This window comes from Pseudomonas sp. 910_21, from assembly GCF_052850735.1.
This window is the reverse complement of sequence record NZ_VXCY01000007.1, coordinates 112,396-225,803: the sequence shown is the minus strand read 5'-3', so window position 1 is coordinate 225,803 and position 113,408 is coordinate 112,396. Positions and strand designations below refer to the sequence as shown.

General features: G+C 64.2%; 109 protein-coding genes (2 of these 109 only partly in view). 69 read left to right on the top strand and 40 right to left on the bottom strand.

Translation table 11 applies throughout. The features are described from left to right. Window positions 1–182, bottom strand: partial view of an AAA family ATPase gene (locus FW796_RS22535; protein WP_346635825.1) — the beginning only. Its footprint begins 319 nt before the window's first position; 182 of the gene's 501 nt are visible here — the first part of the coding sequence; its start codon is at window positions 180–182; the stop codon falls past the left edge of the window. 90 nt (window positions 183–272) lie between these two features. After that, complete coding sequence (locus tag FW796_RS22530; RefSeq protein WP_346635824.1) at window positions 273–1,481, bottom strand: EAL domain-containing response regulator; 1,209 nt, start codon at window positions 1,479–1,481, stop codon at window positions 273–275. 338 nt (window positions 1,482–1,819) lie between these two features. On the opposite strand from FW796_RS22530, the gene FW796_RS22525 reads away from it, so the two are divergent. Then, complete coding sequence (locus tag FW796_RS22525) at window positions 1,820–5,422, top strand: transporter substrate-binding domain-containing protein (protein WP_446440067.1); 3,603 nt, start codon at window positions 1,820–1,822, stop codon at window positions 5,420–5,422. A gap of 71 nt (window positions 5,423–5,493) precedes the next feature. Here FW796_RS22525 and FW796_RS22520 read toward each other — a convergent pair whose 3' ends face one another. Then, on the bottom strand, window positions 5,494–6,288 hold the full coding sequence (locus FW796_RS22520; RefSeq protein WP_346635822.1) for an ArsR/SmtB family transcription factor: 795 nt from the start codon (window positions 6,286–6,288) through the stop codon (window positions 5,494–5,496). An 81-nt stretch (window positions 6,289–6,369) separates the two neighbouring features. Between FW796_RS22520 and FW796_RS22515 the strand changes: the two genes are divergently transcribed. Together FW796_RS22515 and FW796_RS22510 are read left to right on the top strand one after the other, a co-directional pair. After that, window positions 6,370–7,503, top strand: a complete 1,134-nt coding sequence (locus FW796_RS22515) for a cytochrome P450 (RefSeq protein WP_446440066.1) — start codon at window positions 6,370–6,372, stop codon at window positions 7,501–7,503. Window positions 7,504–7,586: 83 nt separating this feature from the next. Beyond that, on the top strand, window positions 7,587–8,081 hold the full coding sequence (locus FW796_RS22510) for a DUF1543 domain-containing protein (RefSeq protein WP_346635820.1): 495 nt from the start codon (window positions 7,587–7,589) through the stop codon (window positions 8,079–8,081). Window positions 8,082–8,230: 149 nt separating this feature from the next. Here FW796_RS22510 and FW796_RS22505 read toward each other — a convergent pair whose 3' ends face one another. Continuing rightward, entirely contained in the window at window positions 8,231–9,169 is a 939-nt protein-coding gene (locus FW796_RS22505; protein WP_446440138.1) for a LysR substrate-binding domain-containing protein, read from the bottom strand. 120 nt (window positions 9,170–9,289) lie between these two features. Between FW796_RS22505 and FW796_RS22500 the strand changes: the two genes are divergently transcribed. Together FW796_RS22500 and FW796_RS22495 are read left to right on the top strand one after the other, a co-directional pair. After that, window positions 9,290–9,928, top strand: coding sequence for a LysE family translocator (locus FW796_RS22500; RefSeq protein ID WP_346635836.1), 639 nt, complete (start codon window positions 9,290–9,292; stop codon window positions 9,926–9,928). A gap of 159 nt (window positions 9,929–10,087) precedes the next feature. Next, complete coding sequence (locus FW796_RS22495; RefSeq protein WP_446440065.1) at window positions 10,088–11,110, top strand: diguanylate cyclase domain-containing protein; 1,023 nt, start codon at window positions 10,088–10,090, stop codon at window positions 11,108–11,110. 16 nt (window positions 11,111–11,126) lie between these two features. On the opposite strand, the gene FW796_RS22490 is transcribed toward FW796_RS22495, so the two are convergent. From FW796_RS22490 to FW796_RS22475, 4 genes are all read right to left on the bottom strand, one after another. Next, a complete protein-coding gene (locus FW796_RS22490; protein WP_446440064.1) occupies window positions 11,127–11,549 on the bottom strand; it encodes an NUDIX hydrolase in 423 nt (140 codons plus the stop codon). 31 nt (window positions 11,550–11,580) lie between these two features. Continuing rightward, window positions 11,581–11,919, bottom strand: coding sequence for an FKBP-type peptidyl-prolyl cis-trans isomerase (locus FW796_RS22485; protein WP_011060802.1), 339 nt, complete (start codon window positions 11,917–11,919; stop codon window positions 11,581–11,583). Between the two features lie 76 nt (window positions 11,920–11,995). Beyond that, complete coding sequence (locus tag FW796_RS22480) at window positions 11,996–12,403, bottom strand: Imm10 family immunity protein (protein ID WP_446440063.1); 408 nt, start codon at window positions 12,401–12,403, stop codon at window positions 11,996–11,998. A gap of 22 nt (window positions 12,404–12,425) precedes the next feature. Continuing rightward, window positions 12,426–12,845, bottom strand: a complete 420-nt coding sequence (locus FW796_RS22475) for a DUF4265 domain-containing protein (protein WP_446440062.1) — start codon at window positions 12,843–12,845, stop codon at window positions 12,426–12,428. A 200-nt stretch (window positions 12,846–13,045) separates the two neighbouring features. Between FW796_RS22475 and FW796_RS22470 the strand changes: the two genes are divergently transcribed. After that, window positions 13,046–13,645 (top strand): LemA family protein, encoded by a 600-nt coding sequence (locus FW796_RS22470; protein WP_346635805.1) that lies wholly within the window; start codon window positions 13,046–13,048, stop codon window positions 13,643–13,645. 27 nt (window positions 13,646–13,672) lie between these two features. Next, window positions 13,673–14,683, top strand: a complete 1,011-nt coding sequence (locus tag FW796_RS22465; RefSeq protein WP_446440061.1) for a M48 family metallopeptidase — start codon at window positions 13,673–13,675, stop codon at window positions 14,681–14,683. Between the two features lie 5 nt (window positions 14,684–14,688). Here the strand turns inward: FW796_RS22465 and FW796_RS22460 are convergent, their stop codons facing one another. The 4 genes from FW796_RS22460 to FW796_RS22445 all read right to left on the bottom strand — a co-directional run bounded on the left by FW796_RS22460 (window position 14,689) and on the right by FW796_RS22445 (window position 19,914). Continuing rightward, a complete protein-coding gene (locus FW796_RS22460; RefSeq protein WP_446440137.1) occupies window positions 14,689–15,942 on the bottom strand; it encodes an OprD family porin in 1,254 nt (417 codons plus the stop codon). Between the two features lie 91 nt (window positions 15,943–16,033). Continuing rightward, window positions 16,034–17,338 (bottom strand): CitMHS family transporter, encoded by a 1,305-nt coding sequence (locus FW796_RS22455; RefSeq protein WP_346635803.1) that lies wholly within the window; start codon window positions 17,336–17,338, stop codon window positions 16,034–16,036. Between the two features lie 132 nt (window positions 17,339–17,470). After that, window positions 17,471–18,790, bottom strand: coding sequence for a C4-dicarboxylate transporter DctA (gene dctA / locus FW796_RS22450; RefSeq protein ID WP_346635802.1), 1,320 nt, complete (start codon window positions 18,788–18,790; stop codon window positions 17,471–17,473). A gap of 41 nt (window positions 18,791–18,831) precedes the next feature. Then, window positions 18,832–19,914, bottom strand: a complete 1,083-nt coding sequence (locus tag FW796_RS22445; RefSeq protein ID WP_346635801.1) for a 4-oxalomesaconate tautomerase — start codon at window positions 19,912–19,914, stop codon at window positions 18,832–18,834. 171 nt (window positions 19,915–20,085) lie between these two features. Here FW796_RS22445 and FW796_RS22440 point away from each other — a divergent pair, with 171 nt between their 5' ends. From FW796_RS22440 to FW796_RS22425, 4 genes are all read left to right on the top strand, one after another. Beyond that, the gene (locus tag FW796_RS22440) at window positions 20,086–20,976 is read left to right on the top strand and encodes a LysR family transcriptional regulator (RefSeq protein WP_016966118.1); all 891 of its coding nucleotides are present in this window, start codon (window positions 20,086–20,088) and stop codon (window positions 20,974–20,976) included. Between the two features lie 173 nt (window positions 20,977–21,149). Next, on the top strand, window positions 21,150–22,973 hold the full coding sequence (locus FW796_RS22435; RefSeq protein WP_446440060.1) for a monovalent cation:proton antiporter-2 (CPA2) family protein: 1,824 nt from the start codon (window positions 21,150–21,152) through the stop codon (window positions 22,971–22,973). A gap of 395 nt (window positions 22,974–23,368) precedes the next feature. Then, complete coding sequence (locus tag FW796_RS22430; protein ID WP_446440059.1) at window positions 23,369–24,475, top strand: DNA alkylation repair protein; 1,107 nt, start codon at window positions 23,369–23,371, stop codon at window positions 24,473–24,475. 17 nt (window positions 24,476–24,492) lie between these two features. After that, window positions 24,493–25,533, top strand: coding sequence for a DUF6602 domain-containing protein (locus FW796_RS22425; RefSeq protein WP_446440058.1), 1,041 nt, complete (start codon window positions 24,493–24,495; stop codon window positions 25,531–25,533). A gap of 158 nt (window positions 25,534–25,691) precedes the next feature. Here FW796_RS22425 and FW796_RS22420 read toward each other — a convergent pair whose 3' ends face one another. Next, window positions 25,692–26,243 (bottom strand): cytochrome b, encoded by a 552-nt coding sequence (locus FW796_RS22420; RefSeq protein ID WP_346635797.1) that lies wholly within the window; start codon window positions 26,241–26,243, stop codon window positions 25,692–25,694. A gap of 209 nt (window positions 26,244–26,452) precedes the next feature. Here FW796_RS22420 and FW796_RS22415 point away from each other — a divergent pair, with 209 nt between their 5' ends. From FW796_RS22415 to FW796_RS22385, 7 genes are read left to right on the top strand one after another with little or no spacing between them, the layout of a single operon-like run. Further along, window positions 26,453–27,130 (top strand): thermostable hemolysin, encoded by a 678-nt coding sequence (locus FW796_RS22415; protein ID WP_446440057.1) that lies wholly within the window; start codon window positions 26,453–26,455, stop codon window positions 27,128–27,130. Beyond that, a complete protein-coding gene (locus FW796_RS22410) occupies window positions 27,120–28,601 on the top strand; it encodes an AMP-binding protein (protein WP_446440056.1) in 1,482 nt (493 codons plus the stop codon). Before FW796_RS22415 ends, FW796_RS22410 begins: the two co-directional genes overlap by 11 nt. After that, entirely contained in the window at window positions 28,598–29,272 is a 675-nt protein-coding gene (locus FW796_RS22405; protein ID WP_446440055.1) for a TenA family transcriptional regulator, read from the top strand. The genes FW796_RS22410 and FW796_RS22405 overlap by 4 nt, the downstream gene beginning before the upstream one ends. Beyond that, window positions 29,259–30,068, top strand: a complete 810-nt coding sequence (locus tag FW796_RS22400; protein WP_446440054.1) for an SDR family oxidoreductase — start codon at window positions 29,259–29,261, stop codon at window positions 30,066–30,068. The genes FW796_RS22405 and FW796_RS22400 overlap by 14 nt, the downstream gene beginning before the upstream one ends. Continuing rightward, window positions 30,065–30,709, top strand: coding sequence for a tetratricopeptide repeat protein (locus FW796_RS22395; protein ID WP_346635792.1), 645 nt, complete (start codon window positions 30,065–30,067; stop codon window positions 30,707–30,709). The genes FW796_RS22400 and FW796_RS22395 overlap by 4 nt, the downstream gene beginning before the upstream one ends. 22 nt (window positions 30,710–30,731) lie before the next feature. Further along, window positions 30,732–31,394, top strand: coding sequence for a response regulator (locus FW796_RS22390; protein ID WP_446440053.1), 663 nt, complete (start codon window positions 30,732–30,734; stop codon window positions 31,392–31,394). Then, window positions 31,391–32,803, top strand: a complete 1,413-nt coding sequence (locus tag FW796_RS22385) for an ATP-binding protein (protein ID WP_446440052.1) — start codon at window positions 31,391–31,393, stop codon at window positions 32,801–32,803. Before FW796_RS22390 ends, FW796_RS22385 begins: the two co-directional genes overlap by 4 nt. Before the next feature lie 28 nt (window positions 32,804–32,831). Here FW796_RS22385 and FW796_RS22380 read toward each other — a convergent pair whose 3' ends face one another. Together FW796_RS22380 and FW796_RS22375 are read right to left on the bottom strand one after the other, a co-directional pair. Beyond that, the gene (locus tag FW796_RS22380) at window positions 32,832–33,206 is read right to left on the bottom strand and encodes a hypothetical protein (protein WP_346635789.1); all 375 of its coding nucleotides are present in this window, start codon (window positions 33,204–33,206) and stop codon (window positions 32,832–32,834) included. A 31-nt stretch (window positions 33,207–33,237) separates the two neighbouring features. Further along, the gene (locus FW796_RS22375) at window positions 33,238–33,867 is read right to left on the bottom strand and encodes a TetR/AcrR family transcriptional regulator (protein WP_346635788.1); all 630 of its coding nucleotides are present in this window, start codon (window positions 33,865–33,867) and stop codon (window positions 33,238–33,240) included. A 155-nt stretch (window positions 33,868–34,022) separates the two neighbouring features. On the opposite strand from FW796_RS22375, the gene FW796_RS22370 reads away from it, so the two are divergent. The 3 genes from FW796_RS22370 to FW796_RS22360 all read left to right on the top strand — a co-directional run bounded on the left by FW796_RS22370 (window position 34,023) and on the right by FW796_RS22360 (window position 37,095). After that, window positions 34,023–35,525: an MFS transporter gene (locus FW796_RS22370; protein WP_446440051.1), complete on the top strand. Its 1,503-nt coding sequence runs from the start codon at window positions 34,023–34,025 to the stop codon at window positions 35,523–35,525. A gap of 106 nt (window positions 35,526–35,631) precedes the next feature. Beyond that, window positions 35,632–36,042 carry a hypothetical protein gene (locus tag FW796_RS22365; RefSeq protein WP_446440050.1) on the top strand — a complete coding sequence of 137 codons (411 nt, stop codon included), beginning with the start codon at window positions 35,632–35,634 and terminating at the stop codon, window positions 36,040–36,042. 117 nt (window positions 36,043–36,159) lie between these two features. Then, window positions 36,160–37,095, top strand: a complete 936-nt coding sequence (locus FW796_RS22360; RefSeq protein ID WP_404939469.1) for a phytanoyl-CoA dioxygenase family protein — start codon at window positions 36,160–36,162, stop codon at window positions 37,093–37,095. A 6-nt stretch (window positions 37,096–37,101) separates the two neighbouring features. Here the strand turns inward: FW796_RS22360 and FW796_RS22355 are convergent, their stop codons facing one another. Further along, window positions 37,102–37,995, bottom strand: coding sequence for a LysR family transcriptional regulator (locus tag FW796_RS22355; protein WP_346635785.1), 894 nt, complete (start codon window positions 37,993–37,995; stop codon window positions 37,102–37,104). A 131-nt stretch (window positions 37,996–38,126) separates the two neighbouring features. Here FW796_RS22355 and FW796_RS22350 point away from each other — a divergent pair, with 131 nt between their 5' ends. From FW796_RS22350 to FW796_RS22340, 3 genes are all read left to right on the top strand, one after another. Continuing rightward, complete coding sequence (locus tag FW796_RS22350) at window positions 38,127–39,773, top strand: GMC family oxidoreductase (protein WP_404939465.1); 1,647 nt, start codon at window positions 38,127–38,129, stop codon at window positions 39,771–39,773. Between the two features lie 196 nt (window positions 39,774–39,969). Continuing rightward, a complete protein-coding gene (locus tag FW796_RS22345) occupies window positions 39,970–41,592 on the top strand; it encodes an MFS transporter (protein ID WP_446440049.1) in 1,623 nt (540 codons plus the stop codon). A gap of 180 nt (window positions 41,593–41,772) precedes the next feature. Next, window positions 41,773–42,522, top strand: a complete 750-nt coding sequence (locus tag FW796_RS22340) for a glycine-rich domain-containing protein (protein ID WP_446440048.1) — start codon at window positions 41,773–41,775, stop codon at window positions 42,520–42,522. A gap of 154 nt (window positions 42,523–42,676) precedes the next feature. Here FW796_RS22340 and FW796_RS22335 read toward each other — a convergent pair whose 3' ends face one another. Next, the gene (locus FW796_RS22335; RefSeq protein ID WP_129405577.1) at window positions 42,677–43,279 is read right to left on the bottom strand and encodes an SUKH-3 domain-containing protein; all 603 of its coding nucleotides are present in this window, start codon (window positions 43,277–43,279) and stop codon (window positions 42,677–42,679) included. Window positions 43,280–43,408: 129 nt separating this feature from the next. After that, entirely contained in the window at window positions 43,409–44,866 is a 1,458-nt protein-coding gene (locus FW796_RS22330) for a serralysin family metalloprotease (protein ID WP_446440047.1), read from the bottom strand. Between the two features lie 281 nt (window positions 44,867–45,147). Here FW796_RS22330 and FW796_RS22325 point away from each other — a divergent pair, with 281 nt between their 5' ends. Next, window positions 45,148–45,444: a hypothetical protein gene (locus tag FW796_RS22325; protein WP_015635226.1), complete on the top strand. Its 297-nt coding sequence runs from the start codon at window positions 45,148–45,150 to the stop codon at window positions 45,442–45,444. A 6-nt stretch (window positions 45,445–45,450) separates the two neighbouring features. Here FW796_RS22325 and FW796_RS22320 read toward each other — a convergent pair whose 3' ends face one another. Beyond that, window positions 45,451–47,811 carry a DNA polymerase II gene (locus FW796_RS22320; protein ID WP_446440046.1) on the bottom strand — a complete coding sequence of 787 codons (2,361 nt, stop codon included), beginning with the start codon at window positions 47,809–47,811 and terminating at the stop codon, window positions 45,451–45,453. A gap of 569 nt (window positions 47,812–48,380) precedes the next feature. On the opposite strand from FW796_RS22320, the gene FW796_RS22315 reads away from it, so the two are divergent. Then, window positions 48,381–48,710: a hypothetical protein gene (locus FW796_RS22315; protein WP_011060776.1), complete on the top strand. Its 330-nt coding sequence runs from the start codon at window positions 48,381–48,383 to the stop codon at window positions 48,708–48,710. A gap of 283 nt (window positions 48,711–48,993) precedes the next feature. Then, the gene (locus FW796_RS22310; RefSeq protein WP_346635778.1) at window positions 48,994–49,572 is read left to right on the top strand and encodes a hypothetical protein; all 579 of its coding nucleotides are present in this window, start codon (window positions 48,994–48,996) and stop codon (window positions 49,570–49,572) included. A gap of 92 nt (window positions 49,573–49,664) precedes the next feature. Here the strand turns inward: FW796_RS22310 and FW796_RS22305 are convergent, their stop codons facing one another. From FW796_RS22305 to FW796_RS22295, 3 genes are all read right to left on the bottom strand, one after another. Next, complete coding sequence (locus tag FW796_RS22305) at window positions 49,665–51,515, bottom strand: amidohydrolase (protein WP_446440045.1); 1,851 nt, start codon at window positions 51,513–51,515, stop codon at window positions 49,665–49,667. Between the two features lie 30 nt (window positions 51,516–51,545). Continuing rightward, a complete protein-coding gene (locus FW796_RS22300) occupies window positions 51,546–52,124 on the bottom strand; it encodes an antibiotic biosynthesis monooxygenase (protein ID WP_404939453.1) in 579 nt (192 codons plus the stop codon). Between the two features lie 135 nt (window positions 52,125–52,259). Then, window positions 52,260–52,901 (bottom strand): hydrolase, encoded by a 642-nt coding sequence (locus FW796_RS22295; RefSeq protein ID WP_346635775.1) that lies wholly within the window; start codon window positions 52,899–52,901, stop codon window positions 52,260–52,262. 160 nt (window positions 52,902–53,061) lie between these two features. Here FW796_RS22295 and FW796_RS22290 point away from each other — a divergent pair, with 160 nt between their 5' ends. From FW796_RS22290 to FW796_RS22250, 9 genes are all read left to right on the top strand, one after another. Further along, a complete protein-coding gene (locus FW796_RS22290; RefSeq protein WP_346635774.1) occupies window positions 53,062–53,958 on the top strand; it encodes a LysR family transcriptional regulator in 897 nt (298 codons plus the stop codon). Between the two features lie 92 nt (window positions 53,959–54,050). Beyond that, complete coding sequence (locus FW796_RS22285) at window positions 54,051–54,710, top strand: methyltransferase family protein (protein WP_446440044.1); 660 nt, start codon at window positions 54,051–54,053, stop codon at window positions 54,708–54,710. Window positions 54,711–55,346: 636 nt separating this feature from the next. After that, window positions 55,347–56,711 (top strand): glutamine synthetase family protein, encoded by a 1,365-nt coding sequence (locus FW796_RS22280; RefSeq protein ID WP_346635772.1) that lies wholly within the window; start codon window positions 55,347–55,349, stop codon window positions 56,709–56,711. 159 nt (window positions 56,712–56,870) lie between these two features. Continuing rightward, on the top strand, window positions 56,871–58,184 hold the full coding sequence (locus tag FW796_RS22275) for an NAD(P)/FAD-dependent oxidoreductase (protein ID WP_446440043.1): 1,314 nt from the start codon (window positions 56,871–56,873) through the stop codon (window positions 58,182–58,184). Between the two features lie 121 nt (window positions 58,185–58,305). Continuing rightward, window positions 58,306–59,322, top strand: coding sequence for a DUF2628 domain-containing protein (locus tag FW796_RS22270; protein ID WP_346635770.1), 1,017 nt, complete (start codon window positions 58,306–58,308; stop codon window positions 59,320–59,322). Window positions 59,323–59,476: 154 nt separating this feature from the next. Beyond that, window positions 59,477–60,142 (top strand): hypothetical protein, encoded by a 666-nt coding sequence (locus tag FW796_RS22265; protein WP_053150851.1) that lies wholly within the window; start codon window positions 59,477–59,479, stop codon window positions 60,140–60,142. Further along, on the top strand, window positions 60,139–60,660 hold the full coding sequence (locus FW796_RS22260) for a hypothetical protein (protein ID WP_446440042.1): 522 nt from the start codon (window positions 60,139–60,141) through the stop codon (window positions 60,658–60,660). Before FW796_RS22265 ends, FW796_RS22260 begins: the two co-directional genes overlap by 4 nt. After that, complete coding sequence (locus FW796_RS22255) at window positions 60,657–61,178, top strand: hypothetical protein (protein ID WP_346635768.1); 522 nt, start codon at window positions 60,657–60,659, stop codon at window positions 61,176–61,178. The genes FW796_RS22260 and FW796_RS22255 overlap by 4 nt, the downstream gene beginning before the upstream one ends. Next, the gene (locus FW796_RS22250; protein ID WP_346635767.1) at window positions 61,178–61,564 is read left to right on the top strand and encodes a GFA family protein; all 387 of its coding nucleotides are present in this window, start codon (window positions 61,178–61,180) and stop codon (window positions 61,562–61,564) included. The genes FW796_RS22255 and FW796_RS22250 overlap by 1 nt, the downstream gene beginning before the upstream one ends. 309 nt (window positions 61,565–61,873) lie before the next feature. On the opposite strand, the gene nadE is transcribed toward FW796_RS22250, so the two are convergent. The 3 genes from nadE to FW796_RS22235 are packed head-to-tail and all read right to left on the bottom strand — an operon-like array spanning window position 61,874 to window position 64,601. Continuing rightward, window positions 61,874–62,713, bottom strand: coding sequence for an ammonia-dependent NAD(+) synthetase (gene nadE, locus FW796_RS22245; protein WP_404939441.1), 840 nt, complete (start codon window positions 62,711–62,713; stop codon window positions 61,874–61,876). Between the two features lies 1 nt (window position 62,714). Next, the gene (gene pncB, locus FW796_RS22240; RefSeq protein WP_346635765.1) at window positions 62,715–63,944 is read right to left on the bottom strand and encodes a nicotinate phosphoribosyltransferase; all 1,230 of its coding nucleotides are present in this window, start codon (window positions 63,942–63,944) and stop codon (window positions 62,715–62,717) included. Between the two features lie 9 nt (window positions 63,945–63,953). Next, the gene (locus FW796_RS22235; RefSeq protein WP_346635764.1) at window positions 63,954–64,601 is read right to left on the bottom strand and encodes a nicotinamidase; all 648 of its coding nucleotides are present in this window, start codon (window positions 64,599–64,601) and stop codon (window positions 63,954–63,956) included. A gap of 184 nt (window positions 64,602–64,785) precedes the next feature. Here FW796_RS22235 and FW796_RS22230 point away from each other — a divergent pair, with 184 nt between their 5' ends. The 3 genes from FW796_RS22230 to FW796_RS22220 are packed head-to-tail and all read left to right on the top strand — an operon-like array spanning window position 64,786 to window position 66,555. Then, on the top strand, window positions 64,786–65,331 hold the full coding sequence (locus FW796_RS22230; RefSeq protein WP_346635763.1) for an adenylyltransferase/cytidyltransferase family protein: 546 nt from the start codon (window positions 64,786–64,788) through the stop codon (window positions 65,329–65,331). Window position 65,332: 1 nt separating this feature from the next. Continuing rightward, window positions 65,333–66,040: an NUDIX hydrolase gene (locus FW796_RS22225; protein WP_404939439.1), complete on the top strand. Its 708-nt coding sequence runs from the start codon at window positions 65,333–65,335 to the stop codon at window positions 66,038–66,040. 8 nt (window positions 66,041–66,048) lie between these two features. Beyond that, window positions 66,049–66,555 carry an NUDIX hydrolase gene (locus FW796_RS22220; protein ID WP_404939437.1) on the top strand — a complete coding sequence of 169 codons (507 nt, stop codon included), beginning with the start codon at window positions 66,049–66,051 and terminating at the stop codon, window positions 66,553–66,555. Here FW796_RS22220 and FW796_RS22215 read toward each other — a convergent pair. Beyond that, entirely contained in the window at window positions 66,507–67,454 is a 948-nt protein-coding gene (locus tag FW796_RS22215) for a LysR family transcriptional regulator (protein WP_404939435.1), read from the bottom strand. The genes FW796_RS22220 and FW796_RS22215 overlap by 49 nt on opposite strands. A 101-nt stretch (window positions 67,455–67,555) precedes the next feature. On the opposite strand from FW796_RS22215, the gene FW796_RS22210 reads away from it, so the two are divergent. Continuing rightward, on the top strand, window positions 67,556–68,731 hold the full coding sequence (locus FW796_RS22210; protein WP_446440041.1) for an acetylornithine/succinylornithine family transaminase: 1,176 nt from the start codon (window positions 67,556–67,558) through the stop codon (window positions 68,729–68,731). 79 nt (window positions 68,732–68,810) lie between these two features. Here the strand turns inward: FW796_RS22210 and FW796_RS22205 are convergent, their stop codons facing one another. After that, the gene (locus FW796_RS22205) at window positions 68,811–69,347 is read right to left on the bottom strand and encodes a DUF4174 domain-containing protein (protein ID WP_346635758.1); all 537 of its coding nucleotides are present in this window, start codon (window positions 69,345–69,347) and stop codon (window positions 68,811–68,813) included. Between the two features lie 712 nt (window positions 69,348–70,059). Between FW796_RS22205 and FW796_RS22200 the strand changes: the two genes are divergently transcribed. From FW796_RS22200 to FW796_RS22190, 3 genes are all read left to right on the top strand, one after another. Next, window positions 70,060–71,049 (top strand): response regulator, encoded by a 990-nt coding sequence (locus FW796_RS22200; protein ID WP_446440040.1) that lies wholly within the window; start codon window positions 70,060–70,062, stop codon window positions 71,047–71,049. Between the two features lie 3 nt (window positions 71,050–71,052). Then, complete coding sequence (locus tag FW796_RS22195) at window positions 71,053–72,000, top strand: sensor domain-containing diguanylate cyclase (protein ID WP_346635756.1); 948 nt, start codon at window positions 71,053–71,055, stop codon at window positions 71,998–72,000. Between the two features lie 116 nt (window positions 72,001–72,116). Further along, window positions 72,117–73,442, top strand: coding sequence for a YncE family protein (locus FW796_RS22190; protein ID WP_446440039.1), 1,326 nt, complete (start codon window positions 72,117–72,119; stop codon window positions 73,440–73,442). Between the two features lie 7 nt (window positions 73,443–73,449). Here FW796_RS22190 and FW796_RS22185 read toward each other — a convergent pair whose 3' ends face one another. Further along, window positions 73,450–74,577, bottom strand: a complete 1,128-nt coding sequence (locus tag FW796_RS22185) for a saccharopine dehydrogenase family protein (RefSeq protein ID WP_346635754.1) — start codon at window positions 74,575–74,577, stop codon at window positions 73,450–73,452. A 437-nt stretch (window positions 74,578–75,014) separates the two neighbouring features. On the opposite strand from FW796_RS22185, the gene FW796_RS22180 reads away from it, so the two are divergent. Further along, window positions 75,015–75,884, top strand: a complete 870-nt coding sequence (locus tag FW796_RS22180; protein WP_346635753.1) for an isocitrate lyase/PEP mutase family protein — start codon at window positions 75,015–75,017, stop codon at window positions 75,882–75,884. A gap of 33 nt (window positions 75,885–75,917) precedes the next feature. Here the strand turns inward: FW796_RS22180 and FW796_RS22175 are convergent, their stop codons facing one another. Continuing rightward, complete coding sequence (locus tag FW796_RS22175; RefSeq protein ID WP_346635752.1) at window positions 75,918–76,322, bottom strand: response regulator; 405 nt, start codon at window positions 76,320–76,322, stop codon at window positions 75,918–75,920. Between the two features lie 180 nt (window positions 76,323–76,502). On the opposite strand from FW796_RS22175, the gene FW796_RS22170 reads away from it, so the two are divergent. From FW796_RS22170 to FW796_RS22105, 14 genes are all read left to right on the top strand, one after another. Further along, the gene (locus FW796_RS22170) at window positions 76,503–77,252 is read left to right on the top strand and encodes an SIR2 family NAD-dependent protein deacylase (protein WP_446440038.1); all 750 of its coding nucleotides are present in this window, start codon (window positions 76,503–76,505) and stop codon (window positions 77,250–77,252) included. A gap of 51 nt (window positions 77,253–77,303) precedes the next feature. Continuing rightward, window positions 77,304–77,969: a suppressor of fused domain protein gene (locus FW796_RS22165; protein WP_446440037.1), complete on the top strand. Its 666-nt coding sequence runs from the start codon at window positions 77,304–77,306 to the stop codon at window positions 77,967–77,969. 224 nt (window positions 77,970–78,193) lie between these two features. Next, window positions 78,194–79,567 carry a nucleotide 5'-monophosphate nucleosidase PpnN gene (ppnN, locus tag FW796_RS22160; protein WP_346635749.1) on the top strand — a complete coding sequence of 458 codons (1,374 nt, stop codon included), beginning with the start codon at window positions 78,194–78,196 and terminating at the stop codon, window positions 79,565–79,567. 270 nt (window positions 79,568–79,837) lie between these two features. Beyond that, window positions 79,838–81,652 (top strand): DUF1302 domain-containing protein, encoded by a 1,815-nt coding sequence (locus tag FW796_RS22155; RefSeq protein ID WP_446440036.1) that lies wholly within the window; start codon window positions 79,838–79,840, stop codon window positions 81,650–81,652. 26 nt (window positions 81,653–81,678) lie between these two features. Further along, window positions 81,679–83,040 carry a DUF1329 domain-containing protein gene (locus FW796_RS22150; RefSeq protein WP_446440035.1) on the top strand — a complete coding sequence of 454 codons (1,362 nt, stop codon included), beginning with the start codon at window positions 81,679–81,681 and terminating at the stop codon, window positions 83,038–83,040. A gap of 146 nt (window positions 83,041–83,186) precedes the next feature. Beyond that, window positions 83,187–84,113: a LysR family transcriptional regulator gene (locus FW796_RS22145; protein ID WP_346635746.1), complete on the top strand. Its 927-nt coding sequence runs from the start codon at window positions 83,187–83,189 to the stop codon at window positions 84,111–84,113. A gap of 119 nt (window positions 84,114–84,232) precedes the next feature. Continuing rightward, complete coding sequence (locus FW796_RS22140) at window positions 84,233–85,426, top strand: M20 aminoacylase family protein (protein ID WP_446440136.1); 1,194 nt, start codon at window positions 84,233–84,235, stop codon at window positions 85,424–85,426. A gap of 25 nt (window positions 85,427–85,451) precedes the next feature. Then, window positions 85,452–86,744, top strand: a complete 1,293-nt coding sequence (locus FW796_RS22135; protein ID WP_446440034.1) for an MFS transporter — start codon at window positions 85,452–85,454, stop codon at window positions 86,742–86,744. 121 nt (window positions 86,745–86,865) lie between these two features. After that, window positions 86,866–87,963, top strand: a complete 1,098-nt coding sequence (locus FW796_RS22130; RefSeq protein WP_346635744.1) for a M14 family metallopeptidase — start codon at window positions 86,866–86,868, stop codon at window positions 87,961–87,963. Window positions 87,964–88,024: 61 nt separating this feature from the next. Further along, a complete protein-coding gene (locus tag FW796_RS22125; RefSeq protein ID WP_346635743.1) occupies window positions 88,025–88,645 on the top strand; it encodes a class I SAM-dependent methyltransferase in 621 nt (206 codons plus the stop codon). Between the two features lie 191 nt (window positions 88,646–88,836). Then, a complete protein-coding gene (locus FW796_RS22120; protein ID WP_346635742.1) occupies window positions 88,837–88,995 on the top strand; it encodes a hypothetical protein in 159 nt (52 codons plus the stop codon). A gap of 56 nt (window positions 88,996–89,051) precedes the next feature. Beyond that, the gene (locus tag FW796_RS22115) at window positions 89,052–89,252 is read left to right on the top strand and encodes a hypothetical protein (protein WP_346635741.1); all 201 of its coding nucleotides are present in this window, start codon (window positions 89,052–89,054) and stop codon (window positions 89,250–89,252) included. Next, complete coding sequence (locus tag FW796_RS22110) at window positions 89,243–91,453, top strand: ankyrin repeat domain-containing protein (RefSeq protein ID WP_446440033.1); 2,211 nt, start codon at window positions 89,243–89,245, stop codon at window positions 91,451–91,453. The genes FW796_RS22115 and FW796_RS22110 overlap by 10 nt, the downstream gene beginning before the upstream one ends. 133 nt (window positions 91,454–91,586) lie before the next feature. Continuing rightward, window positions 91,587–93,368 (top strand): FAD-dependent oxidoreductase, encoded by a 1,782-nt coding sequence (locus FW796_RS22105; RefSeq protein ID WP_404939409.1) that lies wholly within the window; start codon window positions 91,587–91,589, stop codon window positions 93,366–93,368. A 15-nt stretch (window positions 93,369–93,383) separates the two neighbouring features. On the opposite strand, the gene FW796_RS22100 is transcribed toward FW796_RS22105, so the two are convergent. After that, on the bottom strand, window positions 93,384–94,436 hold the full coding sequence (locus tag FW796_RS22100) for a hypothetical protein (protein WP_346635738.1): 1,053 nt from the start codon (window positions 94,434–94,436) through the stop codon (window positions 93,384–93,386). Window positions 94,437–94,641: 205 nt separating this feature from the next. On the opposite strand from FW796_RS22100, the gene FW796_RS22095 reads away from it, so the two are divergent. Further along, window positions 94,642–95,016 (top strand): DUF2784 domain-containing protein, encoded by a 375-nt coding sequence (locus tag FW796_RS22095; RefSeq protein ID WP_346635737.1) that lies wholly within the window; start codon window positions 94,642–94,644, stop codon window positions 95,014–95,016. 145 nt (window positions 95,017–95,161) lie between these two features. Further along, complete coding sequence (locus FW796_RS22090; protein ID WP_346635736.1) at window positions 95,162–95,878, top strand: TetR/AcrR family transcriptional regulator; 717 nt, start codon at window positions 95,162–95,164, stop codon at window positions 95,876–95,878. On the opposite strand, the gene FW796_RS22085 is transcribed toward FW796_RS22090, so the two are convergent. Further along, window positions 95,875–96,684 (bottom strand): helix-turn-helix domain-containing protein, encoded by an 810-nt coding sequence (locus tag FW796_RS22085; RefSeq protein WP_446440032.1) that lies wholly within the window; start codon window positions 96,682–96,684, stop codon window positions 95,875–95,877. The two genes, FW796_RS22090 and FW796_RS22085, sit on opposite strands and share 4 nt — an antisense overlap. Before the next feature lie 44 nt (window positions 96,685–96,728). Then, window positions 96,729–97,187, bottom strand: a complete 459-nt coding sequence (locus FW796_RS22080) for an N-acetyltransferase family protein (protein ID WP_446440031.1) — start codon at window positions 97,185–97,187, stop codon at window positions 96,729–96,731. Window positions 97,188–97,335: 148 nt separating this feature from the next. Between FW796_RS22080 and FW796_RS22075 the strand changes: the two genes are divergently transcribed. Together FW796_RS22075 and FW796_RS22070 are read left to right on the top strand one after the other, a co-directional pair. Next, window positions 97,336–97,725, top strand: a complete 390-nt coding sequence (locus tag FW796_RS22075) for a DUF6713 family protein (RefSeq protein ID WP_446440030.1) — start codon at window positions 97,336–97,338, stop codon at window positions 97,723–97,725. A 24-nt stretch (window positions 97,726–97,749) separates the two neighbouring features. Further along, entirely contained in the window at window positions 97,750–98,070 is a 321-nt protein-coding gene (locus FW796_RS22070; protein ID WP_346635732.1) for a DUF2834 domain-containing protein, read from the top strand. 12 nt (window positions 98,071–98,082) lie between these two features. Here the strand turns inward: FW796_RS22070 and FW796_RS22065 are convergent, their stop codons facing one another. Continuing rightward, window positions 98,083–99,438 carry an MATE family efflux transporter gene (locus tag FW796_RS22065; protein WP_446440029.1) on the bottom strand — a complete coding sequence of 452 codons (1,356 nt, stop codon included), beginning with the start codon at window positions 99,436–99,438 and terminating at the stop codon, window positions 98,083–98,085. 136 nt (window positions 99,439–99,574) lie between these two features. After that, a complete protein-coding gene (gene acuI / locus FW796_RS22060; protein ID WP_446440028.1) occupies window positions 99,575–100,558 on the bottom strand; it encodes an acrylyl-CoA reductase (NADPH) in 984 nt (327 codons plus the stop codon). 348 nt (window positions 100,559–100,906) lie between these two features. On the opposite strand from acuI, the gene FW796_RS22055 reads away from it, so the two are divergent. From FW796_RS22055 to FW796_RS22045, 3 genes are read left to right on the top strand one after another with little or no spacing between them, the layout of a single operon-like run. Further along, complete coding sequence (locus FW796_RS22055) at window positions 100,907–101,842, top strand: ankyrin repeat domain-containing protein (protein ID WP_446440027.1); 936 nt, start codon at window positions 100,907–100,909, stop codon at window positions 101,840–101,842. A 47-nt stretch (window positions 101,843–101,889) separates the two neighbouring features. Continuing rightward, window positions 101,890–102,336 carry a DUF7832 domain-containing protein gene (locus tag FW796_RS22050; protein WP_404939399.1) on the top strand — a complete coding sequence of 149 codons (447 nt, stop codon included), beginning with the start codon at window positions 101,890–101,892 and terminating at the stop codon, window positions 102,334–102,336. 58 nt (window positions 102,337–102,394) lie between these two features. Then, entirely contained in the window at window positions 102,395–103,336 is a 942-nt protein-coding gene (locus tag FW796_RS22045) for a class I SAM-dependent methyltransferase (RefSeq protein ID WP_446440026.1), read from the top strand. Window positions 103,337–104,484: 1,148 nt separating this feature from the next. On the opposite strand, the gene FW796_RS22040 is transcribed toward FW796_RS22045, so the two are convergent. The 5 genes from FW796_RS22040 to FW796_RS22020 form a co-directional block, all read right to left on the bottom strand. Then, window positions 104,485–104,943: a GNAT family N-acetyltransferase gene (locus tag FW796_RS22040; protein WP_404939397.1), complete on the bottom strand. Its 459-nt coding sequence runs from the start codon at window positions 104,941–104,943 to the stop codon at window positions 104,485–104,487. Between the two features lie 137 nt (window positions 104,944–105,080). After that, the gene (locus FW796_RS22035) at window positions 105,081–106,199 is read right to left on the bottom strand and encodes an agmatine deiminase family protein (protein ID WP_446440025.1); all 1,119 of its coding nucleotides are present in this window, start codon (window positions 106,197–106,199) and stop codon (window positions 105,081–105,083) included. A gap of 147 nt (window positions 106,200–106,346) precedes the next feature. Further along, window positions 106,347–107,468 (bottom strand): extracellular solute-binding protein, encoded by a 1,122-nt coding sequence (locus tag FW796_RS22030; protein ID WP_404939393.1) that lies wholly within the window; start codon window positions 107,466–107,468, stop codon window positions 106,347–106,349. A 1-nt stretch (window position 107,469) separates the two neighbouring features. Continuing rightward, a complete protein-coding gene (gene aguB, locus FW796_RS22025; protein ID WP_346636122.1) occupies window positions 107,470–108,378 on the bottom strand; it encodes an N-carbamoylputrescine amidase in 909 nt (302 codons plus the stop codon). Beyond that, window positions 108,375–109,433: an agmatine deiminase family protein gene (locus tag FW796_RS22020; RefSeq protein WP_446440024.1), complete on the bottom strand. Its 1,059-nt coding sequence runs from the start codon at window positions 109,431–109,433 to the stop codon at window positions 108,375–108,377. The genes aguB and FW796_RS22020 overlap by 4 nt, the downstream gene beginning before the upstream one ends. A 137-nt stretch (window positions 109,434–109,570) precedes the next feature. Here FW796_RS22020 and FW796_RS22015 point away from each other — a divergent pair, with 137 nt between their 5' ends. Beyond that, entirely contained in the window at window positions 109,571–110,440 is an 870-nt protein-coding gene (locus tag FW796_RS22015; protein WP_404939389.1) for a LysR family transcriptional regulator, read from the top strand. Between the two features lie 149 nt (window positions 110,441–110,589). After that, window positions 110,590–111,165, top strand: a complete 576-nt coding sequence (locus FW796_RS22010; RefSeq protein ID WP_446440135.1) for a LysE family translocator — start codon at window positions 110,590–110,592, stop codon at window positions 111,163–111,165. Window positions 111,166–111,187: 22 nt separating this feature from the next. Here FW796_RS22010 and FW796_RS22005 read toward each other — a convergent pair whose 3' ends face one another. Continuing rightward, window positions 111,188–112,069, bottom strand: a complete 882-nt coding sequence (locus FW796_RS22005) for a LysR family transcriptional regulator (RefSeq protein ID WP_446440023.1) — start codon at window positions 112,067–112,069, stop codon at window positions 111,188–111,190. 224 nt (window positions 112,070–112,293) lie between these two features. Between FW796_RS22005 and FW796_RS22000 the strand changes: the two genes are divergently transcribed. After that, entirely contained in the window at window positions 112,294–113,004 is a 711-nt protein-coding gene (locus tag FW796_RS22000; protein ID WP_346636117.1) for a FadR/GntR family transcriptional regulator, read from the top strand. Between the two features lie 106 nt (window positions 113,005–113,110). Further along, on the top strand, window positions 113,111–113,408 hold the 5' end (the start) of the coding sequence (gene lhgO / locus FW796_RS21995; protein ID WP_346636116.1) for an L-2-hydroxyglutarate oxidase. 896 nt of this gene lie beyond the right edge of the window; only the first 298 of its 1,194 coding nucleotides appear in the window; the start codon lies at window positions 113,111–113,113; its stop codon lies off the right edge, out of view.

The following is a 113,408-nucleotide window of genomic DNA, read 5'->3' as shown; positions in this document are numbered from 1 at the left end:
TTGGCCTCGGCCAGTTGCAGGGCGATCTGGTAGCCGGCCTTGCCGACCTCTGGCAGGCCGGCATCGCGCAAGCCCTGCTCGATGCTGTCGATGCGCAGGTAGGTGGCTCCCAGGTGGGGAGCCAGGGTGCGAGCGATGGTGGTTTTGCCGGAACCCGGCAATCCGCTGAATACGATGAGCATGCATGGCCCTGGCTGGAACGGTGGAGCGCCAGCTTCAACGCAATGACCGTCGGCGTCCAGTGCAGCACAGCCCGGCACAGCAGAACGGGGTCAGGGAAACGCTGCAGACTGCTCGGCCGGGACGCTTCGCGGCCAGGACAACAGTTCGCTTTCCGACATCGGCCGGGCGTACCAATAGCCCTGGGCCATGACGCAGCCCATCTCCAGCAACAGACGTCGTTCGAGCTGGGTTTCCACCCCCTCCACCACCAGGCACATTTCCAGGTTGCTGGCTAATGCCAGAGAGGCACCGACCACCGCGCGACAGCGCGGCTGACGCACCAGCTCACGAACGAAATGAGCATCGAGCTTGATCTGGTTGAACGGCAATTCGCACAGGCGCTGCAAGGAGGAGTAGCCGGCGCCGAAGTCGTCGATGGCCAGGTTGCACTCCATCATCCGCAGGCGCACCAGATTTTCCAGGCTGATGGCCGGGGCCTGTACCAGGCCCACCTCGGTGATTTCGAAGGTCAGTAACCGCGGCGGCACCTGATGCCGGTCGATGGCCTGACGGATATGCCTGACGATGTCACCGCAAGCCAGCTGCCGGGGCAGCAGGTTGAACGCCAGCTCCAGTTCTTCTCCCTGGTCCAGCAGTCGGCGCTGCAGGGCCATGCTCTGGTCAAGCTGCTGGTGCAGCACCTCGTCCAACAGGCCCGCGGCCTCCAGCTCATCGAGAAAGGCTGCCGGGGCCAGCACCCCGTGTTCGGGATGACGCCAGCGCATCAGCACTTCGGCGCCACGGCAACTGGCGTGTTGCAGATCGAACTTGGGCTGGTAGTAGGAAACGAACTGGCCCTGTTCGACGCCCCGCTGCAGGTCTTCCCGGCTCACTGGAACAAAGTGCCGGGGCGCTGCCGGAACCTGTTGCTGATGGCGCAGTTGATAGAGTTCAAGCATCGCTTGCAGGGTCGCCAGTTCCGCCGGCTTGCCCACATCCCCCAGGACGATCAGCCCGTGCAAGCTGATCATCTGCAGCACCGCACGACGCAGGTCGGATTCAATCAGGCTGTAGAGAATCACCGCCCGCACCAGTTGCTCCCCACTGGCGCGCCGCAAGAATTCCAGGCCGTCCATGCCGGGCATCTGCAAGTCACAGAGAACGATGTCCGCCGCACCGCGTTCACGCAGCAGGTGCAGGGCACTGGCCCCGTCGGACGCCGCCAACGGCTGAGCTACACCCAGGCGCCGCAACTGCTCCAGAGCCAGCAGTTGCTGCACAGGATGGTCTTCAAGAACCAATATCTTCAGGGTATTCACGCGCGGCTCCAGGGTGAGCGGCGACTGCCGAGGGGGACCCGATAACGGATCAGCTGGCCCTTCTGGGGCACCAACCGACAGGAGCATTGAGAGAGTGCAGATAGACACAAGCGTATCGCTAACCGCAAGCGGGTCAAGGTGCCGACAATACCTTCGGTCTGCCAGCCTCGGTGGACTTGCCCGAGCCCGCGCGACTCAGGAAAATAAGCCCATTTCGCACCCACCCTTGATCTATATTTGTTTTCAGCATTGGCGCCAAGCCCTTGTGCGGCTGGCCACGCCGCCCGACACTTTCCTCCTCGACTCATTCTTGTGCCGTTATTCGATCAGGAGCCTCGATGCCTCGTTTCCTCCTGCCAACGCTGATATGGCTGGCATGCCTTCCTGCCCTGGGCGACACCGCGACTCCCTTGCAGCTGCTCAACTACGAATCACCCCATCACCATGAGTTGTCCCTGGCCAACGATGACTGGCTATGGCTGCGCAACAAGCGCGAGCTGGTGCTGGGCACCTCGCAGCAGAACCTGCCACCGCTGGAGATGGTCAACGAGTCCCGGGAATACGAAGGCATCACCGCGGACTACATCGGTCTGCTGGCCGACTCCCTGGGGGTGAAGGTCGCTGTCCGTGCCTACGACACCCGCGAGCAAGTCTACGAGGCCATGGCCAAGGGCGAGGTCGATTTCATCGGCGGCGTCACCTTGAGCGAGGCCCAGAAACACCCCCTGCTACGCAGCCAGAACTACCTGGTCAATCGCCCGGCTCTGGTGGCCCGCCTGGGGGATTCTCCGTCGCTGAAAAACGGTTTGCAGGGACGCAACCTGGCCATCTCCCTGGACACCATCACGCTGCCCGCCGCCCAGGCCCTGTACCCCAAGGCCCGGATCGAAAGCTACGCCAGTACGGATGCGGCCATGGCCGCCGTGGCCTTCGGTGACGCCGATGTGTTGTTCAGCGACGCGGTCTCGGCGCAGTTCCTGATCTCGCGCAACTACAGTGACTACCTGCGAATCATCTACAGCGGCCCGGCCAGCCTCACGGGTTTCGCCTTCGCGGTGAATCCGCACAACCACCAGTTGCAGCGCTTGCTCGACGCCGCACTGCAAGCGATCCATAAAGAGCAGGACATCAGCATCCGCAATCGTTGGGGCGACCGCCTGCTGCTGAGCATGGAAAAAACCGATCTGACTGCCGATGAGCAACGCTGGATCGAAAAGAACCCCGTGGTGCGCATCGGCATTCACCGCTATCTGCCACCGATGTCCTACTTCGACGCCGACGGCAATTACCTGGGGATTACCTCCGACCTGCTGACCATGCTGGAGGCCAAGACCGGGCTGAGTTTCGAGATCGACGCCCTGCCCAGCTTCACGGACCTCAACGTCGCCGTGCGCGAGGGCCGGGTGCAGATGGTTGCCGATCGGGCCCGCAACCCTGAGCGCGAAGGCTACCTGCAATTCACCCGGCCTTACCTGGTCGGGCCCTACATGCTGATCACCCGCGACACCCCCGATGCACCGAAATCCCTGGAAGAGATGGCTGGCAAGACACTGCTGATCGGCAGCGGCCATTCGCTGGTGCCACTGCTGCGCCAGCGCTATCCACAGATTCGCATCAAGGAAGTGCAGACCAACTTCGAAGCCCTGACCCTGCTGCGCGAGCATCAGGCCGATGGCGCGGTGCAAGCGGAGATCGCCGTTAGCTTCAACCTGCCGCGCATCAAGGAGGACGGGCTCAAGGTCAACTCAGCCCTCAACCTGCCCCTGCTCAACGAGTCCTTCGGCATCCGCCGCGACCAGCTGGAACTGTTCAGCATCATCGACAAGTCCCTGCGCAGCATCGCGCCCGACGCCCTCACCGAGCTGAACAACCGCTGGCGTTCCAAGGCGGCGGTTGTGCCGCCCTCCTGGCGCGACTATCGCACCACCCTCTATATGGCAGGTGCCGGCGCGCTGCTGTTGCTGCTGATCGCCCTGGCCTGGGGCTACGCCATGCGGCGCCAGGTCAGCCAGCGCGAACGTGCCGAACATGCCCTCAACGATCAGATGCGCTTCATGGACGCGCTGATCAACGGCACGCCCAACCCGATCTATGTGCGCGACCTGAACCGCCGCCTGGTGATCTGCAACGACAGCTACCTCAAGGCCATGGGCACCGATCGCCAAAGCATGCTGGGCACCAGCCTCGACCAGCTGGCGGTGCCCGAGGCCCCGCAGTTTGCCGAAGACTTCAAGACCATCCTTGCCGGCGGCCAACCCTTGCTGATCGACCGCGAAGTACACATCCGCGGCCAACGCCTGAACATCTACCACTGGATGCTGCCCTACCGGAATGCCCAGGGTGAGATCCAGGGCATCATCGGTGGCTGGCTCGACATCAGCGATCGCCAACAACTGCTGGAAGAACTGACCCAGGCCAAGAACGATGCCGACAAGGCCAACCGGGCCAAGACCACCTTCCTGGCCACCATGAGCCATGAAATCCGCACCCCCATGAGCGCGGTCATCGGCATGCTGGAGCTGGCCCTCAAGCGCGCGGATCAAGGCCAGCTCGACCGCAGCTCGATCGAGGTGGCCTACGGTTCGGCCCAGGGCCTGTTGGAGTTGATCGGCGACATCCTGGACATCGCCCGGATCGAAAGCGGACGCCTGAGCCTGAGCCCCGAGCGGGCCAACCTGCGGGATCTGGTGGAGTCGGTGTTCCGGGTCTTCGATGGCCTGGCCCGGCAAAAGGGCCTGCGCCTGGAGCTGGACCTGGACAGCAGCGTCAATGGCGACGTGTTGGTGGACCCGCTGCGCTTCAAGCAGATTCTGTCGAATCTGCTCAGCAATGCGATCAAGTTCACCGAACACGGCGGGGTGCAGATCCGCTTGCAGGCCGAGGGTGACGATGCGCAATTGCTGCCCTTGCTGCTGACCGTCAAGGACACCGGGATCGGCATCGAGCCCGACGACCAGCAACGGCTGTTCCAGCCCTTCAGCCAGGTGCCCGGGCAACATCAGAACGCCCGCTCGGGAACCGGGCTGGGCCTGGTGATCTGCCGCACGCTGTGCGAAATGATGGGCGGTCAACTGCGCCTGGAGAGCCAGCCCGGCGTCGGCACCCTGGCGCGGGTGCAGGTGCAGTTGAGTCGTCTCGACCCGCTGCCCGATGCCCCGCCTCCGGTAGCGGAGGAAACCCTGACCGTCGCTGCCCGGGGGCCGCTGCATATCCTGGTGGTGGACGACAGCCAGGCCAATCGCCAACTGCTGTGCGAGCAGTTGCGCTTCCTCGACTATTCATTGAGCCAGGCGCAGAACGGTGCCGAAGCCTACAAGGTCTGGCAGCGGGAAACCTTCGATGTGGTGATCACCGACTGCAACATGCCGGTGCTGAACGGTTACGAACTGACCCGACAGATCCGCGTTGCCGAACAGACCCAGGGCCGGCCGCCAGTGCAGATCTTCGGCTTTACCGCCAACGTCCATCCCGAAGAGGAACAGCGTTGCCGGGACGCCGGCATGAATGGCTGCATCTTCAAACCCATTGCCCTGCCTGAACTGGACCGCCGCCTGCGGCAACTGCCCGCCCTGCCCCGGTTGCAACTCAAGGCCAGCAGTGAGCGCTACGACATCCAGCAACTGGACCACCTCACCGGCGGCAACCCCGAATCCATCCAGCGGGTACTCAAGGGCTTGCACCAGAGTAACCAGCAGGACTTGAAGCAGATCCGCGAACTGCTGGCCAGCCCCGACAATAAAGGCGTGACCGACCTGGCTCACCGTATCCGCGGTGCAGCGCGGATCATCAACGCCCAGGCCCTGATCGATGAATGCGAATACCTGGAGAGGGCCTGCCGCGAAGGCGCGAATGCCGGCCAGATCAAGACCGCATTGACGCGATTGGAGCAGGCCATGGTTGGATTGGATCGCGACTTGCTGGAGTTCCAGGTGCCCGATTGAGCGGCCCTGGCATCACCTCATCGCATGCTCGCCGCAGCACCGAAGCACCAGAACTGCGAAACCGCCGAGGCTCAGGCCCCCAGGCTTTGCAGCTCCAGACTGGCCGATGCCGACAGCGGTTTGGATGGCTGAATCAGGGCGATGCCGAAACGCCTGCTGATGTAGCGCCCGCCGGTGCCGGTCAGGGTCAGGGCGCGGCTGTCCACATCCTGTCTCAGCCATTTGCGCTGCAACAGGACACGCAGCAACGCCGCCCCCAAAGCACCTCCCAGGTGCGGGCAACGCATGCTCCAGTCCAGGCATGGACAGGCCAGGCTGCGGCGCAACCTGCGCAACTCGGCCACGTCGATGCCCAGGCCGCGGAAGAACTCGACACCACTTTCACTGACCCGATAATCCCTGCCCCTTTTGCCTCCTTTGCCCCCTTTGCCTCTTTTTCCCGCCTTGCCCTCTTCCCCCATCAGCAACCAACCGGCCTCGAACATCCGGTCGTGCAACTGCACCCCCAGGGTGCCTGCCAGGTGGTCGTAGCAAGTGCGGGCAAATTGCAGGCGGTCCGGGGTACGCGGGGTGAAGGTGCTGCCCTGGCCGATCACCATCAGCGCCTCCAGAGCCTGGGCCACCAGCGGATCGCCGAGGCAGTAGTAACGGTGCCGTCCCTGGACCTGTACCTGCAACAGGCCGGAGTCCCTGAGCTTGGCCAGATGGGCGCTGGCGGTCGACGTGCTGACTTCGGCAATCGCCGCCAGTTCGGTGCTGGTACGGGCGTGGCCATCCATCAGCGCACAGAGCATCCGGGTGCGGGCCGGCTCGGCGATGGCCGCCGCCACGTTGGATACCCCCAGGTCGTTCTGCACTACATTCATATTTCGCTCCATGACGAATCGTGTCTTCGAAAAGATCAGGATAGTAGCAACCTGAATATCTGCCCGACAAAGAGACGAATCATGGACCCGATCAGTGCTGTCACCCATTTCGACCCCTACGATTTCTACTACGCCCGCCTGCGTGCTCGGGGCGGCCTGACCTACGATTCAGCGCTGGGCCTGTGGGTCGCCAGCAGCGCCGCCGCGGTGGCGGCAGTGCTGAACCACCCCGCCTGCCGTGTCCGACCGCCTCAGGAGCCGGTGCCCAAGGCCATCGCCGACCGGCCTGCCGGGGACGTGTTTGCACGCCTGATGCGGATGAACGATGGCCCGCGCCACAGCTGTCCCCGTGCCGCCATGGCGACGCCTCTGCAGCAACTGGGCGCCATCGACCTTATGCCCTTGCTGGCACAATGGCGCCCTGTCCTGAGTGCACCGCAAGGTGCCAGCGATCTGCAACGCTGGCAGTGGCGCCTGCCAGTGGCGCTGCTGGCAGGACTGCTGGGAATAGCCGCCGAACGGCGCGAAGACCTTGCCCGGCGCACCGGCGAATTCGTTGCCTGCCTCTCCCCCCTGAGCAATGCAGAACAGCTGCAGGCTGCCGATTGCGCGGCGCAACACCTGCTCCAACAGATGCAGGCGTTGCTCGATGCCCCACAACACAGCCCACTCCTGACGGCGATCCTTGAGCGCAGCAACGGCCTGGCCCCAGCGGATCTGCTGGCCAATCTGCTGGGCCTGCTGGCGCAAACCCACGACGCCTGTGCCGGATTGATCGGCAACAGCCTGATCGCCCTGCTGGCGCAACCGTCTCTGTGCCAGCACCTGTCCAGTGATCCGGACCTGCTCAGTGCCTGGCTGCTGCAACGCCAGCGCCTGGACCCGCCGGTGCAGAACACCCGGCGGTTCGTCGTCCAGGCCTGCACCCTGCTGGGGGTGGACCTGCAAGCCGGCGATACGGTGCTGGTGCTGCTGGCGGCGGCCAACCACGACCCGGCCCTGACCGCGGTCACCGGCAGCAATCCGGCGTACCAGGGATTCAGTTTCGGCAGCGGAGCGCACCGCTGTCCCGGCCAGGGCCTGGCATTGAATATCGTCCAGCGTTTGCTGCAGCTCCTGCTGCGCTCGCCGGGGCTGAGCGCCCTGGCGCTGGACTGGCACTACCAGGACTCAGTCAACGGCCGTATTCCCCTGTTCACCGATGCCGTCGGATAGCCGGCAAGCGCGCTGGCAGTCCCCGGACGCTTGAGGTAAAACGTGCCCCTACTGCCAAGGCCGATACGGGAAAAGGAACAACAATGCTGTTTGTGGTGATGCTGGGGGGAAAACACCCCAGAGCGAAAATTGAAGTCCACGATGTCCAGTTCGTGGTCGCCGACCGTCTCGAAGCGGCCTACCCGCAACTGCGCGAAGGCTGGTTCGGCAGCCCGGCGGGCTTGCACATCGACTCCTGGATGCAGGTCGACGGGGTCGAGGACTACAAGATCGAACTCAGCCCCCTGGCCCCATTGCCGGGTGCACCGCGCCTGTACTTCCTGAACCTGGGCGGCTACGAAGCGACGGCCTTTGGCGAGGCCCACCGCTACCTGCTGGTGGTGGCCCGGGACAAGGCCGAAGCCAAGGCCAAGGGCAAGCGGCAGATGCTTGCCCACTGGCACAAGTCCCACACCGATGCCCTGCTGGACGTGGACGACTGCCTGCCGATCGACCTGCTGGAAGGCCGTTATGTGCATCTGGTGCCCGGCCCGCACCGGGGCATCGTGCAGCAAAACGACTACATCATTCTGGGCTGACCTGATAGACGCCGGCTTGCCGGCGAACAGGCCATAGAGCATTTGCCATGTACACCGCTTTTTTCAGAGAGGAGGCAAGCATGCCGTTTCATGCTCGTGCAGCACAGGGCGCTGACGGTCAGCGAAGCCAATGTCCGGACCCTGTGCTTCTAGGAGCTCAGGTAGTCCAGTTCAAGATCGCTGATGTCCGCGACCTGACTCAGTAGAAACTCCCGCAGCCGAGCGATGGATTCCCGGCGCACGCTGTCTCGCAGCCACACCAGGTAATAACCGTCCCCCGACGCCACGGCGCTGGGGAATGGCAGGCTGACCCGCCCTCGACGAATGTCCCCCACCACCAGGTGCAGATCACCAATGGACAGGCCGTGCCCGGCCATCGCCGCAGAGATCGCCTGGTCCAGGGTGTCGAAGACATTGCCCCGCTCCAGTCGTACCTGTTGCAGCAGGTCCCTGTCCTTGAGCCGTTGCGCCTGCAACCAGCGTCGCCAGTCACGACGGTCCGCCGAAGGATGGATCAGCTCCGCATCCTTGAGCCGTTCCAGGGTCCAGGGCGGCGCGTCCGCGGCCTCGGGTGGACCGATGGGAATCAGCCATTCATCAAACAGCTTGCAGGCCTCGACCCCGGCGCCAAAGTGCCCGTTGCCCAAGAGAATCGCGCAGTCGTAGGGCTCGGCGTAGAAATCCACATGGTCGAAGTCCATCCAGACACTGGCCAGTTGCACCGCCAGCGCCGGCTGTTGCCCCTTGAGCTGCTCCAGGACCCGCAGCAGCCAGCGCATGGTCAGGGTCGAAGGCGCCTTGAGGCGCAACTGTCCGGTGTTGGCCCGCAGCGGCAGGCAGGCATCCTCGATGATCCGGAAGCCCACCTTGAGCTCCCGGGCCAGGCGCTGTCCGGCTTCGGTGAGCACCAGCCTGGGTCCGTGACGCTCGAACAAACGACAGCCGAACTGACTTTCCAGGGTGCGGATATGCCGGCTGATGGCGCTTTGGGTCAGGGACAGCTCCTCGGCGGCTCGGGTAAAGGAGCTGGAGCGGGCGGCCACTTCAAAGGCCCGCAGCGCGTAGAGCGGTGGCAGGGATTCGACCATCGACGAGCACCAATAATGATTAATACTCATAGTAAGTCATAGCTTTTTGCGTTTTTCAATGCACGACAAAGCCCCCAAGCTGAGGCCTTTCACATGACTTCAAAGGCGTTACTCGTGGACCTGAACCTGTCGTTATTGTTGGCCTATGCACTCAGCGTACTGATGCTGGTGGCCACCCCGGGGCCAGTGGTGGCCCTGATCGTCAACACCAGCATGAACGCCGGGCCGCGCCAGGCCGTGTTGACCGCCCTGGGCACCAATGCCGCGTCGCTGCTGCTGGCACTGTTGGCGGTGCTGATGCTGACCACCGGCCTGGCGCTGGACCCACGCCTGATCGGCTGGGTCAGCCTGCTGGGCTGTTGCTTCATCGGCTGGCTGGCCTTGCAGGGGCTGCGGGAGGTGTTTGGCCCAGCCCCCGCACCCGCGCCGCCACGCACCAACAAGGGCCGCCAGGGCCTGGCCAGCGGTTTCCTGGTGGGGATCGGCAACCCCAAGGACATCATTTTCTTTGCCTCCTTCTTCCCCCAGTTCATCCAGGTCACCCGCTCCTTGCAGCACAGTGCACTGCTGCTGACGCTGGTCTGGGTAGTGGTGGATTTTGCCGTGCTGGGGGCTTACATCCTGGTGGCGCGCCAGGGTTTCTCGCTGAAGTACAAACGCCTGGTGACCGGCCTCTCCAGCCTGGCGCTATTACTGGTGGCACTGCTGGGCCTGGGCTACGCCGTGCTGGAGTTGTGCAATGCCGGCGCCCAGCGATGACGCGTGGCTTTGCCCCGGACATTCGTAGTTCATGGAAACATTGCGGAAAATCCGCCCGCCAGCCGATAAAAATCTCCTGTGGGAAGCACGCCATGAATTAACATAGCCAAGCGCTATCCACCCCTCAGGACCACCCCCTTACATGCTGTCCAGAATCCGATGATTGCTGTCTGGTCCCTACTGTGTCTGACCCTGTTGCTGGCCCTGTTGGCGTTGTGGCTGCTGCGCCGCGAACGCCGCGCCCAGGCCCAGTTGCGGGACTATCGCACACTCGCCGAAGGCTTGCCCGACGACGCCGAGCGCTTCAAGCGCAGCCAGTACTTCGCGCGCATCGGCACCTGGGATTGGGAAGTGGACACCCAGCGGCTGTACTGGTCGGAAGCCATCTACGGCATGTTCGGTTTCAAGGTCGGTGAAGTGGTGCCCTCCTACGAACTCTTCTGCTCCTGCGTGCATCCGGACGATCGCGAACGGGTCCGCGCCGGCGAGTTGCGCTGCCTGGAAACCGGCGAGAACCATGATGAGGAATACCGCGTGGTGTGGCCCGACGGCAGCATCCACTGGCTGCGGGAAACCGGCAACGTGGTGAAAAACGTGCACGACACCACCATCAAGATGATGGGGGTGGTACGGGATATTACCGATGAAAAAGTCTCCACCAGCCAGCTGCAGCAACTGGCGCACTTCGATCCGCTGACCGGCCTGCCCAATCGCCTGATGCTGGAACAGCGCCTGTCCCGGGCCCTGGAGCAGGCACGTCACAACCAGACCCGAGTGGCCCTGGTATTCGTTGACCTCAACGGTTTCAAGGCGATCAACGACCAGTACGGCCACGCCGCCGGAGACCGGGTCCTGAGCGCCACGGCCCAACGTCTGCAAGGCATCCTGCGCACCAGCGACACCGTGGCGCGGATCGGCGGCGACGAATTCGTAGTGATTCTGGAGGGCCTGTCCCCGGGGCTCGACCTGGAAGAAGAAGCCCGGCGCATCGGCGAAAAGATCTTCAATCAACTGTCGCCCCCGGTGGAGGTAGACAGCCATCGCCACAGCATCGGCAGCAGCCTGGGCGTGGCGGTGTTTCCCGACCATGCCGGGCGCATGGACCAGTTGCTACATGTCGCCGACCTGGCGATGTACGAGGCCAAGCGCAGCGGCAACAACCAATACCGCCTGGGGCAGTAGTACCCGGCAGCAGGGCCTAGGCGTCGCGACCCGCGCTGAGCAAGCGCTCACGCAGAAAGCCCAGGGCCGCTTGAAACAGCGGGTGCCATTGGGCCGACGGCGGACTGGCCAGGGGATGCCAGAAAAACTCGAAGTGATGGCCGCCATCATCCTCGGTGAAATGCGTCCAGGACTCTGGCAACTGCCCCAGCACCCGGCACTCATGGAAGGCCCATACCTGGCCGGAAAACCCCGAGTGCCAGAGCCCCAGAGAGCGGCTTTCCTCGGCCTGGACGCCAGCCTCTTCCGCCAGCTCGCGGACCGCCGCGGCGGCCGTCGACTCTCCCGCCTCCACCGTGCCCTTGACCAGTTGCAGACCCGCCAGCGGGTGGCGAAAGGCCAAGACCTCAAGCTCAGTGGTGTGGCGCAGCAGTACCGCACAAGCCTTGTTGCCAGGCATCGGCCTTTCTCCTGAGGTTCGGGCCTTAGCCTCAATCATCCCGGGTCAGCACTTCCAGCAACTCGATCTCGAAGATCAGGTTGGAGTTGGGCGGGATCGCGCCCATGCTGCGCTCGCCGTAGCCCAGGTGCGCCGGCACCAGCAGTTTGCGCTTGCCGCCCACTTGCATACCCATCAGGCCCTGGTCCCAACCCTTGATCACCCGCCCAGTGCCGATCACGCACTGGAACGGCTTGCCGCGATCGTAGGAGGAGTCGAAGCTGCTGCCGTCCTCCAGAAAACCCCGGTACTGGGTGGTGATCAAAGCCCCCTTGACCACGGCCTTGCCATCGCCCGGCTGGATATCGATCACCTGCAATTCGTCGCTCATGCTTCACTCCCGTTCAAACATTGCCCCGTCACGGGACCGCGGCGGGCTTTTTCGCAGAATTGCCGCTGCCTGGCAATCACTGCGCTGCGCCCGGCCCGTGCTGGACCTGGATACCGGTGTCGGTGCCGACAAACATCTCGCCGAACGCCGCCTCGACCTCCTCGACGCTGGCCAGCCCTGCATCCCAGCTGATTTCCAGGCTGGGCAAGGCCCGGCACCAGTCCAGGGTGCGGGAAAAATGCAGGGTCAAGCGCCCCGGCGCCAATTGCAGCCGCTCGATGCCGCCGTAGCCGGCCACGTCCTGCCCGCCCAGCTCTACATAGTAAGTGTCCATGCCCAGTTGCCGATCCTGCTCGTCAACGCATTCGGCACGCTGCAGCAGCAGGTAGTGCCCTGGCTGTTGCCCATCATCGGCAAAGCCCAGGATCTGGACTTCGTCCTCAGTGCAGGCACTGTAGGTGGTTGCGTGAAACTTGAAGCTCATCAGCCTTTACTCCTTATACCGTTCACTGGCGCAACAACCCGGACTCATAGTCCAGCCAACCCTGTTCAAAGCATGCCTGCAGGTAGTCCAGCACGCTGTCCAGCAGCACCGAGGCAGGCACATTGATTGTGTAGAAGGCCTTGCTCATGCCCTCCCAACGGCAGCCCAGGGCATTGATCCGTTCCAGCACCTCGGGTGCCCGGGCCCGGCCGGTTTCAAAAAACACCAGGCGCAGCGTGCTGTTGCCACTGCTGCGCGCGATGTGCTTGAACCACTTCAAGCCATCGGCCTGCACCTGGACTGCTACGTCGTCCTCGTAACAGACATCCGGGGAATAGAAGGGAATATTGGCGATACGGTACAGGCCGTCTGGCTGCTGCTGCGCCCAGACACCTTCGCTGGCTGCCGGCGGATAGTCGTCGACCACGGTCAACCTGAGCATGATCTTGTCCATCACCTGTCCCTGGTTCATTGAATAAAAAGCGCCCGGCCGAGCTTGAGGCCGGCGAACGCCGAGCGCTTTTTCGCAGAATTGCCGGCCCGTGGCAATCCTTGAATCGCGCTCGGGCAAAGGTCTGTCGCTGCCCGGGAAGTTTCCGTTACCATTGCCGCCCCCACGCCCCACCCCGATAAGGACATCCCATGGCCACCGCCGATATCGTCACCCTGGTGCTGCTCGCCTTGCTGGCGCTGTACCTGGTCAGCCTCTACAACCGCCTGACGACCCGGCGCAACCGCTTGCGCAATGCCTTCGCCCAGATCGAAGTGCAACTCAAGCGCCGCTACGACCTGATTCCCAACCTGTTGGAAACCGTCAAAGGCTACCTGCAGCACGAGCGCCAGACCCTGACCGCCCTGGCCGAGGCGCGCAACAGTGCCCGGGACAGCCTGCAAGCGGCCGCCGCGCAACCCGGCGACAGCGCACGCATCGCCCGCCTGGGCCAGGACCAGAGCGCCCTGGATCAGGTTCTCGACCGCCTGCACCTGAGCCTGGAGGCCTATCCGGAACTCAAGGCCTCGCAGAACATGGCGCAGCTCAGCGAAGAGCTCACCAGCACCGAGAACAAGGTCGCCTACGCCCGCCAGGCCTTCAACGACGCCGTGACCGACTACAACCTGTGCAAACAGCAGGTGCCGGCGCTGTTTTTCGCCGGGCTGTTCGGCCACCGGGCCGACGCCGCCCTGCTGCAATTCGCCGACAGCGCGCAAATTCAAGACGCCAGCAAAGTGTCGTTCCAGTAACCCCGCCGCCTGCCCCCGGAAGCTTGCATGAAGTTCTTTCAACACCAGGCCCGCGCCCGGCGCCACACCCTCAAACTGCTGCTGTTGATGACCCTGGCGGTGACCACCCTGGTCAGCCTCAGCAGCCTCGGGCTGGGCTTGTTGTGGCGCGAGCTGAGCCAGGAGTACGGCCAGCCCAAGGTGCTGAACTGGACCGTCGTCGCGATCGTGGCACTGCTCATGCTGCTGGTGGTGGTGCTGGGCAGTTGGTACAAGACCTGGCGCCTGCGGGCCGGCGGCAAGGTGATCGCCGAGCATCTGGGCGGGCGCCTGATCAATGACTCACCGCGGGGCAGCGAGGAACAGCGACTGCTCAATATCGTCGAGGAAATGGCCCTGGCCTCCGGCGCCTCGATGCCGGCCGTGTATGTACTGCCGGAAGACGCAATCAATGCCTTCGCCGCCGGGCTGACACCGCAGCAGGCGGTGCTCGGAATCACTCGCGGTGCCCTTATCCACCTGGACCGCGACGAGTTGCAGGGCATGGTCGCCCATGAGTTCAGCCACATTCACAACGGCGACATGCGCCTCAACACCCACTTGCTGGCGGTGATCCACGGCCTGCTGGTGTTCAGCCTCGCCGGCATCGCGGTGCTGCGCCAGGCCGAAAAGCAGCACCTGGGCAGCGACCGCCACCGCTTCTTCTGGCAGATCGTGTTCGCCGTGCTGGGCCTGGCCCTGCTGATCTTCGGCTCCCTGGGCAGCCTGCTGGGCAACCTGATCAAGGCCGCCATCTGCCGCCAGCGCGAGTTTCTCGCCGACGCCTCGGCGGTGCAGTTCACCCGCAACCCCCAGGGCATTGCCGGCGCCCTGAAAAAGATCGGCGGCAGCAGCGCCGGTTCACGCCTGCGCGCCTTCGCCGCCGCCCAGTACAGCCACCTGTATTTCCATCAGGGGGTGAAACTGCGCCTGGAGCGCCTGATGGCCACCCACCCGCCGCTGGCCGCGCGCATCCAGCGCCTGGACCCGCAGTGGGATGGGCGCTTCAAGCCGCTGTAAATGCGCTACCAGAGGGCAATGTCGTAAGTGATGTAGAGGCGGTTGCTGTCGCGTCCACGGGAGTAGTCGGAGCGATACACATAATTGCGCAGCTTCACCCCCAGCCCCTTGAGCGAGCCTTGCTGGAGCACATAGGCCAGTTCGCTGTCGCGCTCCCACTCATCGACGCGGGTCCCGGACTTGCCGTCATTGCCGCTCAGGTAGCGCGAGCTGAAGGTCAGGCCGGGGACACCCAGGCTGGCGAAGTTGTAGCCATAGCCGAGCATCCAGGTCTTCTCGCCCTCCTCGATGAACTTGCCGATGCCGGCGTTACTGAAGGAGTAGACCGTGGCGCCGCTGATATACGGCAAGCCGGCATCGCCACTGAGGCGCTGATAGCCGCCGCCGAGGGAATGCCCGGCGATCGCGTAGGTCAGTTGGCCGCTGAGCATGCGGTTGGCGATCTTGCCGTCAAAGGCCGCGCCTGAGTCGGCGCTGCGGAAGTAGCGCAGATCGCCGGTCAACGTCCCCTGCCCCAGCGCCAGGTCGTGCTGAAGACCGACAAAGTCCTGTCGATAGAAGTTCTCAAGCTGGCCATGGAAATAGCTCAGGCGCAGGTTCTTGCTCCACTTGTATTCGGCCCCACCGTAACGGAAGTCCCCGGACTGGCCGCCGCTGTAGCCGTCGGGCACCAGCCCCACGCTGTCGGTGGAGTCCCGCAGTTTGAAGCGCTGCAGATAACCGCCCGTCAAACTCAAGCCGTCGATATCCGTGCTGCTGAGCTGGGTCCCCTGATAGGTCTGCGGCAGCAGACGGGCATCGTTGTAAACCAGCACCGGGGTCTTGGGCAGCAGGGTGCCGTACTTGAGCGTGGTCTTGGCCAGCCGCACCTTGGCCGTGGCGCCGGCACTGGCAAATTCGCCGGCGGCGCGACCGTCGTCATGCACCGGCAGCAGCCCGGTTCCACTGCGCCCCTTGCCGGAATCGAGCCGAACCCCCAGCAGCCCCAGGGCATCGACCCCGAACCCCAGGGTGCCGGGGGTGAATCCGGACTGATAATCGAGCAGGAAACCCTGGGCCCATTCGGTGCGCTCGCTCTTGGCGGTGCGCGCAGCCTTGGCGCTGAGGCCGTGTTCGTCGCGGAAGTTTTCGTTGAAATAGACGTTGCGCAATTGCAGCTTGAGGCTGCTGTCGTCGATGAAGTCAGCGGCCTGGAGCCCCGCCACCGGCGGCAGGCTCAAGCAGGAAAATACCGTTGCGCGAATCAGCAAATGGCTCATGTCGTACTTCTCGTTGTTGTTATTCAAGGCGCAGTTCGCCAAGCGCCCCGCAAGCAGGCGCGCCAGGCAACGAAAGAGGGTTTTGAACGAATCAGACGAACAGGGTCAGGGCGCCTGTCAGCAAGGCCAGGGCGGTAATGACCAGAGAGGTCAGCACGGCCCACTTCACCGTGGCTTTCTGGAAGTCGCCTATATCACGGTCCACCATGCCCACCAGCAGCAGGGTCGAGGCCACCAGCGGACTCATCAGGTGCACCGGCTGACCGAGGATCGAGGCCCGGGCTATTTCCAGGGGAGAAATGCCATAGGCCGCCGCCGCGTTGGCCAAAATCGGCACCACGCCGAAGTAGTAGGCATCGTTGGACAGGACGAAGGTCAACGGCATGCTGGTCAGCGCCACCACCAGCGGGAACAGGTGGCCCCAGGAGGGCGGAATCCAGTCCACCAGGGTCTGTGCCAGGGCGTCGACCATCTTGGTGCCGGAGAAAATACCGGCGAAGATCCCCGCGGCGAACACCAGCAGCACCACGGTCATGGCGTTGCCCGAGTGGGCGAGAATGCGCTCTTTCTGAATATCCAGTTGCGGGTAGTTGATCATCAGCGCCAGGACAAAACCGATCAGGAACAGCACCGCCGAGTGCATCAGGCCCAGCACCAACGCGGTCATTACCGCCACCACCAGCAGCAGGTTGACGTAGGCCAGCTTGGGCCGCTTGTGCGGGGTGTCTTCCAGAATCGCCTTGATGTAGCAGTCACCGCCACCGCTTTGCAGTTGGGTATTGCCGATACGCTTGCGCTCGGCTCGTCCCAACAGGTAGGCGGTAAACACCACCCAGGCGGCGCCGCCGATCATGGTCGGCAACAGCGGCACGAAGTACTCGCCGGCATCCAGGCCAAGGGCGGCGATGGCGCGCGTTGCCGGTCCGCCCCACGGGGTCATGCCGCTCATGATGCTCAGGGACAACATGGAGATGGTGGCGAGGATCATCGGGTTCATGCCGATGCGCTTGTACAGCGGCAGCATCGCCGCGCAGGTAATCATGTAGGTGGTGGTGCCGTCACCGTCCAGGGCCACCACCAGCGATAGCAGAGCGGTGCCGATGGCGATCTTGGTCGGGTCGCCATTGACCCGCTTGAGAATCTTGCGGATCAGCGGATCGAACAGCCCCGAATCGATCATCAAGCCGAAAAACAGAATGGCAAACAGCAACAGCGCCGCCGACGGCGCAACCATTTTCAGGCCGTCGAGCATCATCTTGCCGGTGCTGCCGGCAAATCCGCCGAGCACTGCAAAGACAATGGGCACCACCGTCAAGGCCACGATGGGCGACAGGCGCTTGGTCATAATCAGGACGGTAAAGACCACCACCATGGCGAGGCCGAGCAAAGCGAGCATATGTCGATTCTCTTGTTTTTATGATGAACGTGGCCGGCACGCAGGCGCACGGCCACCTGGGCGCCGGGCGGCCCGATCAAGGGCGCCCGGCACAGGCAATAAATGGGGGGTTGGCAGTGTTGCCTTGCAGGTCTAGCTGAGCTTGCTGGCCAGCGTGGCGGGCGGGGTTTGCTCGACACTCTGGGCCGGGGCCGGCTCGCCGTTGAGCGTGCGCATCAACACCTGGCGGTCGCACGCCTGCTCCGAGAGGGCGATCACCACCGTCGCCACGGCGTTACTGGCCAGGCTGGTCAAGGCCCGGGCCTCGGACATGAAGCGATCGATGCCGATCAGCAACGCCAGGCCGGCCAGGGGAATGTCATGAATCACCGTCAGGGTCGAGGCCAGCGCCACGAAACCGCTGCCGGTCACGCCGGCGGCGCCCTTGGACGACAGCAGCATGATCGCCAGCATAGTGACGACCTGGCCGGCACTCAGCTCGATGTTGCACGCCTGGGCAATGAAGATCGCCGCCAGGGACAGGTAGATCGCCGTACCGTCGAGATTGAACGAATAGCCGGTAGGCAGCACCAGCCCCACCACGCTTTTGCGACAGCCCAGGGCCTGGAGTTTTTCCAGCATGCGCGGCATCACCGGCTCCGTGGACGAGGTGCCGAGCACCACCAGGAACTCTTCACGCAGGTAGCGCAACAGCTTCCACAGGCTGAAGCCATTTGCCCGACAAATGCCGCCCAGGACCACGCAGACAAAGAAGCCGCAGGCGACATAGAGGGTCATGATCAGCTTGGCCAGGGCGCCCAGGGAAGTGATGCCGTACTGGCCCACGGTAAAGGCCAGGGCCCCGAAGGCGCCGACGGGGGCGAAACGCATCAGGTAGGAGAAAATCTTGAACACCATGTGCGAGGCCGACTCCAGCACCTCCAGCACCGGCTTGCCGCGCTCGCCCAGGGACGAAAGGGCAAACCCGCACAGCACCGCGATAAACAGCACCGGCAGTACCTCGCCTTTGTTGAAGGCGCCGACAAAGGTCTCGGGAATGATGTGCATGAAGAACTCCACCACCCCCAGCTTGGCTGCCGAATCGGTGTACTGGGACAGCCCCTGGGTGTTCAACCGGGTGGGATCGATGTTCATTCCCGCGCCGGGCTGGAACAGGTAGACCGCCCCCAGGCCGATGAACAGGCTGATCAGCGTCAGGCCCAGGAACAGCAGCATCGTCTTGCTCAACAGGCGTCCCAGGGAACGCTTGTCGCTCATGCCGGCAATGCCGGTGACGATGGTGCAGAACACCACGGGGGCGATCATCATCTTGATCAGCTTGATGAAGGCATCTCCCAGAGGCTTGAGGGCAATGGCCTGCGCGGCCCAGAAGTGCCCCACCAGAACCCCGAGGAACACGGCGCAGAGGATCTGGAAGTAGAGCGATTTAACAACTTTCATGGCATCACCCATTTTTAGAATTGTGTGGATGCAACGCGGGTCGACAGCAACGACTAACCGGCCAGGCGCTGTGAAGCCGGCGCGTAGACAAACCCGGAGAACAACCGGCGGGCAGTGCGAACCACCGAGGCGCGGATGGTCTCAGGGTTTTTTCCGCTGTAGGACAATACGACATCTATTGCCCCGCTGGGGTGCTCGATACGGACCTTTTGCAAACGCGGTTCGTGGCCCCCGCCCAGCATCTCGGCCACCACGCTACCGGCGGTGACACAGGCGGTAGCTAGGCCGATGGAGCCGGTGATGGCCAGGGCCCGATGGCAGTTGTGGGGCATGAAATAGCGCACCGCGAGAGTGCCCCCCAGCCGGGCCTGGGACACCAGGACCGGCTTGGGGATCACTTTGTCGCTGACATCCCCCAGGCCCATGGCCAGGCCGGCCTTCAGGCGCAGGCTTTCCAGGCGCTGGAGAAAGTCCGCATCGGCGTCCAGTTCGGTCGGCGTTTCATCGCCGCGCTTGCCCAGACAAGCCGCCTGCACCAGCACCATGGGCATGGCCATGTCGATGCACGTCACGGCAATGCCGTCGATCAAATCCTGGGGCTGGCCCGTGGGGAACAACTGGCCGGTCTTGCTGCCGGCAGCATCGAGAAAGGTCAGGGCCACCGGCGCCGCGCTGCCCGGCACGCCGTCAATGGTGGTGTCGCCTTCGTAGCTGACCTTGCCATCGGGAGTCTGCACCTGGGCATTGACCAGGGTGCCGGTGTTGAGGTTGCGAATCCGCACCTGAGTCTGTGCGCCCGTGGCCTTGACCAGCCCCTGCTCGATCGCGAAAGGCCCGACAGCGCACAGCATGTTGCCGCAGTTGGGCGCGGTATCGACCCGACGCTGGGACACCATGACCTGAACGAACAGGTAGTCCACATCGGCATCCGGGTGCAGCGACGGACTGACGATCGCCACCTTGCTGGTTTGCGGGCTGCCACCGCCGATACCGTCGATTTCCAGCTCGTGGCCGGAGCCCATCAGGTTGAGCAACAGCTCATCACGCTCGGACACCGCCACCGGCAGATCCCAGGCCAGAAAAAACGGCCCTTTGGAGGTGCCGCCGCGCATCAACACACAAGGAATTCGTTGCATGAACACAGACTCTTGTTAATCAATCGAGGTAATTGATGTTCTGGACACAAGAGTGTCAGGGATTAAAAAGTGTTTCCAATGCAAAGATCAGAGAGATTATTGCGTTACACGCATGAATTAAATATCGTGTCCGGCAGCGTTCCACCCGCCTCCCCGCCTTGAGAAACCAGCATGGAATATGAGCTCCAGGACATAAGATCTTTCGTGAAAATCGCCGAACTGGGGAGTTTTCACGAAGCGGCCGACGCCTTGCACCTGTCCCAACCCGCCCTGAGCCGGCGCATGAAGAAGCTGGAAGAGGGCCTGGGCACCGCCCTCCTCGACCGCACCACGCGCAAGGTCAGCCTGACCAGCGTCGGTCGCGACTTTCTGCCCAAGGCCCGACGCCTGCTGGACGACTTCGACGACTCGATCCTCAACATCCGTGAATTGGCGGAACGGCAAATCGGTCAGGTGACCCTGGCCTGCATCCCCACTGCGGCCTTCTACTTCCTGCCGTCGGTGATCCGCCTGTACAACCAGCGCTACCCGAAAATCCGCATCCGCCTGCTCGACCTCAGTGCCAACGAAGGCCTTGAAGCGGTGCTGCGCGGCGAAGCGGACTTCGGCATCAACATGATGAGCGGTCAGCACCCGGACATCGAGTTCGTGCCACTGGTCAACGAGCCCTTTGTCCTGGCCTGCCGGCGCGACCACGAACTGGCAGAGCGCAGCTCGGTGACCTGGTCGGAACTGAGCGACTATCGCTTGATCGGCGTCGGTCGCCTGAGCGGCAACCGCATGCTGCTGGACCATGCCCTGTCCGGCTTGAGCTGGCGTCCCCAGTGGTTCTATGAAGTGCAGCACCTGTCCACGTCACTGGGCATGGTGGAGGCTGGCCTCGGGGTGTCGGCGATGCCGAGCCTGGCCATGCCCGCCGCCGATCACCCAACCCTGGTCAGCGTTCCGCTGACCGAGCCTGTGGTCAATCGCACCCTGGGCCTGGTGTACCGCCGCGGTGCATCGCTGTCGCCGGCCGCGGAAAAATTCGTGGCGATCCTGCTGGAGCAGTGGCCGCACTGACCCGCGCGCCCCTCCCGCGCGCCCTACACACCGACGTGCCTTGAAGGGCGCACCGCCAGTCTCAGAACATCCCCGCCGTTTTTATCCGGGCGCAGACTGGCAACCCCATGCGCTCATCGTCACCGGCGAGCCTTTATCATCACCTGCGCCCCGTTCTCCCTGGAGTCCCCCCGATGCCCCATGAAGGCAACCTGCTACAAGCCGCCGTCGTGTTCCTCTGCGCCGCCGTGCTCATCGTGCCCCTGGCCAAGCGCCTGCAACTGGGGGCCGTGCTCGGCTACCTGCTGGCCGGGGTGCTGATCGGCCCGTCGGTGCTGGGGCTGGTGGGCAACCCGCAAAGCGTCAGTCACATCTCCGAGCTGGGGGTGGTGCTGCTGCTGTTCATCATCGGCCTGGAGCTTTCCCCCAAGCGCCTGTGGGTGATGCGCAAGGCGGTGTTCGGTGTGGGGCTGGCCCAGGTGCTGTTGACCGGCACAGTGATCGGCGTGGTGGCCCTGTTCCTCTTCGGCCAATCGCTGAACAGTGCCATTGTCCTGGGCCTGGGCCTGGCGCTGTCGTCCACCGCTCTGGGCCTGCAAAGCCTGGCCGAACGCAAGGAGCTGAACAGCCCCCACGGGCGCATGGCCTTCGCCATCCTGCTGTTCCAGGACATTGCCGCCATTCCCTTGATCGCCATGGTCCCGGTGCTGGCCGGCAGCGATCACCACACCAGCAGCGCCGAGGATCTGCGTCATGGCCTGCAAGTGCTGGGCAGCATCGCCGTGGTGGTGGTGGGCGGACGCTACCTGTTGCGCCCGGTGTTTCGCATTGTCGCCCGCACCCGCTTGCCGGAAGTGTCCACCGCTACCGCCCTGCTGGTGGTGATCGGCACGGCCTGGCTGATGGATCTGGTGGGCGTGTCCATGGCCCTGGGCGCCTTCCTCGCCGGCCTGCTGCTGGCGGACTCGGAATACCGCCATGAACTGGAAGCGCAGATCGAGCCCTTCAAGGGCCTGCTGTTGGGGCTGTTCTTCATCAGCGTCGGCATGGGCGCCAATATCAGCCTGCTGCTCAGCGCGCCCATTACGGTGCTGGGCCTGACCCTGCTGCTGATCGGCCTCAAGCTGCCGCTGCTGTACGCGGTCGGGCGCCTGGCCGGCGACCTCAATCGCGAGAGCGCGGTGCGCCTTGGCGTGGTGCTGGCAGCCGGTGGCGAGTTCGCCTTCGTGGTGTTCAAGATCGGTCGCGACCAGGGCCTGTTCGAGGCCCGCCTGCATGACCTGCTGGTGCTCACCATCACCCTGTCCATGGCCCTGACGCCGCTGCTGTTGCTGGCCTGCTCGCGCTGGCTCAAACCCAAGGCCAAGCCCGTGGAAATGCCCGCCGAATACCGTCAGATCGACGCCGACAGCCCGCGGGTGGTGATCGCCGGCATGGGCCGCATGGGACAGATCGTGGCGCGTATCCTGCGGGCGCAGAAAATCCCCTTCGTCGCCCTGGACACCTCGGTGGACACCATCGAACTGATCCGCAGCTTCGGCGGCATGCCGGTGTTCTACGGCGACCCCATGCGCCCGGAGATCCTCAGCGCGGCCAAGGTCGGCACAGCGGAATACTTCGTCATCGCCACTGATGATCCGGAAACCAACATCAAGACCGCCGAACAGGTACGCAAGCTCTACCCGCACCTGAAGATCATCGCCCGGGCGCGCAACCGCCAGCACGTGCACAGGCTGGTGGACCTGGAGGCCCAGGCCGTGCGGGAAACCTACTACTCCAGCCTGGAAATGAGCCGCCGCACCCTGGTGGGACTGGGGCTCAGCCAGGCCCAGGCCGACTCGCGAATCCAGCGCTTTACCGAGCATGACGAACAACTGCTGGCGGCCCAGCACGCGGTGTACGACGACGCGGCCAAAGTGCTGCAGACCGCCCAGGAAGCCCGCGCCGAACTGGCCCGACTGTTCGCCGCCGACGAGCAGGACGAGCAGATCGAGAGCCCCCTGCCGCCGATGCGCTGAGCCGCCGGCCCTGCGCCACCTCGCAGGAGCCGGCTTGCCGGCGAAGGCGGTCTCAGGGACGCCGGGGAATGATCTGAGGGCCGTGGTGTACCCTTCGCTGGCAAGCCAGCTCCTACGGAGGCCCAAACACCGCATTTCGCTGTAGGAGCCGGCTTGCCGGCGAAGGGGCCCGTAAGTCATGCATCGCCCCGGCCGACGCCTTCGCTGGCAAGCCAGCTCCTACGGTGGCCCAAACACCACATTTCGCTGTAGGAGCCGGCTTGCCGGCGAAGGCGGTCGTGAGGGCGCCGGAAAGTGCTTTGAATCACGCGGTGCGCTTGAGCGACTACCGTCAGGTTCTGTCAGGAGCGCTTGTGTAAAGTGAGCGCCGCCTCGCCTTTGAATGGATACGCCCGATGAGCTCGACCCCAGAGAACGCCCCGGCCCTCAAGGAAATCTTCAACCAGCAACGCCTGGAACATATCGCCGACGCCATGCTCGCGGTGTATCCGGCCTTCGACCGTCAACGCTTTGTGCAACAGGCCAGCCACAACCTCGCCGAGCTGTCGTTGATGCAGCGTCTGGCGCGGGTCAGTCAGAGCCTGCACCAGGTGCTGGAGTTGGACTACCCCACCAGCCTGGAGTTGCTGCACGCCCTGGCGCCCCGCCTGAACAATCGCTTCGTGTGCATCTTCCTCCCGCACTACGTGGCCAGCTACGGCTTGCATGACTTCGAACTGTCGATGGCGGCCTTGAAGTATTTCACCCGCTTCGGCTCCTCGGAGTTCGCCGTGCGGCATTTCCTGCGCCAGGATTGCACCCGCAGCCTGGCCCTGATGGAGCAATGGGCCGGCGACCCGGATGAACACGTACGCCGCCTGGCCAGCGAGGGCAGCCGCCCGCGCCTGCCCTGGTCGTTTCGCCTGGAACAGCTGCAGGCCGACCCGCAGCTGGCGGCGCCGATCCTCGAACACCTGCGCAACGACCCCAGCCTGTACGTGCGCAAATCCGTGGCCAATCACCTCAACGACATCACCAAGGACCATCCGCAGTGGGTCCTGCAGCGCCTGGAAGGCTGGCCCCTGGAGCAGCCCCACAGCGCCTGGATCGCCCGTCATGCCTTGCGCAGCCTGATCAAGCAGGGCGACCGTCGGGCCCTGGCGATCATCGGGGCCGGGGCCCGGCCCGAGGTCGAGGTCGACCGCTTCCAGGTGGCTCCCGGGCAACTGCGCCTGGGAGACAGCCTCAACCTGTCCCTGACCCTGGTCTCCACCAGCCCCCGCAACCAGCGCCTGGTGGTGGATTACGCCATCGACTACGTCAAGGCTTCAGGCGCCACAGCGAGCAAGGTGTTCAAGCTCAAGACCTTCACCCTGCAAGGCCTGGCCCGGGTGGAACTGGGCCGCAACCAGCAGATCCGCGAACTGACCACCCGCCGTCACTATCCCGGACGCCATGGCGTGCAGTTGCTGGTCAACGGCGAGTGCCTGGCCGCCAGCCATTTCGACTTGCTCATCCCCTGACCTTCAAGGAAGACCTCGTGGCAATCATCAGCAAATGGGCGAAATCCATCGCCCGGGTCCTGGAAAGCAGCTTCAGCGTCAGCAGCACCATCGCCAGCCACTCCGGCGTCCTCGGCGACGCCCGGGAGAGTTTCATCCGTGACGTCCTCAAGCGATTTCTGCCGAGCAACATCAGCATCGGTGCCGGGCAGATCATCGACTCCGAAGGAGGCATCTCCAAGCAGATCGACCTGATCATCTATCGCAACGATTTCCCCACGCTGCGCACTTTCGGCTCGGCGGACGTTTACCTGATCGAAGGGGTGATCGCCACTGTGGAGGTCAAGTCCCAACTCAACGAAAAGAGCCTGTTCGAGGCCCTGGAGAACGGCAAGTCGGTGCGCAACCTCAAGCCCTCGGTGCTGCGCCATTCCCTCGACGAATACAGCGCGCGCATCTATGACCGCGACTATCAGAACCTGACGGTCTCGCAGATGAATTCGGTCATGGGCCTGGTGCTGCCGCCGGCGTATGTGTACGGCTATCGAGGCTATCCCGGCGCCAGCCTGGAGCCGCTGCGCAACAGCCTGAACGCCTGGCACAACATCCCCGACCGTGCCGGCGAACTGGACGTGACCCTGATGCCCGAGGTCATCGCCACCCAGGGCTGTGTGACCCTGAAGAACCTCAACAACCACCTGGCCCTGCCCCGGCCCGGCGCCGCTGACCTGGAGGCCTGTCGCCGGAGCTACAACACGGCCATGTCCAGCAGCATGAGCAAGCAGGAATTCTTCGGTTGCTTTCGCGAAAGCAACGCTGAGAGCTTCGACTACGGCATCGCCATCAAGGCCTACGAAACACCGCTGCAATACCTGATTTCCAGCTTGCTGGAGGCGGTGACCTCACGCATCGGCTACCAGCAACTGGGAGGGACGGCGATCCAGTACAACCTGTTGAAATACCACCTGAGTGAAGAGATGGAGGGCGGCTGGTCCGGCGCCGCGATCAACCTGACCCGAGTGCGTGATCCCAAGCTGGATCTGGCGGGCAAGTTCGGCCTGTGGAAAGCCAGGTCCTGAAGCGACCGACAAAACCCGCGCACCACCACCACCACCACCACCACCACCACCGTAGGAGCCGGCTTGCCGGCGAAAGCGATCCTGATAACGCCGTGGAGGATCTGCGAACCGCGGCGCGGCGCTTCGCTGGCCAGCCAGCCTACAGGCCATACCGTGGTTCAGCCCCGGGAGCCCGGCAGCATGCGCTTGAGGGTGTTGTCGCCCACCCAGTAGTGGTGAAACAACCCGGCTGCGGCATGCAGGCCGATCAGCCAGTAGCCGGCGTTGCCCAGTTGCTCATGCCAGTGCTTGAAGAATCGCGCCTGGTCAGGGTCCACCGCCACCGGCGCGGCCGGCAGGAAAAACTCGAAGTAAGGCACGGGTTTACCCGCCGCCGAGAGCATCAGCCAGGCCAGCAGCGGCGTGGCGATCATCAGCGCATAAAGGACCAGGTGCATCAGGTGCGACAGCCCGGTCTGCCAGGCAGAGGGCGCCGGTGAGATGGGCGGTCGTGGCTGCAGGCGTGCCAACAGGCGAATCCACACCAGGGCGAAAATGCTGATCCCGAACAGGCTGTGCAGCCCGAGAAACACGCCCCGGGCCGCACTGCCCCGAGGCATCAGCCCCTTGAGTTCGATGCAGGCGTAGACGCCGACGAACAGCGCCAGCATCAGCCAGTGCATCAGGATCGACAGTCGCGCGTAACGCGATGGTACGGGTTGAGCGGTCATACACAGTCCTCACGGTGGTTCGGGATGCCCGATTCATTCAGGTCATCGCTGGGCCCGAGCAACGCCTTCTGTTGCTCGGGTGCGCCACCTTGCGATGCCAGCCTTAAGGCAACCTGAAGATCACAAAAATGTCTTTTTGCCCTCTTCAGACTTCGTTAAGAAAGCCTGCCGATACTCCTCCCCAACACGCCTCGGGAGGCTCTGCATCCATGCCTGGATTTGACTGGAACATCCATCTACCCCTCAGCTTCGGCCGGGATTCCACAACACTCCTGACCCTGGCCCGCAGCCTGCCCGGGGAGGTCCAGCGCCCTCTCTTCGAAACCTACGTCAGCCAGCGATTCCAGCAGGTCCACGGCGCCAACATCCGTCAATTCATGCCGGAGCTCTTCGGTTTCAGCGATCCCCAGGGTGCGCTGTGCGCCGTCGCCGGGGTGCGCCTGGCCAGCAGCGGCCCGCTGTTTCTGGAACGTTATCTGGATGCACCGATCGAGGAGTTGATCGACTTCGCCGCCCAGCGTCCGGCAGAGCGCCAGGGCGTGGTGGAAGTGGGCAACCTGGCGGCCAGCGACACCGGCAGCGCACGCCTGTCCATCATCGCCATCACCTGGCTGCTGGCCATGGGGGGCCTGGAGTGGGTGGCGTTCACCGGCAACGTCGGCCTGGTCAACAGCTTTCATCGCCTGGGCCTGCGCCCCTTGACCCTGTGCGCGGCCGACCCCGAGCGCCTGGGTGAAGACCGTCATCACTGGGGCAGCTACTACCAGAGCCAGCCATCCGTGCACGTGGGCAGCATCCGCGCAGGCTTCATCCACTTGCGCAACATGGGGATGTTCAATCGCCTGGGCTTGCCGGTGTCATTCGAGGAGAACACTCATGTCGCTTGAAGTGCAGCGCTTCAAGGAAGCACTCCGTAAACACGCCGAAGAAAAGACCATCCACATTGCGCTCTGGGGCGATCGCCTGCGCCTGGACTACGCCACCCTGTATGCCGAGGTGATCTACCGCCAGCAACGGCTGCGCGATGAACAGGTGAACGTGCTGGCCCTGGCCCTGGACAACGGCCCGGAACTGCTGCTGTGGGATCTGGCCGCGTTGTTCGAGGGCCTGACCTGCCTGACCCTGCCCCCCTTCTTCAGCGCCGCCCAGCGCCAGCATTGCCTGGAACAGAGTCGCGCCGAGCTGCTGCTGGCCGAAGACGGCCAGGACGCGCAACTGCAAGCCGCCGGCTATCAACGCCAGGGCGAATTCTGGCGCCGGCCCTTCGACGCGCCGTCGATCCTGCCGCCCGGCACCGCCAAGCTGACCTTCACTTCCGGCACCACTGGCACCCCCAAAGGCGTGTGCCTGGGCGCTGACAGCCTGCTGCGGGTGGCCCGGGAGCTGGAGCAGGCCAGTCATTGCAGCAACCCGCGCCACCACCTGGCGCTGCTGCCCCTGGGGATTCTCCTGGAAAACCTGGGCTGCTACGCCGCGCTGTATGCCGGTGCCACCCTCAGCCTGCCGAGCCAGAAAACCCTGGGCATCCAGGGCGCCAGCGGGGTCGACGCGCCGACCTTGTTCGGTTGCCTGGCCCAGCGCCAGCCCGAGAGCCTGATCCTGGTGCCACAGCTGTTACTGCTGCTGGTGGGGGCCGCCGAACAGCGTCAGTTCAATCCCGCCGGCCTGCGCTTTGCCGCCGTGGGCGGGGCCAAGGTCTCGCTGGAGCTGCTGCAACGGGCCCAGCGCCTGGGCCTGCCGGTGTTCGAAGGCTATGGGCTGTCGGAGTGCGCCTCGGTGGTGTGCCTCAACCGCCCCGGCGAACACCGCCCGGGCAGCGTCGGCCAGCCCTTGCCCCATGTCCGGGTGCACCTGGCAGCCGACGGCGAGGTGCTGATCGAGGGCTCTCTGCTGCTGGGCTACCTGGGTGAACCCGAGCGAGTCGACGGTTGGTGGCACAGCGGCGATATCGGCGAGTTCGACAGCGACGGCTATCTCTATCTCAAGGGCCGCAAGAAGCACCAGTTCGTCACCAGCTACGGGCGCAACGTCAACCCCGAATGGGTCGAGGCCGAACTGACCCAGCGCAGCCATATTGCCCAGGCCTTCGTCTACGGCGAGGCCCTGCCCCACAACCATGCCCTGCTCTGGCCCCATCGGCCGGACTGCAGCGACAGCCAACTGGCCGCCGCCGTGGCCCAGGCCAACGAGGCCTTGCCGGACTACGCCCAGGTCCACCACTGGACCCGCCTGCAACAACCCTTCACCCCAGCCAACGGCCTGCTCACCGCCAACGGCCGGCCTCGCCGCGAGGCCATCGTCGAGCGCTACCGCGACCTGCTCTGCCCTACTGTTCATTCCGAGGAATCATCGTCATGAGTTTTTTCGACCAACTGCAAGCCGCCACCGCCCGGGAGCGGGAACAACTGTTCAACCTGCCGATCATTCGTGAAGCCCTGGGGGGCCAGGTCAGCCTTGAGGGCTACCGGGCGTTCCTGACCCAGGCCTACTACCACGTGCGCCACACCGTGCCCCTGATGATGGCTTGCGGCGCACGCCTGCCGGAGCGCCTGGAATGGCTGCGCGGCGCGGTGTGCGAGTACATCGAGGATGAGTACGGCCATGAACAGTGGGTGCTCAACGACATCGTCGCCTGCGGCGGCGACCGTCTGGCAGTCCGCGACGGCCGTCCGTCCCTGGCCATCGAGTTGATGGTGAGCTTTCTCTACGACCTGATCGCCCGTGACAATCCGGTGGGGCTGTTCGGCATGGTCAACGTCCTCGAAGGCACCAGCATCGCCCTGGCCACGATGGCCGCCGGCAGCATCCAGGAGAGTCTGCAACTGCCCCAGAGCGCCTTCAGTTACCTGGCGTCCCACGGTTCCCTGGACATCGAGCATATGCAGACCTACAAGCGCCTGATGGACCGTCTCGACGACCCTGCCGACCAGGCCGCCGTGATCCATGCCTCGAAAGTGGTCTATCACCTGTACAGCGAGATGTTCCGCGGTCTGCCACGTGTCGGGGAGAGCGCCCATGCGTCTCTCTGAAACCCGCGCCGTGCTCACCGGAGCCAGTGGCGGCATCGGCCTGGCCATTGCCGAGGCCCTGTGCGCCAGTGGCGCCCAGGTGCTGGCCGTGGCCCGGCACAAAGAGCCGTTAGGGCACTTGCTGGCGCGCTACCCGAACCAGCTGTGCTGGGTCTCGGCGGACCTGACCTTCCTCAGCGACCGACGCAGGGTGCTGCTGGCCGCCGAGGCCATCGGTGGCGTCAACCTGCTGATCAACGCCGCCGGAATCAATCACTTCGCCATGCTGGAACAGCTCGACGACGCCGAGATCAACGCCATGCTGGCGGTCAACATCGGTGCGCCGATGTGCCTGACCCGCCTGCTGCTGCCGCTGCTGCAACAGGCCCCCAGCGCCATGGTGGTGAACGTCGGCTCTACCTACGGTTCCATCGGCTACCCCGGTTATGCCGCCTACTGCGCCAGCAAGTTCGCCTTGCGCGGCTTCTCCGAGGCCCTGCGCCGGGAACTGGCGGACACCCGGGTCAACGTGCTCTATGTGGCGCCGCGAGCCACCCGCACCAGCATGAACAGCCCCGCCGCCCAGGCTTTGAACGATGCCTTGAAAAGCAATGTCGACGACCCGCAGACCGTGGCCAGCGCGGTGGTCCACGCCATCGCCGGCGACCACCGCGAGTTGTACCTGGGCTGGCCGGAACGTTTTTTCGTCCGCCTCAACAGCCTGCTGCCCAACCTGGTGGACCGCGGCCTGCGCAAACATCTGCCGCTGATCCGGCGGCTGAGTATCCGATCCGAACGGGAGCACGAAGAACCATGAAGAACCTGATCAGCGCACTGTTGCTGGGCTGTCTGAGCCTGCCCGCCTGGGCCCTGGATACAGCGGATCAGCAACGTCTGAGCGTCATCCAGCAAGGCTGGGCGCACATTCAGTACCAGGTGCCGGCCGAACAACGGGCCGCTGCCTTTGAACAGCTTGCCACGCAAACCCGGGCCTTTACCCAGGAGCGCCCGACGGTCGCTGAAGCCTGGATCTGGTCGGGCATCGTCACCAGCAGTTGGGCCGGCGCCCAGGGCGGGCTGGGGGCCTTGAGCAAGGCCAAGGCCGCCAAAGCCGACCTGGAGCTGGCCCTGGGCCTGGACCCCAAGGCCCTGCAAGGTTCTGCCTACACCAGCCTGGGTGCGCTGTATGATCGTGTTCCCGGCTGGCCCATCGGTTTCGGCGACGCCGACAAGGCCGAGGAACTGCTCAAGCAAGCCTTGCAGCACAACCCCGACGGCCTGGATAGTCTGTACTTCTGGGGCGACCACCTGTATCGCCAGGGCCGCTACGGCGAGGCCCGGGTCGCCTTGCTCAAGGCCTTGCAGGCAGCCCCGCGCCCCGGTCGGGAAGTGGCCGACAAGGGCCGGCGCGAAGAGATCCACGCATTGCTGGGCGAGGTGGGTAAAAAAATCAAATGATCCGGACAGGACAGGAGTCGTTGTGCGCTTACTACTGATCGAGGACGACCAGCCCCTGGGCGAGGGTATCCATCAAGCCTTGACTCGTGAAGGCTACACCGTGGACTGGCTCAAGGACGGCAGCAGCGCGTTGCATGCGCTGCTCAGCGAAACCTTCGACCTGGCCTTGCTGGATCTTGGCCTGCCGCGCCTGGATGGCCTGCAAGTGCTCAAGCGCTTGCGTGACAGCGGCTCGACCCTGCCGGTGCTGATTCTCACCGCCCGGGACGCCACCGAGGACCGCATCGCCGGCCTGGACGCCGGCGCCGACGACTACCTGGTCAAGCCCTTCGACCTGAACGAACTCAAGGCCCGGCTGCGGGCCCTGCTGCGGCGCAGTGCCGGCCGCGCGCGGGTGCTGATCGAACACGCCGGCATCAGCCTCGACCCGGGCACCCAGCAGGTGCACTACCACGGCGAGCCGGTGGCCTTGACGCCCAAGGAGTACCAACTGCTCTACGAACTGCTTTCGCCACCGGGCCGGGTGATGACCCGGGACCGCCTGGTGCAGCTGCTCTACGGCTGGAATGAAGAGGCCGAAAGCAACACCCTGGAAGTGCACATCCACCACCTGCGCAAGAAGTTTTCCGCCGACCTGATCCGCACCATTCGTGGCGTCGGCTACCTGGTAGAGGAACGTCGATGACCTCGATTCGCCGGCGCACCCTGACCCTGATCATCGGACTGCTGCTGGCCGGGTTGCTGATTCTCACCGCCTTCAACCTGTACGACAGCAACCACGAGATCGACGAAGTCTACGACGCCCAGTTGGCCCAGCATGCAAGGCTGCTGCTGGGGATCATGCGCATGCCCAACAGCAGCGCCGATCAGGCCCAGCTGTATCACGCCTTCAACCTGGCGCTGAGCCAGGCCATGCCCCAGGTCGATGGTCACCCCTACGAAAGCAAGATCGCCTTCCAGGTGTGGAATCGCAAAGGCGGCTTGCTGGTGCGCACCACCAGCGCTCCGAGCTACGCCTTGCAACCCCAGGCGCCGGGATTCAGCAACGCCCTGGACCCGAACAATCGCCAGTGGCGGACCTTCACCCTCGCCGACCCGGACTCCGGCTTGCGGATCTGGGTCGGCGAACGGGTCGATGTCCGCAGCGATCTGGTCAACCGCATCATGCGCCATACCCTGTGGCCGAACATTCTCGGCAGCCTGCTCCTGGCGGTCATGGTCTGGCTGGCGATTGGCTGGGGGCTGCGCCCTTTGGCCAACATGGCCGCCACATTGCGGGCACGACCCAGCGGCTCCCTGGAACCGCTGCAGCTGGAACCCCTGCCCAGCGAACTGGAACCCATGCAGGCGGCGCTCAATCGCATGCTCACGCAGATCCAGGAACTGCTGGGCCGGGAGCGTCGCTTCATTGCCGATGCCGCCCACGAACTGCGCACCCCGCTGTCGGTGTTACGCGTGCATGCGCAAAACCTGCTGGAGGCCGGCACCGAACAAGAGCGCCGGGCCTCTCTGGAATCACTGATCCTCGGCGTCGACCGCGCCACGCGTCTGGTCAACCAGCTACTGACCATGGCCCGCCTGGAGCCCAAGGCTCAGCTGTATACCGAACAGCCCGTGGACCTGGCTCATACCGTGCGCGAAAGCCTGGTGCAACTGACCCCCTGGTTGTTGAGCAAGGACCTGGAACTGTCTTTCGACGTCGACGAAGGTGCCTACCCGATTCGCACCGAAGCGGCTTCCATAGACATCGCCTTGAACAACCTGATCAGCAACGCGGTGAACTTCTCACCCGCCAACGGCGTGATCAGCGTGCGCCTGTCACGGGTTGGAGAGCAGTTCGAACTGAGCGTGGCAGACCAGGGCCCGGGCATCGATGAAGGGGAGCGCGAGCGGCTGTTCGAGCGTTTCTACAGTCGTGGCAACGTTCACGGCGCCGGCCTTGGGCTGACCATCGTCAGCGTCATCGCCCGGCACCTGGGCGGCCGGATCAGCCTCGATAACCTGCCCCAGGGTGGCCTGCGCGCGACCTTGTCGATCCCCTGCAATCAACGCCCACGACTGAGCAGCGCCTGGATGCCGCATCGCGAGCAATAGCCCATGGGCTGGCGCCGGGACGGGACGCTCAGTCCGGGGTGGCCTTCCCGGACAGGGCGATCAAGTGCTCGCTGCAGCCGAAACCGCCCACCGCATCGTCGTACCAGAACACTTCCACCACCGCAATGCAGCCGTCATAGGACTGCCCCAGCAGCGTGCCGTCGGCCTTGAACACCCGCAGGTAGCCGCCAACGCTGTAGCGCGAGCTGTCGCCATCACCGGGCATGGTCATGGTGGGAATCCAGGCGCGCCAGCTGAATAGTCGGTACCTCTGGTAGTAGAAGGCCTGATCCGGACTGTAGCGACGCGCCTCATACGGGTTGCCGTAGTAGAACGAGCCATAGGCCTGGTACGCCAGGAACACCGCCAGTGCGACGCCCAGAATGGGTTTGATTTTTTTCATCGGGGGGTCGTTCCTTTTACCCGTGGAAACGTCAAGAGGGTGGCAGGCCCAGCATGCGCAAACAGGCCTGGACAATGGCCTCGGCCAGGGCCCGACCATCGTCCTCGCCAGCGGCGATTACATCGTCGGTGGCGCCATGCACGCCGGCGTAGATCAGCGACGCAATCACCCCCGGCTGGGCCAGGGACCAGCAGCCGGCGTGCTGGCCGCCTTCGAGGATGCCCTGCAGCTGCGCAAGGATCGCGTTCTTTTGCGGATTGCCACGGTCGTGGTGATGGTGGTTGGGGTAGACGATGTCGTGCAGGCGGTAAGTGTCGAGATAGGCCTGCACGCTGGTGCCGATCCAGCTGGAAACCTTCGCCACCCAGTCATCCTCGGGGCAGGCATTCACCGCCTCCTCCAGACGCTCCAGGAAGCGCTGGGTATAGCGCTGCCCCAGGGCCACCAGCATGTCGTTCTTGGAATCGAAGTAGTGATAGAAGGTGCCCTTGGCCACCTCGGCGTGCTGGACGATTTCACTGATGGTGGTGGCTTCCACGCCCTGGCTGAGGAACAAGGCTTCGGCGGCGGCCATCAGCTCTTCCAGGCGCACTTCAGCCGGCTTGGTACGCGGCCGCGGCGGGGCGGCGCGCTTGGCAACCGGGGAGGTTTTGACACTCATGAACGAATCCGGGCTGATCGACAAAGGCCGACAGTCTAGGGGAATTGCCGGGAAAAAGAGAGTTGAGAACGCGTGTCATTTTCCATTGACCGACGGTCAGTCGAAATACTATGCTCGCCCCGAAAGCCCATTCCAGAACCTGCGGGAGACGCCTCATGAATCGCTATCGCCGCCCTGCCCTGGTGGCCGCCGCCTACCTCGGGACCTTTCTCGCGTCCCTGGACATCAGCATCGTCAACGTCGCCCTGCCGACCTTGCAACACGCTCTGGCCACAGACCTCAGCGGCCTGCAGTGGGTGGTCAATGCCTACGCCATCTGCCTCTCGGCGTTCATGCTGTCAGCGGGACCACTGGGGGACCGCTTCGGCCACAAGCGCTGCTGGCTGATCGGGGTGCTGCTGTTCTGCCTCGGCTCGGCGCTCTGTGCCCTGGCCCAGGAACTCTCGCTGCTGCTGGCCGGGCGCGCGGTGCAAGGGCTGGCCGGGGCCCTGCTGATTCCCGGGGCGATGCCGATCCTCAGCCATGCCTTTCCCGAACCCCGGCAACGGGCCCATGTGATCGGCGGCTGGTCGGCCTTCAGCGCCCTGGCGCTGATCCTCGGCCCGCTGCTGGGTGGCCTGCTGCTGGAGCACCTGGGCTGGCAGAGCATTTTTCTGATCAACCTGCCCATCGGCCTGCTGGCCCTGGTCCTGGGGTGCTGGGGCATCAGCGAACGCAAGCATCCCCGGCACGCCGCACTCGATCCCCTGGGCCAGGTCCTCTGCGTGCTCTGGCTCGGGGCCCTGACCTATGGGCTGATCGTCGCCGGCGAAGACGGATTCGGTAGCACCGGGGCGCTCACCTTCTTGCTGTTGTCGACCCTGGCGCTGCTGGCTCTGATTCAGGTGGAGCGTCGAGTGCAGCGGCCCCTGGTGCCACTCGCGCTGTTCCGCCAGCGCCCCTTCGCAGTGGCCAACCTGGCATCGTTCATCCTTGGTTTCTCCTGCTACAGCAGCCTGTTTTTCTTCTCGATCTTCCTGCAGCAGATCCAGGGCTGGTCCGCCGCCGACACCGGCCTGCGCATGCTCCCGCAGTTCGTGGTCACAGGCGTTGTATCGATGCTCTTCGGCCGGTTGCACCAGCGCCTCCCCCTGCCCTGGCTGATGGTCGGCGGCTATGGCCTGGTGGGCCTGGCCCTGAGCGCCATGGCCGGCTTCGACGCCCACACGCCCTACTGGCTGGTGGGCTCGCTGTTCGGCCTGCTGGGCCTGGGCATGGGCCTGGCGGTACCGGCCACCGGGCTGGTGGTGATGGCCTGTGCGCCAGCGGAGTGTGCCGGAATCGCCTCGGCCAGCATGAACGCCCTGCGCCAGACCGGCATGAGCGTCGGCATCGCCCTGCTCGGCAGCCTGATGAGCGCCCGGGCGGTGCAGGTGCTCAGCGAGACTGCTGCGGCGACCGGCATCAATGGCGCCGCCGAACTGGCGCGCCAGGCAGTGAACGAACACCGCCTGCCGCTGCACGACCCGTTGTTCGCTGAACTCTATGGCGCCGCCATGACCAGCGGCTTTCGTCTGGCCATGGCCCTGGCCGGATGCGTCAGCCTGCTGGCCATGGGAGTGCTGCTGGGAACTCGCCAGCAGCCGGTCCACGAACCTGCCACCGAGTCCTGTAGCTAGCCCCGGCGGCAGGTCGGCTCGTTGACAAGCTCAGCAGCACCACCGACCATCTGCCGCCGCCAGCACGGGCGGATGCCTGGATCGAGGAGTGGCAAGGGTGAAAAGGATGAGCGCACTGCTGTTATCGCTGGCCGCTGCATGCAGCGCGGCCCAGGCCACGAGTGAGGTCGACGCTGCCCGCCAGTCCCTGAAGAACTACGGCCTGGCCAACTGCCTGGCCGAGCGTTTCCCGGAACCCTCGGCCATGCGTCAGGACGTCGGCCACGCCGCCGGCATGTACGGCGTGCTGGGGATAGGTCTGTACAACGTGCTGCAGAACGAAGACACCCTGGAAACCCTGCACAACCCCTACACCGCCACCACCGACTACGTGGAACAAGCCTACGAGCAGGCCTCGGGAAGCAGCAAGTACAGCCGCAACAAGGTGGTCTTGCATGCTTGCCTTGAGGTCTACAACTCCCGGGCCTTCGATGCCTTCATCCAGACCCAGGACCGCTATATCCGGCCTGACGGCTAAAGCGCCGCCCTCCCTGCCCGATGTCGCAAAGGCGTTGTTCGAGGTCGAATCCAGCCTGCCGACCCAGCGCGCGCTGTCCATACTCGAGGGCCTTGTCCCTGGTAATGGAATACCCCTGTGAACCTGCCACCGGTCCTGCCTGACACCGCCCCTGCCCTGGTCAACCCGCTACGCCTGGATCAGGACGATCTGCGGCATTTCAAGGAGCGTGGCTTCATCAAGCTGCGCAGTCTGTTGACGCCAGCGGCTGTCCTGCAACTGCGCGAACTGGCCAACAGCCAACTGCGCCCGGCCCCCTCGGGCACTTCGGCTCATGGCGACGGCTTCAGCCGCCTGACTCATCGGGTGACCCAGGTCGGCATCCTCGAACGCCTCTACCGGCAACCGGCCTTCGCCCAGGTGCTGACCCGCCTCACCGGCTGCCGCCTGATCATGAGCGAGGCCCAGAGTTTCGAGCTGGGGGTGGGACGCTCGGGCTTTGCCTGGCACTACGACTCGCTGAACTTTCGCTACATCCGCCCCCAGGACCCGGCCTTCAGCCTGTGGATGCCGTTGCAGCCGATCCGCCCCCAACTGCAAGGTGGCGGCATGGCCTGGGTGCCCCTGTCGCTGTTCTCGGCCCAGGAGAACTTCCAGTTCTCGCGCCTGCTGGCAGGGAAACTGGCACGGGGCGAGACGGTGGCCGAGTTTTCCGCTCACCTGCACCACACCTACTGCACGCCCGGGATGCTCACCGACAGCTTCGAGCAGCAGCGCATCGAAGAGGCCTTCGATCCCGGCGACGCCCTGCTGTTCAGCAAATACCTGTGGCACCGCTCCAGCCCCTTGCTGGCCGGCGACCTGGAACGCCGCCAGGCCGTGACCTTACGCCTGCTGGACTGGCGGGCCTGCCTTGATCCACTGATGCAGGAAGGCGAAACCCGCAGCGCCGGCGGCCTGGGCATGGGCCTGGACGGCGGCCCGCTGAACCCGCAGTCCTACGGCTCGCGTTTCGTCGATATCAAGCCCGGGGCACCGATCCGCAGCTCGGTCCATTGCGGGCCGATTCTCTGACCCAGGCTAGATCTCGGGCCCCAGCAACACCTGCTGCTGCGCCGCGCACTGCTCCACCAGATAGTCCCAGACCACCCGCAGCCGCACCGATTTGTGCAGCTCACGGCGGGTGCTGATCCAGTAGGCGCGCTGGATGCTTTCCGCCGGCAGCAGCGGCACCAGTTGCGGATCGGCGGCAGCCATGTAGCACGGCAGCACGGCGATCCCCAGACCTGAGCGGGCCGCTTCCTGCTGGGCGATGACGCTGGTGCTGTGGAACACCACCTGGGGGTTGCGGCAGAAGCTGTTGAGGAACATCAGTTCCTGGCTGAACAAGAGGTCGTCGACATAACCGATCCAGGCGTGGCGCCCCAGGTCCTCGCGGCTGCGCAGGGGCGGCGCGCGGTCCAGGTAGGCCTGACTGGCGTACAGCGCCAGGCGGTAGTCGGTGAGTTTGCGGGTCACCAGCATGTCGGCACTGGGACGCTCCAGATGGATGCTGATCTCCGCCTCGCGATTGAGGATGCTGACAAAGCGCGGCACCGCCACCAGCTCCACCTCCAGCCCCGGATAACGTTCGAACAGGCCATACATGCGGCTGGCGAGAAACTTGACCCCCAGGCCCTCGGTGACCCCGACACGAATCTTGCCCAGGGGCGCACTGGACTGGGTGATTTCCTCCTGCACCAGCAAGGCAACGTTTTCCATGGCTTCGGCGTGCTTGAGCAGCGCCTCGCCGGCCGGGGTCAGTTCGTAGCCCTGGGCGTGCTGGACGAACAGCGCAGTGCCCAGGGCCTTCTCCACCGCCTCGATATGCCGGGCCACCGTCGCGTGGGTAGTGTTCAGCCGCCGCGCCGCAGTGAGCAGGCGCCCGCTGCGTTGCAGCTCGAGGAAGTAGCGCAGATCGTTCCAGTCGAACATGGAAATCCTGGTCAATGTCGAAGAGGGACGCTGTTAGAAAACGCACAGCAGGTGGGTAAAAACTAACATTCTTTTGACGAAAGCTAACAACTAGGATGAGGACCAATAAGAACAGAAAAATGAGGTCACGGATGCTCCCTGCCTTTGACGCCTACGACTACATTGTGGTCGGCGCCGGTCCCGCCGGCTGTCTGCTGGCCAATCGCCTGTCCGCCAACCCCCAGCACCGGGTGCTGCTGCTGGAAGCCGGTGGCCGCGACAACTACCCCTGGATCCACATTCCCGTGGGCTACCTGTTCTGCATCGGTAACCCGCGCACCGACTGGTGCTTCAAGACCGAGGCCGAACCCGGCCTGCAGGGCCGCAGCCTGAGCTATCCGCGGGGCAAGGTGCTGGGCGGCTGCTCGTCGATCAACGGCATGATCTACATGCGCGGCCAGGCCGCCGACTACGATGGCTGGGCCGCCGCCGGCAACCCCGGCTGGAGCTGGGAGGATGTACTGCCGCTGTTCAAGAAAAGCGAAAACCATTTTGCCGGAGGCAATGAGCTGCACGGTGCCGCCGGCGAATGGCGGGTCGAACGCCAACGCCTGTCATGGCCGATCCTCGATGCCTTCCGTACGGCTGCGCAGCAGAGCGGCATCCGCAACATCGACGATTTCAACGGTGGCGATAACGAAGGCTGCGGCTACTTCCAGGTCAACCAGAAGGCCGGGGTGCGCTGGAATGCGGCCAAGGCCTTTCTCAAGCCCATCGCCAATCGCCCCAACCTGGTGGTGCTGACCGATGTCGAGGTGCAGCGGCTGATTCTCGAGGACGGCCGCGCCACCGCGGTGCGGGCCATCAGCCAGGGCCGCCAGCAGAATTTCAAGGCACGCCGGGAGATCATTCTGTGCGCCGGCTCCGTCGGCTCGCCGAGCATCCTGCAGCGTTCGGGCATCGGCCCGGCACCACTCCTGCAACGCTTGGGGATCGGGGTCAGCCATGCCCTGCCCGGGGTCGGCAGCAACCTCCAGGACCACCTGCAACTGCGCTTGATCTACAAGCTGGAAAACGCCCGCACCCTGAACCAGATCGCCGGCAGCCTGTGGGGCAAGATGGGCATGGGCCTGCGCTACCTGTATGACCGCAGCGGCCCGCTGTCCATGGCCCCGAGTCAGTTGGGCGCCTTTGCCCGCTCGGGACCGGAGCAGTCCAGCGCCAACCTCGAATACCACGTGCAGCCGCTGTCACTGGAGCGCTTCGGTGAGCCCTTGCACAGCTTCCCGGCCTTCACGGCCTCGGTCTGCGACCTGCGCCCGCAAAGCCGTGGCCGGATAGAGATACGTTCCGTGGAGCCCGGGGATGCGCCGCTGATCCAGCCCAACTACCTGAGCCATCCTGAGGATCTGCGCGTCGCTGCCGATGCCATCCGCCTGACCCGGCGTATCGTCGGCGCTCCGGCCCTGCAACCCTTCAAGCCCAGCGAATACCTGCCCGGGCCGCAACTGCAGAGTGAGGAACAACTGCATGAAGCGGCGGCCCGCATCGGCACTACCATCTTCCATCCGGTGGGCACCTGCCGCATGGGCCACGACGCCCAGGCGGTAGTGGATGCGCAATTGCGGGTGCATGGCATTCCCGGACTGCGGATTGCCGATGCCTCGATCATGCCGCGCATTACCTCCGGCAACACCTGCTCGCCGACCCTGATGATCGCCGAGAAGGCTGCCGAACTGATTCTTGCCACAGTCCCCAGGAGTACCGTCCAGCACAAACAACCCGCCACCCCGGCATGACCGTATGAGTCGGCTTGCCGGCGAAGGCGCCTCCAAGGTCGGCACCTGGCTCAAGGGCCTCTTCGCTGGCAAGCCTGCTCCTACGGTCGGGAGGTAAACGAGGGTTCATCGCACGCTAGCGATGAATCGCAACAACGGCGCCGATTACGGCGCCGGCAGTGGAACAACAACAATAATCACTGTAAGGAAGCCCCCTATGTCAGAACACGCTCAGTCTCTCAATGCGCCTCTGGACGACTCCGCTGCCAAGGGCAGTCAGAAGGTGATCTTCGCCTCGTCACTCGGCACGGTGTTCGAGTGGTATGACTTCTTTCTCTATGGCGCCCTCGCGGCGGTGATCAGCAAGCAGTTCTTCGCCGGGGTCAACGACACCACGGCGTTCATCTTCGCCCTCATGGCCTTTGCCGCCGGCTTCGTGGTGCGCCCCTTCGGCGCGCTGGTGTTCGGCCGCCTGGGGGACATGATCGGCCGCAAGTACACCTTCCTCGCCACCATCATCCTCATGGGGGTGGCGACCTTCGCCGTGGGCCTGCTGCCCAACTACGCCAGCATCGGCATCGCCGCGCCGATCATTCTGGTGGCCCTGCGCATGCTCCAGGGCCTGGCCCTGGGGGGTGAATACGGCGGTGCCGCCACCTATGTGGCCGAGCACGCGCCACAGGGCAAGCGCGGTTTCCACACCAGCTGGATCCAGTCCACTGCGACCCTCGGCCTGCTGCTGTCGCTGCTGGTGGTACTGGCTTGCCGCTATTTCACCGGCGATCAGTTCGAGGTCTGGGGCTGGCGCCTGCCGTTCCTGCTGTCCATCGTCCTGCTGGGCATCTCCACCTGGATCCGCATGAGCCTGCACGAGTCGCCGGCCTTCCTGAAAATGAAAGAAGAAGGCCACGCCAGCAAGGCGCCGATCCGCGAGTCCTTCGGCAAATGGGAAAACCTCAAGGTGGTGCTGATCGCCCTGTTCAGCATTAACGCCGGGCAGGCGGTGACCTTCTATGCCGCGCAGTTCTACGTTTTGTTCTTCCTCACCCAGTTCCTCAAGATGGACCCGGCCCTGGCCAACAGCCTGCTGATCATCAGCGTGGTAATCGGCGCACCGATGTTCATCTTCTTCGGCTGGCTCTCGGACAAGATCGGCCGCAAGCCGGTGTTGATGCTCGGCCTGTTGCTGGCCACGGTGCTGTACTTCCCGATCTTCAAGGCCCTTGCCCACTACGCCAACCCGGCCATCGACCAGGCCAGCCGCCAGGCGCCCATCAGCGTCACCGCCGACCCGGCCACCTGCACCTTCCAGTTCGACCCGGTGGGCAAGGCGCGCTTCGACAGCCCCTGCGACAAGGTCAAGACCTTCCTGGTGAAACAGGGCCTGCCGTACAGCAGCATCGCCGCCCCCGCCGGCAACCCGGTGCAGGTCAGCGTCGGTGACGTGAAGATCAACGGCTTCGACGAAGCGGCCCTGCGTGGCGCGGTGACCCTGGCTGGCTATCCGCAGCAGGCGGACACGCAGAACGTCAACAAACCCATGGTGGTGCTGCTGATCGTGGCGCTGATCCTGATTGCCGCCATGTGCTACGGCCCGCTGGCAGCGCTGATGGTGGAACTGTTCCCGACCCGTATCCGCTACACCTCGATGTCCCTGCCCTACCACATTGGCAACGGCTGGTTTGGCGGATTCCTGCCGACGGTGTCCTTTGCCCTGGTGGTGTACACCGGCGATATCTTCTATGGCCTGTGGTACCCGGTGCTGATTACCGGGGTCAGCCTGGTGGTGGGTTTGCTGTGTTTGCGTGAGACCCGGAATATCGATATCGACCACGTTTGACGGAGCCCCTTCGCTGGCAAGCAGGACTTGCAGGAGCCGCCTTGCCGGCGAAGGCGTCCGCAAGGCAGGCACCCGACTTGCCGGCCTCTTCGCTGGCAAGCCGACTCCTACGAGGGGGCGGCTTGAATAAAGCGCTGCTTTGCGCCACTGTCTCGGCACTTTTTCCGGCGGAGACCGAACATGCTGTTGATCCTTCCCGCAGTGGTGGCCCTGGCCTTGATCCTGGTGTTATGGCGCCGTCAGAACACCCTCACCGCGTTGCGCCGGGAAGCCTATATCCGCGATTTCACCTTGCCACCACGGCTGTTCGAACCCCTGCGCACCCAGCATCCGCACCTGCGCCTCAAGGACTGCCAACTGGTGGCTCAGGGCTTGCGTCAGTTCTTCCTGGCCTACCTCAAGGGCGGCCAGCACTACGTGTCGATGCCGTCCCAGGTGGTGGACGATCTGTGGCACGAGTTCATCCTGCATACCCGGGATTATCAGCAGTTCTGCGACAAGGCCTTCGGCCAGTTCCTCCATCACACTCCCGCCGCGGTGCTCGGCCAGAACGCTGCGCGCAAAAGCGACAACGGCCTGCGCCGGGTCTGGCGTCTGGCCTGCCTGGAAGAAAACATCAACCCTGCCCAGCCCAGCCGCCTGCCGCTGCTGTTCGCCCTGGATGCCAAGCTGAAAATCGCTCGGGGCTTTCACTACGTGGCTGACTGCCAGTCCCTGCGGCGCCTGACGGAAAACGGCAGCACGGCCACAGTGGTCCACTGCGGCAGCGAGCTGTACAGCAGTTCCTTCGACAGCGACTCCTCCAGCAGTGGCAGCGACAGTGACGGCTCGCGTTTCGGCGGCGACGGGGACAGTGGCGGCAGCGATGGCGGCGGGGGCGACAGCAGCGGTTGCGGGGGCGGCGGTTGTGGCGGCGGGGGCGGCGACTGATCACCCGTGGGCCAGCGCCACCGACAGCCAGGTGGCCGAGGCAATGTCCTGGCGCTGTGATTTGCCTGGCGCGGGCGCAGACCAGGAGGCTTGCCTGAGCGTTGAGCGAAACCGACACAGGCACACGGGCTGGGCGCGATGCCCAGCACCCACATCAGAGCGCGCGGGCGTGAAAAAAACCGGGCGTTAGAACAAGCGGATCGCCAGTCCGAAAACGCTCGCCCCATACCATGACTTCTTCTTGCGACGGCAACAGCATGGGGCGTAATCGATACCCTTTGAGCAGGGCCTCGACGCCTTGAGCAAAATCATGCCCAACAAAAAGCATTATGGGCGCGACCAATCCGTTCGAGAACAAACGGCCTTGGCTATCCAGCCAGAGCTGTGCATGACCATGATGTACATCACCCAGGCAAACAAAGTGGGTGTGCAGCGCTTCTTGCCAGCCATGTACTTGTTCATCGGGGCACGCAGGACACCCAAACTCTATGTCACTAGAGGCACACTCCGCCCCCGCGCCGGTATGCCCTACGGTCAATTCGCCAAATGCTTGCAGGATGCGAAATGCCGGATGTGCGCGGGGTACGTGACTATCAACCACAACGGCCCTGCCAGGGGCCCACCCGGCATCTCTGAAAAACGGCTCTATGTTCGGAGTAAGGAGGTTCATGCGGCGAAGATAATCAAAGTGCAGGAAAACCGCAAAAGCCCTGTATACGGCCCCTGCCGGAAGGCTATCAGCTGCTCTGCGCGTCAAGTCGACATCCACGACTATCGACGGCCAGCCAATGCCTGCCTCGATCAAACCTGCCCAGGACCGGGGAAAACAAGGGGAAGAGTGATGTGGAAGCGGCGCATCGCGCGCCGCTCCACTGTTTCCGATCAATCAGGCGATGATGTCGGTGACAGCCGCCTGGCCCACGGTGCCCACGGCGAAGTCCACTGCGCCATGACCGGTCAGGTCGATCATCAGGCTGGTCTGGTTGGTTTCGGCGAAGTAGGTGAGGATCGCGTCGCCGGCATGGCCGGTGAAGCCGCTGACGAAATTCAGGGTGGCGCCACCGGACGCGAATTGCGCGATGCCGGTGAGGTCGATCTTGTCCTCGCCACTGACGAAATCCATGATCCAGTCGGGCGCATCGAAGGTGGAATCCGAAGCCGCGCCGAACACGAAGGTGTCGGCCCCTGCCCCGCCCCACAGCGTATCGCCACCGCCACCGCCGTAGATGATGTCGTTGCCGGCACCGCCTTCGAGGATGTTCGCCGCAGCGTTGCCGATCAGCAGGTCATTGCCCGAACCGCCGATGGCGTTTTCCACGGTCACGCCGTGGGCGATGGAGACGTTGCCCACCAGGCCGCCGACATCGGAGAAACCACCCTCGTTGAGGTTGATCTTCTGGTCCTGGGTGAAGCCGGAGAAGTCCAGGGTATCGTTGCCGCCGCCGTCCCAGACCGCAAACACCAGCTTGTCGGAGGCGCTCTGGGCGCTGTAGAAATCCCGCCCGGTGTTGGAGTTGAAGCCATAGACAGTGTTGTCGGCACGGGTCTCGTGGTTGGCGCCATAGAGCTTCTGCACGGCGACGATATCGTCCAGCAACGGCGCCGAGGCGTAGGCACCGCCGCCGTCCTTGCTGAAGTCCTGCCCGGTGTGGCTCTCGCTCCAGTAGCTCATCAGGCTGTAGCCACGGGTGTCCTGGGCGTAGGTGACGTCGTTGTAGGTGGGGCTGCCGCTGCCGGCGTTGTACACGCCCGGATGGGACAGGCCCAGGCTGTGGCCGATTTCGTGGGTCAGGGTCTGGCGGCCATAGTTGCCGTTGCCCGGTGTTTCGTTGACCCGGTACTGGTCGTTGATCAGGTACCAGGACTGGCCGTCATAGCTGCTGCCGGACGGCAAGTAGGCAAAGGCCGCGCCGCCGGTGCTGACGTTGTAGTTGCCGAAGCTCAGGTGGCCGTCGCCGCCCTTGGCGGACTCGGTGAAGGTAATGTTGGCCACGTCCGACCAGGACTGCAGGGACAGCTGGGCCTGAGCCTTCTGCAGCGCGCTGAACTCGCTGAAGCTGCCCAGGGCCGGGTTGTAGTTGGCCGGTTTGTCAGTGAGGAAGCTGTAGCTCAGGTCGATCTTGCCGTCGCCATTCTGGTCGTGCCAGGACAGGCCCTTGCGCAGGATCGAGTCGGCGGCCTGGTCGGCGGTGAACGATGGCTTGCCGTTCACCAGTTCGCTGCCGCCCCGGTCATACAGATGGCTGAAAGCCTGGACCTGCTGGTAGGCAGTGCTGAGCGCTGCGATCGGGTCGATCCCGTAGCCGATGGTTTCAGGGAGTGCTTTGGATAGTGCGTTTGACATTGTTACGTCCTTGTTCCAGACAAAAAATTTCCGATAGAACAGCAACGACCCCGCCTGCGAGATCGTCCTATCACTCGCCCATTGAGGCGCAAGAAACCTGACACACTCGTCAACCGCGAGTCCACGGTTTTTTTTGTCCGACAAAAGCCCGAAAAGCGCTCTGGCCCGGGGTAAATATTCCACTCGCGCACGGCTCTGGCAGCAGATAGGCTAAGCATCAATCCGGGGCTGCAAAGCTCGCTCAAGCCTCTGCCCCAAGGCTGTTCCACGAGGAGTCCGCGATGCGCAAAATCCTGCTGCTGGGCACTTTGATGATCTTCACCGGCGCCGCCCACGCCGAAGGTGTACCGCTGTTCAACGTTTCCTGCCCCGGCAATCTGGCCGTCAGTGCCGACCAGGGCGGACCGATTTACATCAATGGCAAAGCGGTCAAGAGCAGCGCCGTGGATGACCGGCATTTCCAGGTCAAGACGCCGGAAACAACCCTGACCATCAGCGTCGAGGACGACGATTCGGTGACCGTGAAATACAGCGACAAACACGGTGCCAGTGGTCTGTGCGAAGCCGTGGACGACTGAGGCCTCTCAGAACAAGCCCATCTGCCCGCCCACCAGGGTGCTGAAGTCGTCCTGCACGAACGGCAGGATGGCATCTGCCACCGGCTGCAGCTGCCGGGTCAGGTAGTGCTCGTAGTCGATGGCCGCGCGGCGGTTTTCCAGGGGCTCGGGGCCGGCCAGGGTGATCACGTAGCTGATCCAGCCACCGTTCTGGTACTGCAACGGCCGGCCCTGCTCACGGTTGTATTCATCCGCCAAGCGCGCGGCGCGAACATGGGGTGGCACGTTGCGCTCGTAGTCGTCCAGGGGACGGCGCAGGCGCTTGCGGTAGATCAGCCAATCATCCAGTTGCCCGGCCAGGGTGCGTTGCACGTAGTCGCGCACATAGTCCTGGTAGGGCTGGCGATGGAAGATCCGCTGGTACAGCTCCTGCTGGAATTCCCGGGCCAGGGGCGACCAGTCGGTGCGCACGGTCTCCAGGCCCTTGTAGACCATCTCCTGACGGCCATCGGCGCGCTGCACCAGCCCGGCATAACGCTTCTTGCTGCCCTCCTCGGCGCCGCGGATGGTGGGCATCAGAAAACGTTTGTAGTGGGTTTCGAACTGCAACTCCAAGGCGCTTTCCAGGCCATATTGCTGCTGCAGATGCTCGCGCCACCACTGGTTGACGTGGGCCACCAGGCCGCGCCCGATCAGCGCCGCCTGCTCCTCGTCATGCAGGCTGCCGAGCCAGACGAACGTGGAGTCGGTATCGCCATAGATCACTTGATGGCCCTGGGCTTCGATCAACTGCCGGGTACGCGCCATGATCTCGTGGCCACGCAGGGTGATGGATGAAGCCAGGCGTGGGTCGAAGAAGCGGCAACCGCTGGATCCGAGCACGCCGTAGAAGGCGTTCATGATGATCTTCAGGGCCTGGGACAGCGGCGCGTTGTGCTCGCGCTTGGCCACTTCACGGCCCTCGGCGACCCGGGTCACGATCGCTGGCAGGCAATGTCGGGTGCGGGAGAAGCGCGCACCGCGAAAGCCCGCGACCGAGTGCTGGTCATCCGGCTGGCGCAGGCCTTCCACCAGCCCCACCGGGTCGATCAGGAAACTGCGGATGATCGACGGGTACAGGCTCTTGTAGTCCAGCACCAGCACCGACTCATAGAGGCCGGGGCGCGAATCCATGACAAAACCGCCAGGGCTGGCCTGGGGCGGCAGCTCGCCGAGGTTGGGGGCGACAAAGCCCTGGCGATGCATCAGCGGCATGTACAGGTGAGTGAAAGCCGCCACCGAGCCGCCGCTGCGGTCGGCGGGCAGGCCAGTGACTGTGGCCCGCTCCAGGAGGAAGGTCAGCAGCTCGGTCTTGGCGAAAATCCGCGTCACCAGCTCGCAGTCCTTGAGGTTGTAGCGGGCCAGGGCCGGCTTGTCCTCGGCGAACATCCGGTTGATTTCGTCCATGCGCTGGTACGGGTTGTCGATCGACTTGCCCTCCCCCAACAGGGTCTGGGCGACGTTTTCCAAGCTGAAGGACGGGAAGCTCCAGGTCGCCGAACGCAGGGCTTCGATGCCGTCGATGATCAAGCGTCCGGCGGCCGAGGCGAAGTAATGAGTGCGGCTGCCGTGCTCGCGCCATTGCATCTCCTCGCCACCACGCCCCAGGCGCAGGGGCACCGCCAGGCGCCGGGCATGTTCATGCAGCACCCGCAGGTCGAACTGCACCAGATTCCAGCCAATGATCGCGTCGGGGTCGTGCCGGGCCAGCCACTGGTTGAGTTTCTCCAGTAACTGCTCGCGGCTGGCGCAGAACTCCAGGTCGAAGTCCACGGGGCTATCGTCTTCCCGGGCCTTGCCGAGCATGTACACCTGGCGCTGGCCACAGCCCTCCAGCGCAATGGAGTACAACTCGCCGCGCTCGCTGGTTTCAATGTCCAGGGACACCAGCTTGAGTGCGGGCCGGTAATCCGGCGCCGGCTTCATCTGCGCCTCGAGTAACAGGCCGTCGGGCCCTGGCTGGCCGCCAAAGGATACCGGCGCAGTAATGAAACGCTCCATCAGGTAGCGCTCGGGCGGGCGAACGTCGCCCTCGAACACCTCGACACCGGCGCGGCGCAGGGTCTTGTCCAGACGCATCAACTGATTGTGCTGCGGGCAATACATGCCCAGCACCGGGCGCTGGTGGAAGTCGCGCAACTGCAGGGGACGCAGCTCGACATCCGGGTCGTCGGCCAGCAAGCGCTCGGCCTGAGGACGCTGCACCGCCGGGACGAAGGCCACGGAAGTCTGCAACGGCAAGCGGATCCGACGCGGGCCCTGGTCGGTGGCCAGCCAGAATTCGACTTCCGTGCCCGCCGGCGTATCGCGCCAGTGCCGAGTCAGGACGAAGCCTTGTTGTACATCCACCGCTGCAACCTCAGAGCTGTTTCAAGGCGCCGATTCTACCTGTCCTGGCCGCCGATAGGGTGTCTGGATGATGGCTTTGCGGCTTTTGTCAGACAAGATGTAGTGCTTGAAAATTTTCACTACAAAACCGTTGACGAGAGGATTTCGCCCTTGCATGATGCAGACGTCCCCCCGATCGGGGGACGAGGCAAAGGTGTTATGAGCAAGCTCGTCTGACCGCCGAGCTGTGACCCGGATGTGTACTGCCCACAAGGCAGATTGATGAAACTGACCTGGCATTGACCGTCCAGTACCAAGACGGGAAGCCGGCGAAAACTCCTCAAGATGCTTGTGGCCGATGATGGGAATGTCGGCAGCTTCATCCAGGTTTACGCTGCTTCTCTTCGTTGTGACGCTATTGCGTAGCAGTTAATCAAGGCAACTACACGCATCAGGCTCTGGGCCTTATCTGTATCCGACAGACACCCTCTGTCGCCCTGTTTCCGGTATCAGGGTTCAACTTACCGACGTAGCAAGATGAATTAGCGAATCAACTTAGATAGATCGATAAATGGTCAAGGGGGCTACAAATGAATCTTAATAATCAACCCACTATTGATGAATTGGCACGTATGTTCGCCGCACAGAAAGACAGCCACGACAGCCACATCCTGTGGATTGCCAAGTCGGGCCAAGTGCATATCGACTGCCTGTCGCCCCATAGCCATGAAGCAGAGTTCGACCAGAACAACCGGGACCTGGCGGCCCGCCTGAAGATGTACCGCCGCGGCCAGGGCTACGTCGGCAAGAAAGCCGCCGCCGACAAGGACTTCATCGGCCGGGTACTGGAGACCCTGAAAGCCGAATGGCAGTCGCTGCGGGACAAGTCGGAAGTTCGGGTTATTGATCGGTTTTGTTGAGACAAGTTAAAACCGGATATAAGCCAACAAGGGGCGCTGAACTTTCAGCGCCCCTTTTTATTGTCTGCAATAAACCTGAGTAACTTTTCCCGCACACCGGGATCAGGTCAAAAACTTCATCATCTGACGGTTGGACAGAATAATGGCCAATTAGTAGCATTGCTCCCGCTCAAACCGACCTGAAGGTCGGCACACGGAGCTCAAGCCCCTTGTTGAAGACCCACTACAACCATCACGCGGGATACTCGATAGCCGAGTCCAACCTGGAGAAAAGGATTTTTTTGTGACTGATCGCAGCGGCGTTTTGCGTTACATCATTGAACGGTATTACTCGGGGGACATAGAAACTGCCTGTGCCCATACCGGGTACAGCAGCAAGCAGATCGAGGACTGGTGTTCTGGCCAATGCCAGCCGCAGCACATCACGGTCGAGTACTTCATTCACCGCGCCTTTACGCCTGAATTCCAGTCAGTGGTGGAGTTCGCCGAGTTCAAGCAGGACCAGCCAGTGATGGCGCAGTTGAAAACCCTGTTCAAGGGCCACGAAGAGCGGGCAGGCATCTACGCCTTCTATGACTCGATGGCCAACCTCATCTACCTCGGCAAAGCCACCAATCTGTTGAAAGAAGCCTACTCGGCCATTCGCCGGGATGTGGACATCCAGTTCCCCGCGGGAATCAAGAAGAAGCCCGATAAACGCTACGAAATCGTTCGCTACATCTCGGCCTACGATGTTGGCAGCTCCGATTGGATGGATTTCCCCAAACACGTTGAGTCGCTGATCCTCAGAATCTCCAAGCCTATCTTGAACAAGAACATCGGCCATATCGAACAGGCGTACACGCCTCCCGGTATCGACTGACAGGCTTTCTATCCCTCGAGCGGCCGGGAGATTGACCAAAAAAACAGGCGACAGGACGATCTACCGTCCTGTCGCCTTTTTACTGGCTTGCTTCAGAACGCAAAACACGAACACCCAAACGCCCCCCAGAACCCCTGGAAGTCACTCACCGGCACACTCGACAGCCGTGCCTTCTGGTGTCCATGGGCATGCACCGCGCACGGGCCGCTGCACTGGTGCACCTGGTTCTGCAACGGTGCACCGGGTTTCCAATGCCCCGGCACCTTGACCACCGGCGACCAGTCCGGGGTCACTGGCAGGCTCGGTGGGGCCAGTTTGGCGAAGTCGCCGGCGGCGTGGACCACCTTGCCGTCCACCACGGTGAGCAAGGATTCGATCCACTTGATCGCCTCTTCCTCGACACTGAAGTAGTCCGCCGACAGGGCCACCAGGTCCGCCAGTTGCCCGACCTTGATCTGGCCTTTCTTGCCCTGTTCCGAAGAGAACCAGGCGCTGCCGTGGGTATAGAGCTCCAGCGCGGTGTCACGGCTCAAGCCCTGGGGATACAGCTCCAGGCCGCCGACGGTCTTGCCGCTGACCATCCAGTACAGCGAGGTCCAGGGGTTGTAACTGGAGACTCGGGTGGCGTCGGTGCCGGCGCCCACCGGAATGCCTTCGGCGAGCATGCGCTGGATCGGCGGGGTCATCTCGGCAGCCTTGGCCCCGTAGCGCTCGACAAAATACTCTCCCTGGAAGGCCATGCGATCCTGGATGGCGATGCCGCCGCCCAGGGCCCGCACCCGCTCGATGTTTTTCGGGCTGATGGTTTCTGCGTGATCGAAAAACCACGGCAGGCCGTTGAAGGGGATGTCGCGGTCGACCTTTTCGAACACATCGAGCATCCGCGAGATGGATTCGTCGTAGGTGGCGTGCAGGCGGAACGGCCAGCGCTGCTCCACCAGGTGGCGCACCACCGGTTCCAGCTCCTGCTCCATGGTCTGCGGCAGATCGGGGCGCGGTTCGAGGAAGTCCTCGAAGTCGGCGGCGGAGAACACCAGCATCTCCCCTGCCCCGTTGTGCCGCAGGAAGTCGTCGCCCTGGCCGTAGGTGACGCTGGCGGTCCAGTGCTTGAAGTCGGTCAGTTCTTCCTTGGGTTTCTGGGTGAACAGGTTGTAGGCGATGCGCACGGTCAGTTGCTGTTTGGCCGCCAGTTCGTTGATCACCTGATAGTCGTCCGGGTAGTTCTGGAAGCCGCCGCCGGCATCGATGGCGCTGGTCACCCCGAGGCGATTGAGCTCGCGCATGAACTGGCGGGTCGAGTTGACCTGGTATTCCAGGGGCAGCTTGGGCCCCTTAGCCAGGGTCGAGTAAAGGATCATCGCGTTGGGCCGGGCGATCAGCATGCCAGTGGGATTGCCATTGCCATCGCGGACAATCTCGCCACCGGGCGGGTTCGGGGTGTTGCGGTCGTAGCCCACCACCCGCAGCGCAGCACGATTGAGCAAGGCCCGGTCATACAAGTGCAGCACGAACACCGGAGTGTCCGGGGCCGCCTGGTTCAGTTCTTCCAGGGTCGGCATGCGTTTCTCGGCGAACTGGAATTCGTTCCAGCCGCCCACCACCCGCACCCACTGCGGCGCCGGGGTGCGCAGGGCCTGTTCCTTGAGCAGGCGCAGGGCATCGGCCAGGGACGGCACGCCTTCCCAGCGCAGTTCCAGGTTGTAGTTGAGTCCGCCGCGGATCAGGTGCAGGTGCGAGTCGTTGAGCCCGGGGATCACCGTGCGGCCCATCAGGTCGATGACCTGGGTGCCGGCGCCGCGCAGGGCCATGGCCTGGGCGTCGTTGCCCACGGCGATGAAGCGACCGTCCTTGATCGCTACCGCGCTGGCCCGGGGCTTGGCCCGGTCCACGGTGTGCAGGCGGCCGTTGAACAGAATCAGGTCGGCAATTGCTTGGGGTTGCATGGCATTGCTCCAGATGAAAGTCGTGGGGAATCAAGCCGCGCTGCGCGGTTGCAACCAGCGGCGAAACAGACGCGTGACCCGGGGCATGAAGACGTAGACCACCAGCAGCACGATGCTCAGGGTGATCAGCACCGTGGCTGGCACATAAGCGCCGAGCCAAGGCAGTTGGGCAAACACCGGCTTCCATAACTGAGGCACCAGAAAGCTCAGCGGCAGGATCACCAGGAAGGTCACGCAGGCCTGCTTCCAGCGCGGTGGCGGGGTTGGCGCAGCAGCGTCCTGAGGGGTGAACCAGAACTCACGGTCAGCATTGATTTCGGTCTGGTCGCCATCGGCCAGCAAATGCTGCGCCTGTTGCACCAGCTCGCGGCGGTCGGCGGAATCCAGCCAGTGCTGCAACTGCTCGGTGCTGGCAAAGCGCAGCACGCTGGTGAACAGCCCCAGACCGCCACTGTGGCCACGGACCACGTCGATGCCCAGATGCCCCGGGTAGCTGCGGGCCTTGGCGATGATCTGCCGCAGCCAGGTTTCATAGGCCTGCTCCTGGCCGTGCTTGATCCGGTGGCGCACCAGCAAGGTCACCACACCGTCGGTGAGTTCGATATTCATCACAAGGCTCCAGCGTCGGGAAGGAGATCGCGCCGGATGCAGCAGGGCTGCACCCGCGCTTCACAGTTAAGGCCCGCAGCAGCCGGCTTGCCAGCGAAGCGCCCCGCAGGATCGCGTTGGCCGGCCAGCCACCTCCTACAGCTGACGTTGCGGCGCCTTGTGCACCATGCTGTAGGCATAGTCCACGCCCATGCCGTAGGCGCCGCTGTGCTCCAGCACCAGGCCCATGACCGCGTCGTAGGTGTCCTTGTGCGCCCAGTCACGCTGGTATTCCAGCAGCACCTGTTGCCAGGTCACCGGTACCGCACCGGCCTGGATCATCCGCTGCACAGCCATGTCGTGGGCTTCCTGGCTGGTGCCGCCGGAGGCGTCGGTGACGATGTACACCTCGTAGCCTTCGGCCAGGGCTTCCAGGGCCGGGAAGGTCAGGCAGACCTCGGTCCAGAGTGCCGCCATCACCAATTTCTTGCGCCCGGTGGCCTTCACCGCCTCCACCAGCTTGCGATCTTCCCAGGAGTTCATGGAGGTGCGTTCGATAGGCTGCTGATCAGGAAACACTGCCAGCAATTCCGGCCAGATGTAGCCGCTGAAGCTCTGGGTCTCCACCGAGGTGAGAATGCTCGGCACGTTAAAGATCTTTGCCGCCTTGGCCAGGGCCACAGTGTTGTTCTTCAGGGTCTGGCGGTCGATCGACTGCACGCCGAAAGCCATCTGTGGCTGGTGGTCGATGAGAATCAGGGCCGAGTTGGCCGGGTTCAGCAATTCACGAATGGACATGGCGCGTTCCTTTTGCAGTCAGAGAGTGAGGGTCGAACATGACCGGCTGATGGCGCTGCTGCGCCCCTTTGCGTCCGGCTTGGTGGCTAATTTAGGGGATGGCTGAAACAGCGACAATTCCCTAAAATCGAGAATCATTGATTCCAAATCAGGGACAATCATGGACCGTATCCAATGCATGCGCGCCTTTGTCGTCACCGTTGACGAGAACGGTTTTGCCGCCGCTGCCCGGGCAATGGACGTACCCCGCTCCAAGGTCAGCAAACAGATCCAGGCTCTGGAAGAAGCCATCGGCGTGCAACTGCTGCAGCGCACCACCCGCAGCCTGCATTTGACCGAGGCCGGTGCCGAGTACTACGAAAGTGCCCGGGAAGTGCTGGCGACCGTGGACGAAGCCGAGCAGCGGGCCCGGGACGGCATCGCCGAATTGCGCGGAGTGTTGCGGGTCAATGCACCGATGTCCTTTGGTCTGCGTCGGCTCGGGCCGCTGGTGCCGCTGTTCCATGAGCAGCACCCGCTGATCGAGTTGCAACTGGTGCTCAGCGACCAGCAAGTGGACCCGGTGCGCGGCGGCTTCGATGTCACCCTGCGCATCGCCAGCCTGCCGGATTCATCCATGGTGGCCCGCCAACTGGCACCGGCGCCGCGGATCATGGTGGCCGCGCCCAGCTACCTGGCTCGGGCCGGAGTGCCTGGCCACCCCAAGGAGCTGAGCAGCCACCAGTGCCTCAACTATGGCTACCTGCAAAGCGGGGTCAGCCTGCAATTGAGCCACGGCAGCGACACCCAGCGGGTACACGTCACCGGACCGTTGCACGCCAACAATGGCGACCTGCTGGCCCAGGCCGCCGAGGCCGGCATGGGCATCGCCCTGTTGCCGGATTTCATCGTCGAGGATGCGTTGGCCGCCGGACGCCTGGTGCCGGTGCTGTGTGAATGGCAGGCGCCGCCCATCAGCGTCAACGTGGTCTATCCCTCGGCCCGGCGCGTGCCACAGAAGACCCGGGCCTTCATCGATTTCCTGGTGAGCCACCTGACGCAAAGGACGACCGCCTGATCGGCCTGAGGCGCGCTGGCGGACGAACGAGCGCATTCGCCCGCAAGCGGACTCCTACACTCAGGGGAGGCTCCTCACCCTGGGCGATCAACATGAACATCTCTCCTCGACTGGCCGTTTCCAGCGTGCTCGGCGCCCTTGCCTACCTGGGCCTGGCAATCTGGGGCCTCGGCGGTTTCACGGCGTTCTTCGCCCACCCGCCCCTGAACCTGATCGTCATCGTCACCTTGCTGATGGTGGTGGCCTCGCTGTACAGCGAGATCAACCTCAGCAGCGGCGTGCAGGAGGACCAGGGCAACCGCTGGGTGCTTGGGGCCTTCGCCGTGATCGGCCTGCTGAGCGGCTTCGTTCCGGCCTACAGCGACCGCATCGACTTCTGGACCTTTGGCGACGAAGGCCTGCGCTGGCTGGGTGCCTTGCTGTTCACCCTCGGCGGCGTACTGCGCCTGTGGCCCGTGTTCATCCTCGGCCGACGCTTCAGTGGACTGGTGGCGATCCAGAGCGGGCACAGGCTGGTGGTGGACGGCCTGTATCGCCACCTGCGCAACCCCAGCTACCTCGGTCTGCTGGTGAACGCCGTGGGCTGGGCCCTGGCCTTTCGCTCCGGGCTGGGGCTGCTGCTGGCGGCCCTGACCCTGATCCCGCTGATCGCGCGAATTCATGCCGAAGAAGCCTTGTTGCGCAGCCATTTCGGCCAGGAGTACGACGACTATTGCGCCCACAGCTGGCGCCTGCTGCCCGGGGTCTACTGAGGTTCTGTAAAAAAAATCAGACACTCCTGACATCAGGACTGCACCGCTCTAGCACGCACCTCTCCCTCTGTTCGAAGGACGCTCGCCAGGGGACTTGAGCCTTTTACCCCCCTTACATTGGCTGGCGGATTCTTGCAGTATTGATCCGCCCTGGGGAGACGGACCCATTGATCTGCCCCACCAGCGCCCGGTTCACATAAAGAATAATCACAACGAACTCGACAGCGAGATCACCCGGCCGATGCATCCCCTGAGCCCGTTTCACGGATTCGACAGATCAGCTCCCGCGCCCCTGCACAGTGGCCGCGGTGCGCTTGTCGACGCTCGGTTCTCACTGTCCTGCCGCTGCCACGCTCCTGCGCTCCATGAGGTCCATGAGGACCGCGCTGCCGTCATCGGTGTCTACTTCCTGGACAGGCCCTGCCCATGAAGCTTCTGGTCAACCTGCCCATGGCCCTGTGCCGTTCCCGTCTGCGCCACTCCTCACGTCCTCCGGATCACTCGCTTCTGGCCTGATCGCGCCCTCCTGCGCGTGCCGCTCCCAGACCTGATTTCTACCCTTGCAACCGCACCGTGCGCGGCGTCGTTGCAGGACCTGAAAACCTGTGCGCCTTGATGGCGCAAGCGAGACTCCTCATGAAATTTGCAGCCCTCGACGAAGCCCGTGACTTCCTGGCCGCCCACCCCGATATCGACATGATCGAGCTGTTCATCCTCGACGCCAACGGCGTGCCCCGGGGCAAGCTGCTGCACCGCGAAGAACTGCTGGCGGTGTATGAAAGCGGTCGCCCCCTGCCCAGCACCATCCTCGGCCTGACCCTCAACGGCGACGACGTGGAGAATTCCGGGCTGGTGTGGGACGTGGGCGATATCGACTGCCGTGCCTACCCGTTGGCCGGCAGTCTGGTGCGCCTGCCCTGGCGGCAGATCCCCACGGCCGCCGTGCAGGTCAGCATGCACCCGCAGGAGGGCCTGCCCGCCAGTATCGCCGATCCGCGCCACCTGCTGATCAAGGTCATCGACAGCCTCAAGGCCGAGGGTTACCACCCGGTGATGGCCTGCGAGCTGGAGTTCTACCTGCTGGACGCCAAGCGCGACGGCAATGGCCGCCCGCAACCGGCACTTGACGCCGATGGCGGTCGTCCGCGCAGCACCCAGGTCTATGGTCTGAGGGAGCTGGAGCAGATCGAACCCTTCCTCGCCGACCTCTACGCCGCCTGCAAACTGCAGGGCATTCCGGCGCGCACGGCGATCTCCGAGTACGCCCCAGGCCAGGTGGAAATCACCCTGGAACACGGCGATGCCCTGGAGGCCATGGACCAGGCGGTGCGCTACAAGCGCCTGGTCAAGGCCGTGGCCCACAAGCACGGGATGCAGGCCACCTTCATGGCCAAGCCCTTCGATCACCTGGCCGGCACCGGCATGCACATGCACGTGAGCATTGCCGACGCCGCGGGCCGCAACCTGTTTGCCTCCGAGGACCCGGCCGGCACCCCGCTACTGCGCCAGGCAGTGGGCGGCATGCTCGCTTCCCTGCTGGAATCGCTGCTGCTGTTCTGCCCCAACGCCAACTCCTACCGGCGCTTCCAGGCCAACAGCTACGCGCCCCTGGCGCCGACCTGGGGCGTCGACAACCGCACCGTGAGCCTGCGGGTGCCCGGTGGCCCGGCCAACAGTCGGCACATCGAACACCGCATCTGCGGCGCCGACGCCAACCCCTATCTCGCGGCGGCGGCGATCCTCGCCGGCGTGCATCGCGGCCTGCGCGAACACCTCGATCCGGGCGACCCAGTGCAAGGCAACGGCTATGCCCAGGCCACCGAGCTGCTGCCCACCGACTGGCTGACCTCGCTGATCGCCCTGGAGCAATCGGCCTGGGCCCGGGACGCCCTGGGCAGTGAATTCCTCGGGGTGTACCTGGCGGTCAAGCGTGCCGAGTACCGCCAGTTCATGGCCGAAGTCGGCGAGCAGGACTGGCGCTGGTACCTGACCCAGGCCTGAGCCGCAGCAACGATCTGCGGCGCAGGGCTCATGGGCAAGGCGGCCTGCAACCGCTTTGACTGACCCGAGCTGCGCCCGGCAGATCATCGACAGCTCCTGAAGCGCTGGCGGCTGCCCTACACGCAGCCGCCCGGTTGATTTTTCTACGAGGATTGTTCCATGACAGCCGCCTTCGATCCGCGGACCCCGGCAGCCGAACGCTGCCCCAGCTACTACAGCGCCACCCTGAACCAGGAAACCCATTACCCGACTCTGCAAGGCACCCATCAGGTGGATGTGGTGATCATCGGCGGCGGCTTCACCGGCGTTGCCAGCGCGCTGGAACTGGCCGAACGCGGCCTGAAAGTCGCCATCGTCGAAAGCCACAAGATCGGCTGGGGCGCCACCGGGCGCAACGGTGGCCAGGTCACCGGCAGTCTCTCGGGCGACGAGGCCATGCGCAAACAGATGGGCCGCAGCCTCGGCAAGGAAGTCGATGACTTCATCTGGAACCTGCGCTGGCGCGGGCACCGGATCATCCAGCAGCGGGTGGAGAAATACGCCATCGCCTGCGACCTCAAGCACGGCCACCTGCACGCGGCCTACAAGCCCAGCCACCTGCCGGGCCTGCGGGCCGACTACGAAGAAGCGGTGCGCCGCGGCATGGGCGACGAAGTCAGCCTGCTGGACCGGGCCCAGGTGCGCGGCCTGCTGGAAAGCGACCTCTATCACGGCGCGATCAAGAACACCCGCAACCTGCACCTGCACCCGCTGAACCTGTGCATCGGCGAAGCCCGGGCTGCCGAAAGCCTGGGAGCGCTGATCTTCGAGCACAGCCAGGTGCTGGAGATCGTCCACGGCGAACGCCCGGCGGTGATCACCGCCCAGGGCCGGATCGACGCCAAGCAGGTGCTGCTGGCCGGCGACGTCTACCACAAGCTGGAGCCGAAAAAGCTCAAGGGCAAGATCTTCCCGGCCATGGGCGGCATCGTCACCACCGAGCCGTTGGGCGAGTTGGCCAAGCGCCTCAACCCCGAGGACCTGGCGGTCTACGACTGTCGCTTCGTGCTCGACTACTACCGCATGACCGCCGACGGCCGCCTGCTGTTCGGCGGCGGCGCCAACTACAGCGGCAAGGACTCGCGGGACATCGCCGGCGAACTGCGTCCCTGCATCGAGCGCACCTTCCCGGCGCTCAAGGGCGTGGCCATCGACTTCCAGTGGAGCTGCGCCATGGGCATCGTGATCAACCGCATCCCGCAACTGGGCAAGCTCTCGGACAACGTCTGGTACTGCCAGGGCTACTCCGGGCACGGCGTGGCCACCAGCCACATCATGGGCGAGATCATGGCCGAGGCCCTGACCGGCCACCTCGGCCACTACGACACCTTCGCCGCCTGCCAGCACATCCGCGTGCCCTTTGGCGACCAGTTGGGCAACCCGATGCTGGCGGCAGGCATGTGGTACTACCAGATGCTGGAGAAACTGCGCTGAGGACCCGGCGCGAGTCGGGCGCCAACCCAGGCGCCGGCAAAGCTTGATGAGCCGGCCCTTTGTTCAGTAGTCTGCCCGCCCCTCGAAGGCATGGACCGCCCCGAACCCGCGGGCGGTCCCTGTGCTTCGTCTTGTCCAGACCCGACCAAGCCCGAGGCTTGGGCCCAGCGAGACCGCCGTTATCCGAGTCCTCGACCAGGAAAGAATCGACCGTATCAATCAAGACCTGACCCGCGCCTGGAAGGCTGATGTTGAAACCACCTGCATCCTGTCGGGCATTGTGTTGCTCCCCTGCCTCATCCTCATCGGCCTGCTGGATGGCCCGCTGTTCGCCAAGGTCATCCTGTGCGGCTTCCTCTGCCTGATGGTCGGTGGCTGGTGCACCGCCAAGTGGCTCAACGCCCAGGCGCAACCCAGGGCTGACGTCACGGGAGTGAAGGTGGAGCAACTGGAAGGCTACTTTGACCGCCGCCGGGTTCAGACTGCCGGCAAGCCCTATATCGAATACAGCTTTGGCAAGCATTGCCTGCACATCCAGACCTCGGCCAACAGCTTCTTCAGTGGTGATACCCAGTTGAAGCTCAACCGCCGCTATCGCGTCGACGCCCTGTACCTCATCGGCCGCTGCAGCGACTACACCGGCTATTACCTGCTGGAAGAAACCTTCCAGGAAATCTTCGATGACAGCGACCTCAGCGCCGAGGAGAAAATCCAGGTTGCCAAGCGTGAGAGACGGATCAAACAGCACCTCAAGGAGCAGCAGACACGCCTGTACCGCCTCTACCGCAACCCCCAGGGCGAACTGGAGGCGGTGGCCCTGGGTTTCAATTTTGCCGCGTGCTTTTTCACCGTGCTCTGGTCGTTCTGCGCCGGCCTGCACGGGGTAACCGTCCTCACCCTGGCCGCCCTGGGCCTGACCCTGCTGATCCCCGATACAGGCGCCGGCTACCCTTGGTTCGCCCTGGGCTGGCTGCTCAGCGCCGGGCTCTTTGGTGCGTGCGGCAATCAGTGGCGAGCAAGGCTGGTGCTGCGCAAGGGCTTTGTCCAGGTCGATGCCCTGCTGTCCTGCAACCCCGACCAGGCCAAGGTGCAGTACAAAAGAAAGGTCGAAGAGGCAGCGCCGGGGTTCGGTCAATAGCGCCGCCGGGCAGGTCATTCCGGGTAACGCGCTACACAAAGCCCTAAGGTTCTCGTACCATCGCGCCGCTCACGAGCTGCGCCAGGGAAGGCCATGTACAGACACTCATGCCTCCCTGCCTGCGCCTTGTCCAAAGTCACTTTCAGGGTTCCCCATGTTCCGCGTAATCAAGGCTTCGTCCTTGCTGCTGGCCACCAGCATTGTTTCTGGCTGCATCAGCCAACCCGCCGCCATCGTCAGCGCCCCTCTGCAACCCGCAGCCAACGAACCCACGACCTATCTGGTGGGCGCTATTGGCCCGCAGTACCTGGGCGGCGGCGGTGCCGCCACCAACCTGCGCCTGCTGATTCGCAAACGCGGCTCAATCAATGGCGCCGCGGCACTCTGGGAGGGCGACCCACGACCAACGCCTGAGGACATCCATGAACCCCGCGCCGCCGGCAGTGTATTTGTCATGCCGCTCAAACCGGGTGATTACGAGTTCTACAACTTCCAGTTCTGGTCCATGGTCTACACCCCGGGGCTCGGCTCACGCCTGCAATCCCAGGAAGCGCGCGAAGAGTTCGTACTGCCGCTGCGCCTGGAGGCAGGCAAGGCGTATTACATCGGCGAGTTTCGCTCGGTCTGCAGCCAAGTGACCCAGTGCTTCTTTGCCTGGAGCAATCAAATGCCCCGTGACGCCGTGATTGCCCAGCGCCAGGTGCCGGGGCTGCCGGACCTGCAATGGATGCCGCTGGATCTGGACAAGGCCAAGCCCTTCATCCTTCCCGTCGACAAGCAAACCAGCCCAGCCAACGCTACTGCGGAGATTCATCCATGAAATCCTGCCTGACCCTTTGCGCCCTCCTGCTGCTCGCGGGCTGCACGGCAACCGACACCTTGCCGGACCGTCCGCTGACGGATGGCCAAGCCTATTTGATGCCCCTGCATGTGATGGTCGATGACCCATTACGCGCCGCTGAGTTTCGTAACGCCTTGCGTGCCACCGGGGTGTTCGCAGATGTCCAGACCGGCGCCGGACAAGCTGGCGACTACAGCGCCCGCATTCAGTTCAAGTCCGAGCGGGACATGCCGCCAATGCCGTTGATCTTCCTCAGTGCCGCCACTCTGTTCCTGATGCCGCTCTCCAATGGCATCGACACCCACACCGACATCAGCCTGCTGCACGAGGGCAAGCTCCTCAAGCGCTACAGCTATCGCAACCTGACGCATAAATACACCTGGCTGCTGGATCAGGGCGGTGAAATGCAAGAGCAGAATATCCAGCGCATCGCCCGCGCCTTTGCCGGCGACCTGCGTCAGGATCAACTGTTGCCAAGCGCGAGTCAGGCCCAATGAACCCCATAGGTTTGACTGCCCTGCTGTGCGGCGCACTGACCATCACCGGTTGTGGCACCCAAATGGCGCCGCTGGACTACCGCAGTCAACATCCCTATGTACCGCTGACCCTGGACCTGGGCCCGGTGAAAAGTCGCTTCGACGAACAGGAGCAACGGGAAACCATCGCCGCCCTGCGTCAAACCGGAGCCTTCTCCTTTCTCGATGGTGGCTACAGCCGCAGCGGCTACCGCCTGCTGATCAGCGAGCCAGGCGGCAAGAGCGCGGGGTTGCTTGGCGCGCTGAATGCCATCACCCTGCTGACCTTCCCCCTGCCCTACTCCTACCAGAGCAACTTGCGCGGCAGCCTGCTCAAGGACGGCCAACTGCTCAAGACCTACGACTACCGTCGTGAAGGCTATAGTGTGGCGGCCTGGTATGTTCCGCCGGTGCAGATCGAAAGCCGCAGAGAGATGCTCGATGAGCTGCTGCATGACTTGGAAAAGGACCGTTTGATTCCTCAGGAGAACCCACGCTGATGACTGCCAGCCTGTACCAGGGCGGCTGCCTGTGCGGGCAGATTCGCTTCGAGGCCCGGGGGCCTGCCGCCAATCCCCATACCTGCTCGTGCAAACTGTGCCAGCGCCACAGCGGCGCGCTGACGCTGGCGTGGGTCGAATTCCCCCGGGAACGGGTGACCTGGACTGGCCCTGGCGGCGCACCGGCGACTTTCAGGTCATCGGACTATTCCAGCAGGGCGTTCTGCCCACAGTGCGGCAGTTCATTGGGGGCCATCGATGATGAGCCGACCGTTGCCTTGCTGCTGGGTGCCTTCGACAGCAACAACCGCAAGGCACTGGCACCGACCCGCCATTCGTTCAAGGGCCAGCGCCCCCGCTGGTGGCATGGAGGCGAAAACCGCTGACTCTGACCGCCGGCGAATGGCGATGACTCTGCGGGCCTCTTCGCTGGCAAGCCAGCTCCTACGGTATTCGGGGTGGCGCGGTCTGTAGGAGCCGGCTTGCCGGCGAAGGCGATCGTACGGGCCCTTTCGCTGGCAAGCCAGCTCCTACGGTATTCAGGGTGGCGCGGTCTGTAGGAGCCGGCTTGCCGGCGAAGGCGATCGTACGGGCCCCTTCGCTGGCAAGCCAGCTCCTACGGTATTCGGGGTGGCGCGGTCTGTAGGAGCCGGCTTGCCGGCGAAGGCGATCCGACGGACAACGCAAGTCCGTTGCTAGAGGCCGGCTGTCGCGGGGGTCCGTGGCAAGGCGCGTTTGTGAGCAGTGCGCAGGTAGGCACGCTCGATCAGGTGACGCACCGCGTCGGTGACGGGCTCGCCCATCAGGTAGGCATCGATTTCTTCGTAGCTGCAGCCGTAAGCCGTTTCGTCCAACTTGCCCGGGGCCAGTTCTTCCAGGTCCGCCGTGGGCGCCTTGTGCACCAGTTGGGCGGGAGCGCCGAGGGCATCGGCCAGCAGCCGCACCTGGGTCTTGGTCAGGCCCGACAACGGGGCCAGGTCGCAGGCGCCGTCGCCGTATTTGGTGAAGAAGCCCATCAGGGCTTCAGCGCCGTGGTCGGTGCCCACCACCAGGCCGTTGCTGAAGTTGGCCACGGCGTACTGAGCGATCATCCGCGCCCGGGCCTTGACGTTGCCCTTGGCGAAATCGCTGAGGGCCGCCGAGGGCTGCAAGCCTTCGATCCGCAGCTGATTCATCATTCCATCGACGCTGTCGGCAATGTTGCAGGTGCTGATGCTATCCGGGCGAATGAAGTCCAGGGACGCCTGGGCATCGCTTTCATCCGCCTGGCTTTTATAGGGCAGGCGCATGGCGATAAATCGCGCCTCCTGCCCTGCCCCGCGCAGTTGCTCCACCGCCAGTTGACACAAGCGGCCGGCCGTCAGGGAGTCGACTCCGCCACTGATGCCCAGCACCAGGGTCGTGCAGCCGGACTCGCGCAGCACTTGCTGGATGAAGGCCACTCGCCGGGCGATTTCCAGGGCTTCGCCACCAGGCACCAGTTGCCGGTCGATGCCCAGTTCCCGGGCAATGCGTTCTTGGGTTGGACTGCTCATATCAGGCCTCCAGAGGCGAGTTGGCAAGGTTGACGTTGAACACCTGGGCGGCGTACCGAAGGAACGACGGGTCTTCGCAGACGTTCTTGATCGGGTCGTCGGAGAACTTCACCACCGGTTCACCGTGGACTCGCACCAGCTTCATCACGATGCTCAGCGGCTCGACACCTTCGACATCGCAGGCCAGGCTGGTGCCCATGCCAAAACCGAACCGGGCCTGGCCACGCACGTGGCGCAGGATCGGCAGGCATTTCTCGAAGTTCAGGCCATCGGAGAACATCAGGTCCTTGGTCCGAGGATCGATGCCCAGCTCACGGTAGCGGGCCAGGACCTTGTCGGCCCAGAGGATCGGGTCCCCGGAATCCTGGCGCAGGCCGTCGTAGAGCTTGGCGAAGTACAGGTCGAAATCCTTGAGGAAAAAATCGGTGCTGATGCAGTCGGTCAGGGCGATGCCGAGGCGTCCGCGATACTCGTGCACCCAATTCTCCAGGGCCGCATTCTGGCTCTCGCGCAGCCGCCCCAGTTGCTGGTGCACCATCAGCCATTGGTGGGCCATGGTGCCGATCAGCGGCAGGTCGAACTCGTAGGCCAGGTGCGCATTGCTGGTGCCGACAAAGACCCCGGGGAAATCGCTGCGCATGATCTTCACCACTTCGCGCTGGGCCTTGAACGACAGGCGCCGGCGGGTGGAAAAATCCGAGACGCGGAACTCGGCAAGCTCGTCGCGACTGGCGTTTTTCTCCAGCCATTCAAACTTCTGATAGAGCCGGCGAGTGACATCCTCAAGCTCCACTTCGGGGTACTTATCGCGGTTGCGCAATTCGCTGACCATGGCCAGCACCGGCTGCTCGAACATGATGCAGTGCAACATCGGGCCGCGGACGCGAATGCTCAGTTGGCCGTCGACCGCCGCCACGTGGATGTAGCGCAGGTTGAAGCGGAACAGACCGAGAAACTGCTCGAAGTCCGGGGTCAGGTACTCACGAAAACGCTTGTTGAACAAAAAGCGCTGTTCGCCTTCGCGCATCTGCAGGCCGGCGAGCTTTTCCAGTTCCTGGCGGATCTCGGGGATCAGGTGCACCAGGGACTCTTTGGAGCGAACGATGAACTGGTACTCCACATCGACATTGGGGTGCTGGTGCAGCACCGCCTGCATCATGGTGAAGGTGTAGTAGTCGGTGTCCAGCAGGCTCTGAATCACGCCGTTGTTACGGTCGAATGCACTTTCCATGATGACTCCTCAAGCCTTGGCCAGTCTGGCGGTTTCTTCGCGGGTCGCGGCAACCGCGATGCCCGCTCGTTGCATATCGTCGATCGCCTGGGTAGCACCCTCGGCGCTGATGGCGCGACAGGCCGGCAGGTGAATGATCACCTTGAAGCCGGCGGCGGCCAGTTGCAGGGCGGTGGTCTTGACGCAGAAATCCAGGGCCAGGCCGCCGACGATGACCTGCTCCACGCCCTGGCTGTTGAGGTACTCGATGGCGCCGGTGGAGAGCTTGCCGTGCAAGTCGTGGTAGCAGGCGCCATAGGGGTGCAGGTCCGGTTCCACACCCTTCCACACGAAGTAGTCGTAGTCATAAGGCGTGGGCAGCTCGTCCAGCAGGGTAAAACCCTCGGTGCCCGGCACGCAGTGGCTGACCCAGGTCAGGTCGGCGTGCGCCAGGCCAGTGGGCTGGAGCATCTGGTCGTGCCCGGCCACCACCCAGGGGGCTCGGGGACTGTGGGCGTCCTTGCTGCCGATGCGCAGGCTGGCCAGGGTCGCCATGAAATTCAGCTCGCCGCCGATGCGATCGCCTTCGGTCACGGGCAACTCGTCCGGGCACAGCGGGGTAAAGCTCTTTTGTGCATCGACATCGAAGGAAGCGGTCTTCATCGTTTGGCTGTTCATGCTGGGTCTCTCCTCTGCATGGAGCACAAAGTACATGTCATGTACTTTCATGGCAAGCCCTCTTTGGATTTTATTTTTCTCAATCGGACTTCAATCAAACCGAACAAATAAGCTGAAAAAGTAGATTCTCCGCCGACAAAAGCGATGCTAAGGTACACGTCATGTACCTAACGAGGAAAAGCAGATGTTTGAACTGGCCCTCTATGGCGGCGCCTTCAACCCGCCCCACGCCGGACACGCCCAGGTGATGCTCGAAGCCGCTCGCCACGCCCGCCGGGTACTAGTAGTCCCGAGCTTTTGCCATCCGGATGGCAAGCGCATGGCCGATTTCGAGCAACGGGCCAGCTGGTTGCAGACGATCACCACGCACCTGCAGCCAGAGTGCCAGGCCGAGCTGGCGGTCAGCCGCCTGGAGCGCCAACTGGCCCTGGCCGATCCGGGTCCGGTCTACAGCTTCACCCTGCTGCAACGCCTGGCCGACGACCTGGCCCTGGACGGCAAGCGCATCGCCCTGGTGGTGGGTGAAGACGTCGCTTGTCGGTTGCCCAGGTTCCACCGCGGCGAGGAATTGCTGCAACGCTTTTCCATCCTCTGCATCGAGGAACAGCCCGGGGTCCGTAGCAGCGTATTGCGCCAGTGCCTGGCCCGGGGCGAAACACCGCCCAGCCAATGGCTGGCACCGGGCATGAATCCGCTAAACTACGGCCTCTACGCCGTCCACGGAAGTTGATATGCACGACCGCACCACCCTCCCCAGCGCCTACTTGCACACCATCGACCTGTGCCTGCTGCGCTACAACCGCGAGCGCTGCGAGCTGGAAATCCTTCTCCATCAACGCGACAGCGAGCCTTTCACCGGGCACTGGGCGCTGCCGGGCATCGTGGTCAACGGCGATGTCGAGGACCGCAGCCTGAATGACGCAGTGGAACGCCTGCGCCGTTCAAGCAAGGTGGACATGCCCCTGGCCTGGCTGGAACAGGTGGGCACCGTAGGCGACGCCTTTCGCGACCCGCGCTGCTGGTCGTCCTCGACCTTCTACCTGGGGATCGTCAGCGAGCCGGTGGAGCCCGCTGCGCATCAGGGGTTCTTTGCTCTGGGCGAGGTCGCCAGCGGCGCCTTCAAGCTGCCCTTCGACCACAACGCGCTGGTGGCCCAGGTGCAAGAGCGGCTGTTTTCCAAGTCCCTGTACAGCAGCCTGCCGCTGATGTTTCTCGGCAACGAGTTCAGCGCCCCGGAGGCGGTGAGCATCTTCTCCCTGGTGCTGCAACGGCCAGTGCTCAAGACCAGCATTCGCCAGCGCCTGCTGAAGATGAGCGAAGCCGGCTACCTGCAGGAAACCGGACGCAAGAAAAGCGGGGATGGCGGCCGCCCTCAGGCCACAGTGGAAACCCTCAAGCCCACCGAGTTGTACCTGTTCGATCGTTGTTTTCTGGAGTAGTACCGCCCATGAGTTCCGTCATCGAAAGCCAGTGCCTGCTGGAAACCCCGTACTTCAAGGTGGTCCGCGAAAACGGCTACTTCATCATCAAGGAAGCCCAGGCGGTGAACGGCGTGGTGGCCGTACCGACCCTGGCCGATGGCCGGCTGATGCTGGTGGACCTCAAGCGCCGAGCCATTGGCGGCCAGTCCATCGAGTTTCCCCGGGGCGCCATCGATGCCGGGGAAAGCGCCTGTGACGCGGCGGCCCGGGAACTGCTGGAAGAGACCGGCTGGCAGGCATCGCAAGTCCGCCAACTGGGCTTGCTGCACAGCAACACCTCGCTGATCGCCAGCGCGGTGGCGGTGTGTCAGGTGGAGATCGCTGAACAGCAGACCACCGCCACCGATGGCGAGGTGGACCACCTGCTGTGGGTCAGCCGCCAGGAGTTGCTGGCGATGGTCGCTGCCGGCCAGATCACCGACGGTCACACCCTGTCGGCAGCGATGATGCTGCTGGCCAGCGAGTCAGCCTGACGCCCCCACTTCTCGAGGGCGAAGTCGACAAAGCTGCGCAGCTTGGGCAAGCGATAGCGGTCCTGGGCATAGAGCAGATGCATCGTCCGGAAGGGCAACTGATAATCCTGCAGCACCGGCACCAGACGGCCCTGCTGCAGGTCTTCCTCCACCAGCGCATCGGGCATCATCACCAGCCCCAGCCCACCCCGCGCCGCCCGGTGCAGGCCGGACGACGTGTTGGTCAGCAGCGAGCCGGACACCGGAACCAGCACATCCCCCTCGGGCCCGCGCAACGGCCATTGCGTGGCGGTGGAGCTCCACTCGTCACCGGCTGGGTAGGCAAATGCCAGGCAGTTGTGCTGCTGCAGATCCTCGGGAACCTGCGGGGTGCCGCAACGCTCCAGGTACTCCGGAGCGGCGCAGATGGTCAGGGTGTAATCCTGCAGCGGCCGGGCAATCAGCGAGGAGTTATCCAGGTTGCCCAGGCGCACGGCCACATCGAAGGCGCCGTCGCTCAAGTCGAAACGCTGATTGGCCAGGGTCAGCTCCACCTTGACCAGGGGACAGCGCTGCTGGAACTCGCTCAAGGCCGGCGCCAGGCGCTCGGTGCCGAAGGTCAGCGGCGCGGTGATGCGCAAGGTGCCGGAGGGCTCGCCCTGGGCCTGCTCCGCCAGGCGCTCGGAGTCCGCTACCAGGCCCAGCACCGCCAGGCAGCGCTGGTAGTACTCGGTGCCGAACTCGGTGAGGCGCTGGCGGCGCGTCGTGCGATTGAGCAGGCGCACCCCGAGGCGCTGCTCCAGGGCACGCAGGTGATTGCCCACCATGGTGGTGGACATGCCGCATTCCCGGGCAGCGGCGGTCATGTTTCCCGCTTCCACCACCTTGACGTACACCGACATCGCCTGGAACAGATCCATTATCAACCCTGACTTCAAGATGATTAAAGAAATGGCGAGTTTATCTAGCCTGAATGGCTAACGATACTGGCAGCACACCCCCTGAGATGGAGTCGCCCGCCATGACCGCCGCCTGCCTGATGAGCACCTACCAGCCCCTTGCCCTGAGCTTCTGCAAGGGCCTGGGCAGCCGCCTCTGGGACCAGAGCGGGCGTGAGTACCTGGACGCCATCGCCGGAGTCGCGGTGACCGGTATCGGCCACTCTCATCCGCGCCTGGTCAGCGCCATCCGCGAACAGGCCGGCCTGCTGCTACACAGTTCCAATCTCTATGACATCCACTGGCAGCAGCAACTGGCCGCCAAACTGACCCAGCTGAGTGGCATGGAGCGGGCGTTCTTCAACAATTCCGGGGCCGAGGCCAATGAAACCGCGCTCAAGCTGGCGCGCCTTCACGCTTGGCACAAGGGCATCGAACAGCCCCTGGTGGTGGTCATGCACAACGCTTTCCACGGCCGTACCCTGGCCACCCTTTCCGCCAGCGATGGCCCGGCAGTGCGCCTGGGTTATGGCCAGTTACCGGAAGGTTTTCTCAAGGTGCCGTTCGGCGATCTGGCCGCCCTGGAGTCGCTGGCTGCCCAGCACGGTCCGCGCATCAGTGCGGTGCTGATGGAGCCGATCCAGGGTGAAGGCGGCATCCAGCTGGCTGCGCCCGGCTACCTCAAGGCCGTGCGTGAGCTGTGCACCCGGCGCAACTGGCTGCTGATGCTCGACGAGATCCAGAGCGGCATCGGTCGTACCGGGCGCTGGTTCGCGTGCCAGCACGAGGGCGTGGTGCCGGACGTGATGACCCTGGCCAAGGGCCTGGGCAACGGCATTCCCATCGGTGCCTGCCTGGCCCGGGGCAAGGCCGCCGAACTGTTCACCCCAGGCAGCCATGGCAGTACGTTCGGCGGCAATCCCCTGGCCTGCCGGGCGGCCTGCACCGTGCTGGACATCATCGAGGAACAGCAGTTGCTGAGCAACGCCGAGCAGCGCGGCGCCCAGCTGCTAGGTCGGCTGCGGGAGGCGCTTGCGGGGCATCCGGCAGTGCGGGAAATTCGCGGACTGGGGCTGATGGTGGGTATCGAGCTGGGGCAGCCGGCCCGGCAGTTGGTGCAGATCGCCGCCCGTGATCATGGCCTGCTGATCAATGTCACCCGGGGCACGACCATCCGCCTGCTGCCACCTCTGGTGATCGATGCGGCGGAAGTGGAGATGATCGTCGACGGGCTGCGCCAGACCCTCGAAACGCTGTAACCGCGCCAAGGCTGACGCGATGACGCTGGGCAAGTTCCGCGGCGCTCAGCACCTGCCCCGGGCTGGCCGGCTATGCATTTCAGTCGTCCAGCGCCTTGGGCGCCGCCGCAGGCTTGGCCGCCTTGCCGGCCTTGGCACTGGCCGGTTTGGCTTCCGGCTCGGGGGCCGGCGCTGGGGCCGCGGCCTGCTTCTCCGCCGCCGGCAACTGGTCGACCGCGCCGAAGACTTCCTTGAGCTCGATGGCCCCTGAGTGCTCGAGCTTTTTCTCGCCGTCCTTGCCCACCAGGATCACCTTGGTCTGGGCCCCCGCCCCCAGCTTGAGGCTGCGGATCAGGGCCATGGTGGATTGCGGATCGATGTCCTTGCCATCGCGCTGGCCGATGGTGTTGATCACCGTGTAAAGGACCATGTTGCGTTCGTTGAAGGCTTGACGGGTGGCCGGCTCTTCCAGGGACTTCTTCAGGCTCACCAGGGTCGGGTCCACGGTGCTGGGGGCGATCACGATCAATGGCCGTGACTTGCCCAGGTCCTGAGCCAATGGGCCGTCGTTGTCGGCCGCCAGGACCGGACCAGCGACAGCGAGCAGAGTAGCGAGGGTCAATGACCGAATGAACATGCGTCTCTCCTTATGTTTTCCACGCAGTAATGATTGCGCATTGCGGGAAAAGGTCCAGGCCGGGACTCAAAATCTGACATTTTTTTGTCCGGCTGGCCGGGCCTGCGCCTCGTAGTCCACAGGCGTTGGAAAACAAGGGATACAGAGCTTTCAGCGGTCATCGGAATGCATCTCGCGGTAAGGTTTTGTTGCATATAAGCGGGCTGTACGGAATATCGCAGCAGAGGTTCCCTGAAACTTTCACCCTCCCTTCCCTCGGCACCAGAATATGGCGTCTTTCATACAATCTTCCCTGAGCAACTCGTACATCAACCGTATCGAACGGCAGAACTTTAAAGTTGTTTGCAAAGTGTCATTTTTCAAACGCCAGAAAACAGGCGCAATTGCCCGTTCACCATGAACAACCCTTTCTATCTCGGGACTTTCGCCCCTCCAGCATCTCGATGAATTCACCCAGCAATACAAACAGAACAACGCATCAGGACGCAGACCGATATCAGTCGAAAGTTGCAAGTCGCTCTGCAGTTGAATGCACTGAACAATGATCTGGAACAAATAACTCAATGAACGCCTACTTGTTCTTCCATTGCCGACCGAACTATAGTGCGGCGCGGCACGGACAGCCCGTTACAACACCCTTATTGCGCGGCAACTCGTTACATTCCTGAACGTTATCCAGCTGCGGATTTTTTCGAATGAGCGTCCGATCCCGATGATCCCTCTTCTCGTCTGCGATGACTCGAGCATGGCCCGCAAGCAGGTGCTACGGACCTTGCCCAGCGAGTGGCGGGTGTCCGTGACCCAGGCCTGCAACGGCCGCGAAGGCCTGGAAGCCCTGCGTCGGGGGCTGGGCAAGGTGGCGTTGCTGGACCTGACCATGCCGGTCATGGACGGTTATCAGGTCTTGAGCGCGGTGCAGGAAGAAGGCATCGACGCGCAGATCATCGTCATCTCCGGGGACGTCCAGGAGGAAGCGGTACGTCGTACCCGCGAACTGGGGGCCCGAGCCTTCCTCAAGAAGCCCTTCGATCCCCAGCAGTTGCGTGCACTGCTCAACGAACTGCAGCTGCTGGACAGCCCGGGGGCGCTCCCTGCTGCCGCCCTGTCGCCGCCGCCCCTGGTGACCTTTCGCGACGCGTTCCGAGAAACCGTCAATGTCTCCATGGGCTACGCGGCGGCGCTGATCGCCAAGGTCCTGGATGTGTTCGTGCACCTGCCGATCCCTCACGTCAATGTGCTGGAGGCCGGCGAACTGCAGATGCTCCTGGCCGATGCCAATCGCGCCCGGCAGCTGACCGCCATCTGCCAGAGCTATATCGGCAGCGGCATTGCCGGCGAAGCACTGCTGATGTTCTACGACTCGGAAGTGGCCGACATCGCCCAGTTGATGGAACAGGGCACCGACCCCTATCAGGAAATGGAAGTGCTGATCGACCTGTCCAGCGTGTTGATCGGTGCCTGCTTGAGCAGCATTGCCAACCAGTTGGATGTGTTCTTTTCCGTGGGCCATCCCCAGGTGCTGGGCGAACACACCACCATCGACGAATTGATCGTGCTCAACCAGCAACGCTGGAACAAGACCCAAGCGGTGGAGATCAGCTACAGCCTGGAAGAACAGAACATCCACTTCGACCTGTTGCTGTTGTTCACTGAGGGCTCCATGGCCTTGCTGGAACAGAAACTCGCCTACCTGATGAATTGAGCCATGCCCAAACGAATGGATTTCAGTGAACTGCACTGGTTGCTGGCGGTGGTCCAGAGCATCGATGTGGGGATAGTGGTGCTCGATCTGGAGTGCCGGGTCCAGGTGTGGAACAGCTTTATGGAGAACCGCTCCGGGGTGCCGTCCAAGCAGGCCATCGATCAATCGTTCTTCGAACTGTTCCCTGAGGTGGAGCGGCCCTGGTTCAGCCGCAAGGTCGGGCGTGTGGTGGCCCTGGGCACGCCGGCCTTCACCATCTGGAAGCAGCGGCCGTATCTGGTGCACTTCAACAATTACCAGCCAATCACCGGCCAGGGCGAGTTCATGTACCAGAACACCACGTTGCTGCCACTGCGCTCCTCCAACAGCGAGATCCATCATGTCTGCCTGGTGATCTACGACCTCACCGACGTGGCGATCAACAGCCTGGCGCTGCAGAAGGCCAACCAGCAGTTGCAGCACCTGTCACGCGTCGATCACCTGACCCAGTTGTTCAACCGTGGTCACTGGGAACAGCGCCTGGCGTTCGAATACAGCCGCCACGGCAACGCCATTGCCCTGCTGATGCTGGACATCGACCACTTCAAGTCGATCAACGATCGCTACGGGCACCAGGCCGGCGATGCCGTGATCAAACGCGTGTCGCAGCTGATCCACGAGCATGTGCGCGACAGCGATGTGGCCGGGCGTTATGGCGGCGAAGAGTTCGCCATCCTCCTGCCCCACACCGATCTGGCCGGCGCCCACACCCTGGCCGAACGCCTGCGCCAATCGGTGCAAGAACAAGAGGTGATCCACAACGGCCAGGCCATTGCCTTCACCATCAGCCTGGGCATCGCCTGCCTCGATCGCCCGGCCCGGGACCACCGCTGCCTGATCGAGTGGGCGGACCAGGCGCTGTACGCCTCCAAGCACGCCGGGCGCAATCGGGTCAGCACCTACGCACCTTGAACAGTAGCGCAGGGGAAACTTGTAAAAAGACCGGGCCCAAGGGATAAACTGCGCGCTTTTCCGGTCCATCCCCGGTCTGTTACGCCTTTTCCAGCGCCACAAGGAGTCCTGCGCGCATGTCCCAGTCGAATTCGAACCTCTCCCCGCAAGAGCAATGGCAAAAAGCCGTGCTGACCTATGCCCGCGACATCAACCACTATGTCGAAACCGGCACCCGCGAGGGCTGGAAGGGCTTGAAGGAGCCGAACATGCCCGATACCGAGCATCTGTTGGAAGACTGGCAGGCGGCTCTGCAAGCGAGCAACCAAGGCCCCTACGACGCAGCGCAGCGCCAGGCCTTTCGCCAGGACTGGCCACCGGCACACTTCCCACTGTCGCCGCGCCTGGAAAGCCAGGGACGGATGATTCCGACCCTGGCCCTGTTGCCGGACGGCAGCCTGCTGGCACGCATCGGCGCGCCCTTCGAGGCCGGCTTCGTGGTGCATATCGACGACGCGCGGATCGAGACCCTGGAGCAAGTGGAGTGCTTCGGCATGTGCCCCCAGCGGCGTTACTTCGCCTGGGGCCGGGCCGATGGCATCCAGGTCACCGACGGCTGGAACGGGCCTCAGGTGGCAAGCTTTCCCTGGCCCGCCCCTCATGCCGGCCTGCCTGCAGGCCTGGAGCTTGAAGACACCGGGCGCCCCTCTCCCACCAGCCTGATCCCCTTCCCCGACGGGGGCCGGGTGCTACTGGTGAGTGCCGACGGCATCTTCGTCCTGGCTGCCGATGGCGCCACCCGCCTGCTGCGCAGCCTTGAGGACATCCAGCAGGACCTGGACGAAGGCGTCGCCGCCGAGGACCTGAGCATGGGCCTGAGCATGGAACATGGCGCGGTGTCGCCCGATGGCCAATGGATCGCCGTGGGCGAGCAAAGCGGGATGCACCTGGTGTTCGATGCTAGGTTGCAGCAGGTCGCGCAGATCGGCCCTGCCAGCGAGTACCCGCACTTCGCTCACTTCAACCAGGTCGGCGACCGCCTGCTGCTCAACGCCTGCCACTTCTATGGCGGCGCCAGCCTGGGGGTGGCGGTCGCCGACCTGCCGGGGCTGAGCACTGACTTCTATAGCGACGACCCGCGCACCCCGGTGCTGCAGGAAGGCGCCCGGGTGTATGCCGCTGCTTCACGGGGCGACGAATTCATCATCGGCGATGCCTACGGTTACCTGCGAGCCGTCAGTGAAACCGGCGAGGAGCGCTGGCAGCACTACATCGGCTCGACCCTGACCGCCATGGACATCAGCCCCGATGGCAAGACCCTGGTGGCCGCGACTTATGCCGGGATCATCGTCAAGATCGCCCTGGATGGCGGACGACCGGACTGGCAGATCGGCACCGGCGAGCACCACGAACTGCAGCGCTGGCTGTTCTGGAAGGACTTCACCAAGCCCCTGCTGTGGTAAGACGGCGTTAAACCGGCGGGCGCGAGAAACTCACCTGCATCTGCAGGTGATCCGCGTCGTCGATCGCCCGCAGGTACTCCTCGACACTGACCTCGCCGGCACTGGAGCGTGCCCCCGGGGCCGGCACATGGCCGGCGAGCAGCTTGTGCACCACGGCCACCGCGGCGCAGCTGGGGATCTCCGGGCCATGGTCGTGGGTGGCGGTCAACTGCGCGTACATCGACAGCGGCTGGCCATCCTGGCCCAGGCCGTGAACATCGACGTACATGGCGCTGAGGCCATCACCGCAACCTTCGAACCAGGTGCCGCAGCGATGCAGGCGCGCCGCCCAGGGCGCCGGGTCGGCGATCAGCCCGAGCTTCACCGCCTGGGCCAGCAGGGCGTTGGCCAGCCCGGCAATCTTCAGCCCGGCACCGGCCTTGAAGCTCAGGGTATGGGCGCCATAACGCTCGGCGAACAGGTCCAGGTCCGGCACATCGACGTTGGCCACCAGCCGCGTCCCCAACCTGGGCAATTTACGCAAGGTCAGCCCCTGCCAGCCGATCACCGGGAGCGGCAGGCCGTCCTTGAGTTGCAGGATCGGCCGACCGGCGTAGGCCAGCACGCCCTGGATGGTGGACAGGCCGGGCATTTTCGCCGACGAGGAAATACCGTGCTCGATCCGATCGATACGGGAAAAACGCTCACGGTGCTCATCGATGATCGCCGCCGACAGAGTCGGCACCGAACTGCAACCGCTGAGCAGCGTCACCCCTGCGGCCCGGGCCGCCTCATCTAAAGTGCCAATGCCGCGCACGAACTGACGGCAGTCGGCCAAGTCGCAATAGTTGACTCCGGCCTCGATGCAGCCCTGGGCCACCGCATAGGACTGACCCTGGAACGGCCCGCCGGTATGGATCACCCAGTGCACGTCCAGGGCCTTGAGCGCCGGCGCCCATTGCGGCCCCATGGCATCGCCGCACCAGCCTTCGCAGGGCTGTCCACCCTCGGCTTGCAGCGCCAGAACCTTGGCCGCGAGCTTGCGCGGGTCACGCCCGGAAATCAGCAGATGCACTCCGGGCGTATGGATCAGATAGCGGCAGACGATGCTGCCGAAATTGCCATAACCACCGACCACCAACACCCTGAGCGTCATTACCTGCATCCTTGAACCAAGCCATTGCGCAGCTGCCAAGCAGCCATTCGAGGCGCGGCAGCTTGGTTGATTTGCCAGTGTTCGACAAGTACCCGAACAGCTTCAACCAGCGCCGGAACCACCCTCGGCAGGCACTTGTAATATTCAGTTAGAAAAAAATTGCCAATGCCGGTCCGGCATAATGCTATGCAAATTCCTCATCAACTCGGGCCTTGGAGCGTGATAGCCTCGTCCTGCTATGTCGGCCTCGCATAATAAACCTGCCGGTTCGCGCAACCGAGTGGGATAAAGACGCCTTGCTACCCCCCTTTGTTCACCTTCATCTGCCCAACTAACGTTTCGCTGTGAGCCTTTCAACCATCGGCTCGCCAAGGGAACTGATTGCAAAATTTGACTCGACCTCGAGGTCGATATCTCGATCCTATCTCGGAGCTGTTATGTCCAGGCTTTCCCATCAAGATTTGCGCCGCGGTTTCCGTGAACTGATCGCTTCAAACTCCTGCTACCACACCGCTTCCGTATTCGACCCGATGTCCGCCCGTATCGCCGCCGACCTGGGTTTCGAAGTGGGCATCCTGGGTGGCTCCGTGGCCTCGCTGCAAGTGCTGGCGGCCCCCGATTTCGCCCTGATCACCCTCAGCGAATTCGCCGAACAGGCCACCCGCATCGGCCGCGTGGCCCAGTTGCCGGTGATCGCCGACGCCGACCATGGCTACGGCAACGCGCTGAACGTAATGCGCACCGTGGTCGAACTGGAACGCGCCGGCATTGCCGCGCTGACCATCGAAGACACCCTGCTGCCCGCCCAGTTCGGGCGCAAATCCACCGACCTGATTTCGGTGGCCGAAGGCGTCGGCAAGATCCGCGCCGCCCTGGAAGCCCGGGTTGATCCGGAACTGGCGATCATCGCCCGGACCAACGCCGGCATCCTCCCGGTGCAGGAAATCATCAGCCGCACCCAGCAATACGAGCGCGCCGGCGCCGACGCCATCTGCATGGTCGGCATCCGTGATTTCGAGCAACTGGAACAGATCTCCGAGCACCTGAACGTGCCGCTGATGCTGGTGACCTACGGCAACCCGGCGCTACGGGATGATGCGCGCCTGGCGGAGCTGGGGGTGAAAATCGCAGTGGACGGCCACGCCGCCTACTTCGCCGCGATCAAGGCCACTTACGACTGCCTGCGGGAACAGCGGCAGATCTTCACCCAGGCCTCGGACCTGAGTGCCACCGAACTGGCTCATACCTACACCCAGCCCGAGGACTACATCGTCTGGGCCAAGGAGTTCATGAGCGTCAAGGAGTAACACCGGCGATTGGCCGGGGTGAGGCGCAACGCCTCAACCCTGGGCCGATTTCAGCGCGCCTTCCACGCAGTCGAGGATCTGCCCGATGGTCCAGGGCTTGCGAATGAAGGACACCGGATAACGCACCCCGGAACTCTCGGGGGTCTCGAAACCCGACATGACCACAACGGGCAACGACGGCCAGTGCTCACCGCACAGGTTGCTCAGGCTGGCGCCATTGAGCCGGCCGGGCATGGTGATATCAGTCAGCAGCAGCGCCACCTGCGTCGCCTCCTCCTGCAAGAACTCCCAGGCCTGATCGGCGCTCTCTCGGGCTTCAGTGACAAAGCCCTCGTCCTCCAGGATCTCGCACAGGAACTCCAGCACCGTCGGCTCATCCTCCACCACCAGAATCAAGCGGGAGGTGGCATCTGGGTTAACGGACGAGGCTGGGCACATGGGGTAACACTCCCTGAGGGTTTGAGAACTCTACGGACAAGACCGCTGACAAGAGTTATGAGCGGCGGCTTGACGATAAATTCATTCCCGATGCGCGCACTGTGTTTTTTTAGGACAGGTCCGAACCGACTGGCGATAATGCCACTCCGATATCAGCGCAACAACGCAGACAGGTCCTCCATGGAATTCGCTCCCCAACGCCTGGCCCAGGCCCGCCACCTGGTGGTGTTCACTGGTGCCGGCGTCTCGGCCGAAAGCGCCATCCCGACCTTTCGTGATGCCCTGACCGGGTTGTGGGAGAACTTCGACCCGGCGCGGCTGGCCACGCCCCAAGCCTTTCGCGAGGACCCGGCGCTGGTCTGGGGCTGGTACGAATGGCGCCGCATGAAAGTGCTCCAGGCCCGACCCAACCCGGCCCACCTGGCGATTGCCGAACTGGCCCGACGCGTACCGCGCCTGACCCTGATCACCCAGAATGTCGATGACCTGCACGAGCGCGCCGGCAGCCCCGCAGTGCTGCACCTGCACGGCAGCCTGCACCACCCCAAGTGCTTCGCCTGCAATCGCCCCTTCAGCGGCGAACTGGCAGAACTCGTATTGCCGGAACAGGGTTGCAGCCTGGAGCCCCCCCGCTGCACCGGCTGCAATGGCAAGATCCGCCCCGGGGTGGTGTGGTTCGGCGAAGCCCTGCCACCGCAGATCCTCAAGGAGGCGTTCAAAGCGGCAGGCGAATGCGACCTGCTGTTGTCGGTGGGCACCTCGGGCCTGGTGCAACCGGCGGCGCAGATCCCCCAACTGGCGCTGCAGCAAGGTGCCTGCGTGGTGCACATCAACCCGCAGCCCCAGGCCTGTACTGAGCCAGAGGAATACAGCCTGGTGGGCAAGGCCGGACAGATTCTGCCGCAACTGCTGCGCCAGGCCTTTGCCTGATTTTCTGGCGGCTCATGCCGAGCCACCGTTTCTGTTCGAGGACGCTTTCACATGCTGCAATCCCCCGACTCTTCATGGTTTGAAGCCGCCTGGGCACAACGTGAAGAACAACTCTACCCAGCGCTGTTCGGCGACCTGGGCCCAGGCATCTACCCCCTGGACATGGCGCTGTTCAGCGAGGTCTTCGGTCAGACCGAAATCGACCCGCGCTGGCTCAGCCACGGAGTCTTCGAATCACCGCCTACTACCACGCGCAGCAGTTGGCTGTACGTCACTTCAGGGCTGTCCAATGCCTGGGAAGATGCGCAACCCGAAGCCGATGGCTGGTCCGGGATGGGCCAGGAACTGCTGCTGGAAACCCGCGAACAGTCACCCTGGGCCCTGCACCTGCTGCGTAAATTCTGCGCCTATCAACTGCTACTGGCCGCCGGCCGTTTCGGCGAGCAGCAGCCTCTGGGCGAATGGGACCGCATGCGTACCGGGCAACCCATCGACGGCAACGACAGTCTATTGCAGGCATTGCTGTTCATCCCCGCGCCGGCTTTTGCCGGGCCCCGGCAGTTGCTTAGCGGACGCTTCGAATTCCTGCAGATCGTCGGCCTGACCCTGGACGAACACGCCTGGGGCCAGAGCACGGGTTATCCGGCCCTGCAGGAACGCCTGACCCTGGCCGCAGCCTCGCCGGTGATGGATCCGGCACGGGCCAGCGTCTGCTAAGGCTCGATGAAAATTCACCGCGACCGTGACGGATCGTCATTTTTCCAGCCACAGCGGGCCCGCTTGAGGTAGATTCAGACAGCGAACAATCTCGCGACGACGTTTGCTTTCTTGCCCTGCCGCTGGAAACCAAGCCCCGTACCGGTGGCTCTGTTCACTGCCCCGCCGTTTTTTCGCCACTGACCGCACATGGCGCGGTGGCGCCGATTTCAGGAAATGGATTAATGCCGCAAAGACAAGTGATCAATGCTTCGGTGAGCCCGAAAGGCAGCCTGGAGACCCTCTCGCAACGTGAAGTGCAACAACTCAGCGCCGCCGGTTCCGGCAGCATCTACACGCTGTTCCGCCAGTGCGCCCTGGCGATCCTCAACACCGGCGCCCACGTCGACAACGCCAAGACCATCCTTGACGCCTACCACGATTTCGAAGTGCGCATTCACCAGCAAGACCGGGGCGTGCGCCTGGAGTTGCTGAACGCACCGGCCGACGCCTTCGTCGATGGCGAGATGATTGCCAGCACCCGGGAAATGCTCTTCAGCGCCCTGCGCGACATCGTCTACACCGAGAACGAACTGGACAGCCAGCGCATCGACCTGGACAGCTCCCAGGGCATCACCGACTACGTCTTCCACCTGCTGCGCAACGCCCGCACCCTGCGCCCCGGCGTGGAGCCGAAGATGGTGGTGTGCTGGGGTGGCCACTCGATCAATACCGAGGAATACAAGTACACCAAGAAGGTCGGCCACGAGCTGGGCCTGCGCAAGCTGGACATCTGCACCGGCTGCGGCCCGGGCGTGATGAAGGGCCCGATGAAAGGCGCCACCATCGCCCACGCCAAGCAGCGCATGAGCGGCGGTCGCTACCTAGGCCTGACCGAGCCGGGGATCATCGCCGCCGAAGCGCCGAACCCCATCGTCAACGAACTGGTGATCCTGCCGGACATCGAGAAGCGCCTGGAGGCCTTTGTCCGTGTCGGCCACGGCATCATCATCTTCCCGGGAGGCGCCGGCACTGCAGAGGAATTCCTCTACCTGCTGGGCATCCTGATGCACCCGGACAACCACGAACTGCCGTTCCCGGTGATCCTTACCGGTCCCAAGAGCGCAGCGCCCTACCTGGAGCAGCTCAACGCCTTTGTCCTGGCGACCCTGGGCGAAGCAGCGCAGAAGCACTACCAGATCATCATCGACAACCCGGCAGAAGTGGCCCGGCAGATGACCGAAGGTCTGAAGACCGTCAAGCAGTTCCGCCGCGAACGCAACGACGCCTTCCACTTCAACTGGCTGCTGAAAATCGACGAGGGCTTCCAGCGCCCCTTCGATCCGACCCACGAGAACATGGCCAGCCTGCAACTGAGCCATGCCTTGGCGCCCCACGAACTGGCAGCCAACCTGCGCCGGGCGTTCTCCGGCATCGTTGCCGGCAACGTCAAGGACCAGGGCATCCGCCTGATCGAACAGAAAGGCCCGTACAGCATCCACGGTGACCCGGCGATCATGCGGCCCCTGGATCAGTTGCTCAAAGCCTTCGTCGAGCAGCACCGCATGAAGCTGCCTGGCGGCGCGGCCTATGTGCCGTGCTACCGCGTGGTGAGCTGACCCCAGCCCCTTCGGCGGTTGAACAGTGCCGCGCGCTCCCCGGGAGCGCGCGGCTTTTTTTTGCCCGGCGTTTGCCTCCCGCCCCAGGCTGGCCCCTCACCTTTGGCTATAGGCATAAGAATTTCCTAGAGGGCAGGACCCTCAAAGCTCCCTACCATGCGCCAGACCCCGTCGAGCGGGGGCCCTAAAGGAAAGCGCGCAGCACCCGCCCAGGGTGCCGGCCCGTAATAGGCGGAGAGCAGCATGCAGACAATAAGAAATCCGGGGACCATGTATCCCTCCCCTCTGAAACCCCAGCCACTGGTCCTTGCCCTGGCCCTGGCCTGGGTCTTGCCGGCGCAGGCCGAAGACTTCCGGCTGGGAGAAATCAGCGGCCGCTTCGATTCGTCACTGTCCATCGGCGCCAGTTGGGGCATGCGCGATGCCGACCAGAGATTCATCGGCGTAGCCAACGGCGGCAGCGCCTCCACCCGCACCGGGGATGATGGTCGGCTGAACTTTCGCAAGGGCGAAACCTTCTCCAAGATCTTCAAGGGCCTCCACGACCTGGAGCTGAGCTACGGCGACACCGGAGTCTTTGTCCGCGGCAAGTACTGGTACGACTTCGAGCTCAAGGACGGCCATCAGCATCTCTACGACATCGACGATCATGGCCGTGATCGCGCCGCCCGCGCCTCGGGAGCGGAATTCCTCGACGCCTTCCTCTATCACAACTACAGCATCGCCGATCTGCCCGGCAGCGTCCGGGTCGGCAAGCAGGTGGTGAGCTGGGGCGAAAGCACCTTCATCGGCAACTCGATCAACGCCATCAACCCCGCCGACGTGGCCGCCCTGCGCCGCCCCGGTTCGGAACTCAAGGAAGGCCTGATTCCGGTCAACATGCTCTACCTGAACCAGGGGCTGAGCGACAACCTGTCCATGGAAGCCTTCTACCAACTGACCTGGCAGAAGACCGTGCTGGACAACTGCGGCACCTACTTCGGCGGCGACGTAGCCGCCAAGGGCTGCGACTTCGGCATGACCGTCAATGGCAGTGACTTCGACCGCGACGCCGCCAGCTACGGCTATGTACCCCGACTCAACGACCAGGATGCGCGCAACAGCGGCCAGTTCGGTGTAGCCCTGCGCTGGACGGTGCCGGAACTCAACGAAACCGAGTTCGGCTTCTATGCCCTCAACTACCACAGCCGGACCCCGGAAAGTGCCTGGCTGGTGGGCAAGGGCGCATTCCTCGACCCGGTGGGCGGCCTGGCCGGCCAGGGCGGTGTCAGTACCGCGCGCTATTACCTGGAGTACCCGGAAGACATCCGCCTCTATGGCCTGAGCTTTGCCACCAACATCGGCAGCACCGCGGTGTCGGGCGAGATCAGCTATCGGCCGAACATGCCCATGTCCCTCAACAGCACGGACGTCTCCACTGCTGCGACCCTGGGCTCCGCTGCCACCCACCCGGCCATCAACGCCGGCCTGCCGATCTTCGACAGCGGTTGGGCCAGCTCGGCCTACGGCTCGCGTATCCAGGGCTACAAAAGCATGCCCTACACCCAGGCCCAGCTCACGGCGATCCAGACCTTCGATCAGGTGCTGGGGGGGGACCGCCTGACCCTGGTGGGAGAAGCCGGCTTCGCCCATATCGGCGGCCTGGACAACAGCGACGGTTCGGGCCTGCGCTTTGGCCGCAACAGCGTCTACGGCAACGGCGAGCTGGCCCATGCCGGCAACGCGGCGCTGCTCGGAGTCTCCGGCAACGACATCTGTCGCGCGCTGAATTCGGCCAACCCGGACCAGTGCACCGACAAGGGTTTCTACACCCAGAACTCCTGGGGTTACCGCCTGCGGGCCGTCCTGGAGTTCAACGACGCCATCGCCGGGGCCAACCTCAAGCCCAACCTGTCGTTCTCCCACGATGTCGACGGTTACGGCCCGACCTTCAACGAAGGCAACAAGGCCCTGAGCATCGGCCTGGATGCCGACTTCATGTCCAAGTACACCGCCAGCATCAGCTACACCGACTTTTTTGGTGGCGATTACAACACCAACACCGACCGCGACTTTCTCGCCCTGAGCCTGGGCGTGAGTTTCTAAGGTCCGCTGCCCTCAAGAGGTTAATCATGAAACATCCCCACCTGTTGCAGATTGGCTGCTTCACCCTGAGCCTGCTGGCCGGCCCGGTATTGGCCGCGGTCTCCAGCGACCAGGCGGCACGCCTGGGCAAGGACCTGACTCCGGTGGGCGCCGAGCGCGCCGGCAACGCCGATGGCAGCCTCCCGGCCTGGACCGGCGGCCTGCCCGAGAGCACCGGCAAGATGGATGCCGACGGCTTCCTGGCAGACCCCTACGCCCAGGAGCAGAAGCTGTTCACCATCACCGCCGACAACGTCGAGCAGTACCGGGACAAGCTCAGCCCTGGCCAATTGGCCCTGTTCAAGCGCTACCCCAAGACCTATCAGATGCCGGTCTTCCGCAGCCATCGCAGCGTCAGCCTGCCGCAGAAGAGCCTCGACGCGACCCTGCTCAACGCCACCCGCACCACCCTGGTGGAAGGCGGCAACGGCCTGGAGAACTACAGCCCCGGCGCCGTGCCCTTCCCGATTCCCAAGGACGGCCTGGAGGTGATCTGGAACCACATCGGCCGCTACCGTGGCGAGAGCCTCAAGCGCATCGTCATGCAGGCCTCGCCCCAGGCCAACGGCAGCTTCACCCCCAGCGTGGTCAAGCAGGAACTGGCCTACCCCACCGGGCTGACGGACTACCAGCCGGCGGAGATGGCCAACATCCTCAACTACTACCGTGAGGAATTCCTTTCCCCGGCGCGCCTGGCCGGCGGTGTGCTGCTGGTCCACGAGACCATCAACCAGGTCAAGGAGCCGCGCATGGCCTGGCAGTACAATGCCGGCCAGCGCCGAGTGCGCCGCGCGCCACAGATCGCCTATGACAGTCCGGCGGCCGAAGGCATGCGTACCCTCGATGACTTCGACCTGTTCAATGGCGCTCCGGACCGCTTTGACTGGAAACTGGTGGGCAAGCAGGAAATGTACATCCCGTACAACAGCTACCGCCTGGAATCGCCCAAGCTCAAATACAGCGAGATCGTCCAGGCCGGGCACCTGAACCCCGCGCACACCCGCTATGAATTGCACCGGGTCTGGCATCTGCAGGCGACCCTCAAGCCCAGCCAGCGCCATGTCTATTCCAAGCGCGACATCTACATCGACGAGGACAGCTGGCAGGCGGCGATCACCGATGCCTACGACGGCCGCGGCGCCCTGTGGCGAGTGGCCGAAGGACACGCCAGCTTCTTCTACGACGTCAAGGTGCCGTCCTTCGCCGCCGAAGCACACTATGACGTGCTCTCCGGCCGCTACGCGGTGAACTCCCTGCGCAACGAAGAGAAGAACAGCTACCAGTTCAACCTGCCCTTCAGCCGCAAGGAGTTCACCCCGTCGGCACTGCGGGCCACAGGAATTCGCTAACCCCGAGGGTGATCCGCCGGCTCCGGGGCCAACACCGCCCCGGAGCATGTTTGTGCCATCGGCCTTACAAATTGGTACTACTCCTATCCCCCATGGCGGGGGTTTTGGCTTAGATTCAAGCCCCCATTCCCACTCGGTACCCCGCCATGAAGCTGCATCAGCTGCGCGCCCTGGTTTCCATCTGCGAAAGCGGCAGCATCCAGGAGGCTTCGCGCCTGCTGCATATCTCACAACCGGCCCTGTCCAAGGGCATCAAGGAACTGGAAGCGGAACTGGGCGTGCCCTTGCTGATCCGCTCCAATCGCGGGATCACCGCCACCGAATACGGCGAGCGCCTGGTACGCCGTGCGCGACTGATCCTGGAAGAGGTTCGCCGCGCTGCAGAGGAAATCGACACCCTCAAGGGGCGCATGGACGGCAAGCTGTCCATCGGTGTCTCGCCGGTCACCCCCGGCCCGCAATTCGTCGCCAGCCTCAATCGCTATCGTCAGCACTACCCCAAGGTGCAGGTGCAGATCCACGAGTTGCGACCGTCCAAGCTCATGGAAGGCCTGCGTGAAGGGCAGCTCGACATGGCCCTGACTTCGCTGCCGCCCTCGCGCAACACCGACGGTTTTCACTGGGAGGAGCTTTACGCCCAGCCCACGGTGCTGGTGGTGCGCAAGGACCATCCGCTGCGCCATGCCCGGCATTTGAGCGAGCTGCAGGAACAGGAGTGGCTGCTGCAGGACTCCCTGGAGCAATCCAAGGTCGGGGTGATGTTCGAGGAAAACGGTGTTGCGCCACCGCAGAATGTCATCGAGTGCGCCTCGGTGGTGCTCTTCGCCGAACTGGCGGTGACCAGCGATGCCATCAGCTATTGGTCGCTGCGGGTCCTGGAAAGTGCGCCGATGCTGATGCAGAAGCTGGAGATCCTGGAGATTGTCGAGCCGGTCCCGCCGATGAACATTTCCCTGGTGTGTCGCGACCAGGAACTGATGACCCGGGAAGCCAAGGCCCTGGCCGATGAACTGATCTACGTCTACAAGGGGCCGTCGAAACCCGTGCCGAACTCGATTCCAGCCATCGCCTGAGGGCGCCCGGCCGCGCACCTTGATAACCACAACCGATAAGCATGCCCAGAGGTGATTATTCAGCGGCGCAAGGCTGGGGCATGCTGCGGGCCACCGTCAGTAGCTCGGAAATGGCCCCCATGACAGCGCCCCACTCTCCCCTGATCCCGCAGATCCTCGCCTGGCAGGACAGCTTCGCCCAGTTGCGCCGGGACCTTCATCAGCACCCGGAACTGGGCTTTGCCGAACAGCGCACCAGTGAGCGAGTCGCCCAGAGCCTGGAGCAGTGGGGTATCGAGGTCCACCGCGGCATCGGCGGCACCGGGGTGGTGGGTGTGCTGCGCAATGGCAACAGCCCCCGCAGCCTGGGAATCCGCGCCGACATGGACGCCCTGCCGATCCTTGAGCAGAGCGGCGTTGAATGGCACAGCCGGCAGCCGGGCACCATGCATGCCTGCGGCCATGACGGGCATACCGCGATCCTGCTTTGCGCTGCCCGCTACCTGGCCGAGACCCGGCAGTTCGACGGCACCGTCAACCTGATCTTCCAGCCGGCCGAGGAAACCCTGGGCGGCGCCCGACGGATGATCGAGGACGGCCTGTTCGAGCGTTTTCCCTGTGACGCGGTCTACGCCCTGCACAATATGTCGACCTTGCCGGTGGGGGTGTTCCTGACCCAGGCCGGGGCCATGAGCGCCTCCTCGGACAACGTGCACATTCGCCTCAAGGGGGTCGGTGGTCATGGCGCCATGCCCCACAAGACCCGAGACCCGGTGGTGGCCGCCGCCGAGCTGGTGCTGGCCCTGCAATCCATCGTTGCGCGCAACGTGCCGGCTGGAGAAGTGGCCGTGATCACCGTGGGTTCGCTGCACGCCGGCGACGCCGCCAACGTGATCCCCGATCACGCCACCCTGGCGCTGAGCGTACGCACCACCAACCCGCAGATCCGCACCCTGCTCAAGCAACGCATAGGTGAAGTGGCCCGGGGCGTCGCCGCCACCCACAACCTGGAACTCGACTATGAGTACGACGAGCGTATCGGCGTGCTGCTCAACACCCCGGCCGAAACCGCCCTGCTGCAACAGGTGGCTCGGGACCTGCTGGGCCCCGAAGGGCTGATGACCAGCATCCCCAGCGGCTTTCTCGGCAGCGAGGATTTCGCCTCGATGCTGGAGCAGCGTCCCGGCTGCTACATCGTCATGGGCAACGGCACCGAAGGTGCCCACGGCTGCATGGTGCACAACCCCGGCTACGACTTTAACGACGCCGCCCTGCCCTATGGCGCCAGCCTCTGGGCGCGGTTGGTGGAAACCGCTCTGCAACGCCCCCAATAACAACAACCAAGGATAAACCGCCGCCATGCCGACACCCGCCGCAAGACCCCGCGCCCTGATCATGGCCCTGCTGATGGCGGTGATGGTCATCAGCGTGCTGGACAAGACCATCTTCGCCTTCGCCGGGGTGCAGATCATCGAGGAACTGCAACTGACCCCGGAGCAGTTCGGCTTTGTCGGCAGCGCCTTCTTTTTTCTCTATTCGATCTCCGGGATCGCCGTGGGCTTTCTCGCCAACCGCTACCCCACCCGCTGGATTCTCACGGTGATGGCGCTGGTCTGGACCAGTGCGCAATTGCTGGTGACCTTCGCCAGCAGCCTCGCCGCCCTGACCGCCAGCCGCCTGCTACTGGGAGCCGGCTGCGGCCCGGGCACGGCGGTGACCCAGCACGCGGCGTTCAAGTGGTTCGGGGCGCGGGAGCAAGTGCTGCCGGCCTCGCTGATCCAGGTGTCGATCATGCTCGGCGGACTGCTGGGAGCCCTGGCCCTGCCCTATGCCATCAGCCACTACGGCTGGCGCACGGCGTACCTGGCCCTGGCCCTGCTGAGCCTGGCCTGGGTCCTGGTCTGGCTGCTGTTCGGTGCTGAAGGGCACGCCGAGCAACACAGCGAGCAACAGCTCGCCGAAGCGCCGATTGCCTACCGCCACCTGCTGCTCAACCGCACCTTCCTGTGGATTTCGCTGATGTGTTTTCTGGCCTACCTGCCCAATGCCCTGTCCTTCAGTTGGTCGGCGGTGTACATGCAAAAGGGCCTGGGCCTGAGCCCGATGCAGACCGGCTACGTGATGTTCGCCGCAACCTTCAGCATTATCCTGCTCAACTTGCTGGTGTCGGGCCTGTCCCAGCGTCTGCTGAAGAATGGAGTGAGCGTGCAACGCAGCCTGGTCGTGCCGCCGATGCTGTGCTGCATGGTCGGAGGCCTGGCCCTGAGCGCCATGGGTTCGGTGTTCGGCGCACTGGAAGAAAAGCTGGTGCTCTATGTGCTGGGCGCCGTGCTGCTCAACGGCGTGTTCGCCTTCGGCATGACCATCACCTCGCACATTTCCCCAGCGCGCCAGCGCGGCGCGATGCTGGCCATCCATGTGGGCTGCATGACCCTGGCTGGCATGCTCGCACCCTGGCTGGTGGGCAAGCTGGTAACCCTGTTCGACAACGACATTGCCCGGGGATTTGAAACCGCGGTCAATGGCATCGGCCTGGCAACCCTGGCCTGCGCCCTGCTGGGATTGTGGGTGATCAACCCGAGCGCCACTCGCGAGCGCCTGCTGGCCAGGGCCGGCGATACGCTGCCAGGGGCAGCCCCGATCCGCGTCTAGCAACGCCTTCTCGCCGGGCCGCCTGGCGGCCCATTCGCTCCCCAGTTCCCCAGGCTCTCCCTGGTGCCGTGGCGCACTGGGGAGGCCGAGGAGCCTCTGTACCCGATCAGGAAGTCTCTCGATGAACCTTGCCAGTTTTTCCGCCAGCTATGCCGAGGCGCGGCGCAAATTTCTCAATGGCTGCGAGCTGCGTGGCCTGCAGGTGGAATCCCATATCCATCCGTTCAAGGGCCGCGACCAGGAAACCCTGGCCATCGACGTCTGCCGGGTGGGGCCCGCCAACGCCCGCAACCTGATGGTGATCAGCAGTGGCTGCCACGGCGTCGAAGGCTTCTGTGGCTCGGCCGTGCAGGTCGATCTGCTGGCGGACGATCACTGGGCCCAGCGCACCGCGTCCCCGGATCTGGCCGTGCTCTACCTGCATGCGCTGAACCCCTACGGCTTCTCCTGGATGCGCCGGGTGACCCACGAAAACGTCGATCTGAATCGCAACTTCCTCGATTTCAGCCAGCCCCTGCCGGACAACCCCGACTACCGTGCCATCCACAATCTGCTGCTGCCCAGGAACTGGCCGGCGAGCATCAGCAGCAGCGCGCGACTGATGCTGTTCGCTGCGCGTCGCGGCCGCTCGGCTCTGCAGTCGGCCATCACTCGCGGTCAGCACAGCCACCCCGACGGCCTGTTCTTCAGCGGCGTGGAACCCAGTTGGAGCAACCTGCAGATTCGCCAGATTCTGCGCCAGCACGCCCGGCACTGCCTGCGTATCGGCTGGATCGACATCCACACGGGCCTGGGCCCCAACGGCGTCGGCGAACGCATTTACAAGGGCCGGGCCAGCGCCGCCGACCTGCAACGGGCCCAGGCTTGGTGGGGCCCCGAGGTGACCAACAGCTTCGATGGCAGCTCCACCTCGGCGCAGTTGAACGGCACCCTGGACCTGGCCGTGATGGAGGAATGTCCCCAGGCGCAATACAACGGCCTGACCCTTGAATACGGCACCTTGCCCGGCCCCCAGGTGCTCAACGCGCTGCGCGCCGAACAATGGCTGCAGCGCAATCCGCTGGCGCCGCGCTCGCGTTTCGAGCAGATCAAGCGACAGATGCGCGACGCGTTCTACGACGACCGCCCGCAATGGCAACAGCAGGTGCTGCAACAGGCCCGGGAAGTGTGCGAACTGACCCGTAAAGGCCTGCTGAGCCCAGACCCGCTGCAAGGCTGAAACCCGGCACAGGATGGCCGGGCTCCGGTAGGATATTGCGCCAATCATCAAGGAGTGATTCATGCCCACACCCGCCCCTGAGGAGTCCGCCCGGTGGGAGGCCTTCTACAAGACTTTCGAGGGTCGCCCGCCTTCGCCCCTGTTGTGCCGCGCCCTGGCCTTGAACCTGCCGGGCATGGATCACCCCCAGGCCATCGACCTGGGCTGCGGCTCGGGCATCGAGACTTGCTTGTTGCTGGAGCGTGGCTGGAGGGTGCTGGCCATCGACCAGGAGGCGTCCGCCATCGAGCGCCTCAAGGACCGCGCCGGAACCCTCGCCGAAGGTCGCCTGCGTGCCGTCCAGGGACACTTCGAAACCCTCGATGAACTGGCGCCGGCACAGCTGATTCACGCCGGACTGGCGTGGCCGTTCTGCCGCCCCGCTGCCTTCGCCCAGTTCTGGCAGATGCAAGTCGAGGCCTTGCAACCCGGCGCATTGCTGGTGGGCCAACTGTTCGGCGAGCGGGATCAATGGGCCACGGCGCCAGACCTGACTTTTCACTCCCGCAGCGCCGTACAGGCACTGTGCACCGGCCTGCACATCGAGCATTTCGAAGAAAGCGAAGGGCTGGGCAAAAGCCTGCGCGGCCCCAAACACAACCACAGGTTCGATCTGATCCTGCGCAAACCCCACACTCCTTGAGCCTTCGCCAACCGCTCTTCGGGCTGTTGCAATCAATCATCGGAGCACCTGCAACCCCAACCTGACGGGCGTTGCAGGGCGCCTGGAATTTTTCTGTTTTTTTGCGCCATCGGCGCCGCCGCCAAGCAATTCCCGCCTGGGTAATCTCGATTCACTGCCAGTTCGGCAGTCATCCAACGGAGATTACCCTCATGTCGAAAAACACCCCTCCCGCCAACCCGTCGCCGATGGACCAGGCGTCGGCCTCGCGCATCACCAGCAGTGCCGCCAAGGCCGGCAAGGGCCAGGTAACGGCGGACAGCTTTGCTGCCCGGGCGCAACGCGCTGCCGCGAAAAACACCAACCCTTGAGCCCGACACCGCCCCCGTCAGTATTGGCTGGCGGGGGCCAGGCCAAGGAGGCCGCCATGTCCCACTACAGCAATGACAAAGACATCGCCAGGCTGGTCAAACAACAATTGCGCCAAGGCTGGCTGTTCCATCGTGGCAAACGCCATGGGAAGCTCACGGCCCCAGGTAAGGGTTCGATCCCGGTGCCCTGCACGCCGAGCGACTGTCGGGCGCTGCTGAACTTCAAACTGATGTTACGGAGGCTCGAATGCCGCTAACCCAATCCCCCTTTCCCAGCCTGGGAGAGTGCTACCAGTTGCTCACGGCAGCCTTCGATACCAAATCCACTGACGCCGCGCGCCGCAAGCAACTGGTCGCCTTGGCCGAGAGCGATCACGACTGGAGCCTGTTTCCCAAGCTCAAGCGCGAGCTGCTGATTGAACCCTTGAGTCAGCTGGACCGTGACTTTGCCCTGTACCTCGAAGCCTTCGTCGATTATCTGCAAGCCCACTACCTCGATCTGGTCAAGAACCTGGGGCTGGATAGCCTGAGCCGCCAGCAGGCCCTGCCGGCGCTGGTGGAACACTACGCCGTACCGGTCGGCGACTTTCTCCAGCAATTGCAACGGCGTTTCAGCGGCCCGCAACTGCCACAGCTGCTGGACAAGGATCAGTTTCCTCTGGGGGTGGTCCTGCAATGGTTCGAACAACAGAGTGGGGATTCGGCCCAGCAACTGGCTCAACGCCTCTATCCCGACAGCAAGGATGCCCGTGATCAACTGGGGCGTTGGCGCAAAGGGCCCCGACAGGCCGATCTGTCGAGTCTCAAGACACTGCTCAGGCCCCTGGAAAAAGTCAGCGACAAGCCACAGTTGGTGGCCGACCTGGGACCCTGGCTGGTGACGGCCCGAGCCCTCGGTCACTTCGACCAGCAATTGCTCGCCGTCGGCCTCCCGGGGTTCAGGCAACAAGTGCTGCACACCCTGCTGCTGGGGCCCGCGGCACAAAGTGGCCGCCAGTCCCTGGAGCGCCTCAACCTTGAGGCCGGGCAGCGCCTGAACATCCTCAAGCCCGGCGCCCAATGGCTGCGGGAACACCTGACGCCGACCCGGGGCAAGGCCGCCGGCAGCCAGGCTCAGGCACGGCAGATGCTAGACGACTTCATCAAGCTGCAGGAGCGCCATGATACGGATGGCCGGACCGGATATTTCAGTGCCTGGTTCGAAGGCCGCTGGCAATTGCTGTCGGGCAACTACTCCACGGCCATGAGGCATTACGACGCGGCCCTGTCAGCGGCCCTGTATCGCGCCGGTCGCTTGCAACTGAACCTGCTGGAGGAGTGCCTGAGCCTGGCGGCGATGCTGCAAGACCGGCCCCGGCTCAAGCGCCTGAAGCACCAGGCGCTGATACTGGGACTGTTCAGTTCCCTGGGCCTTGAGCAAGGCCCGGTGATCAGCGACTGGGAAATCAGCCAGCTGAAGCAGCTTTTTACCCGACTGTTCCCGGCGCTGGGCTTCTTCCCGGAGGCCGAAGACCACAGAGCGCAACCGCAATGGCCGATCCTTGCGTTCGACCCCGCCGAGACCGGGAACATCAAGGTGGACCTGCAACGCCCTGACCGGGTTATTGCGGTCTACACCATCGATCGGCAGAAACGTCGGTATCCGCAATTGCTCTGGTTCGCCTCCGAAGGTCAGGCCGAGGCGGTCCGTGCCCTGTTGCAGCATGGCGCGAACGTCAACCTGAAGGACGAGGCCCAAGGTTCAGCGCTGCTCTGTGCCCTGCAATGCGCCCATGACCGAGGAGAACGCTCGACCCTCGACCTGCTGCTGGACCAGCCTCACGAGGCCGCCACCCTCGACCAGTGCACCCGCAAAAAGCGCCTGACCCCTCTGATGCAGGCCATCGACATGGGCGACGCCAAAGTGGTGGCCAGGCTGCTGCAGATGGGGGCCTCGGCCAATGCTCCCGGGCTCTACCCGGAGCAGACGCCGCTGTACCACTGCCTCGGCAAACTGTGGCAGTTGCAACAACCGGGCAAGGCCATGGACAAGGTACAAAGCCTGATCAAGCAAGCAGACGCGGTGAGCCAAGAGGTGCTGCGCCGTCAGTTGGGCAGCAGCGCTGGAGCCTTCGGCCAGCGCGCGCTCATGGACCCCGATCAGCCGTCGCATCAAGCGATTCTCAAGACCCTGCTGGCAGTGGAACGCGAACGCTGCGATCCCCGGCAGTTGATGCAAATTGCCTACCTGCTGTTGCGTCATGGCGCTGACCCCAATGCCTCTCATGCCTATCCCTGCCCGGGCCGTACGCCGCTGATGGTGGCTGCCGAAGACGATCAGCTGGAACTGTTCAAGGCCATGCTCGCTGTCGGTGGCGACCCGCTGCAACAAGATGAACAAGGCGCCGACTGCTGGAAGATCGCCTTGTGTCACCAAGCCCGGCACGTGCTGGCCTTCCTGCGCGCATCACAGGGTTGAAACCACTCGCAGGCCCATTTTCAAAGTACAAGCCCGGGTTGGTTTGACAGCCTCGCAGCCACTGTGAAATAGTTTTTCAACAATATGGAACATGATTCCATTTTTTATAATTTCACCGAAAAGGCCTGCCATTGTGAGCGAAGCTCCCGCTGAAAACCTCCCGCCCCTGGATTGTGACCTGCTGGTGATCGGCTCCGGCGCTGCCGGCCTGGCCTGTGCCGTGACCGCCGCCTGGCATGGCCTGAAGGTGGTAGTAGTGGAAAAGGATTCCACTTTCGGCGGTGCCAGTGCCTGGTCCGGTGGCTGGATGTGGGTGCCGGGTAATCCTCTGGCGCGCCGCGCCGGCATCCATGAAAACCCGCAACAGCCGCGCACCTACCTCAGGCATGAACTGGGCGAAGGCTACGACGCCGGACGCATCGACGCCTTTCTCGATAACGGACCACAGATGGTGGCCTTCTTCGAACAGCACACCGCCCTGCAGTTCGTCGACGGCAATGGCATTCCGGACATCCACGGCCAGGTGCCCGGGGCCGGTATCGAGGGTCATCAGGTGATCGCCGCGCCCTATGACGCCCGGGCCATTGGTCCCTTGTTGGCGCGCCTGCGCCGGACCATGCGCGAGACCTCGTTCATGGGCATGCCGATCATGGCCGGGGCCGACCTGGGCGCCTTTCTCAGCATGACTCGCTCGTTCAAGTCGCTGTTGCATGTGGGCAAGCGCTTTATCCGCCATCTGCGGGACCTGGCGCTGCATGGCCGGGCCATGCAGCTGGTGAACGGCGTGGCGCTGATTGGCCGGCTGGCGAAATCAGCCCAGGACCTGGGAGTGAATCTGCTGGAGTCGTCGCCGGCCCGTTCGCTGCTACGGGACAACCAGGGGGTGCACGGCGCCCTGATCGACACACCTCAGGGGCCGCGGGAAATCCGTGCCCGTCGCGGCGTGGTCCTGGCGGCCGGTGGTTTTGCCCATGACCCGGTTCGACGTCAGGCGCTGTTTCCCCGAGCGCCAGGCCCTGACGAGCATCTGGCCTTGCCACCCTTGAGCTGCTCGGGGGACGGCATTCGTCTCGGTGAGGCCGCCGGTGCCGTGCTGGCCACTGACCTTGCCAGCCCGGTGGCCTGGGCCCCGGTATCGCGGGTGCGACACGCCGACGGCAGCATCGGCCACTTTCCCCATATCATCGATCGGGCCAAGCCCGGGGTGATCGGGGTGCTGGCCAATGGCAAACGCTTCGTCAACGAGGCCGACGGTTACTACGACTACACCGCAGCCATGGTGGAGGCGGTTCCGGCCGGCGAGGAAGTGGCGTCCTGGCTGATCTGCGATCATCGCTTCCAGCGTCGTTACGGACTGGGTTATGCCCGTCCCTTCCCCCTGCCCGTGGGGCCCCTGGTGCGCAACGGCTACTTGCAACGAGCCGACTCCATCCAGGAGCTGGCGCGGCGTTGCGGCATCGACCCACAAGGCCTGGTCGCCACGGTACAGGCGTTCAACCAGCATGCCCGGCAGGGCCAGGACCCCGAGTTCGGCCGCGGTTCGACGCCCTACAACCGCAAGCAGGGCGACGCCCTGTACCCGGGGCCGAACCCCTGTGTGGCGCCTATCCAGAAAGGGCCATTCTATGGGGTCAAAGTGCTGCCCGGCAGTTTCGGCACCTTTGCCGGGCTCAGGACCACCCCCCAGGCCCAAGTACTGGATCAGACCGGAGCAGTGATCCCGGGGCTGTATGCCGCAGGCACCGACATGGCCAGTGTCATGGGCGGCTTCTACCCGTCCGGGGGCATCAACCTGGGGCCGGCCATGACCTTCGGCTACGTTGCCGGGCGCCATGCCGCAGGCGTCAGTGAGTATGAGGTCATCCTCGAACCAGCCCCTGGGGCAGCTCCCGGACAATGCGCCGCAAGGCACTGACCTGACACCGCGGGTTCATGGGCTCCAGCCGGGGCCCTGCTCCACCAGGGGTGGCGGCGCTTGCAACTGCGCCTCAATCTGCCGCGCCAGGTAATACACCCCGGCCATGACCCCGTGCTCAGGGTCATGCAACTGCTTGAGCCAGGCCTGATCGAAGGCCGTGCCCAGGTCGCGGCGGGTCTGCGCCTGCAGATCCTCGCGCTCATTGTTCTGGACCAGGGCCCGTACTCCCGCCACACCCACGGAAATCAGCGCTCCGGCCACCCGCCCCACCGCGGCGGCCACAGCACCGGCCACACCGCGACTGGCGAACTGCGCCTGAAGTTTCTCACTGGTGACCTGGGCCACCTGGGACACACCCGGCGCAGCAGCCCCCGGGGCGGTCGCCGGCCCGGCATGAATCTGCTGCAACAGCGGCCCATAGGCCGGCAGACGGGCCACCGGCTCCACCTGCAGCAGTTGCTGCAGCGAAGCGCGCTGGCCGGCCTGGGGCCCAAGATCGATGGCGATGATCCGTGCCAGATGCTGATCCAGCTGCGGCGCGGGCAACTGATGACGCGCGGTGCTGAGCTGCACCTGCTGACGCAGCAACTGCACATAGAACTCCATGGCCTCGCCGGTAATGCCATCGGCATCGATCTCCAGCGCCACCGGTGCCAGGACCCGCTGCTGATACTGCTCCTGCAGGTAACCGGCCAGACGCCTCGATGCCTGTGCCTCATCGCCCCGGCTGTTCAACGAATACCAGCCGACCTTGAGCGACAGCCACTCCTGGGTCCAGTAGCCACTGAACCAGGGAATGAAGTTTTCCTCGGTCTGCTGATAGATCCGTGTGCGCCAATGCTCCATGGAGCCCTGGGCATAGACTTCAGCCTGCAGAGTGGCAGAGCGGGAGGCGTCCAGCAGTTCACCCTCCACCTGACGCCAGACGGCCGGACTGACCGGCGCCGGAGCGACGGGTTGCGCGACACGGCTGGCGCAGCCGGGAAGGAGCAATACCAGCACCGCCAGCCCCAGGCTGAACAACCAGGACCTGCGGCGATGGCAGCGCAGCGCCAGTGAGCACAAGGCACGTCCCTCCCTGAAAGGCAAGGCAAGGCAAGGCCAGGCTCGAAAGACCGGCCTGGCCTACTTGCAGTATAGGTAGCGCCACTGCGACGTCCGGGGCGTTTTGCCAGGCGCTCGCGCGATGGTCACCCACGACGCCTCCGGCATCGGTATATTGCCCGGGGCGCCCGCGCCACGGACCTGCCTCCCCCAACAAGGAACCTTCATGCTCTACCGCATCGCCGCTGACAGCCTGGTGCTGTTTCACCTGTCATTCATCGTCTTCGTGCTGCTGGGAGGCCTGCTGGTGCTGCGCCATCCACGGCTGATGCTGCTGCACCTGCCCGCCGCGGCCTGGGGTGTGGCGGTGGAAGTCTTGCACCTGGAATGCCCGCTGACCCGCTGGGAAAACCTGTTGCGCCACGCGGCCGGCCAGGATGGCTACGGGGCCGGGTTCATCGAGCACTACCTGATCCCACTGATCTACCCTGCCGGGCTGACGCCGGGCATCCAGCTCTGGCTGGGCAGCCTGGTACTGCTGATCAACCTTTCGGTCTACGGCTATCTGGCACGGCGCTGGAGCCGTACCCGCCACGCCTGAAGCCTCCCCCCTGCTTACCGGAGCGGTCAGCCCGCTCCGGCCTTGCCCTTCCCCCCTCGTCATCCCTGATAGCAGCGGTGGAGCCTGACGCAGAGATTTCGCTATATACTTTTGTATATTGCGAATTCGCACCACGAGACGCCCCATGCATCGCCCCTCACCCAGCATCGATACCCCCGCCCCGCAGCCCCCGGGACAGCCTCCGGCCGCCCGCGAGCGGCGCTCCCGATCACGCCACCGCCAGCTGATTCTCGATGCCGCCCGCAACGAATTCGCCGCCCGGGGCTTCAGTGCCTGCCAGACCCTGGATATCGCCCTGCGCGCCGGAGTGCCCAAGGCCAATCTCTATTACTACTTCCACACCAAGGAAAATCTCTACGCCGAAGTCCTGCAGCCCTTGCTGGAACCCTTGCGTCAGGCTTCGCTGCTGCTGCACGAGGACGCCGATCCCGGACCGGCCCTCCAGGCCTATATCGAAGCCAGGATGCACATCGTCCAGGGGTTTCCCCTGCGCTCGAAGATTCTCTGCAGTGAGCTGCTGCATGGCGCGCAACAGCTGCCGGTCACCTGGCGCGAAAGCCTGGAGACACAGAATCGCCGTGAAATCGCCTGCCTGCGCAACTGGGCCGAACGAGGCCTGATAGCCGCCGTCGACCCGGCGCACCTGTTGCTGTTCATCGGCGCGGCGACCCAGACCTATCCCACCCTCGGCTGGCAGATCGCCCTGCTCAACGGCGGTGATGAGGCGGTTGCCGCGGACTTCCAGGCCGTCGCCAGCACCCTGACTCGAATGGTCCTGGCCGGCGCACTGCCGACGGCGCCCCACAGCCCCGGCCAATCGGCCCGTGCCTTGGCGATCTAGGACGGATCGGCCTCGCAGGCCTGGGTCAAGGCCTGCCAGGTGGCCTGATCGGCGGGGATCAAGTGCTCGATGCGCAATGACGCCACAGTGATGTCCTGGGGCATGCCGAAGGTGGTGAAGGTGGAGAGAAAACGCAGCTCGCCCCTGGGCCCGCGCACCCGGGTCAGCAGCAACGGCGTGCTCAGGCTTGCGGCACTCGCCAACTCGCCGGGGAACGGCAGGCTCGCCAGCAGCGCCGCCAGCCCCGGCTGTTGCGCCGCTTCCCGGGCCGCCCGCTGCCAAGCCACCTGACGGATCTCCTCGGCGTTGATCAGACAGTCACCAAAACCACCGGGCAGCAGCAGGCTCGCCAACAGATTGAAGCCTTGCTCCAGCGCCGTCGGTGGCAGCCCCAAAAGCCCGAACAAGACCGCGGTGGCGCGGTTGGCGGCCAGTACCTGCCAGCCGCTGTCGATGACAATGGCCGGCGCCGGGTTGTTGGCCTGGAGCAGGTGCATCAGCGCCGCGCGTACCGGCTCCAGGCCCGGATCGCTCAACGGCAAGGCGGCATAACGGGGGGCGTAGCTGGCGGCGAGATACACCCGATTGCGTGTTTCCAGCGGGGTATCCAGAGTGCTCAGCACACTGTGCAGCAGCGCCGGGCTGGGCTGCGCCCGGCCCGTCTCGACACAGCTCAGATGCCGTTGCGACATGCCCGCCTGCAACGCCAGGTCCAGCTGGCTCAAGCGTGCCTGCCGCCGCAGCTGGCGTAGCTGCGCGCCGACCGACAGCGCTGGCGCGGGAACGCGTTCAAGGGGTTCGAGCATCGGGTTTGGTCATCCTTTGGGTGGAGTAGCCGCTGGGGCGCGGCTCAGCGAACAGCCTTGAAAAAGATCAGTTCAGGATCGTTCTCGTCCAGGTTCTCGACCACCCCGCTGGGGCGGAAACCGGCCTTGGCCAGCAACCCCTGGGCCGCCCGATTGGAACGGTTGGTGGAGGTGAACAGCTTGCTCGTCCGACAAGCCTTCTCGGCGGCAACGAGCAGCCGTTGTGCCACACCCTGACGCTGCTGCCCGGGCGCCACAACCACCAGGGAGACAAACCCCTGATCGAAAAAATCATGATTGAGCAACACATAGCCAGCGATCCTGTCGCACACCACTTCGACCCACAGCTGGCCCCGCCCGACCGCCTCGCCAAGCGCCTGGCCGCGGCTGGCATGGGATTGTGCGTAGGCATCAAAGCCGAGCATGGCCGGCACATCGTCGGGCCGTGCCTCACGGATCAACCGCGGGATACCAGACTGGGGAAGCTGTTCGTTGTCGCTCATCGCTACCCATTCCTTGAAGGTGATTGTCGTCCTGTGTCGCCCAGCTGAGCGCTTGTGCGCCACGCCTGTCTATGACCTGGGAGGTCATTGAGTGGCCCGGGGGTTGCCACTTAGCCTGTTCGCTCCCCGTAGTTCAAGGAGTTTAACGGTGAGAAAAACCCTCTGGCGCCTATGCCTGGCCTTGTTCGCCGGCCATGAACTGGACGCCGTGGCCCAAGCTGAGTGGCGCCTGCTGTATGGCTTGCGCGACCTCGACCCAGCGCTTGGCCAGCAGTGGTTCATTGCGCTGCATGTACCGCTGTGCACCGCGCTGATGTGGCTGGCCGGGCACCCGCGCCAGGCCATACGACGCACCAGTCGGCAACTGCTGGCCGCCTTTGCGGTGGTCCATGCCGGGCTGCATTACAACATTCAGCAGCACCCGCTGTATCTCTTCGATTCGCTGCTCTCGCAAACGCTGATCGTCGCCTGCGCCGCCACCGGCCTGCTCTACCTGATGCTGGACCTGGGCCGGCAACGCTCGCCGTGCCGCGACTGACTCCCTCACCACTAGGAACCCGCCATGCCCCGTCCCTATCTTGCTCTGCTGGCCCTGCTGGCCTTCAGTGCCTATACCCTGTTCACCCTGCTCCAGGCACAGCAGTCGCTGCTGCAATTCGGTGTGCAACTGCTGTCGCAAGCCGACACCGCGCAGGTGGTCATCGACCTGTACCTGATGGCGCTGCTGGCTGGACTGTGGATGCTGCGAGACGCCCGGGCCCGCGGACGCTCGGCGCTGTCGGTGCTGCCCTACCTGCTGCTGACGGCGCTCTTCGTCTCCATCGGGCCGTTGCTGTACATCGTGGTCAACGGCTTTGGCCGCGGCTCGCCCCGCAGCGCCTGAGCGGCGACGGCCTCAGATCAGCCGCTGGATCTGCTTGTGCCGCCAGACCAGCTTGAAGTAGCCGGTCTGCAGCACCAGCATGGTCAGGTAGGCCACCGGGAACGCCATCCACACCCCTTGCAGGCCGAAGTGCGCGTCCAGCAGATAGGCCATCGGCACCTGCACCCCGAGGATGCAGAAAATCGAGATCGCCACCGGCATCAGCACCGTGCCGCTGGCGCGCATGATGCCGCCCACCACCGCCTGGAAGCCGAACACCAGGATGCTCCAGAGCATGATGTGCAGCAGGTGTTCGGCCTGCACCAGGGCTGCCGGGTCGATGATGAACAGCCCCAGCAGCCAGTGGGAAATCAGGTAGCCCAGCAACACCAGGGCCCCGGTCAGGCACAGGTTGATCGCCAGCCCCGTGCGCAGGATCGGGGTGATGCGCTCCAGGCGCCCGGCGCCGATGGCCTGGGCACCGAGGATCGACGCGGTGATGGCGATCGACAATGCCGGGAACTGCACATAGTTGACGATCTGGGTCACCGCACCATAGGCCGCCGTGGCCTGGGAACCGTGGCGGTTGACCAGGGCCAGGATCACCAGTTCGGAGAGTGAGATCACCACCATCTGCACCCCGGTGGGCAGGCCGATGCGCAGCACCTTGGCGAGAATCGCCCGGTCCAGCTTCATCGCCGCGAACAACGTCCGGTCCGGGGCCAGGGGATGGGCCCGGCCACTCAAGCGCCAGACCAGAAAAACCATGGCCAGAATGTTGCCCACCAGCCCGGCGAACGCCGCGCTCTGGATGCCCATGGGTGGCAGGCCCAGCCAACCGCGAATCAGCGCCGGGGTCAGGAGCAGGCCCACCAGGGTCGAAACGATCAGCGCCAGCAGCGGCGACAGGGTATCGCTGACACCCCGCAGCAACTGAGTGAAGAGCACGAACACCAGCAGCAGCGGCATGATCAGCATCATCACCCGGGCATAGCCCACCGCATCGTCCAGCACATCCAGGGGCGTGCCCAGCCCCTGCAACGCCGGCCGCGCAAACAGCATGCCCAGCACCGCCCCCAGCAACCCGATCAACGCGCCGAGCAACAGGGTGCTACCGGCCACCGCCTTGACCGTGCCCAGCTCCCGGGCGCCCCAGGCCTGGCCGATCAGCACCGAGGCCCCCGCGCCCAGGCCGATCACCAGGGCAATGAAAAAGAACACGATGGGGAACATCCCCGACACCGCGGCCAGGGCCTGGGTCCCCAGCATCTGCCCGATGTAGATGCCGTTGAGGGTGCCGGAGAACGACTGCAGGAAGTTCGACAACACCATGGGCAGCAGGAAGATCAGGTACACCTGCCAGAGCGGCCGCTGAACGGGAATCGACATGGAACAGGCAACCTCGGATCAAGAGGACGAAGGGCCGCGAAGCAGCCCCGTGGCACGGGGCTCGCGTCGGTCCTGGAAGGTGCAGCAACGAAGGCCGCGCGCGGCGTTCCGGCAGCGCAGCGGCCCGAGGTTTATATCAGTGGTTGACGTCCACCACCACCCGCCCGCGGACCTTGCCTTCGAGCAGTTCACGGGCGACGGTCAACGCCTCTTCCAAGCCCACTTCGCGGGTGATTCGCTGCAGATGCTGCTGGTCCACCTCGGCAGCCAGGCGCTCCCAGGCATGCACCCGCTCGTGGTAGGGACGGGTCACGCTGTTGATCCCCAGCAAGCTCACACCACGCAGAATGAAGGGCGCCACCGAGGCCGGAAAATCCATGCCCTGGGCCAACCCGCAGGCGGCCACCAGGCCATCGGCGGCGGTGCCGGCACAGACGTTGGCCAGGGTGTGGCTGCCCACCGAATCGATGGCCGCCGCCCAGCGTTCCTTGGCCAGCGGGCGCCCTGGCTCGGACAGTTCGGCACGCTCGATGATACGGCTGGCCCCCAGCGCCTTGAGGTAGTCGGCCTCTTCCGGCCGCCCGGTGGCGGCGATCACCGAGTAGCCCAGGCGCGACAGCAAGCTGATGGCAAAGCTGCCAACGCCGCCGCTGGCGCCGGTGACCAGCACCTCGCCGTGCTCGGGGGTCAGGCCGCTGCGTTCCAGGGCGATCAGGCACAGCATGGCGGTGTAGCCGGCAGTGCCGATGGCCATGGCCTGGCGCGCGCTGAAGGCTTCGGGCAGGTGGATCAGCCAGTCCCCCTGCAACCGGGCCTTCTGCGCCAGCCCGCCCCAATGGCTCTCGCCCACGCCCCAGCCATTGAGCAGCACCTGCTCCCCCGGGCGAAAGCGCGGATGGCTGCTGGCTTCGACGGTGCCTGCCAGGTCGATTCCGGGGACCATGGGAAACTGCCGCACCACCGGGCTCTTGCCAGTGATCGCCAGGGCGTCCTTGTAGTTCAGGGTGCTGTAGGCCACCCGCACCGTGACATCGCCTTCAGGCAGTTGCGCCTCCTGCAGTTCGCTCAGATGGGCGCGATAAGCTGCTGTGTCTTTGTCGATCACAATGGCCTTGAACATCTTGGACTCCTGTTGGCAAGGGAGGCTGCAGCGCTGGCTGCAACGGCGTAGAGCGCGAACGCGCCATCCTACGCAAGCCTTCGGAAGGCGTCCATGAACACCCCGCCCGCCTCAGGATGGCTCCGGTGGCCGGGCCGGCGCTGCCTGTCATTGATCGCCCCTGACCCCGGTCCCGGCCAGCGAAGCTCGAAATGGCCCGGGCCGCACCCAGCGTCCCGTATCGCAGCGTAGCCCGGCGCGACTGCCCTGCCAGATCGGCGGTGAGGGGCGTATCGGGCGTGGCAAAAACGGCGCGTGGAGCGTTACCATGCCGCGGCGTTTCTACCCTGACCGAACGGATTCTCGACCTTGTCTCACCTACTGGAAAAAGCCGCCGCACGCGGCGATCTCGCGGCCCTCGAGCGTCTCCTTGATGCTGGCGCGGACCTTGAATGGCAGCACAAGGGCACCGGCCGCACGGCCCTTTTGACCGCCACTATTGCCGGGCACCGGCCGGCCGTGGCGCTGCTGCTGGCCCGTGGTGCGAATGTCCAGCAACCGTGCAAGGCCCTGGGCTACAGCCCCCTGGCCTGGGCCGCCAGCCATGGCGATAGCGCCATGGCCGAGTTGCTGATCGCCCATGGCGCAGCGCTCGAACACGCCAGCCCCGAACTGCAACGCACTGCGCTGATGAACGCCGCCCAGGACGGGCACGAGGCAATGGTGACCTTGCTGCTCAAAGCCGGCGCCGATCCCCTGCGCCTGGACTTCCAGCAACGCAATGCCTGGTCCCTGGCCGAAGAGAAGGGCCATACCCAGATCATGCAACAGCTGGTGCAGGCCGGTGCCGGGGCGCCGCCAGCGTCCGCACCGGCCCCTTCCCTGCCCTGGCCGCCACTGGCGCCTGGCAATGACAACAGTGGCGATCCGGTCACCCAGGTGCGGGCCTATACCCTGGCCCTGGAGGCCTGGGAACAGCGGGGCAATGCCCTCGGTCACGAGGCTGTCGACGCCGCCTTCTGGGCTGAACCGCAACAGCTTCTCGAGCGTTTCTGCACCCTGCGGCCGCGGGCCTATCCCCGAGCCTCCTACGGTTACCCCACAACCTACTCCGAGGCCGACGAACTCCTGGGCTGTCAGCTGCTCAAGCCCGCCCAGGCCGAAGTGCTGGTGCGTGATCCGGCCTCCCGGGCGCTGTGCTACGAGCATCGTTTCCTGGTCAAACGGGTCGCGGGGCAATGGCGCATCGACAGCGTCAAGCGGCGCCTGGCCGGCACCGCGCAATGGACCAACGCCATTCTTTGACGCCCCTGCAACTTGCACGCCCCTCTCACCTTTCAGGACCTGCCCCCATGAAATACGACGACGCCTCCTGGCACTACGGTGGCGACTTCCCCGCCGACCTGCCCACCACGGCCGGAGCCACCCACATCGGCCTGTTCCTGGCCTGGATGCTGATCAATGACTTTGCCAGCGAGGAGTTGCTGGACGATGTCGAGGAGGAGATTGGCCAAGTCCAGGCCCGCACCCTCGATGGCCGCGAGTTCCTGTTGCGGATACTGGATGAAAAGCTCAGCGACGGCGATTTCAACGACGAAGGCAATGCCTTTGCCCTGGCCTACTACAAAGGGCGGGACAGCGGTCGGTTTTCCAGCGACTACGAACAGATCCTGGCCCCCGAGCCCGGCACCATCTACCGGGTGGAAAACAGCTGGAGCAACTACGACCGGCTGGCATCGGTGATGGACCAGCGACTGGCGCACTGGCGCACCATGGGGCGACCACAGTACATCGACTGAGCACCGGATGCCGGCAATTGTGGTTAAATGCCGCCCCCGAAAATCGCCGGTTCCCGTGATGACCCCTCAAGCCCTCGCCACCCTCAACCAGCACCTGCTCATTGCCCTGGCCGCCGCCCCCGCCGAAACCCGGCGCCTGTTCCATGGCCGTGGTCGCTGCTGGCCGGGGTTGGAGCAACTGACCGTGGATTGGCTGCAAGGGGTATTGCTGGTGTCCCTGTTCAAGGCGCCGGAGCCTGAACAGCTCGCGGCCCTCAAGCTGCTGCTGGTGGATCTGGGCGACACTGCGCAATGGACCGCCTGCGGCGCCCGCAGCCTGATGCTGCAACACCGCTACCTGCCCGACAGCCATGGCGAATGGCTGCTGGGGCAGCCGGTGGACTTCTGCACCATCACCGAGGAAGGCCTGCGCTACCAAGTGGACCTGGGCAGCAAACAGAACAACGGACTGTTCCTCGACATGCGCTACGGGCGCAACTGGGTCCGGGCCCAGGCCCGGGGCCAGAACGTGCTCAACCTGTTCGCCTACACCTGCGGCTTCTCGGTAGCGGCGATCGCCGGCGGTGCCGAGCGGGTAGTCAACCTCGACATGTCCCGAGCGGCCCTGAGCCGCGGCCGCGACAACCATCGGCTCAATGGCCACGACACCAGCCGAGTGAGCTTTCTTGGCCATGACCTGTTCAAGTCCTGGAGCAAGGTCAAGCAAGGGGGTCCTTACGATCTGGTGATCATTGATCCGCCGTCGTTCCAGAAAGGCAGCTTTGTCCTGAGCAAGGACTATGCCCGTGTGCTGCGGCGCCTGCCGGAACTGCTGACCGCCAACGGCTGCGTACTGGCCTGCATGAACGACCCGGCGTTTGCCGTGGAGTTTCTGCTGGAGGGCGTGGCCGAGGCCGCGCCGGGGCTGCGCTTTGAACAGCGGCTGGAGAACCCGCCGGAGTTTCCCGATGCCGATCCGCAGTGTGGGCTCAAGGCGCTGGTGTTTCGTCAGGGGGAATAGAGCGGCCATCGCTGCTGGGAAGGGTGATGTATCCGTGGCTGCGGATGCGGCTGCTTAGGGTTTTGCGCTTACGGCGAGGCTGGCGGGGTACATATCCGTTGCTGCGGTAACGGCCGCTGACGGTTTCGCCCTTACGGCGAGTCACTTTTACCAAACGCCGGAGTGCCGGCCCAGCGAAAAGTAACCAAAAGGTCTTGCCCCTCCATGGGGCCCCTCGCTGGAGCTCGGGGTGCCCTCTCTCCGGCTGGGAAGGGGCCTGAAGATCAAGATCAAAAGCCAAGCGCGTGTTACGCGCTGTCCGTAGGAGCCGGCTTGCCGGCGAAGAGGCCCGAAAGTCATGCAGCGACCTGGAGGACGCCTTCGCTGGCAAGCCAGCTCCTACAGCAGGCAGATAGACCGTGCAGTTTCCCGTAGGAGCCGGCTTGCCGGCGAAGAGGCCCGTGAGACATGCAGCGCCTGGGCGGGCGCCTTCGCTGGCAAGCCAGCTCCTACAGCAGGCAGATAGACCGTGCAGCTCACTGTAGGAGCCGGCTTGCCGGCGAAGGGGCCCGTGAGACATGCAGCGCCCAGGCCGACGCCTTCGCTGGCAAGCCAGCTCCTACAGCAGGCAGATAGACCGTGCAGTTCCCCGTAGGAGCCGGCTTGCCGGCGAAGAGGCCCGTGAGACATGTAGCGCCTGGGCGGGCGCCTTCGCTGGCAAGCCAGCTCCTACAGAAACGCACCCATCCTTAGCTTCAGGCCGGCCGCAAGGCCGCCGTCGCGCTCTTGATTTTGATCTTGATCTGAGCGCCCCGTTAACCACGATGGCCGAACGCAGGCATTGAGCCGTGGGTAACCCGGCAGGGATGCCGGGTTAGCCGCCACCCGGCCAGGGATGGCCGGTGGCGGCGGCCCACGGATCAATGCCTTCGTTCGGGCATGCCGAGCCTAGGCGAGGCACCGAGTGGAGGGGCAAAGCGTTTTGCTTACTTTTGTCTGGGCCGGCATTCCGGATTTTCAAAAGTGAGCCGCTGTAAGAGCGGAACCGTAAGTAGTCGCACCCGCAGTACCGGATATGTACCCCCCCCCCCCCGCTGTAAAAGCGCAACCCGAAGTGGCCACACCCGCATCACCGGATAGGTACCCACCCAGCAAAGCCCCCCTCCGCCTCACAACCCCATCCGATACTCAATGACCCCAGGCTTCTGCGCCACCCAGTCATACAACCTCTGCGCACGCTTGTTGCTCTCCTGGGTATGCCAGTACAACCGCCCGCACCGCTGTTCCCGGGCAAAGGCCTGGACCCACTCGATCAACAGTTTCCCCGCACCACTGCCCCGCACTGCCGGGGCTACATACAGATCCTCCAGATAACAGAAGTCGGTTACCGCCCAGGTCGAACGGTGCAACACCGAGTTGACGAAACCGATCAGCTCATCGCCCTGCACCGCCACTGCTGAAAACACCGGCTCCTGCGGATCGCAGAAACGCTCGAAGGCAAGCACGCTGACCTGCTCGTCCAGCGTCACCTGATAGAAGTCCTGATACGCCAGCCACAACTGCAACCACTGCTGATAATCGCCAGGCTGAATCGGCCGTATCGTCACCGCGTGTTGTTGAACATCCATTGCGCTCTCCTTTCGAAAACCCACACCAGGCTCAAGCCCTGGGTGGTGAGGAGCGCCAGCTTATGGCCTGAATGGAGGGTTTGATCAGTCCAGTTCAATCGTAAAGAGCAGACCACTTCTGCCGCCGTCTTCGAACCTCACACCTCGGGCTGCTGGTGGGTCACGCAGTGGATTCCCCCGCCTCCCGCCGCGATGGCGTCGATGTCCAACTGCACCACTTGCCGCCCGGGGTACAGGCTCTCCAGCAGGGCCAGGGCCTTGGCGTCCGCCGCCGGATCGCCGAACTGCGGGGAAATCACCGCGCCATTGATCACGAAGTAGTTGATGTAGCCCGCGGCAAAATCGTCGTTGCCCCGGCTGAAGCGCGTCTTGCGCGGGTTCAGCGGCGGCGACAGGGGGTGCACCTGCAGCTTGCGACCATCGGCATCGGTGGCATTGCGCAGGATCTCCAGGTGCTTGAGGGTCACCTGGTGGTCGTAGGAGTCCGGGTCGTTGTCGAGGTTGGCCACCACCACCCCGGGCCTGACGAAACGTGCATAGAAGTCGACATGGGCATCAGTGATGTCCCGGCCCTTGATCCCCGGCAGCCAGATGATCTTGCGCAAGCCGAGACAAGCCTTGAGTTCAGCCTCTACCTCAGCCTTGCTCCAGCCCGGATTGCGGTTGCCGTTGATCCAGCTGCTTTCGGTCATGATCCCGGTGCCGTGGCCGTCCACCTCGATACCGCCACCCTCGCCTACCAGCTCGCTGCGCAGGTACCGGGCATCGGCGGCGTCGGCCATTTTCCGCGCCAGCCGGGCATCCCGGGCGTGGCGCTGCTTGTTGCCCCAGCCATTGAAGTTGAAGTCCACCGCGCCCAGTTGGCCCTGGGAGTTGGTGACGAAGTTGGCGCCGATATCGCGCATCCAGATATCGTCCAGCTCGGTGATCACGTAGCTGATGTTGTGCGTCCCGCACAGTGTTTCGGCCAGGTCGCGCTCCTCTTCGCGGCAGAACAGGGTCAGGGGTTGATGGACGGCGATGGCCCGGGCGATGCGCCCCTGGGCTTGCTGGACATCAGAGGTGAAGTCTTCCCAGATCGCGTCCTGGGCGCCAAAGGCCATGAAGGCCCGCTGCTGGCGGTCGCCTTCGTCGGGCAGGTACCAGTCGTCCTGCTCCTGGGCTCGGGCTTGGCGGGAGCCCAGGCCCAGGCTGGTCATGGCGGCGATTCCGGCCAGCAGCGAGGCCTGTTTGATAAGTTCACGTCGGGTGGGCATGGGGCAATTCTCTGGGTGGGGTTTGCTGAAGGGGGTACAGAATCAGGCGAGGTGCTCACGGACGCCTTCGCGGGCAAGCCTGTTCCTACCCGGACATTGTAGGAGCCGGCTTGCCGGCGAACCGCACCGCGGCCTGCCGGCCCGGGTTCAGGGGGTTGGTGCTGTCGCTGTCTTGAACTTGGTCCAAGCGCGCATCCGGGCGCGCATGTCGGCCTGAGGGATGTCCCGGCCGGGGATCAGGCGTTCGAAGCTGGCTGGGTCCGGGTAGATGTCCGGGTTGTCGCGCATCTGCGGATCGACAGCGGGGCGGGCCTTGGCATTGGCCGTGGGATAGCCGGTGGAGTTGCTGATGGCCGCCATGTTCTCCGGGCGCATGACGAAGTTGATGAAGGCATAGGCGTACTCCGGGTACCGGGCGTCCTTGGGGATCGCCATGGTGTCCATCCACACCGTGGTGCCTTCACGGGGGATGCGGTACTGGAAGTCGACCTTTTTCCCCGCGGCATCGGCAGCACGCTGGGCCTGGGTCATGTCGCCGCTGTAACCCAGGGACAGGCACAGATTGCCGTTGACCAGATCGGTCACTGGCTGCGACTGGAACTTGCGGATGTAGGGCCGCAGCTTGCCCAGCAGTTCGCCGGCGGCCTGCAGATCCGCCGGCTTGGCGCTGCGGGGTTCGCGCCCGAGGTAGTTGAGCGCCACCGCCAGCACTTCATCCGGCGAGTCGATGACCGAGATCCCGCAGTCGGCAAACTTGCTCGCCAGTTCCGGCTTGAACAGCAGGTCCAGGCTGTTCACCGGAGCATTGGGCAGGCGCTCGGCGACCTGCTGTGCGTTGTAGGTCAAGCCGATGGTGCCCCAGGTGTAGGGCACCGTCGCCTGGCTGGCACGGGGGTACTGGGTACGCAGTCTTTGCAAACCCGGTTCGATGTCGTCCTGGCCGCTCAGCTTGCTCGGGTCCAGGGTCTGCAGGCTGCCGGCGCGCATCAGCCGTTCGGCCACGGTGTCGCCGGGGAAGATCAGGTCGTAGCCGCTGCCGCCCGTCATCAGCTTGGCCTCCAGCACTTCGCTGCCTTCCATGACGTCGTAGATCACCTTGATCCCGGTTTCGGCGGTAAAGCGACTCAGGGTATCGGCGGCGAAATAGTCGGCCCAGTTGTACAGGCGCAGGGTCTTGTCCTCGGCTTCGGCCCGGGCCTGGGTCGATACCAGGGTTGCGGCAAGCAACCAGCCGAGTGCCTGCAAGCGGGGTTTGCCAGTCGGTTGCATGTCATGCCTCCCGGGTATTCCAGTGGGGGTGGATGTGTTGTCCATCGAGGCTCAGCAGGGGTCGGTACATCTCCGGGCGCCGGTCACGGAAGATGCCCCAGGTGCGGCGCTCCTCGGCCATGGCCGCCAAGTCCAGGCTGTGCAACAGCACCCCATCGGTCGTACGGTCGGCCTCGGCCAGCAGGCGGCCCTTGTGATCGCAGATAAAGGAGGAACCATAGAAATCCATATGCAGCGCCGGATCGCTGGTGGCGACTTCGCGACCGATGCGGTTGGCCGCCACCACTGGCAGCAGATTGGCCGCAGCATGTCCGCGCATGGTCATCTGCCAGTGGTCCCGCGAATCCAGGTCAGCCGCTCCCGGCTCGGTACCGATGGCCGTGGGAAACAGCAACACCTCGGCCCCTTGCAATGCGAGGCAACGGGCGGTCTCAGGGAACCACTGGTCCCAGCAGATGCCGATCCCCAGGCGCCCGAAAGCCGTGTCCCAGACGCGGAAACCAGTGTCGCCGGGGCTGAAGTAGTCCTTTTCCTGATAACCCACGGCGTTGGGAATATGGGTCTTGCGGTACACCCCCAACAGGCGTCCGTCGGCGTCGGCGACGCTGAGGGAATTGAAGTAGGCCGTACCGGCCCGCTCGAACCAGCTCAGGGGCAGTACCACCCCCAGCTCCCTGGCCAGGGCGGCGAAGCGCTTGAGTACCCGGCTGCCGGCATAGTCCTCGGCCAGGGCCAGGTGCTGGTGCTGTTGCTCGATGCAGAAGTACGGCGTGGCGAACAGTTCCTGCAGAAGGATGACCTGGGCACCTTGGGCCGCCGCTTCCCGCACCCGTTGTTCGGCGCGATCGAGGTTGCCCGGCAGGTCCCAGGTGCAAGGCATCTGGATGGTAGCGACGATCAACCGGCTCATGCCTGTACCTCCAGCGGCCACAGCGGCTGCTGCTGGGTGATGCAGTGCACGCCACCGCCGCCATGGGCCAGGTGGTTGATCCGTACCGGCACCACTTCCCGCCCGGGAAAAGCCCGGGCCAATACCTGGGCCGCCTCTTGGTCGGCGGCGATGCCGTAGGCCGGCATGATCACCGCGCCATTGGCCAGGTAGAAGTTGGTGTAGGACGCGCAGAACACCTCGGCCCGAGCGTCCACTGCGGCACTGGCCTCGAACAGCTCGATCAGCTCGAAGCGGCGCCCCTGGGCATCCCGCGCCAGCTCCAGGGCTCGACGGTTCTCGCGCACCACTTCGGCGTACACCGACTCCTGATCATGAGTAGCATCCACCAACAACACCGCCGGGCGCGCGAAGGCGCACACCCCGTCGACATGGCCGTCAGTCATGTCGCCGGTGACATGGTCCGGGTCCCCCGGGAGCCAGATGGTCTTCTGCACCCCCAGCAAACGACTGAAGACGTCCTCGATCTCGGCCTTGCTCAGGCCCGGGTTGCGATTGGGGTTGAGCAGCACCGACTCGGTGGTGATCAGGGTGCCCTCGCCGTCCACGTGGATGGCCCCGCCTTCGTTGGCCAGCGGGCTACCGAAACTGGGCAGCCCCAGCTCGTCCAGCAGGCGCCGGGCCAGGCTGCGATCCAGGTCGTGGGCCGACTTGTCGCCCCAGGCATTGAAGCGCCAACTGACCCCAGCCAGTCCCTGCTGCGGATGACAGATAAAGCTCGGCCCGGAGTCGCGGCACCAGCTGTCATTCACCGCCTGGGGAATCAGCTGGATATTGCCGCCGCACAGCGCGCGGGCACTGTCCAGGGCCGCCGGGTCCACCACCAGTTTCACCGGCTCGAAGCGGGCAATGGCCTTGGCCACCCGGGCGAAATCCGCCTGCACCTCGGCCAGGGTCACGCCCCAGACCGACTCCCACAGGGCCTGATTGTGGGGCCAGACCATCCAGGTCGCGGCGTGGGGCGCCCACTCGGCGGGCATTCTCCAACCCTGGGTTTGACTGTGATTGCTCGGCATGGGCACTGCACCTCTCAAGTAAGGTTTTGTTATCAATCGACCGACAGGGTCGAACCATGGCGCCCATGCTATGGCTTTGAAAAAACCTCAACAAACGATAGATTTAGCGCATTTCTGATCAGTCAGGCTTATCAATCATGTTAAAACACTGGCCTCCCCTGAATGCCTTGCGAGGCTTCGAAGCCGCGGCGCGCCTGGGCAGTTTTCACCAGGCCGCGCAAGAACTGCACCTCACCCAGTCGGCCATCAGCCAGCAGATCCGCAGCCTGGAAACCTTCCTCGAACAGCCGCTGTTCTACCGCAGCGGCCGCAGCGTCACCCTCACCGACGCCGGGCATGACCTGCGCAGCACCACCCAGTCGCTGCTGCAGCAACTGGCGGTAGGCATCCGCCGCCTCGAGCAGTACCGCAAGCCCAACCAGTTGGTGGTCAACACCAGCCCGGCCTTTGCCCGTCACTGGTTGCTGCCACGCCTGGGGGAGTTCCATCGCCTGCACCCCGAGGTGGACCTGTGGCTGTTCACCAGCTTCGAGCCGCCGGACATGAGCACCCAGACCATCGACCTGACCCTGCGCGATGACCTCAGCGCTCAGGCCGAGTGCAGCTATCTGGAGCTGTACCGCGACCGCCTGTACCCGGCCTGTCATCCGTCCCTGCTGGAGCAGCCCCGGGAGCTGCGCACCACCTTGCATGGCGAACGGGAAATGGACTGGAGCCACTGGGTGGTGGAAGGCGGTGCGGACATCGGCCAGCGCAGCAACGGCCTGAACTTTTCCGATCCCGGGTTGCTACTGGACGCCGCCTGCTCCGGTCACGGGATCGCCCTGGTCAGCCAGTTGCTGGCGCAACAGGCGCGCCGTCAGGACCTGCTGGTACCCCTGTGCGAACAGAGCGTGCGCGGCCCGACCTGGGCCTGGCTGGTTCATCGGGACAGCGAGAGCAGTGCGCTGACCCGAAGCTTCTGTGAGTGGTTGCAGGGAGCGCTGCAGCACGCGAACGAGGACTGAACACCGACTTGCAAAACCGCTTTCCATTCCTGGCGGTAACCTCGGCCACGGTGGCGTCTTAAGCTGACGCCGGTGCAATCCGCACCGCCCTTGAGGAGCCTTGCGTGCTACCTGTATCCGACATCAACTGGCCGCTGTGGCTGTCCACCATGCTGCCCATGGCCCTGAGCGCCGGACCCGGCAATCTGATGGTGGCCAGCTCCGGCGCCCAGAGCGGCGTGCGCCGCTCCCTGCGCTTTATTCTCGGGCTCGACCTGACCTATCTGCTGCTGGCCCTGCTGGTGGGGTTGGGGCTGTATCACAGCCTGGCGAACCAGCCGCAGTTGCTGTGGGGGCTGCGGGTCGCCGGCAGCCTGTACATTTTCTGGCTGGGCCTGCGCCTGTTGCTGCGGCCCTTGCGCAAGCCCGGCGAGGGCGCCGGGGCACTGCAGTTTCGTGACGGCGTGATACTGCAACTGGGCAATGTGCAGGGCCTGGTGATGCTGCTGGTGATGTTCTCCACCTTCAGCTCGGGCACCGATGCAGGTAGCGCCGTGGTGGCGCTGCTCAGCGTTGCATTGATCGCCGTGAATCTATTCGGGCACCTGCTCTGGGCCTGCCTGGGTGCAAGCCTGCAAGGACTGCTGCGCAGCCGGCCACGCTTGCTGCTGGCACAGAACGCCCTGTTTGGACTGATATTGATGACGGTGGCGATCTGGATCTTTCTGCGCCAGGGCACTGCCTGACCCGGGCCGAGGACGCGCTCCCTCACTCCCCGTGCAAGCCGTGGCGCGCCAGCAACTCGCCGAGAAACTCCACCACCCGATCAACCCGCTCCTGGCCCTGGGTCGCCAGGTTGCGCAACAGCCAGATATCCGCCCGGTGCGGCGCCATCTGCGGCAACACCCGGCACAAGCCCAAGGGTTCAGCGATGTAGGCCGGCAAGGCGGCGATCCCCAGGTCCGCCTGTACCGCCTTGAGCTGCGCCTCCAGATTGCCGGTGCGCATCCACAACGGCTGGCCGCCGCTGAGCTGGTCCAGCCAACGGGCCAGGGGCATGTGCGCCAGGGACTCGTTCCAGCCGATCAGCGAGTGCTGGCGCAACTGCCCGGGGTCGTCGGGACAACCCTGGGTGGCCGCATAACCCTGGGAACAGAACAGCGCCTGGGTCAGTGCGCCCACCCGGCGCAGAGTGAAGTTGCCGGCTTCGGGACGATGCAGGCGCAACAGCACATCACTGTGACTCTGGGTCAGCTTCACCGAGCGCGCCGAATTGACGAAATCGAAGCTGATCTGCGGGTGGCGTGCGCGAAACTCCGCCAGGGCGGGAATGATCAGGTGAGAGCCCATCAGCTCCGGGCAGTCAATACGCACCACCCCCGCCATGCGCGCACCGGGCTGGGACATCTGGCGCTCCATCAGGCGGAAACGCTCCTCAGCCTCAAGCGCCATGGGCAACAGGGCCTGGCCGGCCTCAGTGAGAAAATAGCCTTGGGTGTTCTTCAGGAACAACAGCGTGCTCAACGCCTCTTCCAGCATCAGGATCTTGCGCGAAACCGTCGACGCGGACACCTTCAGCGCCTGCCCTGCATCGGTGATGTTGTTGGCGTTGGCCACGGCAATGAAAATCCGCAGATCATCCCAGTTCACGCGTACCTGCCCTATCCATGAATACCCAAGTCCGGAATCTTATGCGAAATCACTCGCCCGGCGCCCGGGGTTTTACGCAGCACCATCGAGCTGGAGTCCAGGCAACGTCTGATACCTCGGAGCGCGTCCCTAGCGGCCGGCGATAGCGCTGCCCTGTGGGTTTTTCTTGACAGCGAAAAATCCCAACGGCTATTGTCTGACAACCTGACTACCAAGGTTTCTCCATGCTTGAACTCCAGCGTCCCGACTCTCTCGTTGTGCGTGTGGTCAATGCGATCCGCACCGAGATCGACTCCGGCCGCCTGGCTCCCGAGTCGCGCCTGCCCACTGAACAGCAACTGGCCGAGCAGCTGAATGTCAGCCGCTCGGTGGTGCGTGAAGCCATTGCCCAGCTCAAGGCCGATGGCGTGCTGATCGCCCGGCGCGGCCTGGGGTCGTACATTTCCAAGACCCCGGCCGGCACGGTGTTCCGCTTCCCCCAGGCCGATGGACGCCTGCCGGATCTGGCGCAGATGTTCGAGATGCGCCTGTGGATCGAAACCCAGGCCGCGTCGATTGCCGCCCAGCGCCGCGATGCTGCCGATCTGCAGCGCATGCAGGACGCCCTGCAGGAAATGCACGACAAGCGCAGCGATTTCGACGCCGCTGCCTTGGCCGACGTGGAGTTTCACCGGGCCATCGCCGAAGCCAGCAAGAACGACTATTTCGTGGCTTTCCATGACTTTTTGCGCAGCCAGTTGGCCAGCGCCCGCAAGACCGCCTGGGAAAACTCGGCGCGGCGTCAGGTCGGCGGTTCCGCCGATGCGGCCCAGGAACACCAGGCGCTGTACCAGGCCATTGCCGCCGGCGATCGCCAGGCCGCCGCCGGTTGTGCCGATGCTCACTTGCGTGCCGCGGCCAAGCGCCTGGGCCTGGAGTTGCCTACTCTCGATTGAACACAGCTACAGACCGCAGGCAACACGCCTGCGTTTTTGTCGGCCTACTTAGTCTGACAACCTGATAACCAGACCTGAAACGTATTGATCCAAGGTACCCAGAACCATGATTTACGACTTTTGCATCATCGGCGGCGGCATCGTCGGACTGGCCACGGCCATGGAGATCCTCAAGCGCCAGCCCGGCGCTTCGCTGGTGATCCTGGAAAAGGAAAACGTCCTGGCCAAGCACCAGACCGGGCACAACAGCGGGGTGATCCACGCCGGTATCTACTACGCGCCCGGCAGCCTCAAGGCCGATCTGTGCAAGCGCGGCGCCGAGGCCACCAAACAGTTCTGCAGCGAGCACGGGATCAAGTTCGAGGTCTGCGGCAAGGTGCTGGTGGCGTCCAATGCCCTGGAAG

Coding starts and splice junctions, on each gene's coding strand:
- FW796_RS22225 (WP_404939439.1), top strand. CDS start 65,333: ATGCACGACCGCACCACCCTCCCCAGCGCCTACTTGCACACCATCGAC.
- FW796_RS22120 (WP_346635742.1), top strand. CDS start 88,837: ATGTCGAAAAACACCCCTCCCGCCAACCCGTCGCCGATGGACCAGGCG.
- ppnN (WP_346635749.1), top strand. CDS start 78,194: ATGCCGCAAAGACAAGTGATCAATGCTTCGGTGAGCCCGAAAGGCAGC.
- FW796_RS22370 (WP_446440051.1), top strand. CDS start 34,023: ATGAATCGCTATCGCCGCCCTGCCCTGGTGGCCGCCGCCTACCTCGGG.
- FW796_RS22050 (WP_404939399.1), top strand. CDS start 101,890: ATGAAATACGACGACGCCTCCTGGCACTACGGTGGCGACTTCCCCGCC.
- FW796_RS22155 (WP_446440036.1), top strand. CDS start 79,838: ATGTATCCCTCCCCTCTGAAACCCCAGCCACTGGTCCTTGCCCTGGCC.
- FW796_RS22140 (WP_446440136.1), top strand. CDS start 84,233: ATGACAGCGCCCCACTCTCCCCTGATCCCGCAGATCCTCGCCTGGCAG.
- FW796_RS22525 (WP_446440067.1), top strand. CDS start 1,820: ATGCCTCGTTTCCTCCTGCCAACGCTGATATGGCTGGCATGCCTTCCT.
- FW796_RS22065 (WP_446440029.1), bottom strand. CDS start 99,438: ATGTCGATTCCCGTTCAGCGGCCGCTCTGGCAGGTGTACCTGATCTTC.
- FW796_RS22250 (WP_346635767.1), top strand. CDS start 61,178: ATGACTGCCAGCCTGTACCAGGGCGGCTGCCTGTGCGGGCAGATTCGC.
- FW796_RS22405 (WP_446440055.1), top strand. CDS start 28,598: ATGAGTTTTTTCGACCAACTGCAAGCCGCCACCGCCCGGGAGCGGGAA.
- FW796_RS22220 (WP_404939437.1), top strand. CDS start 66,049: ATGAGTTCCGTCATCGAAAGCCAGTGCCTGCTGGAAACCCCGTACTTC.
- FW796_RS22170 (WP_446440038.1), top strand. CDS start 76,503: ATGGAATTCGCTCCCCAACGCCTGGCCCAGGCCCGCCACCTGGTGGTG.
- FW796_RS22380 (WP_346635789.1), bottom strand. CDS start 33,206: ATGAAAAAAATCAAACCCATTCTGGGCGTCGCACTGGCGGTGTTCCTG.
- FW796_RS22280 (WP_346635772.1), top strand. CDS start 55,347: ATGAAATTTGCAGCCCTCGACGAAGCCCGTGACTTCCTGGCCGCCCAC.
- FW796_RS22010 (WP_446440135.1), top strand. CDS start 110,590: ATGCTGCCCATGGCCCTGAGCGCCGGACCCGGCAATCTGATGGTGGCC.
- FW796_RS22325 (WP_015635226.1), top strand. CDS start 45,148: ATGCGCAAAATCCTGCTGCTGGGCACTTTGATGATCTTCACCGGCGCC.
- FW796_RS22490 (WP_446440064.1), bottom strand. CDS start 11,549: ATGCCTGGCAACAAGGCTTGTGCGGTACTGCTGCGCCACACCACTGAG.
- FW796_RS22085 (WP_446440032.1), bottom strand. CDS start 96,684: ATGCTCGAACCCCTTGAACGCGTTCCCGCGCCAGCGCTGTCGGTCGGC.
- FW796_RS22375 (WP_346635788.1), bottom strand. CDS start 33,867: ATGAGTGTCAAAACCTCCCCGGTTGCCAAGCGCGCCGCCCCGCCGCGG.
- FW796_RS22185 (WP_346635754.1), bottom strand. CDS start 74,577: ATGACGCTCAGGGTGTTGGTGGTCGGTGGTTATGGCAATTTCGGCAGC.
- aguB (WP_346636122.1), bottom strand. CDS start 108,378: ATGAGCCGGTTGATCGTCGCTACCATCCAGATGCCTTGCACCTGGGAC.
- FW796_RS22465 (WP_446440061.1), top strand. CDS start 13,673: ATGAAGTTCTTTCAACACCAGGCCCGCGCCCGGCGCCACACCCTCAAA.
- FW796_RS22070 (WP_346635732.1), top strand. CDS start 97,750: ATGCCCCGTCCCTATCTTGCTCTGCTGGCCCTGCTGGCCTTCAGTGCC.
- FW796_RS22195 (WP_346635756.1), top strand. CDS start 71,053: ATGCCCAAACGAATGGATTTCAGTGAACTGCACTGGTTGCTGGCGGTG.
- FW796_RS22365 (WP_446440050.1), top strand. CDS start 35,632: ATGAGCGCACTGCTGTTATCGCTGGCCGCTGCATGCAGCGCGGCCCAG.
- FW796_RS22435 (WP_446440060.1), top strand. CDS start 21,150: ATGCCCCATGAAGGCAACCTGCTACAAGCCGCCGTCGTGTTCCTCTGC.
- FW796_RS22000 (WP_346636117.1), top strand. CDS start 112,294: ATGCTTGAACTCCAGCGTCCCGACTCTCTCGTTGTGCGTGTGGTCAAT.
- FW796_RS22175 (WP_346635752.1), bottom strand. CDS start 76,322: ATGTGCCCAGCCTCGTCCGTTAACCCAGATGCCACCTCCCGCTTGATT.
- FW796_RS22295 (WP_346635775.1), bottom strand. CDS start 52,901: ATGTCCATTCGTGAATTGCTGAACCCGGCCAACTCGGCCCTGATTCTC.
- FW796_RS22255 (WP_346635768.1), top strand. CDS start 60,657: ATGAACCCCATAGGTTTGACTGCCCTGCTGTGCGGCGCACTGACCATC.
- FW796_RS22470 (WP_346635805.1), top strand. CDS start 13,046: ATGGCCACCGCCGATATCGTCACCCTGGTGCTGCTCGCCTTGCTGGCG.
- pncB (WP_346635765.1), bottom strand. CDS start 63,944: ATGGAAAGTGCATTCGACCGTAACAACGGCGTGATTCAGAGCCTGCTG.
- FW796_RS22290 (WP_346635774.1), top strand. CDS start 53,062: ATGGACCGTATCCAATGCATGCGCGCCTTTGTCGTCACCGTTGACGAG.
- FW796_RS22430 (WP_446440059.1), top strand. CDS start 23,369: ATGAGCTCGACCCCAGAGAACGCCCCGGCCCTCAAGGAAATCTTCAAC.
- FW796_RS22275 (WP_446440043.1), top strand. CDS start 56,871: ATGACAGCCGCCTTCGATCCGCGGACCCCGGCAGCCGAACGCTGCCCC.
- FW796_RS22340 (WP_446440048.1), top strand. CDS start 41,773: ATGCTGTTGATCCTTCCCGCAGTGGTGGCCCTGGCCTTGATCCTGGTG.
- FW796_RS22345 (WP_446440049.1), top strand. CDS start 39,970: ATGTCAGAACACGCTCAGTCTCTCAATGCGCCTCTGGACGACTCCGCT.
- FW796_RS22150 (WP_446440035.1), top strand. CDS start 81,679: ATGAAACATCCCCACCTGTTGCAGATTGGCTGCTTCACCCTGAGCCTG.
- FW796_RS22460 (WP_446440137.1), bottom strand. CDS start 15,942: ATGAGCCATTTGCTGATTCGCGCAACGGTATTTTCCTGCTTGAGCCTG.
- FW796_RS22135 (WP_446440034.1), top strand. CDS start 85,452: ATGCCGACACCCGCCGCAAGACCCCGCGCCCTGATCATGGCCCTGCTG.
- FW796_RS22265 (WP_053150851.1), top strand. CDS start 59,477: ATGTTCCGCGTAATCAAGGCTTCGTCCTTGCTGCTGGCCACCAGCATT.
- FW796_RS22385 (WP_446440052.1), top strand. CDS start 31,391: ATGACCTCGATTCGCCGGCGCACCCTGACCCTGATCATCGGACTGCTG.
- FW796_RS22180 (WP_346635753.1), top strand. CDS start 75,015: ATGTCCAGGCTTTCCCATCAAGATTTGCGCCGCGGTTTCCGTGAACTG.
- FW796_RS22205 (WP_346635758.1), bottom strand. CDS start 69,347: ATGTTCATTCGGTCATTGACCCTCGCTACTCTGCTCGCTGTCGCTGGT.
- FW796_RS22260 (WP_446440042.1), top strand. CDS start 60,139: ATGAAATCCTGCCTGACCCTTTGCGCCCTCCTGCTGCTCGCGGGCTGC.
- FW796_RS22330 (WP_446440047.1), bottom strand. CDS start 44,866: ATGTCAAACGCACTATCCAAAGCACTCCCTGAAACCATCGGCTACGGG.
- FW796_RS22095 (WP_346635737.1), top strand. CDS start 94,642: ATGCTCTACCGCATCGCCGCTGACAGCCTGGTGCTGTTTCACCTGTCA.
- FW796_RS22410 (WP_446440056.1), top strand. CDS start 27,120: ATGTCGCTTGAAGTGCAGCGCTTCAAGGAAGCACTCCGTAAACACGCC.
- acuI (WP_446440028.1), bottom strand. CDS start 100,558: ATGTTCAAGGCCATTGTGATCGACAAAGACACAGCAGCTTATCGCGCC.
- FW796_RS22190 (WP_446440039.1), top strand. CDS start 72,117: ATGTCCCAGTCGAATTCGAACCTCTCCCCGCAAGAGCAATGGCAAAAA.
- FW796_RS22300 (WP_404939453.1), bottom strand. CDS start 52,124: ATGAATATCGAACTCACCGACGGTGTGGTGACCTTGCTGGTGCGCCAC.
- FW796_RS22030 (WP_404939393.1), bottom strand. CDS start 107,468: ATGCAACCGACTGGCAAACCCCGCTTGCAGGCACTCGGCTGGTTGCTT.
- FW796_RS22395 (WP_346635792.1), top strand. CDS start 30,065: ATGAAGAACCTGATCAGCGCACTGTTGCTGGGCTGTCTGAGCCTGCCC.
- FW796_RS22505 (WP_446440138.1), bottom strand. CDS start 9,169: ATGGTCGAATCCCTGCCACCGCTCTACGCGCTGCGGGCCTTTGAAGTG.
- FW796_RS22315 (WP_011060776.1), top strand. CDS start 48,381: ATGAATCTTAATAATCAACCCACTATTGATGAATTGGCACGTATGTTC.
- FW796_RS22475 (WP_446440062.1), bottom strand. CDS start 12,845: ATGCTCAGGTTGACCGTGGTCGACGACTATCCGCCGGCAGCCAGCGAA.
- FW796_RS22520 (WP_346635822.1), bottom strand. CDS start 6,288: ATGAATGTAGTGCAGAACGACCTGGGGGTATCCAACGTGGCGGCGGCC.
- FW796_RS22045 (WP_446440026.1), top strand. CDS start 102,395: ATGACCCCTCAAGCCCTCGCCACCCTCAACCAGCACCTGCTCATTGCC.
- FW796_RS22305 (WP_446440045.1), bottom strand. CDS start 51,515: ATGCAACCCCAAGCAATTGCCGACCTGATTCTGTTCAACGGCCGCCTG.
- FW796_RS22510 (WP_346635820.1), top strand. CDS start 7,587: ATGCTGTTTGTGGTGATGCTGGGGGGAAAACACCCCAGAGCGAAAATT.
- FW796_RS22445 (WP_346635801.1), bottom strand. CDS start 19,914: ATGCAACGAATTCCTTGTGTGTTGATGCGCGGCGGCACCTCCAAAGGG.
- FW796_RS22110 (WP_446440033.1), top strand. CDS start 89,243: ATGCCGCTAACCCAATCCCCCTTTCCCAGCCTGGGAGAGTGCTACCAG.
- FW796_RS22485 (WP_011060802.1), bottom strand. CDS start 11,919: ATGAGCGACGAATTGCAGGTGATCGATATCCAGCCGGGCGATGGCAAG.
- FW796_RS22495 (WP_446440065.1), top strand. CDS start 10,088: ATGATTGCTGTCTGGTCCCTACTGTGTCTGACCCTGTTGCTGGCCCTG.
- FW796_RS22210 (WP_446440041.1), top strand. CDS start 67,556: ATGACCGCCGCCTGCCTGATGAGCACCTACCAGCCCCTTGCCCTGAGC.
- FW796_RS22235 (WP_346635764.1), bottom strand. CDS start 64,601: ATGAACAGCCAAACGATGAAGACCGCTTCCTTCGATGTCGATGCACAA.
- FW796_RS22350 (WP_404939465.1), top strand. CDS start 38,127: ATGCTCCCTGCCTTTGACGCCTACGACTACATTGTGGTCGGCGCCGGT.
- FW796_RS22145 (WP_346635746.1), top strand. CDS start 83,187: ATGAAGCTGCATCAGCTGCGCGCCCTGGTTTCCATCTGCGAAAGCGGC.
- FW796_RS22130 (WP_346635744.1), top strand. CDS start 86,866: ATGAACCTTGCCAGTTTTTCCGCCAGCTATGCCGAGGCGCGGCGCAAA.
- FW796_RS22480 (WP_446440063.1), bottom strand. CDS start 12,403: ATGAGCTTCAAGTTTCACGCAACCACCTACAGTGCCTGCACTGAGGAC.
- FW796_RS22090 (WP_346635736.1), top strand. CDS start 95,162: ATGCATCGCCCCTCACCCAGCATCGATACCCCCGCCCCGCAGCCCCCG.
- FW796_RS22080 (WP_446440031.1), bottom strand. CDS start 97,187: ATGAGCGACAACGAACAGCTTCCCCAGTCTGGTATCCCGCGGTTGATC.
- FW796_RS22125 (WP_346635743.1), top strand. CDS start 88,025: ATGCCCACACCCGCCCCTGAGGAGTCCGCCCGGTGGGAGGCCTTCTAC.
- nadE (WP_404939441.1), bottom strand. CDS start 62,713: ATGAGCAGTCCAACCCAAGAACGCATTGCCCGGGAACTGGGCATCGAC.
- FW796_RS22420 (WP_346635797.1), bottom strand. CDS start 26,243: ATGACCGCTCAACCCGTACCATCGCGTTACGCGCGACTGTCGATCCTG.
- dctA (WP_346635802.1), bottom strand. CDS start 18,790: ATGGGTGATGCCATGAAAGTTGTTAAATCGCTCTACTTCCAGATCCTC.
- FW796_RS22035 (WP_446440025.1), bottom strand. CDS start 106,199: ATGCCCACCCGACGTGAACTTATCAAACAGGCCTCGCTGCTGGCCGGA.
- FW796_RS22285 (WP_446440044.1), top strand. CDS start 54,051: ATGAACATCTCTCCTCGACTGGCCGTTTCCAGCGTGCTCGGCGCCCTT.
- FW796_RS22020 (WP_446440024.1), bottom strand. CDS start 109,433: ATGCCGAGCAATCACAGTCAAACCCAGGGTTGGAGAATGCCCGCCGAG.
- FW796_RS22515 (WP_446440066.1), top strand. CDS start 6,370: ATGGACCCGATCAGTGCTGTCACCCATTTCGACCCCTACGATTTCTAC.
- FW796_RS22200 (WP_446440040.1), top strand. CDS start 70,060: ATGATCCCTCTTCTCGTCTGCGATGACTCGAGCATGGCCCGCAAGCAG.
- FW796_RS22115 (WP_346635741.1), top strand. CDS start 89,052: ATGTCCCACTACAGCAATGACAAAGACATCGCCAGGCTGGTCAAACAA.
- FW796_RS22015 (WP_404939389.1), top strand. CDS start 109,571: ATGTTAAAACACTGGCCTCCCCTGAATGCCTTGCGAGGCTTCGAAGCC.
- FW796_RS22215 (WP_404939435.1), bottom strand. CDS start 67,454: ATGGATCTGTTCCAGGCGATGTCGGTGTACGTCAAGGTGGTGGAAGCG.
- FW796_RS22440 (WP_016966118.1), top strand. CDS start 20,086: ATGGAATATGAGCTCCAGGACATAAGATCTTTCGTGAAAATCGCCGAA.
- FW796_RS22355 (WP_346635785.1), bottom strand. CDS start 37,995: ATGTTCGACTGGAACGATCTGCGCTACTTCCTCGAGCTGCAACGCAGC.
- FW796_RS22040 (WP_404939397.1), bottom strand. CDS start 104,943: ATGGATGTTCAACAACACGCGGTGACGATACGGCCGATTCAGCCTGGC.
- FW796_RS22455 (WP_346635803.1), bottom strand. CDS start 17,338: ATGCTCGCTTTGCTCGGCCTCGCCATGGTGGTGGTCTTTACCGTCCTG.
- FW796_RS22415 (WP_446440057.1), top strand. CDS start 26,453: ATGCCTGGATTTGACTGGAACATCCATCTACCCCTCAGCTTCGGCCGG.
- FW796_RS22165 (WP_446440037.1), top strand. CDS start 77,304: ATGCTGCAATCCCCCGACTCTTCATGGTTTGAAGCCGCCTGGGCACAA.
- FW796_RS22230 (WP_346635763.1), top strand. CDS start 64,786: ATGTTTGAACTGGCCCTCTATGGCGGCGCCTTCAACCCGCCCCACGCC.
- FW796_RS22400 (WP_446440054.1), top strand. CDS start 29,259: ATGCGTCTCTCTGAAACCCGCGCCGTGCTCACCGGAGCCAGTGGCGGC.